General features: G+C 65.0%; 77 protein-coding genes and 1 tRNA gene. 43 read left to right on the top strand and 35 right to left on the bottom strand.

From position 1 onward, the window contains the following. The 7 genes from GDJ08_RS17005 to GDJ08_RS16975 form a co-directional block, all read left to right on the top strand. A partial coding sequence (locus tag GDJ08_RS17005; protein ID WP_229296558.1) for a thioesterase domain-containing protein occupies window positions 1-973 on the top strand: 973 nt, incomplete at its 5' end. A gap of 76 nt (window positions 974-1,049) precedes the next feature. Next, window positions 1,050-2,399 (top strand): MFS transporter, encoded by a 1,350-nt coding sequence (locus GDJ08_RS17000; protein ID WP_153165333.1) that lies wholly within the window; start codon window positions 1,050-1,052, stop codon window positions 2,397-2,399. Between the two features lie 59 nt (window positions 2,400-2,458). Continuing rightward, complete coding sequence (locus GDJ08_RS16995) at window positions 2,459-2,671, top strand: MbtH family protein (RefSeq protein ID WP_017355340.1); 213 nt, start codon at window positions 2,459-2,461, stop codon at window positions 2,669-2,671. Between the two features lie 27 nt (window positions 2,672-2,698). Beyond that, window positions 2,699-3,955, top strand: coding sequence for an efflux RND transporter periplasmic adaptor subunit (locus GDJ08_RS16990; RefSeq protein WP_017355341.1), 1,257 nt, complete (start codon window positions 2,699-2,701; stop codon window positions 3,953-3,955). 10 nt (window positions 3,956-3,965) lie between these two features. Beyond that, window positions 3,966-4,691 (top strand): ABC transporter ATP-binding protein, encoded by a 726-nt coding sequence (locus tag GDJ08_RS16985; protein ID WP_017355342.1) that lies wholly within the window; start codon window positions 3,966-3,968, stop codon window positions 4,689-4,691. Between the two features lies 1 nt (window position 4,692). Beyond that, entirely contained in the window at window positions 4,693-7,131 is a 2,439-nt protein-coding gene (locus GDJ08_RS16980; protein WP_017355343.1) for an ABC transporter permease, read from the top strand. A 155-nt stretch (window positions 7,132-7,286) separates the two neighbouring features. Further along, the gene (locus GDJ08_RS16975; RefSeq protein ID WP_165699830.1) at window positions 7,287-8,606 is read left to right on the top strand and encodes a S41 family peptidase; all 1,320 of its coding nucleotides are present in this window, start codon (window positions 7,287-7,289) and stop codon (window positions 8,604-8,606) included. A 36-nt stretch (window positions 8,607-8,642) separates the two neighbouring features. Here GDJ08_RS16975 and GDJ08_RS16970 read toward each other — a convergent pair whose 3' ends face one another. Beyond that, window positions 8,643-9,296 (bottom strand): 4'-phosphopantetheinyl transferase family protein, encoded by a 654-nt coding sequence (locus tag GDJ08_RS16970; RefSeq protein WP_165699829.1) that lies wholly within the window; start codon window positions 9,294-9,296, stop codon window positions 8,643-8,645. Between the two features lie 246 nt (window positions 9,297-9,542). Here GDJ08_RS16970 and rpsF point away from each other — a divergent pair, with 246 nt between their 5' ends. The 5 genes from rpsF (at window position 9,543) to zipA (ending at window position 15,361) form a co-directional block, all read left to right on the top strand. Further along, window positions 9,543-9,980, top strand: coding sequence for a 30S ribosomal protein S6 (rpsF, locus tag GDJ08_RS16965; RefSeq protein ID WP_017355346.1), 438 nt, complete (start codon window positions 9,543-9,545; stop codon window positions 9,978-9,980). Between the two features lie 11 nt (window positions 9,981-9,991). After that, window positions 9,992-10,222: a 30S ribosomal protein S18 gene (gene rpsR / locus GDJ08_RS16960; protein ID WP_002804494.1), complete on the top strand. Its 231-nt coding sequence runs from the start codon at window positions 9,992-9,994 to the stop codon at window positions 10,220-10,222. A gap of 151 nt (window positions 10,223-10,373) precedes the next feature. Next, window positions 10,374-10,823, top strand: coding sequence for a 50S ribosomal protein L9 (gene rplI / locus GDJ08_RS16955; protein ID WP_017355347.1), 450 nt, complete (start codon window positions 10,374-10,376; stop codon window positions 10,821-10,823). A gap of 252 nt (window positions 10,824-11,075) precedes the next feature. After that, window positions 11,076-14,579 carry a chromosome segregation protein SMC gene (gene smc, locus GDJ08_RS16950; RefSeq protein WP_153165330.1) on the top strand — a complete coding sequence of 1,168 codons (3,504 nt, stop codon included), beginning with the start codon at window positions 11,076-11,078 and terminating at the stop codon, window positions 14,577-14,579. A gap of 47 nt (window positions 14,580-14,626) precedes the next feature. Further along, window positions 14,627-15,361, top strand: coding sequence for a cell division protein ZipA (zipA, locus tag GDJ08_RS16945; RefSeq protein WP_136007144.1), 735 nt, complete (start codon window positions 14,627-14,629; stop codon window positions 15,359-15,361). Between the two features lie 42 nt (window positions 15,362-15,403). On the opposite strand, the gene GDJ08_RS16940 is transcribed toward zipA, so the two are convergent. Next, entirely contained in the window at window positions 15,404-16,531 is a 1,128-nt protein-coding gene (locus tag GDJ08_RS16940; protein ID WP_153165329.1) for a pyridoxal phosphate-dependent aminotransferase, read from the bottom strand. A 109-nt stretch (window positions 16,532-16,640) separates the two neighbouring features. On the opposite strand from GDJ08_RS16940, the gene ligA reads away from it, so the two are divergent. The 8 genes from ligA (at window position 16,641) to GDJ08_RS16900 (ending at window position 28,827) form a co-directional block, all read left to right on the top strand. Next, window positions 16,641-19,103, top strand: coding sequence for an NAD-dependent DNA ligase LigA (ligA, locus tag GDJ08_RS16935; protein ID WP_153165328.1), 2,463 nt, complete (start codon window positions 16,641-16,643; stop codon window positions 19,101-19,103). Between the two features lie 17 nt (window positions 19,104-19,120). Beyond that, window positions 19,121-19,606, top strand: a complete 486-nt coding sequence (locus GDJ08_RS16930) for a GNAT family N-acetyltransferase (RefSeq protein ID WP_017357436.1) — start codon at window positions 19,121-19,123, stop codon at window positions 19,604-19,606. Then, window positions 19,603-20,547 carry an EF-P lysine aminoacylase EpmA gene (epmA, locus tag GDJ08_RS16925; protein WP_153165327.1) on the top strand — a complete coding sequence of 315 codons (945 nt, stop codon included), beginning with the start codon at window positions 19,603-19,605 and terminating at the stop codon, window positions 20,545-20,547. Before GDJ08_RS16930 ends, epmA begins: the two co-directional genes overlap by 4 nt. A 110-nt stretch (window positions 20,548-20,657) precedes the next feature. Then, window positions 20,658-21,374: a DUF3011 domain-containing protein gene (locus GDJ08_RS16920; protein ID WP_136007152.1), complete on the top strand. Its 717-nt coding sequence runs from the start codon at window positions 20,658-20,660 to the stop codon at window positions 21,372-21,374. 54 nt (window positions 21,375-21,428) lie between these two features. Beyond that, window positions 21,429-22,511 (top strand): S-methyl-5-thioribose-1-phosphate isomerase, encoded by a 1,083-nt coding sequence (gene mtnA / locus GDJ08_RS16915; RefSeq protein WP_136007154.1) that lies wholly within the window; start codon window positions 21,429-21,431, stop codon window positions 22,509-22,511. A gap of 150 nt (window positions 22,512-22,661) precedes the next feature. Continuing rightward, the gene (gene gyrA / locus GDJ08_RS16910; protein WP_017356951.1) at window positions 22,662-25,370 is read left to right on the top strand and encodes a DNA gyrase subunit A; all 2,709 of its coding nucleotides are present in this window, start codon (window positions 22,662-22,664) and stop codon (window positions 25,368-25,370) included. A 170-nt stretch (window positions 25,371-25,540) separates the two neighbouring features. Beyond that, window positions 25,541-28,036, top strand: coding sequence for a membrane-bound PQQ-dependent dehydrogenase, glucose/quinate/shikimate family (locus tag GDJ08_RS16905; protein WP_153165326.1), 2,496 nt, complete (start codon window positions 25,541-25,543; stop codon window positions 28,034-28,036). A gap of 380 nt (window positions 28,037-28,416) precedes the next feature. Next, complete coding sequence (locus GDJ08_RS16900) at window positions 28,417-28,827, top strand: REP-associated tyrosine transposase (protein WP_229296556.1); 411 nt, start codon at window positions 28,417-28,419, stop codon at window positions 28,825-28,827. A 552-nt stretch (window positions 28,828-29,379) separates the two neighbouring features. Here GDJ08_RS16900 and GDJ08_RS16895 read toward each other — a convergent pair. Together GDJ08_RS16895 and GDJ08_RS16890 are read right to left on the bottom strand one after the other, a co-directional pair. Then, window positions 29,380-29,772 (bottom strand): DUF3037 domain-containing protein, encoded by a 393-nt coding sequence (locus GDJ08_RS16895; protein WP_017356597.1) that lies wholly within the window; start codon window positions 29,770-29,772, stop codon window positions 29,380-29,382. After that, window positions 29,750-30,526, bottom strand: coding sequence for a HipA family kinase (locus GDJ08_RS16890; RefSeq protein WP_017356596.1), 777 nt, complete (start codon window positions 30,524-30,526; stop codon window positions 29,750-29,752). Before GDJ08_RS16890 ends, GDJ08_RS16895 begins: the two co-directional genes overlap by 23 nt. A gap of 177 nt (window positions 30,527-30,703) precedes the next feature. Here GDJ08_RS16890 and GDJ08_RS16885 point away from each other — a divergent pair, with 177 nt between their 5' ends. After that, the gene (locus tag GDJ08_RS16885; RefSeq protein WP_017356595.1) at window positions 30,704-33,178 is read left to right on the top strand and encodes a S9 family peptidase; all 2,475 of its coding nucleotides are present in this window, start codon (window positions 30,704-30,706) and stop codon (window positions 33,176-33,178) included. A gap of 117 nt (window positions 33,179-33,295) precedes the next feature. Beyond that, a complete protein-coding gene (locus GDJ08_RS16880) occupies window positions 33,296-34,099 on the top strand; it encodes an SGNH/GDSL hydrolase family protein (RefSeq protein WP_229296555.1) in 804 nt (267 codons plus the stop codon). A 252-nt stretch (window positions 34,100-34,351) separates the two neighbouring features. Here the strand turns inward: GDJ08_RS16880 and GDJ08_RS16875 are convergent, their stop codons facing one another. Further along, window positions 34,352-35,353 carry a hypothetical protein gene (locus GDJ08_RS16875; RefSeq protein WP_229296554.1) on the bottom strand — a complete coding sequence of 334 codons (1,002 nt, stop codon included), beginning with the start codon at window positions 35,351-35,353 and terminating at the stop codon, window positions 34,352-34,354. A gap of 112 nt (window positions 35,354-35,465) precedes the next feature. Between GDJ08_RS16875 and GDJ08_RS16870 the strand changes: the two genes are divergently transcribed. Then, entirely contained in the window at window positions 35,466-35,849 is a 384-nt protein-coding gene (locus GDJ08_RS16870) for a hypothetical protein (protein ID WP_153165324.1), read from the top strand. 55 nt (window positions 35,850-35,904) lie between these two features. On the opposite strand, the gene GDJ08_RS16865 is transcribed toward GDJ08_RS16870, so the two are convergent. The 6 genes from GDJ08_RS16865 to hutI form a co-directional block, all read right to left on the bottom strand. Then, a complete protein-coding gene (locus tag GDJ08_RS16865) occupies window positions 35,905-36,741 on the bottom strand; it encodes a DUF2971 domain-containing protein (RefSeq protein ID WP_153165323.1) in 837 nt (278 codons plus the stop codon). Between the two features lie 87 nt (window positions 36,742-36,828). Continuing rightward, complete coding sequence (locus GDJ08_RS16860; RefSeq protein WP_153165322.1) at window positions 36,829-38,937, bottom strand: TonB-dependent receptor family protein; 2,109 nt, start codon at window positions 38,935-38,937, stop codon at window positions 36,829-36,831. A 141-nt stretch (window positions 38,938-39,078) separates the two neighbouring features. Next, window positions 39,079-40,743, bottom strand: a complete 1,665-nt coding sequence (gene hutU, locus GDJ08_RS16855; protein ID WP_153165321.1) for a urocanate hydratase — start codon at window positions 40,741-40,743, stop codon at window positions 39,079-39,081. Continuing rightward, window positions 40,740-41,594 carry an N-formylglutamate deformylase gene (hutG, locus tag GDJ08_RS16850; RefSeq protein WP_017357335.1) on the bottom strand — a complete coding sequence of 285 codons (855 nt, stop codon included), beginning with the start codon at window positions 41,592-41,594 and terminating at the stop codon, window positions 40,740-40,742. Before hutG ends, hutU begins: the two co-directional genes overlap by 4 nt. Continuing rightward, window positions 41,591-43,132 carry a histidine ammonia-lyase gene (hutH, locus tag GDJ08_RS16845; RefSeq protein ID WP_017357336.1) on the bottom strand — a complete coding sequence of 514 codons (1,542 nt, stop codon included), beginning with the start codon at window positions 43,130-43,132 and terminating at the stop codon, window positions 41,591-41,593. The genes hutG and hutH overlap by 4 nt, the downstream gene beginning before the upstream one ends. A gap of 23 nt (window positions 43,133-43,155) precedes the next feature. Then, a complete protein-coding gene (gene hutI / locus GDJ08_RS16840) occupies window positions 43,156-44,355 on the bottom strand; it encodes an imidazolonepropionase (RefSeq protein ID WP_026070981.1) in 1,200 nt (399 codons plus the stop codon). Between the two features lie 63 nt (window positions 44,356-44,418). Between hutI and GDJ08_RS16835 the strand changes: the two genes are divergently transcribed. Together GDJ08_RS16835 and hutC are read left to right on the top strand one after the other, a co-directional pair. Continuing rightward, window positions 44,419-45,798, top strand: a complete 1,380-nt coding sequence (locus tag GDJ08_RS16835; RefSeq protein WP_153165320.1) for a formimidoylglutamate deiminase — start codon at window positions 44,419-44,421, stop codon at window positions 45,796-45,798. A 30-nt stretch (window positions 45,799-45,828) separates the two neighbouring features. Next, window positions 45,829-46,557: a histidine utilization transcriptional repressor HutC gene (gene hutC / locus GDJ08_RS16830; RefSeq protein ID WP_017357338.1), complete on the top strand. Its 729-nt coding sequence runs from the start codon at window positions 45,829-45,831 to the stop codon at window positions 46,555-46,557. Between the two features lie 39 nt (window positions 46,558-46,596). Here the strand turns inward: hutC and GDJ08_RS16825 are convergent, their stop codons facing one another. The 3 genes from GDJ08_RS16825 to GDJ08_RS16815 form a co-directional block, all read right to left on the bottom strand. Then, entirely contained in the window at window positions 46,597-47,598 is a 1,002-nt protein-coding gene (locus GDJ08_RS16825) for a restriction endonuclease (RefSeq protein ID WP_153165319.1), read from the bottom strand. Between the two features lie 199 nt (window positions 47,599-47,797). Continuing rightward, entirely contained in the window at window positions 47,798-48,292 is a 495-nt protein-coding gene (locus GDJ08_RS16820) for a phasin family protein (protein ID WP_136005470.1), read from the bottom strand. Window positions 48,293-48,369: 77 nt separating this feature from the next. Next, window positions 48,370-48,645, bottom strand: a complete 276-nt coding sequence (locus GDJ08_RS16815) for a polyhydroxyalkanoic acid system family protein (RefSeq protein ID WP_017357341.1) — start codon at window positions 48,643-48,645, stop codon at window positions 48,370-48,372. A 121-nt stretch (window positions 48,646-48,766) separates the two neighbouring features. Between GDJ08_RS16815 and GDJ08_RS16810 the strand changes: the two genes are divergently transcribed. From GDJ08_RS16810 to aroA, 4 genes are all read left to right on the top strand, one after another. After that, a complete protein-coding gene (locus tag GDJ08_RS16810; RefSeq protein ID WP_017357342.1) occupies window positions 48,767-49,567 on the top strand; it encodes an FHA domain-containing protein in 801 nt (266 codons plus the stop codon). Window positions 49,568-49,663: 96 nt separating this feature from the next. Beyond that, a complete protein-coding gene (gene serC / locus GDJ08_RS16805; protein WP_153165318.1) occupies window positions 49,664-50,749 on the top strand; it encodes a 3-phosphoserine/phosphohydroxythreonine transaminase in 1,086 nt (361 codons plus the stop codon). Between the two features lie 53 nt (window positions 50,750-50,802). Continuing rightward, on the top strand, window positions 50,803-51,987 hold the full coding sequence (pheA, locus tag GDJ08_RS16800; protein WP_153165317.1) for a prephenate dehydratase: 1,185 nt from the start codon (window positions 50,803-50,805) through the stop codon (window positions 51,985-51,987). Window positions 51,988-52,105: 118 nt separating this feature from the next. Continuing rightward, the gene (gene aroA, locus GDJ08_RS16795; protein WP_153165316.1) at window positions 52,106-53,419 is read left to right on the top strand and encodes a 3-phosphoshikimate 1-carboxyvinyltransferase; all 1,314 of its coding nucleotides are present in this window, start codon (window positions 52,106-52,108) and stop codon (window positions 53,417-53,419) included. 84 nt (window positions 53,420-53,503) lie between these two features. Here aroA and GDJ08_RS16790 read toward each other — a convergent pair whose 3' ends face one another. Further along, window positions 53,504-54,079 (bottom strand): energy transducer TonB, encoded by a 576-nt coding sequence (locus GDJ08_RS16790; RefSeq protein ID WP_165699827.1) that lies wholly within the window; start codon window positions 54,077-54,079, stop codon window positions 53,504-53,506. Between the two features lie 136 nt (window positions 54,080-54,215). Then, the gene (locus GDJ08_RS16785) at window positions 54,216-54,851 is read right to left on the bottom strand and encodes an energy transducer TonB (protein WP_136005464.1); all 636 of its coding nucleotides are present in this window, start codon (window positions 54,849-54,851) and stop codon (window positions 54,216-54,218) included. 133 nt (window positions 54,852-54,984) lie between these two features. Here GDJ08_RS16785 and serS point away from each other — a divergent pair, with 133 nt between their 5' ends. Beyond that, complete coding sequence (gene serS, locus GDJ08_RS16780) at window positions 54,985-56,265, top strand: serine--tRNA ligase (protein ID WP_153165315.1); 1,281 nt, start codon at window positions 54,985-54,987, stop codon at window positions 56,263-56,265. Window positions 56,266-56,299: 34 nt separating this feature from the next. Here serS and GDJ08_RS16775 read toward each other — a convergent pair whose 3' ends face one another. Both GDJ08_RS16775 and GDJ08_RS16770 read right to left on the bottom strand, forming a co-directional pair. Beyond that, window positions 56,300-56,653: an SH3 domain-containing protein gene (locus GDJ08_RS16775; protein WP_136005458.1), complete on the bottom strand. Its 354-nt coding sequence runs from the start codon at window positions 56,651-56,653 to the stop codon at window positions 56,300-56,302. 224 nt (window positions 56,654-56,877) lie between these two features. Continuing rightward, window positions 56,878-57,459: an FMN-dependent NADH-azoreductase gene (locus GDJ08_RS16770; protein ID WP_026071002.1), complete on the bottom strand. Its 582-nt coding sequence runs from the start codon at window positions 57,457-57,459 to the stop codon at window positions 56,878-56,880. 121 nt (window positions 57,460-57,580) lie between these two features. Here GDJ08_RS16770 and GDJ08_RS16765 point away from each other — a divergent pair, with 121 nt between their 5' ends. After that, a complete protein-coding gene (locus tag GDJ08_RS16765) occupies window positions 57,581-58,573 on the top strand; it encodes a LysR family transcriptional regulator (RefSeq protein WP_017357441.1) in 993 nt (330 codons plus the stop codon). Between the two features lie 81 nt (window positions 58,574-58,654). Continuing rightward, a tRNA-Ser gene (locus GDJ08_RS16760) sits at window positions 58,655-58,744 on the top strand. A 215-nt stretch (window positions 58,745-58,959) separates the two neighbouring features. Here GDJ08_RS16760 and GDJ08_RS16755 read toward each other — a convergent pair. From GDJ08_RS16755 to GDJ08_RS16735, 5 genes are all read right to left on the bottom strand, one after another. Next, window positions 58,960-59,403 carry a hypothetical protein gene (locus GDJ08_RS16755; protein WP_153165314.1) on the bottom strand — a complete coding sequence of 148 codons (444 nt, stop codon included), beginning with the start codon at window positions 59,401-59,403 and terminating at the stop codon, window positions 58,960-58,962. 1,277 nt (window positions 59,404-60,680) lie between these two features. Then, window positions 60,681-61,100 (bottom strand): helix-turn-helix domain-containing protein, encoded by a 420-nt coding sequence (locus GDJ08_RS20490; RefSeq protein WP_425505114.1) that lies wholly within the window; start codon window positions 61,098-61,100, stop codon window positions 60,681-60,683. A 68-nt stretch (window positions 61,101-61,168) separates the two neighbouring features. Further along, window positions 61,169-61,345 (bottom strand): AlpA family phage regulatory protein, encoded by a 177-nt coding sequence (locus GDJ08_RS20410; protein WP_206147370.1) that lies wholly within the window; start codon window positions 61,343-61,345, stop codon window positions 61,169-61,171. Window positions 61,346-61,466: 121 nt separating this feature from the next. Then, window positions 61,467-62,027, bottom strand: a complete 561-nt coding sequence (locus GDJ08_RS16740) for a hypothetical protein (RefSeq protein ID WP_153165311.1) — start codon at window positions 62,025-62,027, stop codon at window positions 61,467-61,469. Then, window positions 62,024-63,154 carry a tyrosine-type recombinase/integrase gene (locus tag GDJ08_RS16735; RefSeq protein WP_206147368.1) on the bottom strand — a complete coding sequence of 377 codons (1,131 nt, stop codon included), beginning with the start codon at window positions 63,152-63,154 and terminating at the stop codon, window positions 62,024-62,026. Before GDJ08_RS16735 ends, GDJ08_RS16740 begins: the two co-directional genes overlap by 4 nt. Window positions 63,155-63,491: 337 nt before the next feature. Between GDJ08_RS16735 and GDJ08_RS16730 the strand changes: the two genes are divergently transcribed. Both GDJ08_RS16730 and GDJ08_RS16725 read left to right on the top strand, forming a co-directional pair. After that, on the top strand, window positions 63,492-64,967 hold the full coding sequence (locus tag GDJ08_RS16730; protein WP_152153301.1) for a site-specific integrase: 1,476 nt from the start codon (window positions 63,492-63,494) through the stop codon (window positions 64,965-64,967). Between the two features lie 187 nt (window positions 64,968-65,154). Beyond that, entirely contained in the window at window positions 65,155-65,373 is a 219-nt protein-coding gene (locus GDJ08_RS16725; protein WP_152153298.1) for a hypothetical protein, read from the top strand. A gap of 78 nt (window positions 65,374-65,451) precedes the next feature. Here GDJ08_RS16725 and GDJ08_RS16720 read toward each other — a convergent pair whose 3' ends face one another. Beyond that, window positions 65,452-65,745, bottom strand: coding sequence for a hypothetical protein (locus tag GDJ08_RS16720; protein ID WP_152153378.1), 294 nt, complete (start codon window positions 65,743-65,745; stop codon window positions 65,452-65,454). Window positions 65,746-65,908: 163 nt separating this feature from the next. On the opposite strand from GDJ08_RS16720, the gene GDJ08_RS16715 reads away from it, so the two are divergent. Further along, window positions 65,909-66,523, top strand: a complete 615-nt coding sequence (locus GDJ08_RS16715) for a hypothetical protein (RefSeq protein ID WP_152153296.1) — start codon at window positions 65,909-65,911, stop codon at window positions 66,521-66,523. 689 nt (window positions 66,524-67,212) lie between these two features. On the opposite strand, the gene GDJ08_RS16710 is transcribed toward GDJ08_RS16715, so the two are convergent. From GDJ08_RS16710 to GDJ08_RS16700, 3 genes are all read right to left on the bottom strand, one after another. After that, complete coding sequence (locus GDJ08_RS16710) at window positions 67,213-67,500, bottom strand: hypothetical protein (RefSeq protein ID WP_229296553.1); 288 nt, start codon at window positions 67,498-67,500, stop codon at window positions 67,213-67,215. 62 nt (window positions 67,501-67,562) lie between these two features. Beyond that, a complete protein-coding gene (locus GDJ08_RS16705) occupies window positions 67,563-67,868 on the bottom strand; it encodes a hypothetical protein (RefSeq protein WP_152153292.1) in 306 nt (101 codons plus the stop codon). Between the two features lie 40 nt (window positions 67,869-67,908). Beyond that, entirely contained in the window at window positions 67,909-68,685 is a 777-nt protein-coding gene (locus tag GDJ08_RS16700) for a hypothetical protein (protein ID WP_152153290.1), read from the bottom strand. A 106-nt stretch (window positions 68,686-68,791) separates the two neighbouring features. Here GDJ08_RS16700 and GDJ08_RS16695 point away from each other — a divergent pair, with 106 nt between their 5' ends. Together GDJ08_RS16695 and GDJ08_RS16690 are read left to right on the top strand one after the other, a co-directional pair. Then, window positions 68,792-69,118, top strand: a complete 327-nt coding sequence (locus GDJ08_RS16695; RefSeq protein WP_152153288.1) for a helix-turn-helix domain-containing protein — start codon at window positions 68,792-68,794, stop codon at window positions 69,116-69,118. Window positions 69,119-69,204: 86 nt separating this feature from the next. Then, window positions 69,205-69,633: an ankyrin repeat domain-containing protein gene (locus GDJ08_RS16690; protein WP_152153286.1), complete on the top strand. Its 429-nt coding sequence runs from the start codon at window positions 69,205-69,207 to the stop codon at window positions 69,631-69,633. A 401-nt stretch (window positions 69,634-70,034) separates the two neighbouring features. Here the strand turns inward: GDJ08_RS16690 and GDJ08_RS16685 are convergent, their stop codons facing one another. Then, window positions 70,035-71,615, bottom strand: a complete 1,581-nt coding sequence (locus GDJ08_RS16685; RefSeq protein ID WP_152153284.1) for a sensor domain-containing diguanylate cyclase — start codon at window positions 71,613-71,615, stop codon at window positions 70,035-70,037. Between the two features lie 453 nt (window positions 71,616-72,068). After that, window positions 72,069-73,607 (bottom strand): EAL domain-containing protein, encoded by a 1,539-nt coding sequence (locus tag GDJ08_RS16680; RefSeq protein ID WP_152153282.1) that lies wholly within the window; start codon window positions 73,605-73,607, stop codon window positions 72,069-72,071. Between the two features lie 484 nt (window positions 73,608-74,091). Between GDJ08_RS16680 and GDJ08_RS16675 the strand changes: the two genes are divergently transcribed. The 3 genes from GDJ08_RS16675 to GDJ08_RS16665 all read left to right on the top strand — a co-directional run bounded on the left by GDJ08_RS16675 (window position 74,092) and on the right by GDJ08_RS16665 (window position 77,408). Next, window positions 74,092-74,571 (top strand): hypothetical protein, encoded by a 480-nt coding sequence (locus tag GDJ08_RS16675; protein WP_152153280.1) that lies wholly within the window; start codon window positions 74,092-74,094, stop codon window positions 74,569-74,571. Between the two features lie 853 nt (window positions 74,572-75,424). Then, on the top strand, window positions 75,425-76,018 hold the full coding sequence (locus GDJ08_RS16670; RefSeq protein ID WP_152153278.1) for a hypothetical protein: 594 nt from the start codon (window positions 75,425-75,427) through the stop codon (window positions 76,016-76,018). A gap of 1,006 nt (window positions 76,019-77,024) precedes the next feature. Beyond that, entirely contained in the window at window positions 77,025-77,408 is a 384-nt protein-coding gene (locus GDJ08_RS16665; protein ID WP_152153275.1) for a hypothetical protein, read from the top strand. Between the two features lie 164 nt (window positions 77,409-77,572). Here GDJ08_RS16665 and GDJ08_RS16660 read toward each other — a convergent pair whose 3' ends face one another. Then, window positions 77,573-79,372: a putative bifunctional diguanylate cyclase/phosphodiesterase gene (locus tag GDJ08_RS16660; RefSeq protein ID WP_229296552.1), complete on the bottom strand. Its 1,800-nt coding sequence runs from the start codon at window positions 79,370-79,372 to the stop codon at window positions 77,573-77,575. Between the two features lie 673 nt (window positions 79,373-80,045). Here GDJ08_RS16660 and GDJ08_RS16655 point away from each other — a divergent pair. Together GDJ08_RS16655 and GDJ08_RS16650 are read left to right on the top strand one after the other, a co-directional pair. Beyond that, on the top strand, window positions 80,046-80,501 hold the full coding sequence (locus tag GDJ08_RS16655; protein WP_152153273.1) for a BLUF domain-containing protein: 456 nt from the start codon (window positions 80,046-80,048) through the stop codon (window positions 80,499-80,501). A 142-nt stretch (window positions 80,502-80,643) separates the two neighbouring features. Continuing rightward, on the top strand, window positions 80,644-80,823 hold the full coding sequence (locus GDJ08_RS16650; RefSeq protein ID WP_152153271.1) for a hypothetical protein: 180 nt from the start codon (window positions 80,644-80,646) through the stop codon (window positions 80,821-80,823). A gap of 68 nt (window positions 80,824-80,891) precedes the next feature. Here GDJ08_RS16650 and GDJ08_RS16645 read toward each other — a convergent pair whose 3' ends face one another. The 5 genes from GDJ08_RS16645 to GDJ08_RS16625 all read right to left on the bottom strand — a co-directional run bounded on the left by GDJ08_RS16645 (window position 80,892) and on the right by GDJ08_RS16625 (window position 84,965). Then, window positions 80,892-81,533 carry a response regulator gene (locus tag GDJ08_RS16645; protein ID WP_152153269.1) on the bottom strand — a complete coding sequence of 214 codons (642 nt, stop codon included), beginning with the start codon at window positions 81,531-81,533 and terminating at the stop codon, window positions 80,892-80,894. A 684-nt stretch (window positions 81,534-82,217) separates the two neighbouring features. Further along, entirely contained in the window at window positions 82,218-82,763 is a 546-nt protein-coding gene (locus GDJ08_RS16640; protein WP_152153267.1) for a cysteine hydrolase family protein, read from the bottom strand. A 17-nt stretch (window positions 82,764-82,780) separates the two neighbouring features. After that, a complete protein-coding gene (locus GDJ08_RS16635) occupies window positions 82,781-83,419 on the bottom strand; it encodes a DUF6766 family protein (RefSeq protein ID WP_152153265.1) in 639 nt (212 codons plus the stop codon). A 530-nt stretch (window positions 83,420-83,949) separates the two neighbouring features. Further along, window positions 83,950-84,444, bottom strand: coding sequence for a YciE/YciF ferroxidase family protein (locus GDJ08_RS16630; protein ID WP_152153263.1), 495 nt, complete (start codon window positions 84,442-84,444; stop codon window positions 83,950-83,952). A gap of 80 nt (window positions 84,445-84,524) precedes the next feature. Then, window positions 84,525-84,965, bottom strand: a complete 441-nt coding sequence (locus tag GDJ08_RS16625) for a low affinity iron permease family protein (protein ID WP_226956667.1) — start codon at window positions 84,963-84,965, stop codon at window positions 84,525-84,527. 672 nt (window positions 84,966-85,637) lie between these two features. Here GDJ08_RS16625 and ku point away from each other — a divergent pair. After that, window positions 85,638-86,600 carry a non-homologous end joining protein Ku gene (gene ku, locus GDJ08_RS16620; protein WP_152153259.1) on the top strand — a complete coding sequence of 321 codons (963 nt, stop codon included), beginning with the start codon at window positions 85,638-85,640 and terminating at the stop codon, window positions 86,598-86,600. Window positions 86,601-86,943 lie beyond the last annotated feature (343 nt).

Below are 86,943 nucleotides of genomic sequence, written 5' to 3'. Positions count from 1 at the left end.
GCAGGCGATCTGGGGACAGCTGCTGGAGCAGCCGCAGATCGGGGTGACCGCCAACTTCTTCCACAGCGGCGGCCACTCGCTGCTGGCGGTGCAGCTGATGTCGCGCGTGCGCGAGGCGTTTGGGGTGAGCCTGCCGTTGTCGCTGGTGTATCGCGCGCCCACGATCCGCGGCTTCGCCAGCGCGATGCAGACCCCTGCGTCGTCCACGATGGTGGTGCCCCTCAATCGCACCCAGGCGCTTCCGGCGGTGTTCGCGATCCACGCCGCGGCCGGCGACATCGGGCGCTACCGCACATTGGCCGACGCGCTGGACGGCAGGTTGAGCGTGCACGCGATCCAGCGCCCGGAGAATATCGGCGACGCGCCCGTCGAGCTGATTCCGATCGATGTACTGGCGCAGAAATACGTGCGGCAGATGCGCATGATCCAGCCGCACGGACCCTACCGTCTGATGGGCTGGTCGCTGGGCGGACTCATCGCCATCGAAATGATCCGGGAGCTGGAAAAACAAGGGGAAAGAGCGTCCCTTCTGGTGACCATCGACACGGTCTGGGCCGGGCAGAAAACACGTGATTTTGTGAGCAACTGGATCAATGGACAGCCCTGGAAATGGGTGCTAGAGTCGATCACTGATGACAAGGGGGTAATGGACGTACTCGATGAAGCCATCGGCTTCAGTCACGACGGCATTCTGGACGCCATGAAGGGGAGATTCAGGGCACTGGCCGCAGCCAATCTGCTGGCGGTCCTGGATCAGCGTACGGACGGAAGCATCCAACCGGATTTCCATCTACGCATCATCGCGGAAAGAACGGCGGAGACCATGGACATGGATCTCCAGACGACGATGGCTGGGCGTTTGGTCGATCCCGTGGGATCGCGTGTCATGCAGGTCCGCGCCGATCATTTCTCGGTCATCGACCATCCCGCCGTTGCAGAGGCCTGTGCGGATGCGGCGTCTGCAACCGCATGACGCTGGGGGCCCGTCGAGCGCTTCAGATCAGTTCCCGTATTGACCGCAGTAGCGCTTCAGGAGGAGGCACTATCGAATGTCGGCAGGATTGAGAAGATTTCTGGTCGTATGGTCGGGGCAGACCATCTCCGTCGTTGGTACCCAGTTGAGCAGTTTCGCGCTGGGTGTATGGATATTCCAGCGCACTGGATCGGCGCTGCTGTTCGGCCTCTCGATCGCATTGCAGATCGTTCCCGGCGTGCTGCTGTCGCCACTGGCAGGCGTGATCGTCGACCGGTTCAACCGGCGCACCGTGATGCTGGTGTCCGATCTGTGCGACATGGTGGTTGCGCTGGTGCTGTTCACCCTGCTGCTCAACGATCAGCTGCAGGTGTGGCACATCTACATCGCGGTGCTGCTGTCGTGCGCGTTGACCACCTTCCAGCAGCTTGCGTATGCGGCCTGTGTCGTCCAGTTCGTGCCGCGCGAGCAGCTGGGCATGGCCAACGGCCTGGTGCAGCTGAGCATTCACGGATCGGCGGTGATGGTCCCGCTGGGCGCGGCGCTGCTGATGCAGTGGATCGGCCTGAAGAACATCATGCTGATCGACTTCGCCTCGTTCGGCATCGCGCTGGTCACGCTGCTGCTGGTGCGCTTCCCGTCGATACCGGCCAGCACCGGCGTTGGCGCGCGGCCGGGTCTGGCGGGCATCCGTAACCAGATCGTCGATGCGTGGGGCTACCTGCGCGCACAGCCCGGACTGCTGTCACTGCTGTACTTCTTCGCGATCAGCAGCTTCTCCATCGGTTTTGTCCAGGTTCTGTTCCGGCCTCTGGTGCTGACCCTGTCCGATGCCACCACGCTGGGACTATTGATGACCGCCGGCGGGATCGGTGGATTGACCGGCGCCATCGTGATGGCGACATGGGGCGGCCCGCAGCGGCACATCGACGGCGTCACCCGGTTCATGTTCCTGGCGGGCTGCGCGATCATCCTCTGCGGCGCGACAGGCTCGGTATGGCTGATCGGCGCGGCTGCAGTCCTGTTCTCCTTCTGCGTGCCGATCATCACCTCCTGCTCGCAGGTGATCTGGCAGCGCAGCATTCCCGAGGACATGCAGGGGCGGGTGTTCGCCTTCCGCCAGGTGATTTCGACGCTCTTCATGCCGTTGGGCATGGTGCTGTCGCCGTTCCTCGCCGAGTACGTGTTCGAGCCGTTGATGCGCACCGACAGCGGACTGTCGCGCACGCTCGCCCCGCTGCTTGGTGCCGGCCCGTCGCGTGGCATGGCGTTGCTGTTCATCGTGATGGGCCTGGTGGTCGTCGTGGTCGCCCAGGTCGCCATGCGCAATCGTGGCGTGCAGCAGCTCAGCCACCTGACCAAGTCGAACATCCGCCAGCCATCCGCCCCGGCACAGCCGCAGGTGGTGGCGAACGAAGGCGGTTGACCCCCCCGGCACGGATAGGCCGGAAGTGACAGTGACGTTGTGATCTAGGAGAGCAAGCAATGAACACAGAGTATGAAGACAGCCTGACCTACGTCGTGGTCGTGAACCACGAAGAGCAGTACTCCATCTGGCCCGAGCACAAGGATATTCCGCTGGGCTGGACCGACGCCGGCAAGCACGGCACCAAGGCCGAGTGCCTGGAGCACATCAAGGAAGTCTGGACGGATATGCGTCCGCTCTCGCTTCGCAAGGCAATGGAAGCCGTTTCCTGACGTCGTACTTCGGACAAGTGTGTTGACATGGACCGTAAGATCGAGGCGCCAAATCGTAAGAAGACCCGGATCGCCATCGCGGCGGCGGGCGTGGCGGCTGTCGCCATCGCCTATGGCGTGCTGTCGGCCGCCAGCACCAGTTCGGCCAACGTCGACCGGGGCAAGCTGACCATCAGCCAGGTGAAGACCGGTGCGTTCGCCGAGTACCTCCCGCTGCGTGGCCAGGTGATGCCGGTGGACACCATCTACCTCGATACCGAGGAAGGCGGGCGGGTGGATGCCGTGCACATCAAGGAGGGCAACCCGGTCAAGGCCGGGGATCTGATCCTGACCCTGACCAACAACCAGCTGCAGCTGGATGCGATCACGCGCGAAGCGCAGATCAGCGAACAGCTCAACAACCTGCGCAATACCCAGTTGGCATTCGAGCAGAATCGCCTGCTGCTCAAGCAGCAGCTCGTACAGTCGGATTATCGGCTGGCGGAGATGAAGCCGATGCTGGAACGACGGCGCGAGCTGTCGCTGCAGAAGCTGATCTCCGAAGAGGACTACCGCCGGATGGCGGAGGAGTTCCAGTACCAGACGCTGTCGCGCGAAATCATTGTGGAATCGCAGAAGCAGGAAACGCGCATGCGCCAGGCGCAGATGAGCCAGCTTGAGGACAACCTCAAGCATCTCCAGGCCAATCTGGCGGTGGCGCGCAAGAACCTGGAGAACCTTGCCGTCCGCGCCCCGGTCACCGGCCACCTGACCATGCTGACCGCCGAGGTGGGCGAGTCGAAGGCGAAGGGGCAGCGGCTGGGGCAGGTCGATGTGCTGACGGCCATCAAGGTCACCGCGCTGGTCGATGAGTTCTATATCGGCCGCCTGCAGGCCGGTCAGCTGGCCAGCTGCCAGATCGGTGGAAAGCCGTTCGATCTGATCATCGACAAGGTGTACTCCGAGGTGGTCGATGGGCAGGTCAAGATCGACTTCCGCTTCAAGGCAACGCCACCGGCGGATGTGACCCGCGGGCAGACGTTCCAGGTCAACCTGCAGCTGAGCGAGCCGAGCCAGCGCCTGATGCTGGCGCGTGGGGGGTTCTTCCAGGACACCGGCGGCAGTTGGGCATTCGTGCTGGATCCGTCGGGAAAGACCGCGCAGCGTCGCGAGATCAAGCTGGGCCGCAAGAATGTGAATCACTTTGAAGTGCTTGAGGGGCTCAAGGAGAAGGAATCGGTGGTGGTGTCCAGCTACGGGCACCTGGTCAACGTAACCAAGCTCGAATTCAATACGGACAATTGAGGGGGTCAGGATGTTGCAGCTTCACCAGGTAACCAAGAAGTACATCGCCAGCGAAGTCGAAACCACTGCGCTGAACAGCATCGACCTGAACATCGCCCCGGGCGATTTCGTTGCGGTCATGGGGCCGTCCGGTTGCGGCAAGTCGACCCTGCTCAACGCGGTTGGCATGCTCGACCGACCCACATCGGGCAGGTTCGAGTTCATGGGCGAGGACATCATGTCGATGACCGAAGCGCGCCTGGCGAATCTGCGCAAGACCAATCTCGGGTTCATCTTCCAGAGCTTCAACCTGATCGATGAACTGTCGGTGTGGGACAACGTCGAGCTGCCGCTGGTCTACCAGGGGGTGGCCGCCGCAGAGCGTCGCCAGCGTGTCGAGGAAGCCCTGACGCGCATGGCGATCCTGCCGCGCAAGGACCACATGCCGCAGCAGCTGTCCGGCGGCCAGCAGCAGCGCGTGGCCATTGCCCGAGCCGTGGTGACCCGCCCCAAGCTGCTGCTGGCCGACGAACCGACCGGCAACCTGGACTCCAAGAACGGCGAAGAGGTGATGAACCTACTGCGTTCGCTCAACGCCGACGGCGCCACCATCCTGATGGTGACCCACTCGCGCGAGCACGCCACCTATGCCAACCGCATGATCGAGATGGTCGACGGCACTATGGTCAGCGACCATCGCATCGAAGCTGCCCCGGCAGCGCCGGTCGTCCGCCAGACCGAAGCGAGCGAGGCATGAGATGTTCAAGAACTATCTGCTGATCGCCTGGCGCAACATCACGCACAACAAGCTGTACACCGGCATCATCCTCGCCGGACTGGTGGTGGGGCTGACCTGCGCCATGCTGGTGGCGACGTTCGTCCGCCATGAGCTGAGCTACGACCGGAGCATTCCGCACTACGAGCGCACCTACCGTGTCGGCTTCCAGGTGCTGGAGAACGGGGTCCATGTGACCACCGCCAAGCTGGCTCCTGCCGCCGCGCCCTACGTGAAGGACAACGTCGCCGGTATCGAGGCGGTGGTCCGCATGTACTCCCTGCAGGGCAATCAGTTCCGGGTGATCCGCGACGAGGCGGTCTTCAACCAGGACGATGTGTACTTCGCCGATCCCAATGTGTTCTCGATGTTCCCGGCCGAGTTCATCGAAGGGAGCGCCACCACGGCACTCGATCAGCCCGGCAAGGTGGTACTGACCCGTGAAGCGGCCGAGAAGTACTTCGGTACGGCCGACGCCGTGGGCAAGCGCCTGACCCTGGAAGGCACCAACAAGGTGGACGTGGTCGTGTCGGCCGTCGTCGAGAATCTGCCGGCCACCACCCACCTCAACTATCGCCTGCTGGTCTCCATCGATACGCTGAAGACGCTGTACACGGCCAAGATCCTGGACACGCTGGCCGATGCACGGGCCTACACGTACATCCGGGTCGAGGAAGGACGCAGCCGTGAACAGGTGATGTCCGATCTGCAGGTGCTGTTCAAGCGCTTCCAGGACGTGCATGAGGTGCTCACCCCGCTGCTGGTCCGCGTGGATGACATCCATCTGCGTGCGCCGCCGTCGGACAACGAGATGAAGATCAACGGGGACATCAACACGGTCTACGTGTATGTCGCCATTGCGCTGGTCATGCTGTTGGTGGCGGCGGTCAACTTCATGAACCTGGCCACCGCCCGTTCCAGCCGCCGTGCCAAGGAAGTGGGCATCCGCAAGGTGCTCGGCGCCACGCGGGGCCAGCTGGTGGCGCAGTTCATGATCGAGGCGATGGCCTTGACCCTGGTCGCCTTCGTGATCTCGGCGCTGCTGGCGATGGTGTTGATTCCGTCCTTTGGCGGTGTGCTGGGGCGCGATCTGCACTTCACCCTGTTCAGCGATCCGCTGCTGCTGGGCGGGCTGCTGCTGGTGGCCGTGATCGTGGCGCTGTTGTCGGGCAGCTACCCCGCGTTGTACCTGTCCGCCTTCGAGCCGGCCAAGGTGCTCAAGGGCGATGTCACCCGCGGCCGCGCCGGCGCGCTGTTCCGCAAGTCGCTGGTGACCTTCCAGTTCTGCGTGTCGGCGGTGCTGGTGGTGGCTACCGTGGTGGTGCTCGCGCAGATGCGCTTTGCCGAAGCCGAACGCCTTGGCTACAACAAGGAGCAGGTGGTCACGCTGACCCTGCCGGCGCGGGTTGCGGGCCAGTACGACGCGTTCCGGCAGCAGTTGCTGTCCGACCCGTCGGTGCGGTCGGTGGCCGGTTCCAGCCGCATCCCGACCGAGCACCTCGGCGACATGATGGCGCTGCAGATCGACGGGGCCGAGTACGCGATGTACTACTACCTGTCCGTCGAGGAGGACTTCTTCTCCACGTATGAGGTGGCCTTCGCGGCAGGGCGGCCGTTCGCCCGCGAGCGGTCCGGCGAGCGCATCATCGTGCCCACCGAGGAAAACCCGGTGACCCAGGCCAAGCTGGTGGTGAACGAGTCCTTCGTCAAGGCGCAGGGCTGGTCACCGGAGGATGCGATCGGCAAGACCGTGGACATCCAGCTCAGCGAGGACCCGCAGCGGCCGTTGATCAAGACCACCGTGATCGGCGTCGCCAACGAGATGCACTTCACCTCGATGCGCCAGAAGAGCCGCCCGGCGGTGTTCGTGGTCTCGCCGGACACCTTCCGCAAGGTGTCCATCAAGGTGGATGCAGCCAACATCGATGGCGCGCTCAAGCACATCAATACGGTGTGGGACCGCTTCGCTGCCGGTGAGCCGATGGAGGCGCAGTTCCTCGATGTGCGCTTCGACGCCATGTACCACCTTGAGAAGCGCCAGGCCAAGGTATTCACCTGGCTGGCGGGCCTGACCATCGTGATCGCGGTGTTCGGTCTGTACGGGCTGGTGTCCTATTCCACCGAGCGGCGGACCAAGGAAATCGGTATCCGCAAGGTGCTGGGCGCCAGCAATGTCAGCATCGTGATGCTGTTCATCAAGGAGTACAGCTGGCTGGTGCTGCTGGCCAACGTGATCGGCTGGCCGATCGCCTACATGGTCATGCGTGACTGGCTCAACGGCTTCGAATACCGCATCGACATGAATGTGGTGTTCTTCGCCATCGCGGCGCTGGTGACCTTCACGGTGGCCTGGCTGACCGTGTTCACGCAGGCGTATGCGGCGGCCAAGGCACGGCCGGTCAACTCGCTGCGCTACGAGTGATGCAGAGGGGCGGGGCGACAGGGTCGCCCCGCCACCGGCCCGGGTTGCCGGGGCGGCAACGAACGTGGGGTGTTGAAATGCTGAAACGTTTTGCGAGATGCGCCAGTGTCGCGATGATGCTGTCTGCCACGGCCTGTCATGGAGACCATCAGAAGGTGTACGCCGATCTGGACGACCCCGCGTTGATGGATGCGACCTTCACCGCACCGCAGCTGCAGCAGGATGTCGATTACCTTTTCAAGCGCGTGGCCGAACTGCATCCCGACCTGGACGCACGGCTGCCATCGGCCGAGCGCGAGACGCTGCGCCTTGCGTTGCGTGGCCAGGTGCGCGAGGGCATGGACCGTCGCGCGTTCCAGCGGCTGGTCGGCACAGCGACAGAGGCCTTCCGTGACGGCCACGCCGGAGTGTTCTATCCCTACCCGGAATTCAACCGTTTCAGCGCGGGCGGTGGCACCGTATTTCCGATGACGGTGACCAGCCGCGATGGGGCGCTGTACGTCAAACACGATTTCTCGCCAACCACGCCGCTGGCGGCGGGCACCCGCCTGCTGGCCATCAATGGGGTTCCGGCGCAGGAGATGCTCGCGACGATGGCGCGCTATACGCGCGGTGAAAGCCAGCTGCTGCGCGAGCAGATCGCCGCGCGCGAGTTCTCGACGCTGCTCTGGCACTATTACGACGTCGATGGTCCGGCAACCGTGCGTTACCAGTCGACCACCGGTGAGGTCGAGACCCAGGTCCCCGCACTGTCGGCCACCGCGTTCGAGGCGGGCGTGGAGAAACAGGAGGACGCCGGGGGCAGCAACGTGGCCTATCGGACCCTGGAGCAGGACGTGGGCTACCTCGAAGTGTCCTATTTCGGCGGCGACCAGGGCGACTTCCGCAGCAGCATCGATGACGCCATTGCCACCGCGCGCAAGGACGGCGTCAAAGATCTGCTGGTGGACATCCGCAACAATCCGGGCGGCTCCACCGACAACGTCGAGACGCTGCTGTCGCGGTTGTCGGCGCAGGAGTGCCGCCTGGTGTCCGGGATCACCGAAAAGATCAACGACACCAGTGCCGGTGGCTGGTTCGCCAAGGGCAAGGCCGGCGAGCTGGTCAACGTGGATTACGATTCGACGGTGACGCCGGCCAAGGAGACGAAGCGGTTCCCCGGCAAGGTCTACCTCCTGATCGGGCCGTACACCTACTCGGCCGGCATCGTCATGGCGACGGCAGTGCAGGACTGCGCGGTCGGTACGCTGGTCGGTGAGCCGACGGCCGGTTTTGCCAACCAGACCGGCCAGATCTACTTCTTCGATCTGCCCAACACCCGCATCCGGGCCTTCGCACCGACCCGGCTGCTGTTCCGCCCCAGTGGTGACCGCCGCGTGGGCGGCGTGCAGCCCGAGCATCTGCTGACGGCGTCCGGTGCCGGGCAGGAGGCGATGGTGGAGCAGGCGCGGGCGCTGGCGGTGTCCAGGCGCTGACGCGGCCGGCGCGGAGCTGGGGCGACGTGCCGCCGCTCAGGGTCGCCGCGCCAGCAGCACTGCGGCGGCGACATGGTTGCCGTCGCAGGCGACGCGGCCTTCCAGCGGCTGCGATGTATAGGCAGGGTGGGTGGCCGGGACGACCCGGGCGCTGAAGCGGTCCCCTTGCCAGCGCAGCTCCACCTGCTGGAAATCCAGGAACTCCCGGGTGGTCGGGTACAGCGCCTTGTACAGTGCTTCCTTGGCGCAGAAGGTCAGGGTGGCGCCGAGCGCGTGCCAGGCGGTCGGCAGCTCGCCCAGTGCCGCGTATTCGGCCTCACGCAGCACAAGACGGTGGATGTCCGCAGGTAGCGGGCGGGCCGGTTCGACATCGATGCCCAACCCGACGGTATCGGCGCTGCGGGCCAGCGCGACCGCGCAGAGGGTGTCGCAATGGGTGATGGCACCCACGATGCCGTCCGGCCAGACTGGTACCCGGTCCGCGTCGTTGACCAGCGGTGCGGCGGCTTCGGCACGGTCGGCAAGCAGGTGCCGGAACAGCTGGCGACCCGCCGCGTACTCGCGCTGGCGCTTCTCCACGGCATGGGCCACCTGGGCCCGCTCCGACGGCAGGAGTTGGCCGGGATCGGCCAACGCGGGCGGCATACTGGCCAGCAGAACGCCATCGGGCAGCAGGGGCCGAAGCAGCATCCGGTCACGGTACACATCAGGCCGGTCGGGCCGGCGGAAGCCCAACTCTAGACGATCTTGGCCATTCAGGCGCATGAACGGGCGACCGGACACTACGCCCGGCAACCGGGTAGAACTTGCCCGGGAACGGGCATCCGGGCATAATCGGCGGCTTCCTGCGATCTGCGTAGGAACCCTTGCCCCACCGCATTCATCCGCGGGGGGCTGTCCGGCCCCTCGGGGGCCACATCCGAAAGGTAGAAAAACATGAGTCGTCATTACGAAATCGTGTTCCTGGTCCATCCGGACCAGAGCGAACAGGTCCCGGCCATGATCGAGCGCTACAAGTCGCTGGTCGAGAACGGCAACGGCACCATCCACCGTCTGGAAGACTGGGGCCGTCGTCAGCTGGCCTACCCGATCCAGAACCTGGTGAAGGCCCACTACGTCATGCTCAACATCGAAGCCGACCAGGCCGTGCTGAGCGAGCTGGTGGAGAGCTTCCGCTTCAACGACGCCGTGCTGCGCAACCTCGTCATCAAGCGTGACGAAGCTGACACCGAGCAGTCGCTGATCATGAAGAGCAAGGACGAGAAGGGCGACAAGCCCGAGCGTGGCGAGCGTCGTCGTCGTGACGACGAAGAAGGTGAAACCACCCCCGCCGCTGACAACGAAGCCGGCGAAGACGCCGCTTCGGCCGCTTAAGGAGCACTGACATGTCCAAGTTCTTCCGTCGCCGCAAGTTCTGCAAGTTCACGGCCGAAGGTGTCAAGGAGATCGACTACAAGGATCTCAACACCCTGCGCCAGTACCTGACCGAGAACGGCAAGATCGTGCCGAGCCGCGTCACCGGTACCAAGTCGAAGTACCAGCGCCAGCTGGCAACGGCCGTCAAGCGCGCCCGTTTCCTGGCCCTGATCCCGTACACCGACAACCACGACGTCTGATGAAGGCGGGCGGCCCCCGGGTCGCCGCTTTCGTGGACCTTCCGCCCGCGCCGCAAGGCCGCGGGCGGTTTCCGGTCCACCGTTCGGATATTCGGACAGCCATCGCTGCGGGGCCACGCCTCGCTAACGAATACATATTTGGAGCTACACCATGAAGCTGATTCTTCTCCAGAAGGTCACCAACCTCGGCGGTCTGGGCGATCTGGTCGACGTGAAGCCGGGCTACGGCCGCAACTTCCTCGTCCCGACCGGCAAGGCCGTTCCGGCGACCCCGGCCAACGTGGCCGAGTTCGAAGCCAAGCGCGCTGATTACGAAGCCAAGGCCCAGTCGATCCACGCCGACGCCGAAGCCCGCAAGGCCAAGCTGGAAGGCGCAAGCGTCACCATCGCCGCCAACGCATCGACCGAAGGCAAGCTGTACGGCTCGGTCGGCCCGCGCGACATCGCCGAAGCCTTCACCAAGAACGGCCTGGCGCTGGAAAAGAGCGAAGTCATCCTGGGCGAAGGCGCCTTCCGCAACGTGGGCGAGTACGAGGTGACCATTCACCTGCACGCCGACGTCGAAACCACCGTCAAGGTGGTGGTGGAAGCCGAAGCCTGATCCCTGCCGCAAGGCTGGAGTCGCTGAAACGGGTGCCCGCAAGGGCGCCCGTTTTTGTTTTTGGGGTCTGCACGTCACGGGGGAGAAGGGGCCCTCCCGCCCGTGGAACAGCCGCCCCGTTATACTCAGGCTATCGCGTCGCCCTCGGGACCATTGAATCCCTGCAACATCAATGGCTTGAGGGTGGATTCTGCTCCAACATCCACCACGGCACGGGTCGCATCCGCCCCTTGCCCGGAAACCAACCACGCCATGCGTCTGTCCACGATCAAGCTCTCCGGCTTCAAGTCCTTCGTCGATCCGACCACGCTGCACCTGCCGACCAATATGACCGGCGTGGTGGGCCCCAATGGCTGTGGCAAATCCAACATCATCGACGCCGTGCGCTGGGTCATGGGCGAAAGCTCGGCCAGCCGCCTGCGTGGCGATTCGCTGACGGACGTGATCTTCTCCGGGTCCTCGGCGCGCAAGCCGGTCTCACAGGCCACCGTCGAGCTGATCTTCGACAACACCGACCACACCATTTCCGGTGAGTACGCGTCGTTCAACGAGATCTCGGTCAAGCGCACCGTCAGCCGCGATGGCAGCAGCAACTACTACCTCAACGGCACCAAGTGCCGCCGTCGCGACATCACCGACCTGTTCCTCGGCACCGGCCTGGGCCCGCGCAGCTACTCGATCATCGAGCAGGGCATGATCAGCCAGATCATCGAAGCCCGGCCCGAAGATCTGCGCGTGTACCTGGAAGAAGCCGCCGGCATCTCCAAGTACAAGGAGCGCCGCAAGGAAACCGAAACCCGCATCCGCCACACCCGCGAGAATCTTGACCGCCTCAACGATCTGCGCGAGGAAATCGGCAAGCAGCTCGAGCACCTCAAACGCCAGGCCCGCCAGGCCGAGCAGTACCAGGCGCTGCAGGAAGAGCGCAAGGTCAAGGATGCCGAGTGGAAGGCGCTGGAGTACCGTGGCCTGGAGAGTCGCCTCGGCAGCCTGCGCGATGCGCTGTCCAAAGAAGAAACGCGGCTGCAGCAGTTCATTGCCGAGCAGCGCGATGCGGAGGCCCGCATCGAAACCAGCCGCGTGCGCCGGGAAGAGGCGGCTGACGCCCTCAGCACCGCGCAGGCCGAGGTCTACCAGGTGGGCAGCACACTGGCCCGCCTCGAGCAGCAGATCCAGCACCAGCGCGAACTGTCGCAGCGGCTGAACAAGGCGCGCGATGAAGCGCAGCAGGCGCTGGCCGAACTGGGCAAGCACATCAGCGGCGACGAAGCCAAGCTGCTCGTGCTGCGCGAGGCCGTGGACGAGGCCGAGCCGCGCCTGGAGCACCTGCGCGAAGAGAACGAGATCAAGCAGGAAGCCCTGCGCGAGGCCGAGGCCCGTCTGGCCGACTGGCAGCAGCGCTGGGAAGCGCATACCCGCAACACCTCCGAAGCGTCGCGCGCCGGCGAAGTGGAACGCACGCGGGTGGACTACCTCGACCGTCAGGTCCTTGAGGCCGACCGCCGCCGCGAAGCCCTGACCAGCGAACGCGGCAGCCTCGACCTGGACGCGCTGACCGCGGCCTTCGAGGACCTGCAGCTCCGGCACGAGACCCAGAAGGCGGCGCTCGACGGCCTCACTGAGCAGGTTGAAGCGCGCAAGCAGGTCGTTGACGGCCTGCAGGACCGCCAGCGCAGCGGGCAGACCGAACTGGCCGAGATCCGGAAGCAGGCGCAGGCCGCGCGCGGTCGCCTGTCATCGCTGGAAACCCTGCAGCAGGCCGCGCTTGGCCAGGAGCAGGGTGCGGCCGTCGCGTGGCTTACCGCGCAGCGGCTGGATTCGGCGGCCCGCGTGGGCGAACGCCTCACCGTGGAGAGCGGTTGGGAAAACGCGGTGGAGAGCGCGCTTGGCCAGCTGATCGAGGGCGTCCTGGTCGAGAACCCCGAAGCGCTCGTCGATGCGCTGGGCGAACTCGGCGATGGCCGTCTTGCCCTGGTGTCGGCCTCGCAGGAGGCGTTGCAGGTCGCGCCGACCTCGCTGGCTGCCAAGGTCCAGGGGCCCACCGCGATCCGTCGCCTGCTCGCCCGCCTGCACGCGGCCGAGGATCTGTCGGCGGCACGTGCCCTGCAGGCCACGCTGGGCGAGGGCGATTCGGTGATCACCCGCAGTGGCGAGCGCCTCGGCGACGGCTGGGTGCGGGTCTCGCGCTCCGGCGCCGCCAAGCAGGGCGCGCTGCTGCGCGAACGCGAGATTGTGACCCTGCGCGAGCAGATCGACACCCTGCAGGCGCGCGAAGCCGAGCTGGAGCAGCGCCTGGCGGGGTTCCGCGACCAGCTGCTGGCCGGCGAGCAGCACCGCGAAGAGGCGCAGCGCCAGTTGTATCAGGCGCATCGCAGCGTGTCCGAGCTGGGCGGCCAGCTGCAGAGCCAGCAGGGCAAGGTGGAGGCGGCACGTACCCGTATCGACCGCATCGAAGGCGAACTGTCGCAGTTGCTTGAGACCCTGGATGCCAGCCGCGAACAGGTGCGCGAAGCGCGTGCCCGGCTCGACGACGCGGTCACCAGCATGGGCGATCTGGAATCGGTACGCGCGGCGCTGGAGGGCGAGCGCCGCCAGCTCACCGACGCCCGCGACCTTGCCCGCGAAGCCGCGCGCAACGTCCGTGAGAGCGCGCATTCGCTGGCGCTGACGCTGGAATCCCAGCGCGCCCAGATCACCTCGCTGAGCCAGGCGCTGGAGCGCATGAGCAGCCAGCGAGGCCAGCTGGACACACGCCTGGGTGAACTGCATTCGCAGCTCGACGAGGGTGACTCCCCGGTGCAGGCGCTGGAGGCCGAGCACCAGAATGCGCTGGGCGAGCGCGTGCGTGCCGATCGCGTGCTGGGTGAGGCGCGTACGATGCTGGAAGGCATCGATGCGGAGCTGCGCAATTTCGAGCAGACCCGTCATCAGCGCGATGAGCAGGCGCTGGCGCAGCGCGAACGCATCTCCCAGCGCAAGCTCGACCAGCAGGCGCTGGTGCTGAGCGCCGAGCAGTTGTCGGCTTCGGTCGAGAAGGCCGGCTTCGTGCTGCAGGACGTGATCAACAGCCTGCCCGAGGAGGCGCGCACCAGCGACTGGGAGCAGGCCGTGCACCAGATCGATGGCCGCATGCGCCGTTTGGAGCCGGTCAATCTTGCCGCGATCCAGGAGTACGGCGAGGCATCGCAGCGCTCGGAGTACCTGGACGCACAGAACACCGATCTGACCACCGCACTGGAAACCCTGGAAGAGGCGATCCGCAAGATCGACCGCGAAACCCGCGGCCGCTTCAAGGACACCTTCGACCGGGTCAATGCCGGCGTGCAGCAGCTGTACCCGCGCCTGTTCGGGGGTGGGCATGCCTACCTCGAACTGACCGGTGAAGACCTTCTCGACACGGGCGTGACGATCATGGCCCGCCCGCCGGGCAAGCGCGTGTCCAGCATCTCGCTGCTGTCCGGCGGCGAGAAGGCGATGACGGCGGTGGCGCTGGTATTTGCGATCTTCCAGCTCAACCCGGCGCCGTTCTGCCTGCTGGACGAGGTCGACGCGCCGCTGGATGAAGCCAACGTCGGTCGCCTGGCCAACATGGTCAAGGAGATGAGCGAAAAAGTGCAGTTCCTGTTCGTCAGCCACAACAAGGCCACGATGGAGGCGGCGCACCAGTTGTCCGGTGTCACCATGCGCGAGCCGGGCGTCAGCCGACTGGTCAGCGTGGACCTGGAGGAAGCGGCCCGATTGGCGGGCGCGGCCTGACGTGCCATCCTTGCGTACCTGAATGATTTAGCCGGAGACCCCCTCGAATGTCCGACATGGCAATGCTCCGCATCGGCATCCTGGCCGCCGGCCTGCTGTTGATCGCCGCGATCTTCCTGTTTGGCCGTCCGAAGAAGAAAGTCCAGGGCCGCCGCATCGAAGGCACCGACACGGCCGCCGGCGCGCGGCGTGAGCCGGTGCTGGGCGAAGGTGACCCTGCAGGCGCTGACGCCGGTGTGCCCGCCGATGACGGCGTGACCCAGCCGGAACTGGGCCTGCCCGAGGTCGATGCCCCGGCCGCCAGCGACGTGGGCAAGCGTGCCACCCAGGACTTCGACAAGATCGTGTCGCTGTTCGTGGCCGCGCGTGCCGGTGAGCAGCTGCGTGGCGAGGACATCGTGGTTGCAGCGGAGAAGACCGGTCTGGTCTTCGGCCACATGAACGTGTTCCACCGCCTGGTCGAAGGCCACCCCGAGCGCGGCCCGATCTTCTCGATGGCCAGCATCATGAAGCCGGGCAGCTTCGACATGGCCAACATCCGCGAGATGGAAACCCCTGCCATCGCCTTCTTCCTGACCCTGCCGGCGCCGCTGACGGCGCTGGATGCATGGGAAAAGATGCTGCCCACGGTGCAGCGCATGGGCGAGCTGCTGGACGGCGTGGTGCTCGACGACAGCCGCGCCACGCTCGGCCGCCAGCGCGTCGCCCACATCCGTGACGAACTGCGCGCCTACGACCGCCAGCACCAGGCCCCGCCGCTGACCAAGCCGCCGCGCTGGTAACCGCGGGCGTAGCGCGGTGGAGCAGCCGGGCGGAGCCCGGCGCTACCGGGGCGGGTCGATTGCGGCGGCGAAGGCGGTCTGGAACCTCTCCATCTCCGCTGCCGTGCCCACGGTGACCCGCACCCGTTGCGGCCAGATCGCCCAGCTGCGTCCGATCACAACGCCGCGTTCGGCCATCGCCGCAGCGAACGCGGCACCCTCGCGCTGCACATCCACCACGAAGCAGTTCGCTTCGGACGGCACGCAGGAAAAGCCGCGCTTGCCCAGCCACGCGATCGTGGCCTGGCGCACCTGGGCGTTCTCCGCCCGGCGTCGCACGATCAGGTCCGGGTCGCGCAGGCTGGCCAGGCCGGCCGCCAGCGCGGTCACCGGCAACGGGTTGTCACCGAGGCTGGCCAGCTCGCGCAGGCGGTCCGGATGCGCGGCTGCCACGCCCAGGCGCAACCCGGCCATGCCATACAGCTTGGAGAACGTGCGCAGCACGATCAGGTCGTCGCGCTGCATCACCTGGCCGATCACCGAGCGCTGCTCGCTGTACTGCAGATAGGCCTCATCGACCAGTACGCGGGTACGCGCCGGTTTATGCGCCAGCAACCAGGCGATGTCGGCGGCCGGTGTGATCGAGCCGGTCGGGTTGTTGGGATTGCACAGATACAGCAACCCGGCGTCGATGCGCGCGGCGGCCGCGACCATCGCCCGCACGTCGTGCGCGCCGTCCGCGCGCAGCGGCACCCGCACCACCGGCGCGCCGCGTGCGGCAGCCAGATCGCCGAGCGCCTCGAAGGTCGGATCGGCGACCACCAGTCCGGCACCGGCCCCCGTCCACAGCACGGCCGCCCGGTTCAGCGGCTCGCTGGAGCCCGGGAACAGCCGCACCTGTTCCTTGCCCAGACCTTCCTGTGCGGCGAACAGGTCGCGCAGTTCGCCGGCCATCGCGAACAGATACCGCCCGCTCCGGCCTGCGACGTCACGGGCTGCGGCCAGCGCAGCCGGGGCAGGACCATAGGGGCACTCGTTGAAGTTGAGCAGGACCGGGCCGCCGGCAGGGGCTGCCGGCCCGGAGCGGGGCAGGGCGGCCTGCGCGGGCGTCAGCCCCAGCGTCGACAGTGCCAGGCCGGTGCCGGCCAGGTGCAGGAAGGAACGGCGGGAGGGCGCGCTGGGATGTGTCACGGGGCACCGTGTGCAGAGGGCAAGCCGGCACGCTAGCGCTGCTGGCGTGAGGCGGCAAGCGTTCACCATCCGCGATAAAATCGGCAGCCCCTTCAGGATTGCCGACCGCATGAGCCCCAGCCCCGCCGAACGTGCCGACGTCCTGCGCCGCCAGATCGAGGATGCCGGCAAGGCGTACCACGAGCGCGACGAGCTGCTGATTCCCGACGCGGACTACGACGCGCTGGTGCGTGAGCTGGAGGCGCTGGAGCAGGCACATCCCGAGCTGGCCCGTGCCGATTCGCCGACCCGGCGCGTGGGCGGCAAGGCCTCTTCACGCTTTGCCGAAGTCCGGCATGTGGTGCCGATGCTGTCGCTCGGCAATGCGTTCAGCGATGAAGAAGTGCAGGATTTCGTGCGCCGCATCGGTGAGCGGCTGCGCCGCGACGCGCTGTACTTCTCGGCCGAACCGAAACTGGACGGCCTGGCGATCAGCCTGCGCTACGAGGACGGCCAGTTCGTCCAGGGCGCTACCCGTGGGGATGGTGCCACCGGCGAGGATGTCACTGCCAATCTGCGCCAGATCCGTGTGATTCCGCATCGCCTGCAGGGCGAGGGCTGGCCCGACGTGCTGGAGGTGCGCGGCGAGGTCTACATGGCGCGGGCCGATTTCGAGGCCTACAACGCCGACGCCCGTCTGCACGATGGCAAGGTGCTGGCCAACCCGCGCAATGCCGCAGCCGGTTCGCTGCGTCAGCTCGATCCGAAGGTGAGCGCGCGGCGCAAGCTGAGTTTCTTCGCCTACGGCACCGGTGAGGTGCGGGGCGGCGAGCTGCCGGCCACGCACTCGGCCACGCTGGCGCAGCTGCGCGCGTGGGGCTTCCCGGTCAGCGACCTGTGCCAGGTGGTGGAAGGGAGCGAGGGCCTGCTGGCGTACTACCGTGACATCGGCGAGCGCCGCGACGGGCTTGCCTTCGACATCGACGGCGTGGTCTACAAGCTCGATGACCGCGCCGGGCAGGAACAGATGGGCTTCGTCTCCCGCGCACCGCGCTGGGCGATCGCGCACAAGTTCCCGGCGCAGGAACAGACCACGACCGTGGAGGCCATCGAGATCCAGATCGGGCGCACCGGTGCGGCCACGCCCGTGGCGCGCCTGGACCCGGTGGCGGTGGCCGGGGTGATCGTGTCCAATGCCACCCTGCACAACGCCGATCAGATCGCGCGGCTGGACGTTCGCGTGGGCGACACCGTGATCGTACGCCGTGCCGGCGATGTGATTCCGGAGGTGGTGAGCGTGATCGCCGAGCGCCGGCCAGCCGGCACCGCACCGTGGCAGATGCCGACGCACTGCCCGGTATGCGGCGCGGAGATCGTACGCGAAGAAGGCGCTGCCGCCTGGCGCTGCTCGGGTGAGCTGAGCTGCCCGGCGCAGCGCAAGGAGGCCATCGCGCACTTCGCCTCGCGCCGCGCAATGGACATTGATGGCTTGGGCGGCAAGTACATCGACACCCTGGTCGATGCGGGCATCGTGCGCGGCGTGGCCGATCTGTACCGGCTGCAGCGCGATCAGCTGCTGCAGTTGAAGCTGGTGCTCGATGCCGGGTCGCCCGAGGCACTGGCCAGCCAGATCGGTGCCCACCTCCCGCCGGAGGCCAGTGGCGACTACCTGCGCGCGATCCTGCAGCTGGATGGCCGCGACGAGACCTGGCGCGCCCAGGCGCTGGCGATGCCGGCAGCGTTCGTCTGGAACACGAAGAAAATTGCCACCCGCTGGGCGGACAACCTGATCGCGGCCATCGACGCCAGCCGCGACACCACGCTGGAGCGGCTGCTGTTCGCGCTGGGCATCGAGCATGTGGGTGAGAGCACCGCCAAGGCGCTGGCTGCCTGGTTCGGCGACCTGGCGCTGATCCGCCGGCTGCCGTGGCCGCTGTTCAAGCGTGTGCCGGACATTGGCGGCGAAGTGGCGCGATCGCTCGGGCACTTCTTCGAGCAGGACGGCAACCAGAAGGCCATCGATGCTCTGATCACGATCGGCAAGGTGCGCATCACCGACACGCACAGGCCGTCGGCCAAGCTGCGCGACGGCCTGGACTTCGCCCAGGTGCTGGTGGAGGCCGAAATCCCGGGCATTACCCGTCTGCGCGCCGAGAAGCTGGTAGCCGCGTTGCCTGACGCTGCCACGCTGCTGGATGCCGAGCCGGTGCGTTTCGTCGCCGCCGGGCTGCCCAATGAGGTCGCGCTGGGCCTGGCCGACTGGCTCGACCGCGACGGTCATGGCCACATGCTGCTCAAGGCCGAGGCCTGCCGGCAGGAACTCCTGGCCCTGGCCCCGGACCAGGCGGAGCAGATTGCCGGGCCGCTGGACGGGCAGACCGTGGTGCTGACCGGCACATTGGCGCAGATGACCCGCGACGATGCCAAGGCGCGGCTGGAAGCGCTGGGCGCGAAAGTCTCCGGCAGCGTGTCCAGGAAGACCGCGTTCGTCGTCGCCGGCACCGAGGCGGGGTCCAAACTGACCAAGGCGCAGGAGCTGGGCGTGGAGGTCTGGGACGAAGACCGCCTGCTGGCCTACCTGGCCGCACACTGATTTCTACGAGACGTCGCATGCATACCGTACCCCTCGATTTCCGCCTGGCCACCGTGGCCGACGCCGATCTGCTGATTGGCCTGATGCGCGACTTCTACGCCGAAGACAAGCTCGATTTCGACCCGGCGCGCGTGCGTCCCGCGCTGTTGGCCCTGCTCGAAGAGCCGCGCAACGGCGAGGTGCTGCTGTGGCTGTCCGAGACCGGCGAGGTCGTGGGCTATGCGGCCCTGGCGATGGGCTTCAGCCTGGAGCAGGGCGGACACTTCGCGCTGCTCGATGAGCTCTACCTGCAGCACGCCGCGCGCGGCCGTGGGCGTGGCAAGCAGGCGCTGGCGATCCTTGAGCAGCGTGCCAACGCGCGCGGCGTCGCGCGGATGCGCCTGGAAGTGAACCATCACAACGAACTGGCGCGCCGCCTGTACCTGGCCACCGGCTACGTGGATGACACCCGCGACCTGCTGACCCTGCCGCTGGCCGAACGCCTGCGCGACGCGCGCGCATGATCGCGGCCCTGCGCCAGCGCGCCGCGCTCAATGCGTGCATCCGTGACTTCTTCGCCACACGTGGTGTGCTCGAAGTGGAAACGCCGATCCTGTCGGTGGCCGGCAATACCGAACCCAACATTGACAGCTTCCACACCCGTTTCAGTGGCCACGTCGATGCGGGTGAGGCGCAGCGCTGGCTGCGCACGTCCCCGGAGTATCCGCTCAAACGCCTGCTTGCCGCCGGTGTGGGCGACTGCTACGAGCTGGGCAGGGTGTTCCGCAACGGCGAAGCTGGCGGCCGCCACAATCCCGAGTTCACCATGCTCGAGTGGTACCGCGTGGGCTGGGACCATCACCGTCTGATCGGGGAAACGGCGGCGCTGGTACGCGCGGCACTGTCGCTGGTGCAGCGCGAGGCGCGCCTGGAGGTCATCGACTACCGCAGTCTGTACCAGCGCCAGCTCGGGGTGGACCCGTTCGAAGCGGACATCGACGCACTGCGCGCGCCGCTGTCGGAGATCCACATCGATCCGCAGGGGCTGACCCGCGACGACTGGCTGGACCTGCTGATGACCCACTGCATCCAGCCTGCGTTCGGTGACGATACGATGACGGTCGTGCACGATTGGCCGGCCAGCCAGGCCGCGCTGGCGCGCGTACGGCCCGGGACGCCGGCACTGGCCGAGCGCTTCGAGCTGTATCTGGGGCCGGTGGAGCTGGCCAACGGCTATCACGAGCTGAACGATGCCGCCGAGCAGCGGGCGCGCTTCGAGCGCGATCATGCGGTGCGGCGCATGCGCGGCGCGGTGCTGCCGCCCCTGGACGAGGCGCTGCTGGCCGCATTGCCGCAGCTTCCCGACTGTGCGGGCGTAGCGGTGGGGGTGGACCGGTTGCTGATGGCGATGAACCGTACACCGGCGATTGCCGATGTCCTGGCCATCGATTTCGCCCGGGCCTGAACCGTTCCCGGCCAATTGCGTCTTGCGCACCGTGGATGATGATGCTCTGATCACACCCGATGTCAGAAGGTGTAACGCGTGATCGTTCAGTTGCGGCGGGGACCGTGTCGATGAAGGTGTTGGCCAGCGCAGGCATGCCGCTATGTTCGTTGTTGCTGTGGGCAGGGCTGGCATCGCCGGCCGTGGCGCAGTCGTCCGGCTATGCCGGGCAGGTGGTGCGCTGCGAATCGCGCGACATGGAATGGGTGCATTGCGACATGCCCGTGGACGGTGGCGTGGATATGGTCCGCCAGCTGTCGGAGAACACCTGTGTGCGCGGCTCCGAGTGGGGCACTGATCGCTCGGGGGTCTGGGTGACGCTGGGCTGCCGCGCCGAGTTCCGCGCCCGCACGCCGGTGACGGCCAAGCGCGCAGGCGAGCGGTTGACGCGGCGCGTGGTGCGCTGCGAATCCAATGGTCGCCCGCAGAACTGCCCGGTGGTGCTGCAGGGTGCACCGGTGCGCCTGCTGCGCCAGTTGTCGGCGCTGCCATGCCGCGAGAACCACAGTTGGGGCGTACGCCGCAACGAGATCTGGGTGACGCGTGGATGCCAGGGTGATTTCGAAGTGGGGGCCGCCGACGGGTCCGGCTTCCTGATGGTGCCGCGACTGCTCACCTGCGAATCCAAGTCGCGCCAGCGTCGCTTCTGCGGTGCCAGCATCAACCACGGCGCCACGCTGTCAAGGCAGCTGTCCGGCAGCCCGTGCGAGCAGGGGCGGAGCTGGGGCTGGGACGCTCGCGGGGTGTGGGTGGACGACGGCTGCCGCGCCGAGTTCTCGGTCAATTGAAACGGCCGCGCGTCCGGGCCTGACCCGACGCCGGCGCGCCGCTACAATGGCGCGATGAACGCATCCACCGACATCGACTACGCCCGCTACGACCACATCCGCCCGATCCTGTGGACCGGCGACGCCCTGCAACTGCTGGACCAGCGCAAACTGCCGTTCGTGGTCGAGCACGTGGCGTGCCATGACAGCGATGCCGTCGCCGCGGCGATCCACGCACTGACCGTGCGCGGCGCACCCGCCATCGGCATTGCTGCGGCGTGGGGCGCGGTGCTGGCCGCCAACGACGTGCAGGCCGACGATGGCGCGCAGGCGCTGCTGAAGCTGGAGCCGGCGCTGCAGCGGCTCAATGCCGCACGGCCGACCGCGGTGAACCTGGCGTGGGCCCTGGCGCGCATGCGCCGTGCCCTGGCGCCGGCCGGCAGCGACTGGCGCGACGTGCTGGCGGCCGAGGCCCAGGCCATCGCCGATGAAGACCTGGCCGCCAACCGCCACATGGGCGCGCTGGGTGCCGGGCTGATCGAGGCCGGCAGCGGCGTGCTGACCCACTGCAATACCGGCTCGCTGGCCACCGCCGGCTTCGGCACCGCGCTCGGCGTGATCCGCGCCGGCATGGCCCAGCACCGCATCGCCCGCGTGTTCGCCGGCGAGACCCGCCCGTGGCTGCAGGGCGCCCGCCTGACCGTGTGGGAGCTGCAGCAGGATGGCATCGACGCGACCCTGATCGCCGACTCGGCCGCCTCGCACCTGATGAAGACCGGCGCGGTGCAGTGGGTGATCGTCGGTGCGGACCGCATCTGCGCCAACGGTGATACCGCCAACAAGATCGGGACCTATCAGCTCGCCATCGCCGCACGCCACCACGGGGTGAAGGTCATGGTGGTGGCGCCGTCCTCGACGGTGGACATGGACACCGCCGACGGCGACCAGATCGAGATCGAGCAGCGTGATCCCGGCGAGCTGTACGGCGTGGGCGGGGTCCGTACGGTGGCCGAGGGCATCGCCGCCTGGAACCCGGTGTTCGATGTCACCCCGGGCGCCCTGATCGATGCCATCGTGACCGAGCGCGGGGTGATCCTGAACCCGACCACGGCCAATATGCGGGCCGCCTTCGGGGAAGCCCCCGCAACGGCCCCGTAAGTTCCTGATTCTTGCCGGTAAAACCCCGGTAAAACGAGGCGGGAAACGGCCCGTTGTGGTAGACTTCAACGGTTAATCGAGATTCCGGCGCGGCCGCCCCGAAAGGGCTGGCTGCGACGGACTGGACCGCTACCAGACAACGGAACCCGAATGGCAGAAACCGCCAAGGAAATCATCCAGGTCAACCTGGAAGACGAGATGCGCAAGAGCTACCTCGATTACGCGATGAGCGTGATCGTGGGCCGCGCCCTCCCGGATGCGCGCGATGGCCTCAAGCCGGTGCATCGCCGCGTGCTGTTCGCGATGAGTGAGCTGAACGCGCACAGCAACAAGCCTTACTTCAAGTCGGCGCGTATCGTCGGTGACGTCATCGGTAAGTACCACCCGCATGGCGACCAGTCGGTGTACGACACGCTGGTGCGTCTGGCGCAGCCGTTCTCGCTGCGCTACATGCTGGTCGATGGCCAGGGTAACTTCGGTTCGGTCGACGGCGACTCCGCCGCGGCGATGCGTTACACCGAAGCGCGCATGTCCAAGCTCACCCATGAGCTGATGGCGGACATCGACAAGGAAACCGTCGATTTCCAGCCCAACTACGACGAAAAGGAACTGGAGCCGACGGTCATGCCGACCCGGTTCCCGAACCTGCTGGTCAATGGTTCGGCCGGTATCGCGGTGGGCATGGCGACCAACATCCCGCCGCACAACCTGACCGAGTCGATCAATGCGTGCATCGCGCTGATCGACAATCCGGCGATCGACGTCGACGGCCTGATGGAGTACATCCCGGGCCCTGACTTCCCGACCGCGGGCATCATCAACGGCACCGCCGGCATCGTCGCCGGTTACCGGACCGGTCGTGGCCGTGTGCGCATCCGCGCCAAGGCCGATATCGAAGTGGCCGACAACGGCCGCGAATCGATCATCGTCACCGAGATTCCGTACCAGGTGAACAAGGCCCGGTTGATCGAGAAGATCGCCGAGCTGGTCAAGGAAAAGAAGCTCGAAGGCATCAGCGAGCTGCGCGATGAGTCCGACAAGGACGGCATGCGCATCTACATCGAAATCAAGCGCGGCGAGTCGGCGGAAGTTGTCCTGAACAACCTCTACCAGCAGACCCAGATGGAGTCGGTGTTCGGCATCAACATGGTGGCGCTGGTCGATGGCCGCCCGCAGCTGATGAACCTCAAGCAGCTGCTCGAGGCCTTCGTGCGCCATCGTCGCGAAGTGGTCACCCGCCGCACCGTGTTCGAGCTGCGCAAGGCGCGCGCCCGTGCGCACGTGCTGGAAGGCCTGACCGTCGCGCTGGCCAACATCGACGAGATGATCGAACTGATCAAGACCTCGCCCAATCCCAACGAAGCGCGCGAACGCATGCTCGCCCGCCTCTGGGAGCCGGGCCTGGTGGGGTCGATGCTTGGTGCCGCCGGTGCCGAGACCTCGCGTCCGGACGACCTGCCCAAGGGCGTGGGCCTGATCGAGGGTGGCTACCAGCTGACCGAGATCCAGGCCACCCAGATCCTGGAAATGCGCCTGCACCGCCTGACCGGGCTGGAGCAGGACCGCCTGACCGAGGAATACAAGCAACTGCTGGAAACGATCGCCGGGCTGATCCACATCCTGGAAGATCCGGACCGCCTGCTGCAGGTGATCCGCGAAGAGCTGATCAACGTGCGCACCGAGTTCGGCGACGAGCGCCGCACCGAGATCCGCCACAGCGAAGAAGACCTGGACATCCTCGACCTGATCGCGCCGGAAGACGTGGTGGTCACCCTGTCGCATGCCGGCTACGTCAAGCGCCAGCCGGTCAGCGCCTACCGCGCCCAGCGCCGCGGTGGCCGTGGCCGCAGCGCGGCGTCGACCAAGGAAGAGGATTTCATCGAGCAGTTGTGGCTGGTCAACACACACGACACGCTGCTCACCTTCACCAGCTCGGGCAAGGTGTTCTGGCTGCCGGTGCATCAGCTGCCCGAAGCCGGTTCCAATGCCCGTGGCCGCCCGATCATCAACTGGATTCCGCTGGAATCCGGCGAGAAGGTGCAGGCCGTGCTGCCAGTGCGTGAATACGCCGATGGTCAGTTCGTGTTCTTCGCCACCCGCAACGGCACGGTCAAGAAGACGCCGCTCAGCGAGTTTGCGTTCCGTCTCGCACGCGGCAAGATCGCCATCAATCTCGATGACGGCGATGCGCTGGTGGGGGTCGGCCTGACCGATGGCGAGCGTGACATCCTGCTGTTCGCCTCCAACGGCAAGACCGTGCGCTTCGCTGAGGACAAGGTCCGCTCGATGGGCCGTACCGCCACCGGCGTGCGCGGCATCAAGATGGCCAAGGGCGAGGAAGTGGTCAGCCTGATCGTGGCCGAGAGTGCCGGCGGCAGCGAGGACGACAACGATGATGACACCGTCATCGACGAGACCGTGGGCGAGAATGGCGATGCCGTGATCGAGAACGGGGTGGATGACGACAACGCGTTGTACATCCTCACCGCTACCGAGAACGGCTACGGCAAGCGCACCCCGCTGCCGGATTACCCGCGCAAGGGGCGTGGCACCCAGGGCGTGATCGGCATCCAGACCACCGAGCGCAACGGCAAGCTGGTCAGCGCGGTGCTGATGGGGCCGCGCGACGAGGTGCTGCTGATCTCCGATGGTGGCACCCTGGTGCGCACCCGCAGCTCGGAAATCTCGCGCGTGGGCCGTAACACCCAGGGCGTCACCCTGATCCGCCTGTCCAAGGACGAGAAGCTGCAGGCGGTCGAGCGCATGGATGCCTCGCTGGATGACGGCGCCGACGAAGAGGGCGCCGACGAGGCGGCCGCGACCGCTGCCGCGCCGGTGGTGGCACCGCCGGACGCGTAACGCGGTTGCGTTGCGGTACCACGGAAAACGCCGGCGCCTGCCGGCGTTTTCCGTTGGGGGTCCAGGCACGGCTGGAAAGAACGCACCGCGTTCACGACCCCGGTGGGATAAGGACCCACAGGACCGGTGCAGACGCTGGCCGGCGGTGCAGGGGAAGGGAGGAGCGCGCGATGTCCGCCACGACGCAGGCCCGCTACACCCGCCATTGGCTGCTGGGTGTCCTGGCGATGATCCTGCTGGTGCTTGGCGCGGTGCTGGTGCTGGGCGGCGGCTGGTTGGCCCGCCTCGGCGGTTCCTGGTACTACGTGCTGGCCGGGGTCGGGCTGCTGGTGGCCGGCGTGCAGTTGTGGCGCGGACGGGTCAGCGGTGCGGCGTGCTTCGCACTGGTATTGGTGGGCACCGTGCTGTGGACCTGGTGGGAGTCGGGCAGCGACTATTGGCGGTGGGTGCCGCGCCTCGGACTGATGGTGGCGTTGGCCTTCATGCTCTGCCTGTTGCTGCCGCGCCTGCGACGGCCGGTATCCCGCGCTGTGTCGCGCAGTCTGGCCGGTGTCCTGGCGCTGGTGTTCGTGGCGGCCTTCAGCCTGGCGTTCGTTCCGCATGGCGTCACCGCAGCCGTGGGTGCCTTCCCCGAGCCAATGGTCGCCGCCGGGCTGGCGCCGACAACCGAGGCGGCGCTGCAACCGGCCGACCGGCCTGCCGATGGTGACTGGACCGCGTACGGCCGCAGCAACGCAGCCACCCGGTTCTCGCCGTTGCAGCAGATCACCCCGGACAACGTGGGAACCCTGCAGCAGGCCTGGGTATTCCGCACCGGCGATCTGCCGGACAAACGCTGGGGCGCGGAGACCACCCCGCTGAAGATCGGCGACCGCCTATACCTGTGCACCGCCCGCAACCAGCTGATCGCCCTCGATGCCGCCGACGGGCGCGAGCGCTGGCGCTTCGATCCCAAGGTCAGGAATGCCTCGATTCCGTACACCGCCGCCTGCCGGGGCGTCGCCTACTACGAGGTGCCGACCACCGCGCAGGACGCTGCACTGGCCGACGTTGCCGCCGACCTGGCCGTGCCGCAGGTGGGCGTACCGCTGCTTACCCAGGTGCCGCGCGGCGCCTGCGCGGCGCGCATCATCGAGGGCACGCTGGATGGCCGGCTGATCGCGGTCGATGCCGCCACGGGCAAACCGTGCGCCGGTTTCGGCAACAACGGCCAGGTCGACATCACCCTTGGCATGGGCGAGACCCCGCCGGGCTATGTCTCGATCACCTCGCCGCCGGCCATCGTGCAGGGCGTGGTGGTGACCGGCCACCAGGTGCTGGACGGCCAGCGTCGCGATGCGCCGTCCGGCGTGATCCAGGCGTACGACGCAGTCACCGGCGCGCTGCGCTGGGCCTGGGACATGGACCAGCCGCAGCGCAGCGGTGCACCGCCGCGCGGCCATACCTATACCCGCGGCACGCCGAACATGTGGACCACCGCCACCGGTGACGACGCGCTGGGGCTGGTCTACCTGCCGATGGGCAATGCGGCGGGTGACTACTGGAGCGGGTCGCGCACCGAGGCCCAGAACCGCTACGCGACCTCGCTGGTCGCCATCGACGTCAACACGGGCAAGCCGGTGTGGCACTTCCAGGCGGTGCGCAAGGACGTGTGGGACTACGACCTGGGCTCGCAGGCGACGCTTGTCGACTATCCCACCCCGGCTGGCAAGGTGCCGGCCATCCTGCTGCCGACCAAGCAGGGCGACATGTATGTGCTGGATCGCCGCACCGGGCAGCTGCTCACTCCCGCCGAGGAGCGCCCGGTGCCGGGTGGCGGGGTGGAGCCGGAGCAGCGCTCGCCCACGCAGCTGTTCTCGCTGTACCACACGCTGCGCAAGCCCGACCTGACCGAGCGCGACATGTGGGGCATGACCCCGATCGACCAGCTCGTCTGCCGCATCCAGTTCCGCAGGGCGAGCTACCAGGGTTTTTACACTCCCCCGACGGCCGACCGCCATTCCATCGAGTACCCCGGCTACAACGGTGGCTCGGACTGGGGCAGTGTCGCGGTGGATCCACGTCGCGGGGTGATCGTGGCCAACTACAACGACATGCCCAACTACAACCGGCTGGTGCCGCGCGCCACGGCGGACAGACTGGGCTGGCTGCCGCGCGAGGAGGTGCGCGCCGACAAGGGCGGCGCCGAAGGGGCGGGGGACCCGCAGGTGGGGACGCCGTACGCCGTCGACGTCAACGCCGGCTGGCGACTGCCGTTCACCCGTCTGCTGTGCAAGCAGCCGCCGTATGGTGGCATCCGCGCCGTCGATCTGCGCAGCGGCAAAACGCTGTGGGACCGCCCGTTCGGCAGCGCCCGCGGCAACGGTCCGTTCGGCATCCGCTCGGGCCTGCCGATCGAGATCGGCACGCCCAACAACGGCGGTTCGGTCGTCACCGCCAGCGGCCTGGTCTTCATCGCTGCTGCCACCGACGACCTGCTGCGCGCCATCGACCTGAAGACCGGCAAGGAGCTGTGGCACGCCCCGCTGCCCGCCGGGGGCCAGGCCAACCCGATGATCTACGAGCAGAACGGGCGGCAGTACGTGGTCATCATGGCCGGCGGCCACCATTTCATGGAAACCCCCGCAGGCGATTACGTGATCGCCTACGCGCTGCCGAAAACGTGACGACGCACGCTGGCCCACGCCCCGTAGAGCCGGGTTCTACCCGGCTGCTCTTCAACGAAGGCAAGCAACCTGATGCAAGCCCCGTAGAGCCGGGTTCTCCCCGGCTGCTCTTCAACGAAGCCAAGCAACCTGATGCAAGCCCGTAGAGCCGGGTTCTATCCGGCTGCTCTTCAACGAAGCCAAGCAACCTGATGCAAGCCCCGTAGAGCCGGGTTCTACCCGGCTGCTCTCACGCACGATCATGCAAGCCGGGCAGCGCCCGGCTCTACAAGGTGCCTGCGCACCCGATGACAAGATCACATCAGATCGGGTATTCCCCTGACACGACACTGCAGCGCCCCCTGCTTCAAGGTTCGCGCAGCCTCGCCCAAGATGCAGACATGGCGAGTCCTTCTCTACAACGCGGACGCATCTCCTGCGAGGGCAGCTACTACGTCGTCACCACGGTTACGGCGCAGCGCACCCGCCTGTTCGTCGATACCGCCAATGCGCAGGAGGTCTGCTACTGGCTGCGCACCTCGGATGCCCAGGGCCGCACCGACTCCCTGACATGGGTGGTCATGCCCGACCATATCCACTGGATGTTCCGCCTGCGCGACACACCACTGTCGATCGTGATGCGAACCTTCAAGTCGCGGTCGGCCAAGGCCCTCAACCAGAGCAACAGCACCCGGGGCACCGTTTGGCAACCGGGCTACTACGACCAGCTGCAGCGCGACGATCGCCATCTGTTGGCCGCGGCCACCTACATACTCGCCAACCGCTGCGCGCCGGATTGGCCAAGGGCATGAACGATTACCCCTTCGCCTGGTGCCGATGGCCCCTCCCGTAGCGCCGGGCTCTGCCCGGCGGGTGTCAGGTGTGCATGTGCCTGACGAAGGGCAGCCGGGTAGAACCCGGCTCTACGGGGTGCGCGTGCGTGGCCTTGGTAGCGCCGGGCTCTGCCCGGCGGGTGTCAGGTGTGCATGTGCCTGACGAAGAGCAGCCGGGTAGAACCCGGCTCTACGGGGTGCGCGCGCGTGGGGGTGCGCGCGGGTGGCCTTGGTAGCGCCGGGCTCTGCCCGGCGGGTATCAGGTGTGCATGTGCCTGACGAAGAGCAGCCGGGTAGAACCCGGCTCTACGGGTGCGCGCGCGTGGCCTTGGTGACGCCGGGCTCTGCCCGGCGGGTGTCAGGTGTGCATGTGCCTGACGAAGAGCAGCCGGGTAGAACCCGGCTCTACGTGATGCGCGCGGGTGGCCTTGGTAGCGCCGGGCTCTGCCCGGCGTGTGTCAGGTGTTGTGCCTGACGAAGAGCAGCCGGGTAGAACCCGGCTCTACGGGGTGCGCGTGTTTGCGCGTTGCGTTACTGCGGTACCCGCACCATCCGGGTCATCAGGTGCTCCACCACGTTCTCCGGGTGCGCGGTCCGGCCCACGTGGGTGCTGGACATCTGGACCACCGAGCTGCGCTTGGCGGTCAGGAAATGGAAGCGCGCGCGTGCCGGCAGCCGGGCGATGGGACCGGCGTTGGCGTCGCCACGGCAGATCGCCACGATGGCGTCCAGCCACGGTTGCAGCGCGTCCCTGTCCAGGCCGGGCGCGAACGCCTGCATCCGCGCCGCATCGATTTCGATCGCCGCTTCCAGGTGCTTCGCACCGGGGCACGACACGATCACGCCGACGTTGATGAACTCCTCGCGCTCCACCCGCGGTACCACGCGGATGACGGCGTAGTCATACGTGTGCAGTGTGGGCACGGACGGCCTCCTGGACGAAGGCGGCGCGCATGCGCAGGCGATGGGTGAGGTAATCGATATACGCCTGGCGATACGCCGCCGGGCTGTCGAACGCGGGTTCGTCGACCAGCCAGCTGTCCGGCACCAGGCCGACGATGCGTTCGATTTCCGCGTCGGGCAGCAGCGCGGCCAGCGCGGCGTCGATCGCGTCGATCTGCGTGGCAAACGGCAGCAGCACGTGGTCCCGGATCAGCATGAAGGGTTTCACGCAGGCATCCCCGGCGGTGGCCCAGTCATGGTGGAAGTACATCGCCGCGCCGTGGTCGATCAGGTACAGCTGCCGGTGCCATACCATCAGATTGGGGTTGCGCGCGGTGCGGTCCACGTTGCTGGTGAATGCGTCGAACCACACGATGCGCGAGGCGAGGTCGGCATCCACGGCCATCGCTGCCGGGTCGTAGTTGAGCGCGCCGGGCAGATAGTCGCTGCCCAGGTTCAGGCCTTCGCTGGCTCGGATCAGGTCCTGGATCTCCGGGTCCGGCTCGGTGCGGGCAAACTCGCGATCCAGCTCGACGAACACGATCTCCGGAATCGGCAGGCGCAACGTGCGGGCCAGCTCACCGGCGATCAGCTCGGCGATCAACGCTTTCGGCCCCTGGCCGGCACCCCGGAACTTGAGCACCACCATGCCGTCGTCGTCGGTTTCGACCACGGCGGGCAGCGAGCCACCCTCGCGGAGCGGGGTGATGTAGCGGAGGGCGTGAACAGTGCGCACGGCGGCATCGGCAGGGAATGTGCGCGCATCTTACCGTGACGGTGCGCGGCCGGCCGGACGCGCACCGCGTTGCCGCACCGGGCGACTAGCCCTTCCGGCCCATTCCCGGCCCGCGCGGCGGTGCTAGATTCGGGATATCGCCCCTGCACGGGCACCCAACACCACAAGGGGTAAAGGATGCTGATCCGTCGTACCGCTCTTGCCGCGGCCGTCGCCACGGCCGCGTTCGGCCTGCTGGCCGCCGGCCCGGCCTTCGCCGACTATGCCAAACCGCCGGAACACCTGCTCAAGGTGCTCAAGGCGCCGCCGCCGCCGATGCCCAGCGTGGACCCCACCGGCCAGCGTCTGCTGCTGACCACCGCGCAGACCTACCCGTCGATCAGCCGTGTCGCGCAGCCGTACCTGAAGCTGGCGGGTGTGCGCCTGGAGCCGAAGAACCGCAGCCGCCACGACACCCAGGGCGGTTATGGCATCCCGGCCTGCGTGGCCGATTTCACGCTGGTGGATATCGACAGCCGCAGGCACACGCCGGTGGCGCTGCCACAGGGCTGTGCCGGCAACGCGCAATGGTCGGCCGACGGCCAGCGCTTCGTGTTCCAGAACGCGGTGGATACCTCGGTGCAGCTGTGGGTGGGAGATGCCGCGACCGGACAGGTCAAGCAGATCCCGGGTGTACAGCTCAATCCGATCTTCGGCTACACCGTGCAGTGGCTCGGCGGCAGCCAGAACCTGCTGGTCAAGCTGGTGCCGGCCAACCAGGGGGCAGCGCCGTCCAATGAGGATGGCGCGGCCGGCCCGGACATCCAGGAATCGCTCGGCGCCAAGGGTGAGAGCAGCACTTACGAATCGCGCGACACGCTGACCAGCGTGCATGACGAAAAGCTGTTCGCCTACTACGGCCAGTCGCAGCTGGCAGTGGTGGATGCCAAGGCCGGCAGCGTGCGTCCGATTGGCGCGCCGGCGCTGTACAACGATGTCACGGCTGCGCCGGATGGCGTGCACGTGCTCACCGAGACGCTGAAGGCGCCGTTCTCGCACGCGGTCACCTACCAGCGCTTCGCCAATGACGTGGCCGTGCTGGACCTGGGCAGCGGCCGCAGCACGCCGGTGGCCAGCCTGCCGCTGGCCGATCGCGTGCCGGTGCACGGCGTGCCGGAAGGCCCGCGCGACTTCGACTGGCGCTCCACCGATCCGGCCACGCTGGTGTATGCCGAAGCGCTGGACAAGGGCGACTGGAAGGTCAGCGTGCCCCACCGTGACCGCGTACTGATGCTCAAGGCGCCGTTCACCGGGACGCCGGTGGAGATCGCGCGTACCGCGCAGCGCTTCGAAGGCATCGCCTGGAGCGCGGACCCGGCCGTGTCGTTCCTGTACGAGAACGACGAGAATCGCCATTGGCGTCAGACCCGCATTGTCGATGTGGACCGTCCCGGGCAGGAAGGGCGGCTGCTCTGGGATCTGTCCAGCGATGAGCTTTACGGCGACCCGGGCAACCTGGTGTTCACGCGTCTGCCCAACGGGGCCAGCGTGGTGCGCCAGGACGGCAACCACGTGTTCCTGCGCGGGCAGGGCGCCTCGCCGCAGGGCGACCGTCCGTTCCTGGACCGCCTGGACCTGGGCTCGCTGAAGAGCGAACGCCTGTTCCGCAGCGCTGCCGATGCCTACGAGCAGGTCCTCGGTTTTGCCGGCACCACCGGCCGCGTCCTGACCTGGCACCAGTCGGTGACCGACGCGCCGAACGCGTTCATCCGCACCCTGGGCGAGCGCGATGCAGCCGCTGCCAAGGGCGAGGCGGCGTTCGCGTCCACCCCGGCCGCGCTGACCCAGCTGACCGATCCGACGCCGGAGGTGCGCCAGATCCAGAAGCGCCTGGTGACCTACAAGCGCGCCGATGGCGTGGATCTGTCGTTCACCCTGTATACGCCGCCGGGTTACAAGGAAGGCCAGCGCGTGCCGGCGATCCTGTACGCGTACCCGGCCGATTTCGCCAACGCCGCGCAGGCCGGCCAGGTGTCCGGCTCGCAGCAGACCTTCACCCGTCTGGCACCGTACCGCCTGATGCTGCTGGCCGGCTACGCGATCATCGACAATGCCTCGTTCCCGATCGTCGGCGATCCGAAGACCGCCTACGACACCTACCTGGAACAGCTGGAAGCCGATGCCAGGGCCGCGGTGGACAAGGCCGTGGACATGGGGGTGGTGGACCGCAACCGGATCGGCGTCACCGGGCACAGCCACGGCGGCCTGATGACCGCCAACCTGATCGCGCACACCGACCTGTTCAAGGCCGGCGTGGCGACCAGCGGTTCGTACAACAAGACGTTCACGCCGTTCGGCTTCCAGAACGAGCGCCGGTCGGTGTGGCAGGCGCAGGACGTGTATCTGAAGGCGTCGCCGTTCTTCTACGCGGACAGGATCAAGCTGCCGCTGCTGCTGGTCCACGGTGAGGATGATGCCAATCCGGGCACCGAGCCGTTCCAGTCGCGCAAGCTGTTCCAGGCGATCCGCGGCAACGGCGGCACCACCCGCCTGGTGATGCTGCCGCATGAGCCGCACTGGTACACCGCACTGGAATCCAACGAGCAACTGGTATCGGAAATGCTCAACTGGTTCGACACCTACGTGAAAAACGCACCGGCCGGCAAGCACTGACGGCGCGCTGACGCACGCGACGGCCGCATCCCGCGGGGTGCGGCCGTCTGCGTCTGGGCGCGATGCAGGGGCAACCGGCGGTAGACTTGCCGTTCGCATCGAACCGGAGCAACCGCCATGCCGCAGTCGGCACACACCGTGGCCCTGACCGCCGCCTTCGCCCTGCTCGGGGCGCCGCTGTCCGGCTGTGCAGCCGCGGATGCGCCGCCGATCGACCCGCCGGCGGTCAATCCGCTGTACGTGACGCCTGCGGAAGCGCTCACGCCGGACCAGGTCCGCTACCTCCAGCAGCAACTGCGCGACTGGCCGCAACTGGAGCGTTATCGCGCGGAAAACGCGGCGCTGCCGGTGGCGCAGCCGGGGCAGCCGCGTGTGGTGTTCTTCGGTGATTCCATCACCGAGGGCTGGGGGCCCACCGGCAGCGGCACGTTCTTCCCAGGCAAGGGCTACGTCAACCGCGGCATTTCCGGGCAGACCACCGCACAGATGCTGCTGCGGTTCCGCCAGGACGTGATCGCCCTGCAACCGGCGGTCGTGGTGATCCTGGCCGGCACCAACGACATCGCCGGCAATACCGGCCCGGCCACCCAGGCGATGATCGAAGACAACCTGCATGCCATGCGCGAGCTGGCGCAGGCGCATGGCATTGGTGTCGTGCTGGCCTCGGTGCTGCCGGTCAGCGAGTATCCGTGGCAGCCCGGCGTGCATCCGGCACCGAAGGTGCGGGCGCTCAACGCCGCCCTGCAGCGCTATGCGCGCGACCAGGGCGTTGTGTATCTGGATTACTACCGCGCGCTGGCCAATGCCGACGGTGGGCTCGATCCTGTCCTGGCCACCGATGGCGTGCACCCCACGCCGGCCGGGTATGCGCGCATGGCGCCGCTGGCCGAGCAGGCCATCGCCGAGGCGCTGGGGCGATAACGGCGCGCGTGGTTGCCGCAGGCGGCCGCGTTTCCAGCGGCCACGTACAGAAACCGGTCACCGCGTGTCTGCCCCGCCGTCCCGCGACACCCGCCAGCACCGGCGTGGCCCGTTCAACGTCAACCGCCGGGGCGAAGGACATCTGCGGGTGACTGCTCGCCGAGGCAGTGGATGCCACGCTGCCGACCAGCACACGGGTCGGCGGAGACGTCTGTGCGCGCCATGCCGCAGGTGCCGTCCCCACGTATCCGCTCAGGCCAGCGGCAGCGTCGCCTCGGCGCGGGTGAGGCGGTCGTGCAGCTCGCGCACCGCCTCGGCCCGGGCATCGGTGCGGTTGGCTTCGCCGAGCGTGCGCAGGTAACGGCAGGCAGCGAATGCCGCCGCACGGCGTTCGTACTCGGCGATCCAGGCCAGCCGGTCGGGCAACTGTGCCTGTGCCGGCGTCCACGCCGCCGACGCCGGACGCACATGGCGGGCGATGCCGATCCGCCACGGTTTGGGCGTCAGGCGTGCACGGAAGCAGCGCTGCAGCGCACACATCCGCGCATACAGCGGGTCGCCGCGCAGCGCGCCGAAGAACCCGGCAACCGCCGGGTCGTCCGGCAGGAATGTGGCGTGCATCGCCAGCACGCGCAGCCCGGCTGGCGTGCGATACACGCGCAGGTGCCAGTCCGGGTGCTGCCGGGCGAAGGCCTCCACCCGCGCCATCGCCCGGGCCTCCACGCCGCCCGCGTTGGCGAACGCGCGGCGCTTGATGGCCGCCACCACGGCGTTGGCGACGATCACCACCAGCGTGGCCACCACCACTGCCGGGATGGCCCGTCCGAGGCCGGGCACGCCCTGCCACGCGGCGCCCACGACCATCGCCACGCCCGCCCAGAGCAGCAGGGCACCTTTCAGGTCCAGTGCAAATCCGCCGGGGGGCGATTCAAAGTCCACATCACCGAACAGCACGTCCGGAGTGTTCAGGCACAGGGCGCCATAGCTGTTGCGGGTCACCACCACATCGCCGTGGCGCGACACGATCTGCTCGCGGATCGGTACGCCTTCCAGTCCATAAGGGGTGCGTCGCTCCTGCCGGGGGAGGTCGTTGCCGGCCAGGATCGCCGCGAGCGCCTCGCGGGCGCGCACGTCGGCATGCGCCTGCGCGGCGGCCTCGCTGTCGTCGGACCAGCCCATGCGGGTCACGGTGATGCTGCGGCGCTGCTGCTTGAGCTGCAGGCGGGCTTCGGCCCAGTAGTCGGGAACGATCACGTGCGTCCTTGCCGGCAATGTCGAACGGAGCGGCGAGTGTCGCATGCCACGCGCGCGCCGCAGATGGCGCGGTGCTTGTTGGCACGCGGCTGCTCTTCTAAGATCCGCTGGCATGCGCCCTGAACCGCCCGAGATCCCCCGCTTCCGTCCCTCGATCGCCCTGGCTGGCAGGGTCTGGGCGCTGCTGGGAACCGCCAGCGCAACGGTGACGGCGGTCGCTGTGACCGTGATCCGCGCCTGGGTATACCCGGCGTTTTCCGACGCGTTCCAGTCGATCGGCGTTGTGCCGCCCTTGGTCACGCGGGCGTTTGCCAGCGGCGCGCCGCTGGTGTGGCTCGCCCCGCTTGTGCTGGGCGCGATGTGGGCCTTCGGTCCACGCAAACCGGGCTGGCACCTCCTGATCGGCCTGATCGGCATCTGCACCGTGTTCATCGCCGCGCCCGTGACCATCTTTGCCCTGTACCTGCCGATGATGGCGGTCAACGCGGCCATCTGATCCCGGCGCCCTGCCACGTCACCGCGCACCGGCTGTGGCATGCGAACGGCATCTTCTACCCGGCCGGGAGGTGGGATTCCATTCGGTACTCCTGCCGTGACAAGGCCATCGTATGCACCGGGATACCACTCGCAGCACAGATATCTCGGATGCGCGATGCGTTGTCGGCCGATATCCTCGCGCCGAGATGAACTGCCTTCAACGGCGCGGGAAGTGCCATGCACCGGCGGGTTCGGTCGTCGGGATACACGATTCTCCATTCCTGCTCGTACGTCCAATCCCTGGCCTTGCACAGGGACGCTGCCATCGTGAAGGCATGATTGACGTCGTCCTTGTCGTTCATCGCAGCGGCAAGGACCTCGGTGATGTCCAGAAGGCAGTCCGTGTAGGCAACAGGCCAGAGACACAGTGACGGGTAGTCATTCCGGTGGCAGGTCGTGAAGTCGTACTCCATCGCGAATCCGCGATGGTTGTCGGCGTAGTGGCTCCACATGAGGATGGAATCAAGGCGCTCGGTGAAGCTGCAGATCTTGTAGGAATCCCGCAGTTCATCGACGAGGACGGACAGGCTGTTCGGAGGCGCCGAACCCTGCTGAAGACGGTCATCTGCGTTGTTGTTGTCAGGCGCGCCGAATACGAAGGAGTTGCGGCTCAGGAAGCCTGGGTCCGCGCAGAATGCGGTGTCATACGGGTCATTGAACTCGCTGGCCGGGCTCAGGTGAATCGTCGCGTTGGCCAGGTTCTCGAACGAAAAGTCGGTGCAGCCCCTGAGCTTGTAGAGCTTGCTGGGTAGATTGGCGCCCCTGGCCTCAATAGCGTCGTAAAACGTGAGATCAGAACGCCGCGCCACCGAAAGCACGGAAATCACCTTCTGTACCCAGGCTCTATCCACGACAGTCACTCCTTGCCAGCTGAAACCAGCGAGTGTGCTGAACCTGGTTGAGCAAGATCAAGCGCTGGTCGGACCGGCCGATGCTGCTCAATCAAAGCGCCAGCGCAGCCCGGCATACACGCCGCGCCCCTCGCCAGGCGTGGAGCGCGCCACGTCCTTGCCGGCGTCGTTGTAGCCGGGCGTGACGGTAGCGGCGTAGTGGCGGTCGGTGAGGTTGCGCAGTTCGGCCCACGCCTGCCAGCGGCCGCCAGGCGCATCGAAGCCCACGCGGCTGCCGAAGATCAGATGGCTGTCGGCGCTGAAGGTGTTGGCGTAGTCCACGAACATCCGCGAGGCGTACCCGGTGTTCAGCGCAGCATAGAAGCCGGTGGGGTGTGCGTAGCGCAGTTCGGCCTGGTAGTAGTGGCGCGGCAGGCCGGGCAGGCGGTTGTCGCCGAAGCGGGCGTCGTGGCGGTAGCGGAAATCGCTGAAGGTGTAGGCCTGGCGCAGCGACAGCGTGCCGTCGCTGCCGTGCCACAGCGCGCTGTCCAGCGCAGCTTCGATGCCGCGGTGCACGGTGGGGCTGGCGTTGTTCTCGGCCACGAACAGGTTCGGTACCGGCTGCACTTCCACGCTCAGCAGTTCGTGCAGCACGTGCGCGTAGTAGCCGGTGAGCTCCCATCGGCCAAGTGCGCTTTCGCCGCGCGCGCCCAGCTCCAGCGTCGTCGCGGTCTGGTTGTCCAGCGGCACCGGTGCGCGCTGGCGCCCGCTGGAGGCGCCGTTGCCCGGCGCGAAGTACTGGTTGGAGCCCCAGATCATCGACCACGGATGCGCCGGTTCCACCGACCGGCTCAGGTTGCCGAACCACTGCGTCGCCGGCGTCTGCTGCCAGGTGACGCCCAGGCGTGGCGCGTAATCCCAGCTGCGCTCGTTGAGACGCCCGGGGGTGGAGGGCCACGTCACCTGCACGTCGCGACGGGTCTGGATCAGGGCCAGCCCGGTCTGCAGGCGCAGGGTGTCGGTGAGGACGAGATCGTTGGCTACGTGCAGCGTGCTGTCGGTGCCGTGGTGGGAGAAGTCGCGCGTGTGGGTGCCGGCGGGATAGCCGTTGCTGGCAAAGCGCAGCGTTTCGCGCACATCGGCATCCAGATCGTGGGCGATGCGCAGGCCCACCGTGGTCACGCTGTCGCGGCCGAGCAGGCGATGCCGGTGACGGTAGTCCACGGTCGCATTGAGGTTGGTGTAGTCCAGCTGCTGGCGGTACAGGCTTTCGTTCAGGTCCATCGGGTAGTGGTGGTACACCAGCCCGGCCTGCAGCGACGATGCGTCATCGATCTGCCAGGTGGTCATGTTGCCGATCCAGGTGCTGCCCGGCTGCGGGCGGTGCGCGTCGATGGCCAGGTTGGCCGGGTTGGCCGCGCGCGGATCGTTGCGGATCTGGTCGCGGGTGAGGCGCCCCGGCGTTTCGTGATTGGTCTCGCGGTAGCGCACGAAGAAGCGCGTTTCCAGAGTTGGGGTGATCTGCCAGCCGAGGTTGGCCATCGCGCCCTTGCCGTCGCCGCGGGCATGGCGCTGGTAGCCGTCGAATTCGGTATCGGTGTAGGCGAGGTGGTAGTCGACTGCGCCGCTGACGCCGCCGTACCCCACGCTGCGTTTCTGGTAGCCGCGGCTGCCGGCGTCGTACTGCAGGTCCAGCCCGGCCGAATCGCGACCGCTGCGGCTGACGTAGTTGATCGCCCCGCCCAGCGCCAGCGCGCCGCGTTCGATGCCGTTGGCACCGCGCAGTACGTCGACGCGGCTCAGCCACAGCGGCTCCAGCAGTTCGTACGGGGTACCGCCCGGGCCGGTCAGCGGCAGGCCGTCGAGCGAGACTGCGATGCCGGAGGCATGCGCGCCGGGGCCGCGGTTGATGCCCGAGCCACGGATGGACACCCGGGTGCCTTCGTTGCCCGGCGACTGGGCACTGATGCCGGGCTGGTAGGCCAGTACATCGGCGCTGCTTGCGAGGCGGCGGTCGGCGTTGGCCACGTCGATGACGTTGCCGGCGCCGGGAACGCGCTTGAGCGCGGCGCGGGCCTGGTCGGTCTCGCTGGCGGCGGTCACGTTGACCGCGTCCAGCGTGGTGGCCTGCGGGGCGGCGTGGGCGGCGCTGGCAGCAAAGCTGACGAGCAGGGCGGTGGCGAGCAGGGACGGGGTGGGGCGGGGGGAAACAGTCATGCGTGCGGGATCGGATGGTAGCGACCGGCCACGCGCGAGCGCGCAACCCTGTCAACTGCGAATGGGGTGCGCAAGTTAACAGGGTGGGCGGAAAACGTCATCTCCCCCGGGGCGGTGCGGACCGCTGGTCCGCACGCGCTTTCAGAGAATCCCGGGCAGATCCAACCCCTTCTCCTTCGCGCAGTCCAGCGCGATTTCATACCCGGCATCGGCGTGGCGCATCACGCCCGTGGCCGGGTCGTTCCACAGCACCCGTGCGATGCGCTTGGCGGCCGCCTCGGTGCCATCGCAGACGATCACCATGCCGGCGTGCTGCGAGAAGCCCATGCCGACGCCGCCGCCGTGGTGCAGTGACACCCAGGTGGCACCGCTGGCCGTGTTGAGCAGGGCATTGAGCAACGGCCAGTCGGAGACCGCGTCGGAGCCGTCGCGCATCGCTTCGGTTTCGCGGTTCGGCGAGGCGACGCTGCCGCTGTCCAGATGATCGCGGCCGATCACCACCGGGGCCTTCAGCTCGCCGTTGGCGACCATCTCGTTGAAGGCCAGGCCCAACCGGTCGCGGTCGCCCAGGCCAACCCAGCAGATGCGCGCCGGCAGGCCCTGGAATCTGATCTTCTCGGCGGCCATGTCCAGCCAGCGGTGCAGGTGCGGATTGTCCGGAATCAGTTCCTTGACCTTGGCATCGGTCCTGGCGATGTCCTCCGGGTCGCCGCTCAGCGCGGCCCAGCGGAACGGGCCGATGCCGCGGCAGAACAGCGGGCGGATGTAGGCGGGAACGAAACCGGGGAAGTCGAACGCGTTCTCCACGCCTTCTTCCAGCGCCATCTGGCGCAGGTTGTTGCCGTAATCCACGGTCGGCACGCCCAGCGCGTGGAACGCGAGCATGGCGCGGATATGGTTGGCCATCGAGGCGCGTGCGGCCTTTTCCACGGTCTTGGGCGCGCTCACGCGCTTGTCGTCCCATTCCTCCACGGTCCAGTCCTGCGGCAGGTAGCCGTTGACCGGGTCGTGCGCGGAGGTCTGGTCAGTGAGCAGGTCCGGTTTGACACCGCGCACCAGCAGTTCGTCCAGCACGTCGGCGACATTGCCGAGCAGGCCGACCGACAGCGGCTTCTTCGCGGTGCACGATGCCTCGATCAGGCGCAGCGCTTCGTCCAGGTTGTCGGTCCAGGTGTCCAGGTAGCCGGTGCGCAGGCGCATGTCGATGCTGCTCTTGCGGCATTCCACCGCCAGGCACGAGGCGCCGGCCATTACCGCGGCGAGGGGCTGTGCGCCGCCCATGCCGCCCAGCCCGCCGGTGAACAGCCACTTGCCGGCCAGGCTGCCGTTGTAATGCTGGCGGCCCATTTCCACGAACGTCTCGTAGGTGCCCTGCACGATGCCCTGCGCGCCGATGTAGATCCAGCTGCCGGCCGTCATCTGGCCGTACATCGCCAGCCCCTTCCTGTCGAGCTCGTTGAAGTGGTCCCAGTTGGCCCAGCGCGGCACCAGGTTGGAGTTGGCGATCAGCACGCGCGGCGCATCGGCATGGGTGCGGAACACACCCACCGGCTTGCCGGACTGCACCAGCAGGGTCTGGTCGTCGTCCATGCGCGTGAGTGTGTCGACGATGGCGTCGAAACTCTCCCAGTCGCGCGCGGCACGGCCGATGCCGCCGTACACCACCAGTTCCTGCGGGCGCTCGGCCACGTCCGGATGGAGGTTGTTCATGAGCATGCGCAGCGGCGCTTCGGTCAGCCAGCTTTTCGCGGTGAGGGTGGTGCCGGTGGGCGCGGTGATGGTGCGGGACGGGTCGTTGCGGGTCATGCGGCGCTCCGGTTGGTCGCGAAGTCAAGGCAGGCCGTCAGCACCTGCGCCAGGGTGCGGCGCAGGTGTGCGGCGTGGTCGGGGTCGAGTGGAGTGGGCCAGCTGTGCTCGTCCAGCTGGTCCGGGGCCGGCTCGGACATGTAGCCACGGCAGGCCAGTTCCATCTGCAGGCTGTGCACGCCGCCGGGGATGTCGCTGTAGTGGCGGGTGATCCAGCCGCCTTTGAAGCGGCCGTTGCGCACCTGCGGCATGCCGCTGATGCGGCACAGGTTCTCCACGACGTCGCTGAGCGCGTTGTCGCAGGACGTATCCGGTGCGCCGGAGGGGCCGGCGGTGCCGAGGTTGAACTGCGGCAGCTCGCCATCGAACAGGTGCGGGATGCGCGAGCGGATCGAATGCGCGTCGTACACCACGACGGTGCCGTGGCGCTGGCGCAGGCGTGCGATCTGCGCGGCGAGCGCGTCGTGGTATGGCGCGAAGTAGGTGTCGCGGCGGCGCGCGATCTCCGCCTCGTCCGGTGCCATGCCCGGGCGATACAGCGGCTGGTTGTCGAAGGTGGTCAGCGGGCACAGTCCGGTGGTGTTCTGCCCCGGGTACAGCGATACGCCGCTGGGATCGCGGTTGAGATCGATCACCGAGCGCGAGATGGCCGAGCGCACCGTGGTGGCGCCCATGCCGCGGGCGAACTCGTACAGGTCGTGCACCCACCAGTCGGCATCGCGGCGGGCCAGCCACGGCGAGACGAAGCGGCTGGCCAGGTCCTCGGGCAGGTCGCTGCCGGTGTGCGGGAAGCTGACAATCAGCGGTGCGTCACCTTCATGCACCTGCAGCCAGTCGGGCCGGGTGTTCATGCCAGCGGCTCCACCTGCGGCAGCACGTCGGCCAGCCCTTCGGCCAGCGCGCCGCTGCGCACCAGGGTGGTGGCGGCCACCATGTCCGGGTGGAAGTAGCGGTCGTCCTGCAGGGTCGGCACCTGCGCACGCAGGCGCGCGCGCACGCCTTCCAGCGCGGTGCTGGAACGCAGCGGGGCGTGGAAGTCGCAGCCCTGCGCGGCGGCCAGCAGCTCGATGCCCACCACGTTGGCCGCGTTCTCGGCCATCGCCAGCAGGCGCCGGGCGCCGTGCGCGGCCATCGACACGTGGTCTTCCTGGTTGGCCGAGGTGGGAATCGAGTCGACGCTGGCCGGGTAGGCACGCTGCTTGTTTTCCGACACCAGCGCGGCGGCGGTGACCTGCGGAATCATGAAGCCGGAGTTGAGGCCGGGCTTGGGGGTCAGGAAGGCGGGCAGACCGGACAATGCCGGATCAACCAGCATCGCGGTGCGGCGCTCGCTGATCGAGCCGATCTCGCAGACCGCCATCGCCAGCATGTCGGCGGCGAAGGCCACCGGCTCGGCGTGGAAATTGCCGCCGGACAGCGCTTCGCCGGTGTCGGTGAACACCAGCGGGTTGTCGGACACGCCGTTGGCTTCGATCGCCAGGGTGGTGGCAGCCTGGCGCATTACGTCGTAGGCCGCGCCCATCACCTGCGGCTGGCAACGCAGGCAGTACGGGTCCTGCACGCGCACATCGTTGTCGCGGTGCGATTCGCGGATCGTCGAACCCTGCATCAGGGTGCGCAGCGCGGCGGCGGTGGCAATCTGGCCATGCTGCCCGCGCAGGGTATGGATGCGCGGATCGAACGGCGTATCCGAGCCCTTGGCCGCTTCCACCGACAATGCTCCGGTGACCAGGGCGGCCTGGAAGACGGTGGTGATCGCGAACAGGCCGGCCAGCGCGTAGGCAGTGGAGTACTGGGTGCCGTTGAGCAGGGCCAGGCCTTCCTTGGCGCCCAGCACCAGTGGCGCCAGCCCGAAGCGGGCCAGCGCATCAGCGGCGGGCAGGCGCTCGCCGGCGACAAAGGCTTCGCCGACGCCGATCATCACGCTGGCCAGGTGCGACAGCGGTGCCAGGTCGCCGGACGCGCCCACCGAGCCCTGGCACGGAATCACCGGCACGATGTCGTGCTGGAGGAACGCTTCCAGCAAGGCCAGGGTCTGCGGGCGGATGCCCGACGCGCCCTGCGCCAGGCTGGTCAGTTTCAGCGCCATCATCAGGCGTACCACGGGCGCAGGCATCGGCTCGCCAACGCCGGCCGCGTGCGAGAGCACGATGTTGCGCTGGAGGGTTTCCAGGTCATCGCGCTCGATGCGCACGCTGGCCAGCTTGCCGAAGCCGGTGTTGATGCCGTACACCGGCTCGCCCTTGGCCACGATCGCCGCCACGGTCTGGGCGCTGCGCAGCACGGCCCCGGCCGAAGCCGGGTCCAGGCGCACCCGCGCCCCGTCGTGGATCGCGCGCCATTGCGCCAGCGTCACGGCGCCGGGGTGCAGGGTCAGGGTAGTGCTCATGAAATCTCCAGACATCACAGAAGTCAGACGGATACGCCGCGCATCACGCGCGCGTGCAGCGGGTTGAAGCCCATGCGGTACACCAGGTCGGCGGGTGCATCGATGTCCCACAGGGCCAGATTGCAGTCCAGGCCGACCGCCAGGCGGCCGATGCGGTCGGCGCGGCCAAGGGCGCGCGCGGCCTCCCGGGTGAAGCCGACGATGCACTCCTCCACGGTCATGCGGAACAGCGTGGCGGCCATGTTCATCGCCAGCAGCGGGCTGGTGAGCGGTGACGTGCCGGGGTTGGAATCGGTGGCCAGCGCCAGCGGCACGCCGGCCGCACGCAGGGCGGCGATCGGGGGCAGGGTGGTATCGCGGGTGAAATAGAACGCACCCGGCAGCAGCACCGCCACGGTGCCGGCGGCGGCCATCGCGGCGATGCCGTCGGCGTCGAGGTGTTCGATGTGGTCGGCCGACAGCGCACCATGACGGGCGGCCAGTGCAGCCCCGTGCTGGTTGCTGAGCTGTTCGGCGTGGATCTTGATCGCCATCCCGTGGCGCTTGGCTGCCAGGAATACCTGTTCGGCCTGTTCGGCGCTGAAGGCGATGGTCTCGCAGAAGACATCCACTGCCTCGGCCAGGCCCTCGGCGGCGATGGCGGGAATCATCGTCCCGCACACCTCGTCGATGTAGGCCTGCGCGGTGCTTCCCGGCGGAATGGCGTGGGCGCCGAGGAAGGTCGGCACGATCTCGACCGCGCGCCGCTGCCCCAGGGTGCGGGCCACGCGCAGCTGCTTGCTTTCGTCGGCGAGGGTGAGGCCGTAGCCGGATTTGATCTCCAGCGTGGTGATGCCTTCGGCGAGCATCGCGTCCAGCCGGGGCAGACTCGCGGCGATGAGCGCGTCGTCGGTGGCGGCGCGGGTGGCGCGTACGGTGGACACGATGCCGCCGCCGGCGCGCGCGATGTCGGCGTAGCTCACGCCTTGCAGACGCTGCTCGAACTCGCCGGCGCGGTTGCCGGCGTAGACCAGGTGGGTATGGCAGTCGATCAGCCCCGGGCTGATCCAGCGGCCGCCGCAGTCGATGCGCCGGGCCGGTTGCAGGTGCGCCTCCGAGCCGGCCGGGCCGACGTGCACGATGCGACCGTCGGTGGCGGCGATCACGCCGTTCCCGATCACCGCCAGGCCGGGGCCGTCGACGGTGATGAGGTGGGCGTTGTACCAGAGGGTGTCACAGTGCATGGCAGCAACCACATCGGTGTATATGTCTATACAATATAGGCGCCTCTTCCGGGATGTCCAGTGATGCCAGCCAACCCCGCTCCGCTGCTCGTTTTCCACGCCGCCCACGCACTGCTGCCCAGCGGCTGGGCGCGTGATGTGCGCATCGCCTGCCAGGGCGGCACGCTGGTCGAGGTGACCGCCAGGGTGCCGGCGCAGCCTGGTGATAACGCACTGGCGATCGCCGTGCCGGGGCTGGGCAACCTGCACAGCCACGCCTTCCAGCGCGGCATGGCCGGCCTGACCGAGATCGGCGGCAACAGCGGCGACAGCTTCTGGAGCTGGCGCGAGCTGATGTACCGCTTCCTGGCGCACCTGCAGCCGGACGCGGTGCAGGCCATCGCCGAACAGGCCTATGTGGAGATGCTCGAATCGGGCTTCACCCGCGTGGGCGAGTTCCACTACCTGCACCATGCCGCCGATGGCACCCCGTACGCGGACCGTGCCGAGATGGCCGCGCGCATCGCGGCGGCCGCACAGGGCAGCGGCATCGGGCTGACCCTGCTGCCGGTGTTCTACGCGCATGCCGACTTCGGCGGCGTCGCGCCCAACCCGGCCCAGCGCCGCTTGATCCACGATGTGGACGGCTTCGCCGAACTGCTGCAGGGCTGCGCGCACGCGCTGCGCGGCAGCGACGATGCCGTGCTCGGCATCGCCCCGCACAGCCTGCGCGCGGTCACCGGCGACGAACTGGCCGCGCTGCTGCCGCTTACCGCCGGCCCGGTGCACATCCACATTGCCGAGCAGACCCGCGAGGTCGATGCGTGCGTGGCGTGGAGCGGCCTGCGTCCGGTGCACTGGCTGTACGAGCATGCCCCGGTGGACGCGCGCTGGTGCCTGGTACATGCCACCCATGTGGATGCCGACGAAGTGCAGCGGATGGTGGCCAGCCAGGCCGTCGTCGGGCTGTGCCCGATCACCGAGGCCAACCTGGGCGATGGTCTGTTCCCGATGCAGGCCTTCGTGCGCGCCGGCGGCCGGTTCGGCGTTGGCTCGGATTCCAACGTGCTGATCGATGCGGCCGAAGAGCTGCGCCTGCTCGAATACGGTCAGCGTCTGCACGTCCGCGGGCGCAACGTGCTGGCCCCGGGCGAAGGCCAGTCCAGCGGGCGCTGGCTGTTCGAGCAGTCGCTGCGCGGTGCCGGGCAGGCGCTGGGCGTGGCCACGGGGCTGCAGGTGGGCGCACCGGCCGATGTGGTCGAGCTGGACGCCGCGCACCCGGCGTTGATCGCGCGCGAGGGCGATGCGTTGCTTGACAGCTGGGTGTTCGCCGCACGTAATGGCGCGGTGCGTTCGGTGTGGCGCCAGGGGCGCCAGCTGGTCCGCGAGGGCCGCCATCTGCAGCGCGATGCTGTGGCCGCCCGCTTCGCCAACGCCCTTCGTACTGTTCTGCAGGCCGGCTGACCGCCGGCCGCGCCCTCCCAGGAATCCCGCGTGACGGGCAAGAAAGCACCGACCCTCAACCAGCGCATCCGCGCCGATCTGGAGAGCCGCATCCTCAGTGGGACGTGGCCGCCGGGATTCCGTATTCCCTATGAGCACGAGCTCATGGAGCAGTACGGCTGTTCGCGGATGACCGTGAACAAGGTGCTCACCGCGCTGGCCGAGAGTGGCATGATCGAACGCCGCCGCCGCGCCGGCTCCTTCGTGGCGCGGCAACCGCCGCACCTGGAACAGGTGGCGCTGGAGATTCCCGATATCGCAATGGCGGTCGGCGCGCGTGGCCACGCGTACGGCTATCAGCTGCTCGAGCGCGCCTATCGCGCCCCGCGCGCCGAGGCCGACGAAGAGGTGGCGCTGGCCGGCGGCGAGAAACTGCTGGCGATCCGCTGCCTGCACCGTGCCGATGGGCGGCCCTTCGCGTTGGAGCACCGCCTGATCAGCCCGGTCGGCGTGCCCGAGGTGCTGGAGGTGGATTTCGCCACCACCGCGCCGGGCAGCTGGCTGCTGCAGAACGTGTCCTGGACGCGCGCCCAGCACCGCATCAGTGCGTGGGGCGCCGACGACGCCGCTGCCGCGCTGCTCGAGGTCAAACCCGGTACGGCATGCCTGGTGATCGACCGCCTGACCTGGCGCGGTGAGCAGCCGATCACCTGTGTGCGGCAGATGTTCCTGGGCGATGCCTGGGACCTGGTGGCGCGTTTCTCACCGGGCGCGCGCTGAGGCTGCGCGCGGCGCGGCCCTCGACCCTGCTGCGGTGCTTCAGAGCGTGGCGCACTGGCGCCAGCGGACCGGCTCGTCCACACCGGGGCGTGGGTTGAGCTGGATGCGCACGGTGCGCAGTGCCGGATAGCGGGTCACCTCGGCGCAGATCAGCGGCCACACCTGGTCGATCTCGCCGGTGCGGTTGATGGCCAGCGTCTGCCGCGTCAGCCAGATGCCGCTGGCCACGCCGGGCTGCCCGGCGAGGGCGCGCGACAGTTCCTGCTGATAGCGGTCCAGGGTGGCGGTGTCGGGGTTGGCCTCCATTGCCGGCGCCGGCGGGGCGACCGGCGCCGGCGGGGCCGGTGCGGCGGCGACCGGCGCAGGTGCGGGGGCCGGGGCAGGCATTGCGGCAGGGGCCGGCACCGGGGCCACGGCCGGCGGGGCCACTGCTGCGCCATGCTCCAGGCGCGAGGTCAGGTAGCCCATGCCCACCAACAGGCCCAGGGTCAGCGAGCCCAGCGCAGCGATCGAAATCCGGCGGATCGCCTCACGACGCGCGCCGGCCTGCACCCGCGCTTCCATGTCGCCGGGCAGGTAGGGCTTGAGCAGCGGCCACAGCAGGTGGCCGTCGAGCACTTCAACACCCTGCTTCTCGGCGGCCAGGCGGCCATCACGCTCGACCCGGCCCTCGGTGATCAGGACGCCGCCACGGGCACCGGCCAGGCGCGCGGCGGCGCCCAGCTCGTTCACCGCGGCGGTGCCGATCCGGTAGGCGCGGCCGTGCTTGCAGGACACCAGCCAGCGGTGCTGGCCGTCGTCCATCATGAAGTCGCTGCGTGGCTCACGGCTGTCGTCAGCCTCGCCCGGCACATCCTTCAGGCCGCGCTGCTCGCGCATGGCCCGGCGCACGATCTCGGAGAAATCCCGCCAATGCATCCCTGCCAGCGCGTTCAGCCCGAGCTGGGTCTCCTTCTGCCGCCGCTTGACCAGCCACAGGTAGGCCGTCGCCAGGAACCACACAATGAGGGCCAGCAGCAGGGCCAGAATCCAGGAGAACATTAGATGCTTGATCTGAACAGGGAAGAACGATCAACAGTTTATATGTGCCCACCCGGCTGTGCGGTGTGATGCAAGGCACAAAAAACCCGCCAATCCGTAGCCGTGAGGGGAGGGAACAAACGGCGAAGAAGCGATTGGCGGGTCGATCCGGATTGTCAACAAAGTCCTGCTGCTTTGCAACAATCGCAGTGGCGGGCGATCAGGGGGGCGATCCCGGCGACTGGTGGCTGCCCGGCGACGGGTCCGCATTGGGCGAGGCGTTGCGGCTCTCGGCGCGGTTGACGCGTGCGGTCAGCGCCTCGATACGGGCGTTGAGCGCGGCCACATCCTCGGCCGTGGGAATGTTGAGGCGTTTGAGGACGCCTTGGACACGGTCATCGAAGGCCTTCTCGACCTTGTCCCAGGTGCCGGCCGCCTTTTCGCGCGCATCGCCCAGGTGTTCTTCCACGCTGTCGCGCCAGCGCGGCGTGTCGCCGGCCTGTTCACGGTTGCGGGCTTCAAGGGTTTCGCCCTCCTTGACCAGCGTGTCGAACACGCGGCTGCCTTCGGCCTGTGCACGCCCGAACGCGCCCAGCCCGGCCAGCCAGACCTGGTGGGCCGACCCGGTCAGCCGGCGCGAGAAGCGCTCGGCCTGGTCCTGCAACGAAGGCTTCTCGCCCGGGTTGCGCTCGTCGAATTCGTCGTGTGCATTCATGCTGCGATCCCGTTGGTGGACTCCTTGGGATCGTAATCACCCCGACCGTTGCGGCGGGGTGATGGCGTGCCGCCGGTTCAGCCGAGCTTTTCCTTGAGCACGCGCTGGATCTCGCTTTCCACCATGCCCTTCATCGCCGAGAGCAGGAAGCCCAGCTTGGCGGTGACGTGCACCTGGCCGGGCAGCAGCGCGATCGCGCCATCCACGCCGGAGCCGGAGAAGTTCAGCACATCGCCCAGCCAGTTGGACTGCAGCCCGAAGCGCTCGGAGAGCTTGGCCGCCACATCCTCGATCGCCTGGCGTGCGCCGTCGGCGGGAAGGGAATGTGCGTGGCGGATATCGATGCTGGACATGGGGGCTCCTGGCGGACCGTGGCAGGGAAAGGGGGTGCATTGTGCGCATCCTGCGCGCCAACTCCAAGGTCTGCGTCACACTTCTTCTTCCCTGACAGTCAACCTGCTAGGCTTTCCCCGCGTGCAGAACCTGCGAGTCCACTTCACCCATCGCCAACATCCCGACCAGCCCCTGCGGCCCGGGGTGCATCGCATCGTGCGCCACGCCTCGGGCACCGTCCGGCTGGCCGACGACAGCCCGGGCACGCTGCTGCTGGCCCAGTTCTGTCTGGACGACCGTGGCCTGTGGCTGCAGGTCGCCACCGGTATCCGTGGCATCCACGTCAACGGCCGCCCGGTCCGGCGCATGGCATTGCTGCGTCCCGGCGATGCGGTGTATGCCGACGGCGTGGAGATGGTGGTGCAGGGCGAGTGCGAAGCGCTGGCCCAGGCACCGGCGCGCAGCGACGAGGGGGGCGACGACCCGCGTCTGCTGCGTGGCGTGGGCGGCCAGCACCACGGCCGCAGTTTCACCCTCGACCGGCCGCGCGTGATCGGCAGCAGTGTCGAGGCTGACATCGTCATTGACGATCCGGCCTTCGCCGAGCAGCACGCCCGCCTGGAACGCCACGGCGAGCGCCTGTTGCTGCGCGACCTCGGCGCGGGCGAATCCACCCGGGTCAACGGCATCACCGTGCGGCACTGCTGGCTGCAGCCCGGCGATCAGCTGGTGTTCGATGCCCAGCACCGTTTCGTGCTGGAAGTGCCGCACGACGGCCGCCGACGCGCAGTGGAGGCGGAGGAGGACGAACCCCTCGACGCGCCGGCCGATGCCGATGTCGCCACTACCCGGCCGCGCGTGCAGCGCTGGCCGTGGCTGCTGGCCAGTGCGGTGCTGCTGGCCGGTGCGATCAGCGGGCTGCTCTGGTTCGGCGCGCGCTGACCGATAGATTCGTTTGCAACCAAATTCGCCTTGTGCGGCAAGGCCTAAAGCCTGGTGCGCTGCGGCATACTAGGGGTCTTGCCCCATAGGTGTGACATGACGCGCGCGTTCAATTTCAGTGCCGGCCCCGCAACCCTGCCGGAATCGGTCCTGCGCCAGGCGCAGGCGGAGATGTTGGAATGGAACGGCGCCGGCGCCTCCATCGTCGAGATGAGCCACCGCGGGCCGGAGTTCATGGCCGTGGCCGCGCAGGCCGACGCGGATCTGCGCCGCCTGATCGGCATTCCCGACGACTACGCCGTGCTGTTCCTGGCCGGTGGCGCCACCACCCAGCAGGCCCTGCTCGCGCTCAATTTCGCCGGCCCCGGGCAAACCGTGGACTACGTGGTTACCGGGCACTGGGGCAAGACCGCCATCAAGCAGGTTGCCCCCTACGTCAACGTCAACGTCGCCGCCAGCAGCGAAGCCAACGGCTTCCACGACATCCCGGCGCGCGACGGCTGGCGTTTGTCCGATGACGCGGCCTACGTCCACATCACCGCCAACGAAACCATCCACGGCGTCGAGTTCCGCGATACGCCGGACGTCGGCGACGTGCCGCTGTTCGCTGATTTCAGCTCGTCCATCGCCAGCGAGCCGCTGGACGTAAGCCGCTATGGCCTGATCTACGCCGGTGCGCAGAAGAACCTCGGCCCGGTCGGTGTGTCGGTGGTGATCGTGCGCCGCGATCTGCTCGAACGCGCCGGTCAGCCGCGCGCCGACATCTTCGACTACCGCTCGCACGTGGCGCGCGATTCGATGCTCAACACGCCGCCGACCTGGAACTGGTACCTGGCCGGGCTGGTGTTCCAGTGGATGCTGGCCGAAGGTGGCGTGGAGGAATTCGCCCGCCGCAATGCCGCCAAGGCGGCGCTGGTGTACGGGGCCATTGATGCGTCCGGCGGTTTCTACCGCAACGACGTAGTGCCGGCGGCACGCTCGCGCATGAACATTCCGTTCTTCCTGCCCGACGACACGCTCAACGCGCGTTTCGTCAGTGACGCCAAGGCGGCCGGGTTGCTGGCGCTGAAGGGGCACAAGGCGGTCGGCGGTATCCGCGCCTCGCTCTACAACGCCATGCCGGTGGAGGGCGCCCGCGCGCTGGCCGCGTTCATGCGCGATTTCCAGCAGCGCCACGGCTGAGTTCTCACGTTTCGACCGGGGCGCCTGCCGCCCCATTGCACCTGGAATCCCTGATGGCCAAACAACCCGCCAAATCCACCGCCAAGACTGCCGCCACGCCCAAGGCCACGCCCAAGCCCAAGCCCAAGGCCGCGTCCAAGCCTGATGGCGCACTGCCGGCGCCGGTGCTCTCGGACGTGCGAGCCAAGATCGACCATATCGACCGCAGCATCCAGGCGTTGATTGCCGAACGCGCGCAGTTCGCCCACCAGGTCGGCAAGGCCAAGGGCAAGCTTGCCGCCGCGGTGGACTACTACCGCCCCGAGCGGGAAGCGCAGGTGCTGCGCATGGTGGTGGACCGCAACGAAGGCCCGCTCAGCGACGAAGTGCTGGTGCATGTGTTCCGCGAGATCATGTCGGCCTGCCTGGCCCAGCAGGAGCCGCTGAAAATCGGCTACCTCGGTCCGGAAGGCACGTTCAGCCAGCAGGCCGTGCTCAAGCATTTCGGCCGCTCGGCGCTGGGCCTGCCGTTGGCGAGCATCGAGGAAGTGTTCCAGGAAGTGGAGGCGGGCAACGCCGATTTCGGCGTGGTGCCGGTCGAGAACTCGGGGCAGGGCACCATCCAGATCACCCTGGACATGTTCCTCACCTCCAACCTGAAGATCTGCGGCGAAGTGGAACTGCGCGTGCAGCAGTACCTGATGTCGCGCAGCGGCAGGCTGGATGATGTCGAGCGCGTGTACGGCCATCCCCAGTCGTTCATGCAGACCTCCTCGTGGCTGCGCGCCAACCTGCCCAAGGCCGAAAGGATTCCGGTGTCGAGCAATGCCGAAGGCGCCCGCCGTGCCCGCAATGCCGACGATGCCGCCGCCATCGGCGGCGAGAGTGCCGGGCACGTGTACGGCCTGAAGAAGGTCGTCACCAAGCCGATCCAGAACGACGCCGACAACACCACGCGCTTCCTGGTCGTGGGCCGCACCATCTTCCCCACGTCTGGCCACGACCGCACCTCGGTGCTCGTGTTCATCCACGACAAGCCCGGCGCCCTGTTCGACGTGCTCAGCCCGTTCGCGCGGCACGGCATCAGCATGAACCGCATCGAATCGCGCCCGTCGCACAATGCCAAGTGGGAGTACGGCTTCTTCATCGACCTGGCCGGCCATATCGACGACCCGGCGATGCAGGCCGCGCTGGCCGAGCTGGAAGCGCACTCGGCGCAGATCAAAGTGCTGGGCTCGTACCCGGTGGCCGTGCCCTGATTGATCCGCGTCGCCGCGTACCGCGCGCGACGCACCGGCCCGGCGTCGCGCGACGCCGTGGCTGCTCCCTCCGAACCACGCCGCGCGCCGTGCGCGCGGCTGCCACACAGGACCGACGATGACCGTTTCTCCGTACTGGATCGCCTACAAGGGCCAGCCCCTGCAGGGCAGCCTGACCATTCCCGGCGACAAGTCGGTGTCCCACCGCGCGGTCATGTTCGCCGCGCTGGCCGATGGCGTCTCGCGCATCGATGGTTTCCTGGAAGGCGAAGACACCCGTGCGACCGCCGCGATCTTTGCGCAGATGGGCGTCCGCATCGACACCCCGTCGCCGTCGCAGCGCATCGTGCACGGTGTCGGTGTGGATGGGCTGCAGGCGCCCACCGCGCCGCTGGACTGCGGCAATGCCGGCACCGGCATGCGTCTGCTGGCCGGCGTACTGGCCGCGCAGCGCTTCGACTCGGTGATGGTCGGCGATGCATCGCTGTCACGCCGCCCGATGCGCCGCGTCACCGGCCCGCTGGCGCAGATGGGCGCGCAGATCGCGACCGAGGCCGACGGTACGCCCCCCCTTCGCGTGCAGGGCGGCCATACGCTGCACGGCATCGACTTCGCCTCGCCGGTGGCCAGCGCACAGGTCAAATCCGCCGTGCTGCTGGCCGGTCTGTACGCGCAGGGCGAGACCTCGGTCAGCGAACCGCACCCGACCCGTGATTACACCGAGCGCATGCTGCGCGCGTTCGGCGTGGACATCGCCTTCTCGCCGGGCCAGGCCCGCCTGCGCGGCGGCCAGCGCTTGCGCGCGACCGATATCGCCGTGCCGGCCGACTTCTCCTCGGCCGCCTTCTTCCTGGTCGCCGCCAGCATCATTCCCGGTTCCATGCTGCGCCTGCGCGCCGTTGGCCTGAATCCACGCCGCACCGGCCTGCTGGCCGCGCTGCGCCTGATGGGCGCGGACATCGTCGAGGAAAACCATGCCGAGCATGGCGGGGAAGCGGTGGCCGATCTGGTCGTGCGCCATGCCCCGCTGCATGGCGCGGAGATCCCCGAAGCGCTGGTGCCGGACATGATCGACGAGTTCCCGGCGCTGTTCGTGGCCGCGGCCGCCGCGCAGGGCAATACCGTCGTGCGCGGTGCCGCCGAACTGCGGGTGAAAGAGTCCGATCGCCTGGCCGCGATGGCCACCGGACTGCGCACGTTGGGCGTGCAGGTGGACGAAACCGACGACGGTGCCACCATTCACGGCGGTGCCGTGCTGGGCAGCGGCACCATCGAAAGCCACGGTGACCACCGCATCGCGATGGCCTTCGCCATCGCCGGCCAGCTCAGCGTTGGGGAAGTGCGCGTCAACGACATCGCCAACGTCTCCACGTCCTTCCCCGACTTCGACGGCCTGGCTGCCGGCGCAGGTTTCGGGCTGCGCCAGGGCTGATCCGACCGCGTACACGCGGTGGCATCCGTCCCACGAAAAAGGGAGGCCAACGGCCTCCCTTTTCGTTACGCACCACCGCCTGCATCAGCGCTCGGTGCGGAAATCCACCGGCACACGCACCACGCTGGCCACAGCACGGCCATTGTGCATCGCCGGCTCGAACTTCCAGTCGCGGACGGTGCCCAGGACCGCACGGTCCAGATCGCGGTCGCGGGTGCCGCTGCGCTGCACGATGCTGGCATTGGTCACCTGGCCACGTGTATCCACATTGAGGCTGGCCACCACGCTGCCTTCCACGCCGCTGCGCAGAGCGCTGCGCGGATAGGCCGGCTTGGCATTGCTGGCCAGCGGGCGCGCATCGCGGTTGCGTACCGCCGGGGCGGCCTTGCGCTGTTGCGTGGCGTTGGCCGGGGCCACCTGGCGCGGGGCCGGCGCGGTCGTGGCTACCGGGGTTTCGGTGGCAGGCAACATGCGCTCACCGACCGGCGGCGCGGTGGGTTCGCCCGGCGCGGCATAGCGCAGCCAGACCAGCGCGGCGGCAAACATCGCCACGATCAAGGCCATCCACAGCCAGGGCGACGCACGCCGGCGGCCAGGTTCATCGATGACGTCGCGCTGCTGGTGCGGCGAAGCATGCATTTCCGGATGGGTAACACTCATATCGGACTCCTGGTGTCGTTGCGACACCCGCAGTCTTGCCCGGGCCCGGTTCCGGATGTGTCAGCGCAACGTCAACGCGGCGACTGCATTGCCGACGGGGTTCAGCTTGCTGAGCCGTTATGCAACCGCCGCCGTGTTACTCCTGCTTGAAGTCGAACGGCACTTCAATGCTGCCCGGCACCGGCTGGCCATTGCTCTGCGCGGGTTGGAAGCGCCAACGGCGCACGGCATCGGTGGCCGCGCGGTCAAGGTCCCGTGAACCGCTGCGCTGGATGATGGTCACATCCACCGGCGCGCCGGTCGCATCCACATCCACGCGCACCACGACGCTGCCACTCTCGCCCCGGCGCAGCGCGCCCGGCGGATAGCTCGGCGGCGGCGACTGGTCGGCGATCGGCATCGGGCGGTCGCCGGCGGCCATCGCCACCGGGGCTGTTTCCGGCGCCGGCGCTGCCGGGGCGGCGGCCGGCGGCGGAGGCGGTGCGGTTTCCACCAGCTGCGGCACATCCTCACCGGCCGGCGGCGCCTTGGCGTCGGGCATGTCGCTGGAGCCGGCCGCTGCGGGCAGGGGTTCGGGCAGCGGCTCGATCTCGGCCACCTGCTGCGGGGTCTGCGCGGGGCTGGCCTTGTAGAAGTCGTTGTTGCGGCTGCTCAGCCATACCACCAGGAACAACAGCAGGCCGACGCCAAAGGCGATGCCCGCGATGATCAGACTGCGACGGGGCAGGTGGAAGGTGATGTTCTTGCCAGACGAAGAGCGGGAAGCGGACATGAGGCATACCGTTGTGAACCCCCCGATTCTGCCACGGACCCGCTGACTGGCGCGTGTCATGGGCCTGCAGGGCGGCAGAAATCCGCATAACAGGCGATAATCCCCCTCCAGACCCGCAGACCTTTCCCACGCCATGCTCGATCCAGCCCTGCTCCGCCAACAGCCCGCCGACCTTGCCGAACGCCTGCGCACCTCGCGCGGTTTCGAGCTGGATGTCTCCGCGCTGGAGTCGCTGGAAGCTGACCGCAAGCGCATCCAGGTGCGCACCCAGGAGCTGCAGAGCCTGCGCAACAGCCGTTCCAAGGCCATCGGCCAGGCCAAGGCAAAGGGCGAGGATTTGTCGGCGATCATGGCCGAAGTGGCTGCCTTCGCCGATGAGCTGAAGGCCTCCGAAGTGGCCCTGGACGAGCTGCGCGAGAAGATCGAAGCGATCGCGCTGGGCCTGCCCAACCTGCCTGCCGACGATGTGCCGCCCGGCAAGGACGAATCGGACAATGTCGAGGAGAAGCGCTGGGGCACCCCGCGCAGCTTCGACTTCCCGGTGCTCGACCATGTCGAGCTCGGCGCCCGCAATCAAGGGCTGGACGCGGAAACCGCCGCCAAGCTGTCCGGCGCGCGCTTCACCGTGCTGCGCGGGCCGCTGGCGCGTCTGCACCGCGCCCTGGGTCAGTTCATGATCGACCTGCACACCGGCACGCACGGCTATGAAGAGACCAACGTGCCGCTGCTGGTCAACGCCGAGTCGCTGCGTGGCACCGGCCAGCTGCCGAAATTCGAGGACGATCTGTTCAAGACCGCCGTTGGCGAGTCGACCCGCTACCTGATCCCGACCTCGGAAGTGCCGCTGACCAACATCGTCCGCGACGAGATCGTCGATGCCGACCAGTTGCCGCTGCGCATGACTGCACAGTCGATGTGCTTCCGCGCCGAAGCCGGCAGCGGCGGCCGCGACGTGCGCGGCATGATCCGCCAGCACCAGTTCGAGAAGGTCGAACTGGTCACCGCGTGCCGTCCCGAGCAGAGCGAAGACGAACACCAGCGCATGACCCGCTGCGCCGAAGTGGTGCTGGAGACGCTGGGCCTGCCGTACCGCAAGGTGCTGCTGTGCACCGGCGACATGGGCTTCTCGGCGGTGAAGACCTACGACCTGGAAGTGTGGCTGCCTTCGCAGGAGACCTACCGCGAGATTTCGTCCTGCTCCAACTGCGGCGACTTCCAGGCGCGCCGCATGCAGGCCCGCTGGCGCAATCCGGATACCGGCAAGCCCGAGCTGCTGCACACCCTCAACGGGTCGGGCGTGGCGATCGGCCGCGCGATGATCGCGGTGATGGAGAACTATCAGAACGCCGACGGCAGCATCACTGTCCCCGACGCGCTCAAACCGTACATGGGCGGCATCGAGACCATCGGCTGATCCACGAAAAACCCGCCAACCGGCGGGTTTTTCGTCAGGCGCCTTCGCGCAACACCCGCAACGGAACCCATCCCGAGCCGCGACCGTCGGTCGTCTCGCTCCACACCCAGCCATTCATGATGCGGCCCCCGTCCAGCACCTGGCCGACATCCACATCCAGCTCGCGTGCGCAGTAATCCTCCCGCGCGAACGCCTGCTGCTGCGTATCGCGCCCGATCACCTGCGCCGGCACCCAGCCCGGTTGCTGGCCTGCTGCCTCGCACAGATACCAGTCATCCCATCCTTCGGGCCCCTGGTAGCGTTCGCCAACCACCAGCGCGTCGCCACGGCTCAAGGTGATCGGCTGGGGAAACTCGCTGCGGTGGGAGGCAACAACGGTGTAGCGCATGTACGGGAATCCATTGCGGAGGAACACAAAGCCTACCCGCAATCACCCGTAGAGCCGGGTCCCACCCGGCTGCTCTACCATCGCGCGCCACCAAAAAAACCTCCCAGAAAAAAGATGGCCCCAAAAGGGGCCATCAGGCGCGGCAACCGGCAGGGGAGAGAGAACCGGTTGCCGCGCACCACACCGTCACGACGAGGGGGAGGGGACGGGATGGGTCGAACGACTCAGGCCGCGGCGAGCGCCTGCGGCTGCGGCAGCGCGGCCAGCGCACCGGCGATCGCATCGGTGCGGTGCTGCGGCGAGTAGGCGATGCCTTCGGCGCGCACGAACTCCACGTTGTCGATGCCGAAGAACGCGAACACCTGGCGCAGGTACGGGTCCTGGAAATCGGTCGGGGCACCGGTGTGCAGGCCACCGCGGCTGCTGGCCACGATCACCCGCTTGCCACCGGCCAGGCCCACCGGGCCGTTCTCGGTGTACTTGAAGGTGCGGCCGGCCACGGCCAGGCGGTCGATCCACGCCTTGAGGGTGGAGGCCACGCTGAAGTTGTACATTGGGGAGCCGATGACCACCACGTCAGCGGCCAGGAACTGTTCCAGCACCTGTTCGGCATCGGCCGCTTCGGCCGCGTCGGTTTTGGCCAGCGAGCTGCTGCGCAGGTGGGCAACGGGCTGGGCGTCGAGGTCGCGGTAGCTGACCTCCAGATCCGGCACCTGGTCGCGCCACTGCTGGACCACGGCGGCCGACAGCTGGCGGGAGACGGAGTTGTCGCCAAGGACGCTGGCGTCGATGTGAAGAAGCTTCATGGCATGTACCTTGTTCTGGGAGAGGCGGTAGACGCCGCCGACGGAGAACACGATAGGTTGTTGCTAGTTTGGGATAAAGGTGGTTGAATGCCACGTATTGTTCTAAATCTGGAACTTCGGAATGCACGACCTCAACGATCTCTACTACTTCGCGATGGTGGTGGACCACGGGGGCTTTGCCGCGGCCGAACGCGCGCTGGGCATCCCCAAATCCCGCCTGAGCCGCCGTATCAGCCAGCTGGAAACCGACCTGGGCGTCCGCCTGCTGCAGCGCTCCACGCGCCGGTTTGCGGTCACCGACGTCGGCACCAGCGTCCATCGCCATGCCCAGACCATGCTTGCCGAGGCCCAGGCCGCACGCGAGGTGGTGGACCGCCTCAGCGCCGAGCCCCGCGGCGTCGTGCGCGCCAGCGTACCGGTGTCGCTGGCGCAGATGCAGCTGCCCAAGCTGCTGCCCAAGTTCCTGGCGCAGTACCCGAAAGTGCGGCTGCAACTGAACATCAGCAACCGCCGCGTGGACATCATCAATGAAGGCTACGACGTCGCCCTGCGCGTGCGCTCGCGTCTGGATGACGACGGCAGCCTGGTCATGCGCAGCTTCGGCCAGGTGCAGGAACTGCTGGTCGCCAGCCCCAAATACCTCGACCGCGCAGGGCGCCCCAAGGACCCGGACGAACTGGCCAACCACGTCACCCTGAGCATCAGCGAAGACGAAGCCCGCCAGCGCTGGGAGCTGCACGGCCCGGAAGGCGCGGTGCGCCGCGTTGACCTGCAGCCGCGTGTGGCCGGCTTCGATTTCCCGCTGCTGCAGAGCATGGTCAAGGACGGTTTCGGCATCACCATGCTGCCGGAAACCGTGTGCGCCGAAGCCGTGCGCAATGGCGAGCTGGAAGTGGTGCTGCCGGACTGGTCGCTGCCGCAGGGCATCTGCCACGCCGTGTTCGCCTCCCGCCGCGGCCTGCTACCGGCAGTGCGCGTGTTCATCGACTTCCTCGCCGAACACCTGCCGCCCCAGCTCGAAGCCTCGCGCCTGGACTGCGGCGGCGCTTGCGAGCGCGCCAAGGAGAAGATCAAGGCCAGCGCGCTGGGGGCGCTGGCGGTGGATGCCGGCTGAGCCGCATCACGGGCGGCCTTGGGAAAACCCGGCCGCTCATGCGAGAATACGCGCCCGGCGCAAGGCCGGCGCGCGACATACGGAGAGATGGCCGAGCGGTTTAAGGCACCGGTCTTGAAAACCGGCGAAGGGTCAAACCTTCCGTGGGTTCGAATCCCACTCTCTCCGCCACATCAAAGACTAAGATGTTGATTTTGCTGGGTTATTTGGTGAAACAATTTGGCTGCCCAACATCTATCCCAACATCCGGCATTGCGTATCTAGTTGGGGGTCGATAGAGCTCTGTCCAATCGGTCTCTATGGGCCTGATGGGGTGAGCGAAGGCCAAGCGGCTTCTACTAGCCGCGCAAGTGCCAAATTAGAAAACCTAATTACGCTCTTACCCCTCACGGGGTGATGGGGCCGGCTCGCTGAATATCCAGCTTTCCGTTCATGTCTATAGACAGCCTAAAGAACTTTTGTTCACCCTTCCGGAAAGTGGTTTCGCGCTGCGTCCAATGCTCTTTGTTCAGCGCGCATAGCCCTCGACCCATCGGGTCGCCCCCCACGCGAAGCACTAGCTCACCCGCAGGGACAGTAAATGTTGCCGTTTCAGAGTTATCGATCCGGGCGGCAAGTTCCTCGTTGACGAAGAAGCCCGCATAGCAGCCAGAACCAAGGTAGCCCTTGTCTCGGGTCAGTACCAGCGTCCCACTTGGGCCGTCAATAGTGGACTGAAAGCCGACTAGCCTATCCGCTGGCACCTGGCGGGCCGTTGAGTGGTCGGCCGGTGTGGTTGCGCATCCACCCAGCGCAAGCAAAGCGGAGAGAATTCCTGCGTGTGCTTTCATACTAGGTCCCATGTCTCTATGGCTCGGCCCGATTGGTTTAGACCGCACTTTAGTTAAATGGGCATGGGTAGTACAAGTCTTCTGACATAGCCAAGGCGAGTCGAGTCTCGCCGTTCCGTTGCGGCCCTGGCAATCGGTATCAAGGCGCTGCAGCCCGGAAAGGTCGTAACCCAAGCGATGCAAGTACAATCTGGAAAATTGCTAGGAGACTAAAAGGATGGCCTTAGTAGCTTGTCACGAATGCGGGCACAACGTCAGCACTACTGCAAAGGCATGCCCTTCATGTGGCGCAGCTCCCCCGCCGACGCCCATGCCGCATGTGCGGCCTCCTTTGCTCACTGGCGCGGGGTGGGCAATCCTAATTTTCGGTTTGGGCGCGGGCTTGTTGGTTTTGCTTCTCCTGATTGCAGCGATGCGGGGGCCGTCACCTAAGGCTAAAGAAAAGGGTCAGGAGCGCGCCGCAATCGATCTGTGCTGGAAAGACTACGAGCGGAGGTCTCTTGATCCATCCACCAAGAGATTCGTAGCAAGCGCATGTGAGCTTATGGAAAAGCGATTCCGGGAGAAGCATGGGGTGGAGCCATAAGAGAGGGGGGATTCGGTCTTGATTTGTACTCGTTGACTGCGTCCCTTTAGGGGCTGAACAAATTAAGCGTCCGTCTAGTTTTATGGTTGCGCGAAATAGTCGCAGCGCCCCGCTGCTGAGCGCTGACTCAGCCCTGTGAGCAGCGCATGGAGTGGCAGCAGTATCTGTGTAGCTGTGATGGCTACGCAAAGCTCATTTGAACCACCCTTTCCGTAGTCGGATTGGCTACCAAAAGGGCGATTCGTTCTCACTAAGCCTCATCACTGTAGCGAATACAACTACAGAGCCTGTGCACAATGATTACCGGTGTTTTTTAGATCGGCAGGTGCAGGCGTCCAGCGAAGATACGCCTTATTTGGGTTGGCCCCAGGCGCACAGGTAGCCTCATTTGTTAGGCGATAGCTTGTGGCGTGGCGCGTCTTTTGTTGGAAGCCGCCCGGGGTTTCCACAGTAATCCAGCCACGTTCGATAAGATCGGAGAATGCGCGTTGTGCGCGTCTCTGCCCAATATTCAGGCGAGCCATTGCTTCTCTAATAGAAAGAAATACAACGTTCCCGTTCGAGGGTCTATACAGACCTCTGAGCGCAACGAGCAATGCGCGAGCGTCGGGAGACATTGTCGTCCAAGCGAGGCATCGCTCCTCGTACCAGTAGATTCGTACATGCGCATCTGCTTTCCTGGATTTTCTTTTCATCGTTCAAGAGACCCCTTGGGCAAGGGGAGGTGGTACTGGACGACGCGGGCCATCGTTTGATGACGCGTAGTTACATTTATCCACGTTGAGAGGATGGGCCATCCCATCCGTCGGAGCTCGTGAACATCTGCGGCAAGTCGTGACGATCCAAATTCGCGCCAAGCGTCGGCACTTGTGAGGTTTCTGCCAAGCATTAGTGCGTCCAGAACTTTGGCTCTCGCCGAGCCGGTTGCCGGGTAGGTGGTAATTGAATTATCATTCGATTTCTCGCTGAAGCTGTAACCTCTTGCGAAACCCGGTCCGCCAGCCGGGTTTCGTTTTTTTTGACCTCCAGAGGGCGCTTCTGCCCTAGGCAACGTGCGCGGGAGTTGGTCAGTCGAATAGGAGCTCAAATTGAACTCGGCTCCGCTTGGCACCTCAACGCATGTCTCATTTTGACTTGCCGTAATCTTGTCGTGCCAGAGGGTCGGGTCATCGAAATTAATCACTTTAGTCCTCCCTGCGTCTGCGCATCCAGCCAGCTACGGACGTCCCCCCAACGCCAGCATGTAATACGGCCCGGAAGATGATGAGGGCGCGGGAACTCTCCTGACTTTACTCGCCTCCAACAAGTGGCTCTGGAGTATGGGATGACGGGAAGAAAATCACTGATTCGCAGCATTGCGCTGTCGGGAAGAGTGCGAAAATCGATTGGTGACATTGAATGAAACGCTATGCGGCCAGAAGAGGCTGCATTGTGCTGAATGCCTTTTGGCGTTACCCCTGCCTTTGCCAACTCCGAACTAGCTTGGCTTTTTTATCTTTCGCCGGATGGTGTCCTGAAGTGTCTTCATTGCCTTTGATTTTGACTCCCTGCCCAGACCGCGCTCGTCTAGATAGCTCTGAATGAACTTTTCCGCTATACGTTCCGCTACACCTGATTTGCTAATTCTAGGGTTGGCTGCCCATATTTCGTCCGCAATGGCTTGGTACTGGGCTGAAGACGCTAATGCGGCGTTAGCTTTCACCTGCCCACCCTTCTTTGCTGACCTCCTTACAATCTCTCCTGTGCCAATGGATAGGCGGTTCGTTAGATAGAGGTTGAGCATATTTGCTCTCTCCCATGCCGCTTCGCAGAGCGCCGCTGATTCATCTTCACCTCCGCTGCGGTAGGCGCTTAGTGACCTGCTCAGATATTCGTCGAGCTTGGTGACCTCACTGGCGTTAAGCTTGTCGGCCTTGGCACGTTTGGATATGTCTTCAATTTTGTCTACATCTATGTGAATCCATAGCCGAATGAAGGCTTCCCAGTCCATCCTCTCGACATCTTCCGGTTCGGGGGCGTCGGGAACGTGTGCACTCATGCGGTGTGGGACCTCAGCGAAATGACGTCTGCAATGTCAGGCTTCCGATTTATGAACGCTTCCCAGTCATTCATAAGTAGTGTCCGCTTATTGAACAAGTCGCCCCGTCGATACGCAGCTTCAACCTTGTTCGCAATTGTGTGCGCCAAGGCCATCTCCGCCACATCGCGCGGGTAACTTGTTCGCTCGCTGCACCAATCCCTAAAAGTAGAGCGGAATCCATGCGGAACGGCGTTGACTCGCATCCTGCGCGTAACGGCGGAGATGGTCATATCTGACAACATGCCTCCTCTGGGTGCGGGAAAGACAAGGTCGCTGCCTGCCATGCGGGGCAGTTCCTTAAGAATTGATACTGCTCGCGCGCTGAGAGGCGTCCGGTGTTCTTTGCTGGCCTTCATCCGGTCGGCTGGCACTGTCCACACAGCGGACGCTATGTCCACTTCTTGCCATTTGGCCCCGCGAACCTCTCCGGATCGCGCAGCGGTCAGAATCAGGAACTCCAGTGCCCGCGCTGCCATGCCTTGCTGCAAGCGGAGCGAAGTTACAAAGCTGTGCATCTCATCGATTGGCAGCGCCTTGTGGTGGGTTACCTTTGCCACCCTGCTGGGTTTCGCCAGAACCGCATCTAGGTTCCCCTTCCAGCGCGCGGGATTGTCGCCTTTGCGGTAGCCGGAAGCGGTGGCCCAGGCCAGTACCGCTTCCAGCCGAGAGCGCAGACGCGTGGCGGACTCGTTCTTGACCGTCCAGATGGGGGAGAGCACGTCGAGCACGTGCGATAGTTCAATTTGATCTACCGGAACCCTCCCGATGATGGGAAAGGCATCCGCAGAAAGCGTACTAGTCCACTGTGCGGCATGTTTTGCCGACTTCCATTCGGGCCTCTTGGCCGCAATGGTTCGCTCTGCACACCATTGGAAGGCGGGGGTAGGCTTGGGCGCATTTCTTCGTGCTTCTCTGTCCGTCACGGGATCGGTACCTGCTGACACCGCTTCACGGGCTTTGCGGGCTGCTTTCCGCGCGTCCGCTAGGGTTACGGAAGGATAGCCGCCCAAGCCCATGTCACGTCGCTGGCCTTTGATGACGATGCGCAAAATCCAGCTCTTTGCCCCATTGGCGGTTACACGCATGTATAGGCCGGTAACGGTGCCTTCTGCGTGGAATCCCGGCCCTAGGTCAGGCACCTGGACGGCTGTCAGCCCCGTGTTTGCTTTCTTTGGCATACCTACCCCAACATCTGTCCCAACATCAATTGATGCATTGGGATGCTATACGGTGATGCCGTGTGACACAACGAAAACCTTGATGCTGCTGAAGTCTCGGCTCTGCTGATTCGACATGGAAGGTCGTGAATTATGGCGGAGGCTGCCACTCTCTCCGCCAATCACGTATAAATCATTGATTCTAAAAAAGAACTTTTGATGTGTCCTGATTGGTAGACGGAAAGCATGCAGAGGCGACAATCGCATGCGTATCCCTCACCATTTGAGTCGGTCCGAGACCGGTCGCTGGTCTTTCGTCCAGCGTGTTCCCGTCGACCTTCAAGCCGTGCTCGACTGCCGGCTGATCAAACGAACCCTTCGAACGAAAGACCTGGTTCAGGCCCACGTGCGTGCGGTCGTGCTGGGCGCAGGCTATGCTCGGCTCTTCGCACAGTTGAAGGATCAACGCGTGGCCAAGCTCAGCAAAACGGATGCTGACCTTCTCATTGATCGTTTGACGAGCGCTGAGAACCTGCGCGAACTCACGTTGAACCGCACCCGGGCGACGGACGGGACGGTCACGGAGCAGTGGCAGATCGACAGTCCGAAGGACTTGAAGCTCTACCGGCAGTTGATGGAGCTGGAGGCCATGGCGGCAACGCTCCAGCAGCCTGAAGCAGCCCACCGGGGGCCGGCCCGCGAGATATGGCCACAGGCGACCCGAGCATCTGCAGCACCACCGGCCCAAGCGATCGAGACGATCGCCTTGGGAAAGGCGCGAGATGCGTTCCTGGCGACGCTCAAGTCCTCAACCCTCCCCAAGACCTACACGATCAAGAAGACGGCCATCGAGGCATTGGTGGCCTTCTTGGGGCCGAAGGCCAAGGTCCACACCATCACGCGATCGGACTTGGCCCGTTGGTATCAGGACATGCGGGAGAAGGGGGCGTCCACGCCCACCCTGACGAACAAACAGTCCTATATCGGCGGCAAGGGCGGCTTTTTCGAGTGGGCCATGGCTTCTGGTCACTACCCGCGGGGTGACAACCCGGCTTCGGGCCATGTGAGCTACTCCCAGCGCGAAAAGCGCGCCCGGAAGAAGCTGGGCTTCAAAGCTTACGATCGTGCGCAGATTCAAGCCCTGTTCGCTCCTGAGGCGCTGGCCAAACTGTCCGAATCGGCCCGCTGGGCTTCTCTCATTGGGCTCTACACCGGTGCCAGGGCGTCGGAGGTCGGTCAGCTCCTCATCAAGGACGTGTTTGAGGAGGACGGTATCCCGTGTATCCGGATCTCAGACGAGGGCGAGCACCAGAAAGTCAAGACAGAAGTGAGCCTTCGCACCGTGCCGCTACATCCCGAATTGCTCAAGATGGGACTCTTGGAGTGGGTCGACGGGAAGCGTGAGGCTGGTGAGACAAGGCTGTTCCCGGCGGCCAAGGCCACGGCGGTGAACGGGCAGGGCAACTGGATCACCAAGGCGTTTAGTCGGCACCTTTCCGAGGTGGGGAGGGGCTGGGAGCCTGCTAAGCGTGGATTCCATTCGCTCAGGAAGACGTTTATCCAGGAGTTGCAGGGGGCTGGCGTGGTGTCTGAGCTCAGGGCGCAGATCGTCGGGCACGAACTTGATGACGAGCATCATTCGACATACAGCCGTGCTTTCACGGTGACAGAAAAGCTGAGAGGTCTGGGAAAACAGTCAGTGGGGTTGAAAGCTCTGCGCCTTCTCCCGAGGAGGCAATGAGCTTCAAGTAGCAAGGCAAGACCTTATTTTGACTAACAATATTTAAAGGGCAGGCCTATATGAAACGTATCTGGAAAAATGATGAGCAGATTAAAGGGTTTGCAGGAATCCTTGACAATCTCTCAGTTGTTGCTATTGCTGCTTGGGTAATCCCGTTCTTCGGGTTCAACCAAGAAGGAAAGACCACATGGATAATGTTCGCAATCTCTCTCGCGGGGGTCGGCTGCGCCTATGGGGCGTTTTGCTTGCGCAAGTTGCTACGTTCGTAAGCTGCGCACTTGGATGGGTTGCCTTCCCTGAGATTGCTGCGCTGCTCGTGCCGACGTTAATCATCACTTTGGTAGTCATTTCTGATGATTTGATGGTTGTAAAGGCGATGAACAATAGACGACTTAACACCCATTGAGTCGTGGTCCATGGTAAGACGATGAAGCATGAAGGGCCCTCAGTCGGGGCCCTTTTTCCACGTCACATGCTTACTTGATTAAAGCTGAGGGACGGTAATCAGCGAATAAAGCACAAGCAGGAACATCAGCAACCCACTCAACAGCCCGAACACCCAGAGCGCGCCTAGCTGGGTCGGCGAGGCCATGACCCACCGCTGCCACCAAGCGAACCCCGTGTCCGTGGCTTGGGTCACACGCGCCTTGACCGGATGCCCCAGGGTCGCCTTCCGGCTTGCGCGTCCGGCGATGAGCAGCCCGACGACGAATCCGAAAGGTCCCAAGAGGAGCAAGGCTCCCGAATACCACCAGAAGAAACGGTCTCGCGGGATCATCAGCTTCCGAGCTGCGGGGTGCGGATGGGTCTCCTTGGTTCCTGTCGGCCGAAGGGGCGCGCGGACCCATAGCTCGATGCCTATCAGCGAGTAATGCAGGGGCATCTATGGACAGTTTGGGCGGGCCGACGATAGCCTTCTTCTTTCGGCTAGGGACCCTCCCATGAGCATCCTCAATGTGTTGCTACGCGCTGACCAGCTGCTCGTCGCGGTCGATACGTGGGCCGAGGACGCACTGACTCAGAAGTCGTCGGCGGGCGCCAAGCTGCTGCTCATCCCGCAACACAATTTGGTGCTGGCCAGTCGTGGCTCCGCCCAGTTTTTCTTGAAGATCTACGAGCTGTGCCTTCAGGCCAGCTTCCGCGCGGATTTCACGATGGAGCAGCTCATGGCCGAGCTGGGTCTAGTCATGGATCATCTTTGGCCGAACTACCTTCAGGCGGCTGAGGACGCGGGCATGTCGAGGGGCATCTTGCACAGCGAGCTCGTTCTGGGCGGCTGGTCGCCGAAGAACGGCCGGATGATGGCCACGGCCTATGCCAAGGATGCGGGCGGTGGTCCGGCACGGGTGCAGCCATTGGAAGGCGGTATGGCGTCGCCTGGGGAGCCGCTGCGTGGGCGTCCGGACAGCTTCGAACTTGAGGCCGTCCTGGAGGCCGGCCACCTGCAGGCAGCCTACCTCAACGAGAGCGTGGGTCGGACCGTGGCTGGGGGACGGCTGCTGGTGGCAGATCTGCGCAACGGACAGGCGATCATCACCGATGTGGCAGCAATCTGATGCTAGGACGCCATCAGCCGATCTGGTTCAAGCCAATCCGGCGTCCCTTGCGAACGCATGCGCCGAAGCCCTCGCTCATACTCGCGGCGGGGCGACCAAGCCACAAATTAGGCCCGTTGCAAGGTAGCTACATCCATCTGAGGTTCAGTCCCTCCGCGTGCGAGCCAAGAATTCATCGAAGTGCGCATTGCTGATGACTTGGCGAGTCCCGCAGCCCCGGCAATAGAGAATCGCACCCCCAGTAACGATTTCCAGATCCGGGGAGTCGGTGGCGTCCACCAGTCGCTCGCAACTCAGGCAGGTCGCTTTCACCGCGGTGACCCTACTTACCAGGCCACTTTCGCGGTCAGAGTCGGCGGACGCATGGCGTAGGAGGAAAAGGCCTGTATATGGCATTTCGCGGTGGCCTCTCGTCGGGCTTCGACGAACTGGCGTGGAGTAGACACCTTGGCAAGTTTGCCAACGGTGAGTGTTCGGTCAACTCTGTGTCGTCGTCTGTGAAGACATCGAGCCGCGCAGCAGCTGTTGGCTTCTTTCCATTGGTGTGCTTGTGTCTAAGCCCTCCCGTCACGCCGAGCTCTCGGGGTTCACGGCGTGACGTTGCGCAGGCTAAGGGCGGGGAGGGGTGGGTTACCGGCCCGGCAACCGAGTGCACCGAGACCGGGCGAACTTTGTCTGGCCCCGTTTGCTCACCCGTTAGCCAGCTGCGCCCAAAGCACCAAGGCCAGCATCGGTAGCGCTTGGAGCAGCACGAGCGTCCCGATCCCGCCAAGGAGGGTCAAGAGTCCCATGATCCACCACTGCCCGACGTTGAACCCCACATCGCGCTGCCGAGCCGCGTAGGCTTCTTGGGGATATGCACGTTCGGCGCGCCCGGTCATGTAACTGGCCCCCAGCGGGCCGACTACGAACCCCAATGGCCCCAGCATGATGAGCGAGCAGGCATACCACGCGAAGAAGCGGCTTCGCGGCGTCATAAGCCTTTTAGCCCGAGGCTCTACCTTGGTGCCGTCAAAGCGCCGGGAGGGAGACTGAGTCTTCATTGGACGTAGGCCCTCCAAGCGCCGTCGACCTTCGCATAGCGCAGGTTTTTGTCGACGGGGAGCGGAACTCGGTTGCCCATCACGTCCATCACGACGGTGCCTCGGGTATCGCACCGATAGCCGTCCGTCTCCTCCGCCGGCGTGCACCCCGTCAGGGTGAACCCATCGATCATGACGATAGGCGCCGATGCGCTCTGAGCCATCAGGTCAGCCAGTGCCTGCTTGGCCTCCGCTTCGGAGGGCTTACCGCTGCAGGCAGTCAGCGTGAGGGCCGCCGCAGCGGCCAGGATCCATGCTTTCATGTCGTTTCCCTTTTGGTGAGGGCGCAAGGCCCGGGGTGCTTCAGCGGTCGCGGTTGCCTTCCGGCTTGAACCCGGCGATCCACATGCGGCCATCCCTAAATGGGGTCAGGATTCCCGACGGGCCCGGGTGGAGGTCCGAGGTCTGAATGAAGCCGCTAACCCAGGCAGCGCGTAGCGCGACCTCGACTGCACGGTTGGCCACGGCATCCCGGCTCACGTTGACCTGGAACGGCTGCGCCGGCGGGTTCGGTCCGGTCGACCGCTGGGTGCCGGTGTTCGGCTTGCTCGGCAGGACCCGAATGCCGCGCAGCGTGTCTTTGCCCTTCCAAAGGGCCGCGTCGTTGAGTTCGGCCACCTCACCGAGGTCGTCGGTCTCCCTCAATGGGGCATCCGAGCACGCCTTGAACGTCTCGGTGGTCGAGACGGTGGAACTGGTCCAAATCCGGGCCTCAACGGTCCAGCACGGCATAGAGGCGCCCCATTCCTGAAACGTCAACGCGACGCGGGGCCAATCGAGCTTTCCCAGTTGGGCCTGTTGGTGGTTGTCCGACCTGAAGAGGTTGGGCAGCTTGCTGGCGCCACTGATCGGGGTGTAGATCGCACCAGGGGCACCATCGGTCTTGAAGCCGCCCTGGGCCGGCTTCACGCCGACCATCTGCTGCCCGGCGTTCTTGAGGCTGCTGCCCAACTGCCGGAAAAAGCCCGGCTTGTTAGGAACCTCTTCCTGCTCAGGGTGGCTTTGCGCGCCTGCGCCTTGGGCGGCCAAAAGCAACGCCGCAGCCAAGCTGGCGGCCATCCTTGTCTTGATCTTCTTCATGAAAACGCCTGTCGTTGGTCGGGAGAGTGCTACATTTCACGAAGAGTCTGCCATGCATTGAGGGACCAAGTCATGCTGTCTTCCCAAGTTTTCAACATCTGTTCACGTGCCCAAGGCTTCCCCCCGTTCGCTATTTGCCGCTCGCCTGAAGCAGGCCAGAGAGCTCCGCGCCATCCCAAGCCAGCGCGCGCTGGGGGTGCTTATGGGGCTTGATAAGAAGCTGGCCAGCAGCCGAGTGAACCGTTACGAGAACGAGACGAGCGGCATCGATCTCGATGCGCTGGGCAAGCTGGCGGACACCCTGGAGGTGCCGATGGCCTACCTAGTGGCTAAGGACGATCACACCGCCGACGTAATTTTGGCGTTGGAGGAGCTCTCCCCAGAGGAACGGGCCGAGGCGGCGCTCTGGTTGCTGAAGAAGATCAAGCGGTAGGGATGGCCACGGTCACGTCGGACACGCGCCGGGCCCATAGGCCGCGGTCCGAGAGCCATACAATCTAACCAAGAAGGATTCTGTGCATGGAAGCAAAAGCGGAAGCACTGGGTTGGGGCAAGGCATATGCGTCGAACCCTGACTTCAAAGCGATCTTCGACGAGATGCATGAGGCCGTGGATGGCCTGCCTCCGCTGCTGCTAGTGCGCGGGCAGGAGCTTCCTTTTCCTCAACTCCACCACGCATGCCTTGAAGCGGATTTGGAGCTGGTGACCGCACTGTTGGACGCGGGCCTTGCAGCCGACACGTATCCTTGCACTGAAGACGAAGACGATGAGCCGGCCTTGGTGTGGCTGGCGCGAGACGAACTTTTGAGCAGCGATGAAAAGATCATCGTCGCAACGCTGTTGCTTGACCGCGGGGCGGATGTCAACGAAGGCGGTGCACTTGACCACGCGAAGGAGGCGGAGGAAGAGTCGTTTGTGGAGTTCCTGGTGCGCCGCGGAGCGGAGTGAAGTGTTGATGCTCCTGCTTCAAGCGGTGCTGAGGCGCGTGGTGAGAGGGAGGAGCATTGCTTGCCATCAATTGGGCGTTAGCAACGGAGTGGCAACGTCATCTCCAGCGCCGGTCAAGAGGAGAGCGCTTATCGAGCTAAACCTGTTGGAGTTCAACCGGCTGGAGTTCAAAGCGATGTGCCGCGGCGGGAGCCGACTATGCAAGGATCTATCGGGGTTTCAAATCCTTGCCGAGCAAACTCTGCATCATGCCAAGGCGGATACTTTTCGCATGAGAACTGGGCAATGCTGGCCGCGACAGCCAAGAGCTTGAACAGGCGTCATGTCCATCGGAGATCCATGGTCGCCGCAGGAAACCAGGCGCAGTTAGCCTAGCCCAGTTGCGGCCCCGCCTTCTGACTTCAACGATCCGTTCTTCTGCGGCGGTAGGTCACCACCCGATCTCGTCCTTCTCCCTTGGCCTTGTACAGAGCTTTGTCAGCCTGCCGAATGGCATGGTCGGCATCCTCGTGCGTCTCGGGGAAGTGGCTGATGCCCATTGAGGCGGTAATGCTGCCGACGATGGGGAAGCCGTGATCGTGAATGCTTTTTCTAAGCCTCTCGGCAACGAACTCGGCGACTTCCGCGCTGATGTCTGGCAGCAATAGCAAAAACTCTTCTCCACCAATCCTGCAAAGAATGTCTTCCACCCTTGAGTTCTGTCGCATCAAGTCTGCCACGCCGGCAATGACCACGTCGCCGGCCTCATGTCCGTGGATATCGTTGACGTTCTTAAAGTGATCAATGTCCAGCGCGATGACCCCAAAGCGGGTATTGGAGCTCGCCAAGATCTCCAGTGCTCTTTCCAAGCCGCGCCGGTTGAGCAAGCCCGTAAGGGGGTCAGTCAGTACTGCGCGATCCAGCCGACCAATCCGATCGTTGAATGCGTTGAAGCTGATGAGCACGGCCTTCTGCAGTTGGTCCGCCTCGTAATACCAAGTGTCCACGGCCGTCACCGTCGAGATGGCTTGTGATACGTCGCTGTTCTGCGCGGTGGACGCAAGTTGCCAAAGGGGGCGCGCGATGCGGCGGGATACGATCCAGATCAAGAGCAGCGACAGCAATCCCAAAGGTGCCGCGTTCAAGAGGACCAGGTTCGTCAAGCGCTTGAGCGGCTGAAGGGTAGCCTCTACGGGGCGCTGCGAAACGATGCCCCAGTGGACAGCGGGAATGGGGGCAAACCCTGCCAACATGTGCACTCCGTGGCTGTTAATCGTCGGCATGGCGCCGGCCTCCCCGCGCGAGACTGCTCTGACCACCTCATTTTTTAGGGCGGACTGTCCGACCCGATCGGGCTCGGGGTGATACAGAAGCTTGCCGTCTTGACCCACGACGTAGAGATACGAGCCATCCTTGTAGTAGTGCGTTCCAAGGAGGGTGTGAAGGACATTGGGCTCTTTCAGGTGGATGGACGCGCTGATATAGCCTTGGTAGGTCCCCGACGGGTCAAAGATGGGCTGGGAGATGGTCAGCACCAACTTGCCGGTGGCAGAAACATACGGGTTGCTCACCAAGGGCGCGCGGCTGGCGATTGCTAAGGAGTTTGCCAAGCTCGAGAGCACCCGTCCTTCGATCTGGGGCAAGGCGGGGGAGGCCGCCCTCACAAGCCCCTGGCGGTCTACCACGATCACCGAGTTGAATGCGTTGGTCTGGGACTGTAGCCGATGTGCCTCAGATGCGCCGATTTCCGTATCAATGCCGCTTGTCCCGATGACGCGCGCGCTGTAATCAAGTTGCTGCTGCGTTGATACCAAGAAGTTGTGGGTGGTCTGCGCGAGCTTGTGGGCGTAAACCCGGTTGGACTCAAGGGCGCTGGCGATGAGTTGCTCGCGTTGAACCTGGTAAGCAGCAAAGACCGCGTTTGCCAACATGACCCCCGCTGACAAGAAGGCCAATCCGACGATCAGGCGTTGTAGGTTGAGGTGCCTTGCAAAATGCCGCATGCGGCCTGCGTCCCTTCTTGGTCAAATGGCGCCAGGGCGAACAATTAGAGTCCACCGCAAAGCGGCTGCCGGAGCTCGGTGAGTTCGCGCCACCCTAAGCGTACGGTGGACAGCTGGAGGTGAACAGCCGTCCTTCGAGCATTCTGAAAAAAATTCGTGATTGAACTCAAGGTTTAGTTGCCCCCAGCGCTTGGGAACCCGCCAAGGCAGCAGGCGTTGGCGTTTTGCATTCCCGCCTTTCTGCAACAACAAAAAAGCCGCGCCCACTGGTCACGACGGCCTGGGTAGGAACGTCATTGCCGAGAAGTCACCGCAGCCTACTGAGGGGAGAAGGGGCGGGCAGGCAATCCAGGGAGCACAGCTGGCCTTGCTTTGTGGCGGACTTTGCAAAGCTGATAAGGATGTTTGCAGTATCGGTGTGGAAGCGATGTGGAGGGGCGGTGAGCAGGGCATTCAGGGTCCTTCGCTAGCATCGGCCGGAAGCACTGCTTCCAAGCTGTCGGCCCTCACCGGTTTGCCGAAGTACCAACCTTGTCCGATGCCCTTTGGGGCCAAGTTTCGGAGCAGGCTTGCCTCGGCATGCGTTTCGATTCCTTCAATAGTGACGTCAAGATCCAGCTTGAGCGCTAACTCATAGACGGCCGGCAATACCGACCGAAGCGGTGAATCGGTCGTGATTGCTCCCGTAAACAGCCGATCAATCTTGATGCCGTTGAAGCCGGTCCGTGCCAAATGTGAGAAGTTGGAATGCCCCGTCCCAAAATCATCGATGAGGAATCGGAACCCGGCTCTTTGAAGCGCTGCCATGTTGTCGAAAAACTCGGGCGTCACGATGTCGTTGCGTTCGGTCACCTCGAAGCAGATCTGGGACGGCAGCAGGGAACGCCCTGAAACCTGGCTACAGGCGTAACGGGGAAACGACGGGTCAGCGATGTCTTCCGGTTCCACGTTAATGCAGACGTACAGCTCCTGATCCGAACATAGCAATGGTTGGATTTCGTCGAGCGATGTCGCAAGAACATACCGCGAGAGCAGCGGACCAAATCCGTTGACCTGCGCCAGCGGCACGAAGATATCGGGGCCGATCTCTTCGTTGGCCGATGCATGCCATCGGCAAAGCGCTTCGAAGCCGACCAAGCTGCCGTCGGAAATACGCCGCAGCGGCTGAAAGACGATCGTTAGCTCCCGATTCTGGATGGCGCTCAGCAATCGCTGGTCCAGGCTCCTTTCTAAGTTTCGGTATCGCACAGCTAGCCACCCCAGGCAGAGGCCCATGATCAAACCCAGCCCCGCAAACCAGGCCAACGAGTGGGGGGGAAGCGACCACAGGCCGGTGCGTGGGGAAGTCACGGTGGCACACACCCCCGATATGTCGCTACACACCGCCCGTTGAATTGTGTCCTTTCGGCCTGCGCGGACCGCACGTGGGTCTGGGTCTACGGCTTTAAACGTGTAGGCCCCGTTGGCGGTGGTGACCACGATGGTGCTCGTCCGAGAGGGATCAACGTTGTCAAATGCAGAAGGAGAGGTGACTGTGGCGACATTCCCTCGGACGACGACGTTGGTGCCCACGTAGGGTGAATTGCTCAAATCGGACGATCGCCAGATCCGCGCCCCATTCCGCTCAAACCGTGGGGGAGGAAGCAACATAGGCTCCTTCAGAACTCCCCACAGGGCGGTGCAGATAATTTCGCCATCCCTGACTTTGCCCACGTCGCTCATGTAGCTCGAGCCGAAGGCAATAGATTTCAGATTGCGCAGGTCATCTTCAGAGCAGTCGTCCCCACGTTCTGCTTGGGCTTTCACGGCGGCCGCAGAGCTGCTTCTTGCTATGACCTCGGCCTGGCTCAATGCCAGCTTGGCGGCCCCAGTGGCGCGCTCGAGGTCTTGGACGTACAAGACGGCCTGCGTGATCAGGAGCGTCGTCAGCATGGACAGCCCAACGGCTGCTGCCAAAGCCAAGCCATCGTGGGTTCTGTTGCGTTTGCGCATCTGTCTAAGCCTTCGGAAGCAATGGCTGTGCTTGGAGGTCCTCGCCAACGCTGATATTTGATAGCACTTTGTTTGTTCAGGGGGAAGCCGGTAAGCCGCATCCCATGTATTTGCTCACCTGTGTTGGAGACTGCGCGTGCCGTTACTGAGCCCAAAGAGGATCGGGGGCCCCGACACGCCCTCGCTGCTTCCCTGGAGTTCGGCCCAATGGGGCAGGCCCCGAGCACAGACGCCCCGCTTCCGTGGGGCGGCGGGGGCCAATTTTGCTCCCCGCCGGAGTCCAGACGCTGCTGCCCAGGTTCTTGGCCCCTCTGACGGACCACTCCGGCAACGCATTCGTTCGCTTGATACATCGGCGCTGTTGGTCGTAAGTTGAACGCGTGGCGACTCTACGTCCCTATTCAGGTTGCTGGGCTGTAGGTGCTGGCATGCTTCGTCACGCCGGTTGACGTTGTGAAAAGGACCAAGGCTTAGGACCGCGGCCATGAAAAATCCTTACACCGACAGCGACAGACTGACGCTGTGCCAACGGGCGCGTGATCGCGCAGTTGTTCTGTTCAAACGGGCGGGCGAAGCCATCCTAAGCCCCAGTGAAGGCGACCGTGGCCAGCCCTTGGAGGATGAAAGGGCGCTGCTCCTAGATACGGGCCACCTGCTGGAGTCGCTTGTTGCGCAATTCCACGTAGACGGGGCCAGACTCGGAAATCCTCGGCAGTCGTTTTTGATAGGAAGGATGACCTTGGCAGAAGCCTACGACGCGGAGCTGGTGCGCATGGCGCGGGCTGGTCGGCTGGAGTGCTTGATGGATGCGACCGACTTCATCTTAGGGAGCGAGGGTCGGGCTTGGTTAAGCGCGCGCGACCAAGCTCGCCGCAGTCGTTACGACCTTGCCTTGGACAGCAACGAGGGGCTGGCAGCAGTTCTCGAAGAGCTGGAAGGGATGGCAAAGCGTCCTTCAGAGTAGTCCCGCTTGGCGGAAGCGTTCTGACGGCGGAGGCCTATTGGGCATCCGAGCAACGCCCTGGTCGCCCCAGGCCTGGCCAAGGCGCTAGAGAGACCTGGGGCCAAAGAGATGCCGGGATCTCCGCCTCGCTGCCGCTGCCGCGCATCGACGCCAATGGGATGATTCCGGTTGGCTGAGGCCCGGTAAGGGATGATCACGGGGCCTGTACTTCCGCGGCGGGACTATTGCCGCTCATTCCTGCCTGACTGGACCTTCGCTATGACCCCCGGCGCCCTTTCCGCTATGGCTCATTGGGCGGCATTGCCCAGCTTCCGCCACCTGACGGTTGGCGCAGCGCAGCAGCAGCTTCAAGAGATATTGCCCCATTACCCCCACCCAGCGGACCAGCCCTTGGCGATCTGCGTCAACGGCTACCGGTGGTTTGGCAACGAAATGGAAGCGCTTGCAGACGCAATCCATCGCGCGGCGCGGCGGCCTCACCTTCACTACGTGTCTCTCAGCGGGGAAGACTGGGCGGCTGAGCAAAACAGAGAAGGCCTTTGGGCACTCCCGAGCCGCTGTTCCCCCCGCAGCCAAAACGAGCTGGTGGCTGGGATCCTGAGCGCTGCTATGGCCGCCCCTGTCGCTGATCCGCTCCTCGGATAATTGATAAGTGGGGAAGCCTAACGATGGCGCTGGAGGTTTTTGGAGTCGGCCGCTGCGGCGCTCCGGCGACGGAAGCTGTTGGGGATAGCCCCTGACAGGAGCCACGATCTACGTCACATTTCCCCGTGGGCGGTGCAGCTGCCGCAGGTGAGAAGCCGAATCGGCTCTGGCATACTCCCGCCGCCAGAAGGGGGGCATGCAGTTGAACATGAAGAAGAACACGCGGGTGGTGGGGGAGGCGTCTTACCGTCCATGGCCCGAGATGAATCATGCCGCTCGCACCCTCAGGAGGGCCGCTCGCGAGCAGGGGGCTGCGAAACTACATGTGGTGACGGGAGCGCTGGTTCTCACTGCTTTGGCGGTAGAAGCCTTCTGTCAAACGCTCGGTCCCGGTCTATTTCCTGACCGTTGGACCGATGGGGCAAGACCGCTGGCGAACAAGGCGGTCCTGAGAAAGCTTGAGTTGATCGGGCGGGAAGTGGGGGTGCAGGTCGACTACCGGGAAGAGCCTTGGATCCACGTCAATGCTCTGTTCGAGGCCAGAGCGCTTCTGTTGGCGCCCCGCGCCGCGGCACAGCTGGTCGATGAGGTGTTGGCGGTCGATGAGGACGCCGACCCCCACTTTGACGCGCACGCCGCAGTCCAGCGGCACTTCCGCCCTCTGCACAACCTGATCGAGCTTGAGAAGGTTGCCGGGGAGATCAACAAGGGGCTGCTTAATATTTGGGACGCGGCCGGCGGAGAAGAGGCCATCCTTAATGTGACGGCCAACACTGGTTGGACAGTACAATCAGTGGAATGACATGGCGGCGACAGGGCGAAGGGCCTGGGCCGGAAGTTGCTTGGAGGTGGGCGCGTGGGGACACACCATTCAGACGAGCGATTCTATTCCGTTCGCCTCACGACGGAAGGGGTGGAATACACGGCCGAGATCTGGCGGGACGCCCCTGATCGATGGTTATTGCTCGCGGTTCTTCCCGACATCGGTGTGGCAATCGCCGACTTGGATCGTCCATTTCCTTCGTTGGAGCTTGCACTGCTTGAGGCCGAAGTTTTGGCCGGGGAGGCCGTGCGGCGTTCCCGTCAGATCGCCTCAACCATCTGGGTGTAATCCAACCCGCAGCCTGCGCACTTCCAGCGCCTTCAGCACCTCTGGCTCCCCCAATTGCAGTTTTTCTTCACCGAGGTCATGGGACGGGTGTCTCACTTCATCCGTTCATGTTGGTCGCCCCTCCACACTCCCCACATCCCCTCGAAAGAGGGGGGCGGTCGGTGGGATGGCGCGCACTTGCCGATGCGAGGGCAGGTTCGTTTGGTTTCCTGGTCGCCGCGCAAGGCATGCCCCGTAATCACAGTAGCCTTTCTTCCAAGCCAAAAAGAAGCTTGCGCAGCCCCCTCTGAATTGACTGATCGCAAGCACCCCTTCGGGCGTCGACTGATCGGTCTGCTGCGCCACGGTGCTGGTGCTGGTGCTGGTGCTGGTGCGGGCGCGTGGCCAGTGGGCCGGGAATGCTGGGGCAAGGAATATGATGAGGCCGCTTGACTCCACATTGATGCACCTGTCAAACGACTACGGGATGGGTGCCGCGGGAAGCCCTTGACCGACTCCTCTGGACGTCGCCTGGCCGCGGGCCCCGTCATGGGTGGCATGGCTAAGGAACGTGCCGCTTGAATGCAGCTGGGCCTCGGGCCCCAGCTTTTGTGGCACTCGGTCCTGCCCGGGCCGTTGACGCTCCGGTCATCGGAAGTTGACACCTCGTTGGCAGGCCCTGTGGATACTCCGGCAAAGACCGACAGAGGCCCCCGCCATGGCAACCGCCACCCTTGCTCCCGAAGTTCTCCGCATTGAAGTGATGGATCTGGACGCTGGCGAGGTAGCCGTCGTGGCCCAGCTGGACCGGGAGCCCTCATCAGAATGGGTGGACCATCTGCGCGATATCGTGGATTCAACGCCTGGGATGGAGGAGGTGGCCGTACGCTTGGATGGCTACTGGCTCTTCTTTGTCGGCTTCGGCTCAGCGTCTGGCTCGGCCACTCACAACCGGGTAGCGCGGCTGGTCGCCTCCACAAAGGAGACGACCCCAACCCGAGCGCCGAAGAAGCCCAAGGCTTCCAAAGCCGCACGCGCGGCCGCCTGCGCCGATGAGCAGACCCGCTCCTCAGCACCTTCGATGCCAGCGTTACAAATCTAGGCGTTGACGTAAAAGCGCACGGACGGGCCAGTGGGACGCTGAGGCCGACAAGCCGCGGTCTTGGAGATCGTGTGGAGCTCCGTTGGCGTCACCGGCGGACTGGTCAGGGGGAGAGTTGACCCTCGCCTCCACGTCATAGACCACGAACGTCGCACCTTAGGGTCTCACGCGATCTCGGAGGAGGCCTGGGGGCCTCGCCCATCCAAAGCCCTATCAAACACTTTGAGCAGCGCCTCAGCGCTGACCGGCTTAGATAGGAGGTAACCCTGGATCTGATCGCATCCTTGAGCCTGCAGGAAATGCAACTGGGCGGGCGTCTCCACGCCCTCGGCCACGGTGCGGTAGCCAAGCTCTCGCGCCAAGTTGATGATGGCCGTTACCTTTGGCTTGGCCTTTGGGTCGGTTTCTAGGTTATCGATGAGGGACTTGTCCATCTTGATGGTATCGATGGGCAGATCAGACAGATAACCAAAATTGCTATAACCGCTGCCAAAGTCATCGATCGCAATCTTGATGCCGGCCTCGGCCATTGCTTTGATTTGGCGTCCGGCGACAGAGTCCGCGCGCAGCCATTCGCCTTCCGTGATTTCGATCTCAATGCAATCAAACGGGAGCGATCGAGCGTGAAGCTTGCCGCGCAGCCTATTCCAAGCATCTTCAGATGACAAGTCAGCACCCGAAAGGTTGACGGACAGCGCCAAGAAATGGCCTGCCCCCCTCCACGCGGCAAGTTGATCGAGCGTTGCATCGAGCACCCACGGCGTTACCGTTTGCATCAATGCAGTTCGCTCGAAGACCGGGATGAACTCGCCTGGGCTCACCGGGCCGAGCCGAGGATGTGTCCACCGGAGCAGGGCCTCTGCCGAGACGGGCTGGAGATCCGAGGCGCGATACCTCGGCTGATACACCATATAGAACTCGTCTTTTCGAAGCCCTCGCTCGGCGTCGGCCGCCAAGCGATACCCACGCCGCATTTTGGTGTCGCGCTGCTCCGAATACCACGCGAAAGGATGTCGGGCTTCAAACGATTGGTGGAGTCCTATCAGCACCTTCCGAATGACATCGTCACTGGTGTCTTCGCCCAGTGTCACCGCGCACACCCCTGCATGGAAGCGGGGGGACATGGGAACGGCAGCGGCCATTAGTGGCCGGGTCATTCGCTGCCGGAGTTCATCCACAAGCGCTTCCATCTCCGCCGCGCTGGAAAACTCCACTAAGAAGGCAAACCGCGTGACTCCGACGTGGTAGACGTCGGCCAAGCCTTCCAAGGCGAGCTTGAGTCTCACAGCGGCCCGCCGAATCAATACTTCCAGCGGACGCATACCCAACGCTTGGCCGGCTTCGTTCGCTCGCGGGATGTCAAACACATCGACCAAGACCGCGAACATACGCCGACCGCTGTGTCGCTGGGCCAAGGCGTCATAGTCGATCTGGAACTGGTGTCGATTCGGTATGCCGCTGACAGGCTCCAAGCGGCCTGACATGTTCCGCAGTTCAAGCTGCCCAATCACCAGTTGGGCAAGCGTGGAGAGCTGGGCGCGGTCGGCTTCTGAAAATTCCCGGACCCGGGTGTCCATGATGCACATGGCTCCAATCGCTACTCCATTCTTAGCGACCAGCGGTGCACCCGCGTAGAACCGAAGGTGCGGAGAGGCGACCACCAGAGGGTTGCTCTTGAAGCGCTCATCTGCAAGCAAGTCGGGAATAACCATGACATCCCTACATGCAATCGCGTGCGCGCAAATCGACATTCTGATGTCGGTCTCCGCCACGGGCAGGCCGATTCGAGAGATAAAGCGCTGTTTGTCTGACTCAAGTATCGAGACGAACGCAACCGGTGCCCCAAAGGCAAACGCCGCCAGTGAGGTGATGCGGTCTAGAGAAGGCCCGGACTCCGAGTCTAAGACGTGCATCGCTCCCAAGACCGCCATCCGTTCTTGGGCATCGGTGATAGGTAAGCTCATAGCGGTCGCGCTGCGTTCAGTCCACGGTGGATTAGATCTATAGCACCAATTTGGAGCATATCCGATGAAATCACACGGCGTACTCCAGGTAAGTTCTGCTCGGTTGCAGCCCACCTACAGCGAGCCTCCGCGGACTCTCGCAGGGCGTTATCTCCGGAGTCCTTTTTCTTCTTCGCACAAGCGGTGTGCGAGGAAGGACAACGGGTCGACCGAAACCCCTCCAGCTAGAGGGTTGCCTCGTCACGGAGCGCCCGATCTAGAACGGCCTCTGTGGCGCCACACCTGGGACAGCGCACCACTGTGGCGCCATCGTGCCGCTCGAACTGGGAGGGGCCCGTTGACACAGCAAGCCACCGCCCATGGCACGACAGGCATTCCGCATCCATGCTCTCGGCGCCCAGCCAAATCGCTTCTTGCCAGCCCATTTCATGCGTTGGCTCGCTGGCAGTCAAGCGTTTGATCTCGGTGACGTTCGTGATGATAAATCTGTCAGTGACCAACATGACAACACGTCCTCCCGTATGGGCCGTCCCAGCACGCGAACGCGCGGGCTACGGATATGATCAACATTTGGCCGCTAGGATCAATTCGTGGATAGCTCTTCTGTGAACAATTCAGCGACGTCGACGGTGCAAGAGAGTGAGGGTCCAAGGTCTGCGATCCCTGCGATATCATGTTGCTGATGACTGACAGTACACCAATCTTTGCCTTGGCTTACGCGAGCCGTTCCTCATCCGATCTCCAGAACGCGGACTTGGAAGCAATCCTCGTTGATGCATCGGCTCAGAACCGCATAGCCGATGTCACAGGGGTGTTGCTATATGACGGCACGAGCTTTCTTCAATACCTTGAAGGCCCAGACGAGGGCGTCGCTTCTGTTTTTGATCGCATCAAGAGGTCGAGCCGCCACGCCGATATCCGCGTGCTGTTCAGTGGAGAAGTGAGCGAGCGTTATTTTTGGAACTGGTCAATGGCGTGTCAGCACGCCGATGCATCTTTGATCCAACGCATTGAGGCCGCCCGATGGAACGAGCGCAGTCATCCCTACCTAGAAGAGGATGGAGAAAAGAACCCAGCGCTGCGACTGCTGTACGAGTTCTGGTCGGTCGACGCGCCGCCGACTAGGTAGGGGTCCCACGAGAGGACGTGAACAGTTCAAAAAAGTGCCGGGCGCGTCTAGGCGGCGACGGTGAACGCCACGGTGTCCTAACCATTTGAGTAGTACGGTGGGCCCATCGGCTTCATGGTGACGCCGAACGTGGAGAACGATCATGGGAAATCAGAATCAGCAGAGTCCGAATCCGGGTCAGAACCAGCCGGGCCAGCAGAACCAGCCGGGGCAGCAGGGGCAACAGGATCGTGACACCCAGCGCCAGGGGCAGCAGCAGCAGGACCAGAACGACAAACGCGAGCGTTCGGGCGAGCAGGGCAGCAAAGACGAGGAAGAGTAAGTTCTCCTTGCCTGATGGTGTCAGGGCTCGACCGTCTGTGTCGGGCCTTTTTTTATGCTCAAAAGCTCCTACGCGAGAATTCCCTCATCCCGTGCTACCCGCACCATTTCCAAAGAGCTGCGTACATCAAGTTGGCGCATGATCGCGCGCTTGTGCGATTCCACAGTCCGGGTGGAAAGGTGAAGCCTTTGCGCGACCTCCTGCGCCCTCATGCCCAAGGCCACGTGCTCCAAGACCTGTAGCTGCTTGGTGGTTAGCATCGCCTTTCGCCTTTTGGGCGCACCGGCCGGCGAGACAAGCAAGCTTGCAGCCACATACGTGCAGCCGCCCATGACGCAATCGATCGCTCGGAACAGCTCTTGGCTTCCGCAGCGCCGATGGAGGAATCCCTTCGCGCCGGCCGCCATCGCCCTCGCTACAGTATCTGAGTCAGCCTCTGCAGGAAGGAACATGAAAGCTGGTGCTCGTTGCTCCTGCAGTATTCCCTCCATCAGCTCGATGCAGCCGGAGCCTGGCAGGTAGAGGTCTGTGATGACCAGGCTCGGGCGGACATTGCGGACAACCTCTCGGAAGCGGTCGGCCGTTGATGCAATCGAGACCCTCGAAAAGCTATCTTCCAGCAACTTCGCTATCCCTTCTGCGACCAGGGTGTGCTCGTCGGCCAGCACAAGATTGCCGAATTGCTTTCCCTCGGGCGGGGTCCAGACCATGTCCACTTCAGTGTTCCTCCATAGGGATTGCCACGCTAGCAGACCCGGTCATCGTCCAGGAAGGGTCAGGTCAGGGGCTCTTCGCAATGAGAATCAGAAGGTGGGGCGGGGGCCGACGCAGTGCTGGGCATCTCAGCGAGCAGCCAGAGCAAGAAAGTGCCCTGCTCCAAGCTGGGGAGCAGCTTTTGACCAGATCTGGCTTGGGATTCGAGCTCATCCAAGAAGGCCGTCCCCGCAGCAAAGTCAGTGACAGAAGGCGTAAGGCGCTCTGCGACCGCGGCCAGTTCGGTAGGGTCAAGGCGGGATCCGTCGCACACGAGGGACACTAACCTCGTTTTGCCCAAGCCTGTGAGGCCATGCTGCGGTGGTTTGGCGATGAGCACCCACACCAAGCCCGCCGCCACGAGCTCCATCGATCGTGACGGGGAGGGCCGGAACCCTTGCGCCACCATGCTGAGGTCAGCCATCAATTCAAGCTGTTCTTCTTCGAACTCCAACGGTCTGCTCCTATAAGGTAGGAGAAAATGTGCCACCTGTTGCAGTCCCCATCAAGCGCCTCCTTCAAAGGAAGACGGAGCTGTCAGGAGATGAGGGGCAGATGTTCTCCCCGGCTGGCGGAGGCCCCTCGGTCCAAGCCTGCCTGGATCGCCGGCAACGGGCATTCGCCGGCAACGTGCCTTGGTCCTAGCGGAGGTAGCGCTCTATCGGCACGAGCCTCGCTGCCTGAGCATCTTCGAGCAGCTGCAGCGCTCTGGCCTTCCTGGCTCCTATTCCGGCGACGGCCTCGGGAACAAGAACAGTCTCGTATTCTCGGGAATTGCTGTCAAAGCAGGTCGAGGCTATACAGGAGTCTGCGGCCATCCCGCACACCACCAACTGATTGCATCCCAACTTCGCGAGAAGGACAGCTAAGGGGGTTGCGAGAAACGCGGAGTGCTTGGGCTTCAGAACAAAGTAGTCATCCGCGCTGGGACGGAGCAGCGTCGCAATTTTCGCGGAGATGCCGTCCGTGACCAAGCACTCTTGGACCAGTTCTTTGAAATCCATCTGCCAATTTGCAAAGTTGTCATTGGCGTAGATGACCGGCTTCTCTTCGTCTTTGAAGCGCTGTCGAAGCCGGGCGATAGCCTTTGCGGCGCTCAGAGCGCTGTCCTGGATCAGGTCCGCCTCGGGGAAATCAAATCGGCTAAACATGTCAACGATCAGCAGGGCGGGCATCGGCTTCTTCATGGGGGTTCCTAAGTCGTTCAATCGCCCGTTTGGCTGTGGGGTGCGGCCATGGGCTTGGACTGAGGCGAGTCCTTCTGACGGAGGAAGATCGTCAATATCACCAGCGACAACACGGCGAGGAACTCGCTCTGCCAGTTTTGGAACGACTCAAACCAAAAGCTGCTGCTCCAAAGGTGCTCCCAGCATGTCGGAGCAGGGAGTCCTTTGGACAGCATTTCGTCAACTTCCGCGCGCCAGCTGCCGGCCAAGTGAAGAGAGAAGCTCATAACAAATAGGAGGCCAAAGGCGATCGCCAAGGAATGGCCATACAGCGCCTTCCACACGCCCCCACGACGAACCGGCCACGGCGTAGGTCCGTCCTCTACACGCTCCTCCTCCTCATCGGGCGACAAGGGCCGAGACTCTGCTGATCCCTTTTGGCGAAGGGTGACGGTCAGAAGCACATACATCCCCATCTGCAAGAACTCGCTTTCCCAATTCTCAAAGGTAGCGCTGACGAAGTGACCACTGTGCAGATACTGCCACAGGCCCAAAAGCGGCCTGTGCGCCTCTCGCAACTCCTCATTGTGCGCCAAGAAACCGGTCCAGACCTGTCCCGCCAGGAAGCACAGGAGCAGAAAAAGCAAAACTATCGATAATCCGTTTCTCTTCCACATGACCGGTGCTGCCCAAATAGTGCGGTTGCTAGGCCGCAGGGTGTTGAATCCGCTGCGCGTAGGGGCGCCGTGGCTTTGAGGAAAGGCGACACCGTGCCGCCACCTTTTATGATCAGCTCCCGAAGCCTGGTGGTTTCCCTGTGCTGCCGACTTGCCCGAAGTTGGGCTGGGTGCTTCCAGAGCGCTCCGGGATGCCCTCAGCCTCGCCTTCGCCCGCTTTGCCGCCCTTACTGTGACCGCGCTGGTTATAGCCAGCGTTCTCCGCTTCCAACGAGCTAGGATCACCTTCCTCCGCCGGCGGCTTGGCAGGCACGAACGGTGAGATAGGGTCGCTCGCTGGGAATGTCTCCTCCAACGCCTCCTCATGGTTGCGGTGGGTGCGTGCCTCTCGGGCTCGTTGCTCTTGAGGCGTTTCTTTCGCGCTGTGTTCCCCCGGAAGAGGCGGGTCTTTTTGATCTCTTTCCACGGCTGGCTCCTGAAAAGTGCAGGCAACACGAAATGCTGCCGCAGCGGTGCGGCAGCGCTCGGAACTAGGCGGCCGCAGCAGCCGCGTTCCCGCCGGACTGCGCCAGCAGGGTTAGCTTTTCGTCGGTCGCCTTCTCTTCTTCAAGGGTCTCGAGAAGAAGCGGAATCGCGGCCTTGTAGCCCAGCTGCTTGGCCAACGCGGCGATGGTGCCGTAGGATGCAATTTCGTAGTGTTCCACCTTTTGCGCCCCGCCGATCAAGGCCGCGTCGCGGACCGGCCCTTCTTCAATGCTGTCGATCGCTTCTTTGCCTTCCTCGACAAGCCCCTCCATCGCGGCACACTTGATGCGCTTGAGACGGATCCCCAGCAGTTCAACGACCTTGTCGATGCGCTCGATCTGCCCTTGCGTTTCCTCCAGATGAGTCTCGAAGGCGGTGGCAAGGTCCGGATTGGAGGCCGCACGAGCCAAGCGAGGCAGGGCTTTGGTGAGCTGCTTCTCAGCGCTGTAGATGTCAGACAACTCGTGGATGAAGAGGTCTTCGGCAGTCTTAATCGCCATGTCAGCGGTTCCTAGAGTGGGTGGGTGTTAGACGCTATGCTTCGCGACGTTAGTTTCGATCGGGTTGGCGTGAAGGGGTACTACACACCGGCGGGTTCCTCTTCCTCGCACGCCCCAGGCATGCAGCGGTCTTTCTTGGCCTTCAGGTGAGCGGCGGTCTTTGCGAGCTGCTCGTAACGCTGGCGGATCTCCTCCAACCTGTCTTGGTCCATTTCCTCCAGATTGAGCAGTTCGTCGTTCGCGTTGTGCGTGACGCGGATCAATTCGTCAAGCTTGATATGAATGGCCGCAGTGTCTGCGTTTTGGGTGTGTTGGATCAGGAAAACCATCAGGAACGTTACGATCGTCGTGCCCGTATTGATGACCAGCTGCCAAGTGTTGTTGAAACGAAACAGCGGGCCGCTCCCTGCCCATACGACGACAACACCCAAGGCGGCTACAAATGCACTCAGCGATCCGGAAGCCTTGGAAACGCTGCAAGCAACCCGGTTAAAAAAGACGTTTCCCATTTGCTCATTCATCGAGGGGTGGTGGCAGGACCATAGGAACTCTCTCGTCTTCGCTTGGTGAGCGTTATGGCAAAGAAAGGGCAAGAACCTCAATAGTTCAGGTCCGTGTGCGCCACGTCACGGTTCACAGCACCAAACCGCGAATTAAGGTTTTTTTTACATTGCTATCGCCTGACTGTGACAGCCGAGGAACGAGGCTGAACTCCTGAGCGAAATGAGGGCCGGGTCATGACTCCTGCCATCGTGCGTCGACTTGAGATCTGGGCCTCAATGAGGGGTTTTCGCTGTCTTACGGTGCGTGACGCGGCGGAGCATCTTCAGGAGTTGGTGCCCGGATTCCCGGGACTAGGGGACGGGCCGACGAAGGTCTCGCCCGACGGTTGTCGTTGGTTTGACCACGAGATGGAGGCAGTAGCAGACGCCATCTACCAAGCCGTGAGCTGCTCAAGCGATTTGGAAGAGACCTTGGAAAGCGATGACTGGGACGTGGATCGCGACAGTTCAGGAAGGTGGTCCGTTCCAAGGATCTGTCGGCGGGAGTGGCCAGTCAAACGCCCGCTCTTGCCGCCCTCTCGGCAAGGCTGGTTTCTGCGGTGAGCCACGCCTTGGCGCACCATTCACGGATACGCGACGGTAGGGGCGATAGAAGGAGGGAACGGCCGGACCACGGCCACAAGGATTGCTATGGCCAGGCCTATCTGGAGTGGATCGCTGTCGTTTGGTCTCCTCAACATTCCGGTATCGCTGATGTCAGGGGAGCGCCGAACTGATCTCAGCTTCCGGATGCTCGACTCCCGAGACAAGAAGCCGATTCGATTTGAGCGGGTAAACGCTGACACCGGCGAAGAAGTACCGTGGAAGGACATTGTCAAGGCCTTTGAATACGACAAGGGAAGCTACGTTGTCGTGGAGAAGGAAGACATTGCCGCTGCGGCCCCCGAGACCCACGAATCCGTGGACGTAGAGGCGTTCGTCGACGCATCCAGCATCGGTCTGCGGTTCTTCGAAAAGCCTTACATCCTAGCCCCGGGAAAGAAGGCCGAGAAGGGCTATGTCTTGCTTCGGGAAACGCTGAGGGACACAGGAAAGGTCGGTATCGCCCGAGTGGTGATTCGCACCCGCGAATACCTGTGCGCGGTCATGCCTGAAGGTGACGCCTTGGTCCTCATCCTGCTTCGATATCCTCAGGAATTGGTAGCACCGGATGACTACAAGTTGCCGGCTGGACAGACGGGTGATTACAGGATCGCTCCCAAAGAAATGGAGATGGCTAAGCAGTTGATCAACTCGATGACCAGCGAGTGGGCCCCGGACAACTATCACGACGAGTTCCGCGAAAGGCTTTCGGCAATCATTCAAAAGCGGGTCAAAGATGTAGGCGCCACAACCAAGTTTGAAGAACCCGCGCATCAAGAAGACACCGCCACGAACGTGGTTGATTTCATGTCTCTCTTGCAGAAAAGCCTGGAGACGAACAAGCGCACGCCCGCCAAGAGTGTTCCCGTAAAGACGGCCTCCAAGGCTCAAGCAAAATCGGGAAAGGAGGAGGAAAGGCGTGCGCCGCCAAAGAAGGCCGCCAAGAAGGCCTCCCTCAAGAAGGCTTCTCCCAAGAAGACACCGGTCAAGAGGGCGCGCAGGTCTGCCTGAATGGCGCACATTAAGGCAGTGGACGGTCTCTGGCTCACGCGACGCGCACGCCGCAGCGTCATTGGATGTAGGCCGCTTACCCCGAGGCTGCCGGTGCTTTTTGTCTCCGAAAGGTCGGCTGCGTTGTGGGTTAACGCGGCATTGGCGTCCATTGCACATAATTTCCTCCTTCTATCCGGAGGAAGCAGCCATGGTCGCGACATCTAAGCCTGTTCCAACGCCAAAAGTCGTGCGCGTCGAAGCAGTGCCGGTTGAGGTGGGAGGCGCTGGCGTAGTGGTGGAGTTTGACGCCCCGGTGCCTAGGCGGTGGCTGAAGGCCCTCAAGAGGGAGATGTCTCGCGCG

The organism is Stenotrophomonas nematodicola (assembly GCF_009467805.1).
In the GTDB taxonomy this organism is placed as follows: Bacteria; Pseudomonadota; Gammaproteobacteria; order Xanthomonadales; family Xanthomonadaceae; genus Stenotrophomonas; species Stenotrophomonas nematodicola.
Note: the sequence above shows the minus strand (reverse complement) of the source record. Positions and strands in the feature narration are given on the sequence as shown.

Excerpts from the sequence above, each read along its gene's own strand:
- GDJ08_RS17000 (WP_153165333.1), top strand. The coding sequence starts at position 1,050 with ATGTCGGCAGGATTGAGAAGATTTCTGGTCGTATGGTCGGGGCAGACC.
- GDJ08_RS16995 (WP_017355340.1), top strand. The coding sequence starts at position 2,459 with ATGAACACAGAGTATGAAGACAGCCTGACCTACGTCGTGGTCGTGAAC.
- GDJ08_RS16990 (WP_017355341.1), top strand. The coding sequence starts at position 2,699 with ATGGACCGTAAGATCGAGGCGCCAAATCGTAAGAAGACCCGGATCGCC.
- GDJ08_RS16985 (WP_017355342.1), top strand. The coding sequence starts at position 3,966 with ATGTTGCAGCTTCACCAGGTAACCAAGAAGTACATCGCCAGCGAAGTC.
- GDJ08_RS16980 (WP_017355343.1), top strand. The coding sequence starts at position 4,693 with ATGTTCAAGAACTATCTGCTGATCGCCTGGCGCAACATCACGCACAAC.
- GDJ08_RS16970 (WP_165699829.1), bottom strand. The coding sequence starts at position 9,296 with ATGCTGCTTCGGCCCCTGCTGCCCGATGGCGTTCTGCTGGCCAGTATG.
- rpsF (WP_017355346.1), top strand. The coding sequence starts at position 9,543 with ATGAGTCGTCATTACGAAATCGTGTTCCTGGTCCATCCGGACCAGAGC.
- rpsR (WP_002804494.1), top strand. The coding sequence starts at position 9,992 with ATGTCCAAGTTCTTCCGTCGCCGCAAGTTCTGCAAGTTCACGGCCGAA.
- rplI (WP_017355347.1), top strand. The coding sequence starts at position 10,374 with ATGAAGCTGATTCTTCTCCAGAAGGTCACCAACCTCGGCGGTCTGGGC.
- smc (WP_153165330.1), top strand. The coding sequence starts at position 11,076 with ATGCGTCTGTCCACGATCAAGCTCTCCGGCTTCAAGTCCTTCGTCGAT.
- zipA (WP_136007144.1), top strand. The coding sequence starts at position 14,627 with ATGTCCGACATGGCAATGCTCCGCATCGGCATCCTGGCCGCCGGCCTG.
- ligA (WP_153165328.1), top strand. The coding sequence starts at position 16,641 with ATGAGCCCCAGCCCCGCCGAACGTGCCGACGTCCTGCGCCGCCAGATC.
- GDJ08_RS16930 (WP_017357436.1), top strand. The coding sequence starts at position 19,121 with ATGCATACCGTACCCCTCGATTTCCGCCTGGCCACCGTGGCCGACGCC.
- epmA (WP_153165327.1), top strand. The coding sequence starts at position 19,603 with ATGATCGCGGCCCTGCGCCAGCGCGCCGCGCTCAATGCGTGCATCCGT.
- GDJ08_RS16920 (WP_136007152.1), top strand. The coding sequence starts at position 20,658 with ATGAAGGTGTTGGCCAGCGCAGGCATGCCGCTATGTTCGTTGTTGCTG.
- mtnA (WP_136007154.1), top strand. The coding sequence starts at position 21,429 with ATGAACGCATCCACCGACATCGACTACGCCCGCTACGACCACATCCGC.
- gyrA (WP_017356951.1), top strand. The coding sequence starts at position 22,662 with ATGGCAGAAACCGCCAAGGAAATCATCCAGGTCAACCTGGAAGACGAG.
- GDJ08_RS16905 (WP_153165326.1), top strand. The coding sequence starts at position 25,541 with ATGTCCGCCACGACGCAGGCCCGCTACACCCGCCATTGGCTGCTGGGT.
- GDJ08_RS16900 (WP_229296556.1), top strand. The coding sequence starts at position 28,417 with ATGGCGAGTCCTTCTCTACAACGCGGACGCATCTCCTGCGAGGGCAGC.
- GDJ08_RS16885 (WP_017356595.1), top strand. The coding sequence starts at position 30,704 with ATGCTGATCCGTCGTACCGCTCTTGCCGCGGCCGTCGCCACGGCCGCG.
- GDJ08_RS16880 (WP_229296555.1), top strand. The coding sequence starts at position 33,296 with ATGCCGCAGTCGGCACACACCGTGGCCCTGACCGCCGCCTTCGCCCTG.
- GDJ08_RS16870 (WP_153165324.1), top strand. The coding sequence starts at position 35,466 with ATGCGCCCTGAACCGCCCGAGATCCCCCGCTTCCGTCCCTCGATCGCC.
- GDJ08_RS16860 (WP_153165322.1), bottom strand. The coding sequence starts at position 38,937 with ATGACTGTTTCCCCCCGCCCCACCCCGTCCCTGCTCGCCACCGCCCTG.
- hutU (WP_153165321.1), bottom strand. The coding sequence starts at position 40,743 with ATGACCCGCAACGACCCGTCCCGCACCATCACCGCGCCCACCGGCACC.
- hutG (WP_017357335.1), bottom strand. The coding sequence starts at position 41,594 with ATGAACACCCGGCCCGACTGGCTGCAGGTGCATGAAGGTGACGCACCG.
- hutH (WP_017357336.1), bottom strand. The coding sequence starts at position 43,132 with ATGAGCACTACCCTGACCCTGCACCCCGGCGCCGTGACGCTGGCGCAA.
- hutI (WP_026070981.1), bottom strand. The coding sequence starts at position 44,355 with ATGCACTGTGACACCCTCTGGTACAACGCCCACCTCATCACCGTCGAC.
- GDJ08_RS16835 (WP_153165320.1), top strand. The coding sequence starts at position 44,419 with ATGCCAGCCAACCCCGCTCCGCTGCTCGTTTTCCACGCCGCCCACGCA.
- GDJ08_RS16825 (WP_153165319.1), bottom strand. The coding sequence starts at position 47,598 with ATGTTCTCCTGGATTCTGGCCCTGCTGCTGGCCCTCATTGTGTGGTTC.
- GDJ08_RS16820 (WP_136005470.1), bottom strand. The coding sequence starts at position 48,292 with ATGAATGCACACGACGAATTCGACGAGCGCAACCCGGGCGAGAAGCCT.
- GDJ08_RS16815 (WP_017357341.1), bottom strand. The coding sequence starts at position 48,645 with ATGTCCAGCATCGATATCCGCCACGCACATTCCCTTCCCGCCGACGGC.
- serC (WP_153165318.1), top strand. The coding sequence starts at position 49,664 with ATGACGCGCGCGTTCAATTTCAGTGCCGGCCCCGCAACCCTGCCGGAA.
- pheA (WP_153165317.1), top strand. The coding sequence starts at position 50,803 with ATGGCCAAACAACCCGCCAAATCCACCGCCAAGACTGCCGCCACGCCC.
- aroA (WP_153165316.1), top strand. The coding sequence starts at position 52,106 with ATGACCGTTTCTCCGTACTGGATCGCCTACAAGGGCCAGCCCCTGCAG.
- GDJ08_RS16790 (WP_165699827.1), bottom strand. The coding sequence starts at position 54,079 with ATGAGTGTTACCCATCCGGAAATGCATGCTTCGCCGCACCAGCAGCGC.
- GDJ08_RS16785 (WP_136005464.1), bottom strand. The coding sequence starts at position 54,851 with ATGTCCGCTTCCCGCTCTTCGTCTGGCAAGAACATCACCTTCCACCTG.
- serS (WP_153165315.1), top strand. The coding sequence starts at position 54,985 with ATGCTCGATCCAGCCCTGCTCCGCCAACAGCCCGCCGACCTTGCCGAA.
- GDJ08_RS16775 (WP_136005458.1), bottom strand. The coding sequence starts at position 56,653 with ATGCGCTACACCGTTGTTGCCTCCCACCGCAGCGAGTTTCCCCAGCCG.
- GDJ08_RS16770 (WP_026071002.1), bottom strand. The coding sequence starts at position 57,459 with ATGAAGCTTCTTCACATCGACGCCAGCGTCCTTGGCGACAACTCCGTC.
- GDJ08_RS16765 (WP_017357441.1), top strand. The coding sequence starts at position 57,581 with ATGCACGACCTCAACGATCTCTACTACTTCGCGATGGTGGTGGACCAC.
- GDJ08_RS16755 (WP_153165314.1), bottom strand. The coding sequence starts at position 59,403 with ATGAAAGCACACGCAGGAATTCTCTCCGCTTTGCTTGCGCTGGGTGGA.
- GDJ08_RS20410 (WP_206147370.1), bottom strand. The coding sequence starts at position 61,345 with ATGCTGCGAATCAGTGATTTTCTTCCCGTCATCCCATACTCCAGAGCC.
- GDJ08_RS16740 (WP_153165311.1), bottom strand. The coding sequence starts at position 62,027 with ATGAGTGCACACGTTCCCGACGCCCCCGAACCGGAAGATGTCGAGAGG.
- GDJ08_RS16735 (WP_206147368.1), bottom strand. The coding sequence starts at position 63,154 with ATGCGTGTAACCGCCAATGGGGCAAAGAGCTGGATTTTGCGCATCGTC.
- GDJ08_RS16730 (WP_152153301.1), top strand. The coding sequence starts at position 63,492 with ATGCGTATCCCTCACCATTTGAGTCGGTCCGAGACCGGTCGCTGGTCT.
- GDJ08_RS16725 (WP_152153298.1), top strand. The coding sequence starts at position 65,155 with ATGGATAATGTTCGCAATCTCTCTCGCGGGGGTCGGCTGCGCCTATGG.
- GDJ08_RS16720 (WP_152153378.1), bottom strand. The coding sequence starts at position 65,745 with ATGATCCCGCGAGACCGTTTCTTCTGGTGGTATTCGGGAGCCTTGCTC.
- GDJ08_RS16715 (WP_152153296.1), top strand. The coding sequence starts at position 65,909 with ATGAGCATCCTCAATGTGTTGCTACGCGCTGACCAGCTGCTCGTCGCG.
- GDJ08_RS16710 (WP_229296553.1), bottom strand. The coding sequence starts at position 67,500 with ATGACGCCGCGAAGCCGCTTCTTCGCGTGGTATGCCTGCTCGCTCATC.
- GDJ08_RS16705 (WP_152153292.1), bottom strand. The coding sequence starts at position 67,868 with ATGAAAGCATGGATCCTGGCCGCTGCGGCGGCCCTCACGCTGACTGCC.
- GDJ08_RS16700 (WP_152153290.1), bottom strand. The coding sequence starts at position 68,685 with ATGAAGAAGATCAAGACAAGGATGGCCGCCAGCTTGGCTGCGGCGTTG.
- GDJ08_RS16690 (WP_152153286.1), top strand. The coding sequence starts at position 69,205 with ATGGAAGCAAAAGCGGAAGCACTGGGTTGGGGCAAGGCATATGCGTCG.
- GDJ08_RS16685 (WP_152153284.1), bottom strand. The coding sequence starts at position 71,615 with ATGCGGCATTTTGCAAGGCACCTCAACCTACAACGCCTGATCGTCGGA.
- GDJ08_RS16680 (WP_152153282.1), bottom strand. The coding sequence starts at position 73,607 with ATGCGCAAACGCAACAGAACCCACGATGGCTTGGCTTTGGCAGCAGCC.
- GDJ08_RS16675 (WP_152153280.1), top strand. The coding sequence starts at position 74,092 with ATGAAAAATCCTTACACCGACAGCGACAGACTGACGCTGTGCCAACGG.
- GDJ08_RS16670 (WP_152153278.1), top strand. The coding sequence starts at position 75,425 with ATGAAGAAGAACACGCGGGTGGTGGGGGAGGCGTCTTACCGTCCATGG.
- GDJ08_RS16665 (WP_152153275.1), top strand. The coding sequence starts at position 77,025 with ATGGCAACCGCCACCCTTGCTCCCGAAGTTCTCCGCATTGAAGTGATG.
- GDJ08_RS16660 (WP_229296552.1), bottom strand. The coding sequence starts at position 79,372 with ATGAGCTTACCTATCACCGATGCCCAAGAACGGATGGCGGTCTTGGGA.
- GDJ08_RS16655 (WP_152153273.1), top strand. The coding sequence starts at position 80,046 with ATGTTGCTGATGACTGACAGTACACCAATCTTTGCCTTGGCTTACGCG.
- GDJ08_RS16650 (WP_152153271.1), top strand. The coding sequence starts at position 80,644 with ATGGGAAATCAGAATCAGCAGAGTCCGAATCCGGGTCAGAACCAGCCG.
- GDJ08_RS16645 (WP_152153269.1), bottom strand. The coding sequence starts at position 81,533 with ATGGTCTGGACCCCGCCCGAGGGAAAGCAATTCGGCAATCTTGTGCTG.
- GDJ08_RS16640 (WP_152153267.1), bottom strand. The coding sequence starts at position 82,763 with ATGAAGAAGCCGATGCCCGCCCTGCTGATCGTTGACATGTTTAGCCGA.
- GDJ08_RS16635 (WP_152153265.1), bottom strand. The coding sequence starts at position 83,419 with ATGTGGAAGAGAAACGGATTATCGATAGTTTTGCTTTTTCTGCTCCTG.
- GDJ08_RS16630 (WP_152153263.1), bottom strand. The coding sequence starts at position 84,444 with ATGGCGATTAAGACTGCCGAAGACCTCTTCATCCACGAGTTGTCTGAC.
- GDJ08_RS16625 (WP_226956667.1), bottom strand. The coding sequence starts at position 84,965 with ATGAATGAGCAAATGGGAAACGTCTTTTTTAACCGGGTTGCTTGCAGC.
- ku (WP_152153259.1), top strand. The coding sequence starts at position 85,638 with ATGGCCAGGCCTATCTGGAGTGGATCGCTGTCGTTTGGTCTCCTCAAC.